This is a genomic window from Streptomyces sp. NPDC024017 (assembly GCF_040638895.1).
Classification (GTDB): domain Bacteria; phylum Actinomycetota; class Actinomycetes; order Streptomycetales; family Streptomycetaceae; genus Streptomyces.
Window position 1 is genome coordinate 224,225 of the sequence record NZ_JBEZYZ010000001.1, and the last position, 112,683, is coordinate 336,907.

106 protein-coding genes and 1 tRNA gene (2 of these 107 only partly in view) are annotated in these 112,683 nt (G+C 71.2%); 63 read left to right on the plus strand and 44 right to left on the minus strand.

Going from position 1 to position 112,683, the window contains the following annotated elements:
- On the minus strand, positions 1–452 hold the 5' portion of the coding sequence (locus AB0G20_RS01070) for an HAD-IA family hydrolase (protein WP_361293866.1). It extends 208 nt beyond the left edge of the window; 452 of the gene's 660 nt are visible here — the first part of the coding sequence; it begins with the start codon at positions 450–452; the stop codon falls past the left edge of the window.
- A gap of 208 nt (positions 453–660) precedes the next feature.
- Complete coding sequence (locus AB0G20_RS01075) at positions 661–1,242, minus strand: TMEM165/GDT1 family protein (RefSeq protein WP_031131378.1); 582 nt, start codon at positions 1,240–1,242, stop codon at positions 661–663.
- A 390-nt stretch (positions 1,243–1,632) separates the two neighbouring features.
- Here AB0G20_RS01075 and AB0G20_RS01080 point away from each other — a divergent pair, with 390 nt between their 5' ends.
- The 6 genes from AB0G20_RS01080 (at position 1,633) to AB0G20_RS01105 (ending at position 8,947) form a co-directional block, all read left to right on the plus strand.
- Positions 1,633–2,277 (plus strand): HNH endonuclease family protein, encoded by a 645-nt coding sequence (locus AB0G20_RS01080; RefSeq protein ID WP_361293869.1) that lies wholly within the window; start codon positions 1,633–1,635, stop codon positions 2,275–2,277.
- A 78-nt stretch (positions 2,278–2,355) separates the two neighbouring features.
- A complete protein-coding gene (locus AB0G20_RS01085; protein ID WP_361293872.1) occupies positions 2,356–3,993 on the plus strand; it encodes an alkaline phosphatase D family protein in 1,638 nt (545 codons plus the stop codon).
- Positions 3,994–4,275: 282 nt separating this feature from the next.
- A complete protein-coding gene (locus AB0G20_RS01090; protein WP_361295746.1) occupies positions 4,276–6,147 on the plus strand; it encodes an FAD/NAD(P)-binding protein in 1,872 nt (623 codons plus the stop codon).
- Between the two features lie 83 nt (positions 6,148–6,230).
- Positions 6,231–6,683 carry a DoxX family protein gene (locus AB0G20_RS01095; protein ID WP_361293875.1) on the plus strand — a complete coding sequence of 151 codons (453 nt, stop codon included), beginning with the start codon at positions 6,231–6,233 and terminating at the stop codon, positions 6,681–6,683.
- 253 nt (positions 6,684–6,936) lie between these two features.
- Positions 6,937–7,533, plus strand: coding sequence for a VTT domain-containing protein (locus AB0G20_RS01100; protein ID WP_361293878.1), 597 nt, complete (start codon positions 6,937–6,939; stop codon positions 7,531–7,533).
- A 127-nt stretch (positions 7,534–7,660) separates the two neighbouring features.
- Positions 7,661–8,947 carry a phosphatase PAP2 family protein gene (locus tag AB0G20_RS01105; RefSeq protein ID WP_361293881.1) on the plus strand — a complete coding sequence of 429 codons (1,287 nt, stop codon included), beginning with the start codon at positions 7,661–7,663 and terminating at the stop codon, positions 8,945–8,947.
- Between the two features lie 20 nt (positions 8,948–8,967).
- Here the strand turns inward: AB0G20_RS01105 and AB0G20_RS01110 are convergent, their stop codons facing one another.
- Entirely contained in the window at positions 8,968–9,213 is a 246-nt protein-coding gene (locus AB0G20_RS01110; RefSeq protein WP_361293884.1) for a DUF2277 domain-containing protein, read from the minus strand.
- 102 nt (positions 9,214–9,315) lie between these two features.
- Here AB0G20_RS01110 and AB0G20_RS01115 point away from each other — a divergent pair, with 102 nt between their 5' ends.
- Together AB0G20_RS01115 and AB0G20_RS01120 are read left to right on the plus strand one after the other, a co-directional pair.
- Entirely contained in the window at positions 9,316–10,230 is a 915-nt protein-coding gene (locus tag AB0G20_RS01115; RefSeq protein WP_361293887.1) for a 2-dehydropantoate 2-reductase, read from the plus strand.
- Between the two features lie 87 nt (positions 10,231–10,317).
- On the plus strand, positions 10,318–10,671 hold the full coding sequence (locus AB0G20_RS01120; RefSeq protein WP_361293890.1) for a hypothetical protein: 354 nt from the start codon (positions 10,318–10,320) through the stop codon (positions 10,669–10,671).
- Positions 10,672–10,710: 39 nt separating this feature from the next.
- On the opposite strand, the gene AB0G20_RS01125 is transcribed toward AB0G20_RS01120, so the two are convergent.
- Complete coding sequence (locus AB0G20_RS01125; protein WP_361293893.1) at positions 10,711–11,367, minus strand: DUF305 domain-containing protein; 657 nt, start codon at positions 11,365–11,367, stop codon at positions 10,711–10,713.
- A 100-nt stretch (positions 11,368–11,467) separates the two neighbouring features.
- Complete coding sequence (locus tag AB0G20_RS01130; RefSeq protein WP_361293896.1) at positions 11,468–11,926, minus strand: DUF6153 family protein; 459 nt, start codon at positions 11,924–11,926, stop codon at positions 11,468–11,470.
- 182 nt (positions 11,927–12,108) lie between these two features.
- On the opposite strand from AB0G20_RS01130, the gene AB0G20_RS01135 reads away from it, so the two are divergent.
- Positions 12,109–12,660, plus strand: a complete 552-nt coding sequence (locus tag AB0G20_RS01135) for a hypothetical protein (protein ID WP_361293899.1) — start codon at positions 12,109–12,111, stop codon at positions 12,658–12,660.
- 76 nt (positions 12,661–12,736) lie between these two features.
- On the opposite strand, the gene AB0G20_RS01140 is transcribed toward AB0G20_RS01135, so the two are convergent.
- A tRNA-Val gene (locus tag AB0G20_RS01140) sits at positions 12,737–12,808 on the minus strand.
- Between the two features lie 210 nt (positions 12,809–13,018).
- On the opposite strand from AB0G20_RS01140, the gene AB0G20_RS01145 reads away from it, so the two are divergent.
- From AB0G20_RS01145 to AB0G20_RS01160, 4 genes are all read left to right on the plus strand, one after another.
- Positions 13,019–13,792, plus strand: a complete 774-nt coding sequence (locus AB0G20_RS01145) for a DUF4097 family beta strand repeat-containing protein (protein ID WP_361293902.1) — start codon at positions 13,019–13,021, stop codon at positions 13,790–13,792.
- A 74-nt stretch (positions 13,793–13,866) separates the two neighbouring features.
- A complete protein-coding gene (locus tag AB0G20_RS01150) occupies positions 13,867–15,255 on the plus strand; it encodes a hypothetical protein (RefSeq protein WP_361293905.1) in 1,389 nt (462 codons plus the stop codon).
- 22 nt (positions 15,256–15,277) lie between these two features.
- Positions 15,278–15,502, plus strand: a complete 225-nt coding sequence (locus tag AB0G20_RS01155; RefSeq protein WP_104780813.1) for a zinc ribbon domain-containing protein — start codon at positions 15,278–15,280, stop codon at positions 15,500–15,502.
- A 75-nt stretch (positions 15,503–15,577) separates the two neighbouring features.
- The gene (locus tag AB0G20_RS01160; RefSeq protein ID WP_361293908.1) at positions 15,578–16,318 is read left to right on the plus strand and encodes a DedA family protein; all 741 of its coding nucleotides are present in this window, start codon (positions 15,578–15,580) and stop codon (positions 16,316–16,318) included.
- On the opposite strand, the gene AB0G20_RS01165 is transcribed toward AB0G20_RS01160, so the two are convergent.
- The 3 genes from AB0G20_RS01165 to AB0G20_RS01175 are packed head-to-tail and all read right to left on the minus strand — an operon-like array spanning position 16,239 to position 20,846.
- Positions 16,239–17,048, minus strand: coding sequence for an HAD family hydrolase (locus AB0G20_RS01165; RefSeq protein ID WP_361293911.1), 810 nt, complete (start codon positions 17,046–17,048; stop codon positions 16,239–16,241). The two genes, AB0G20_RS01160 and AB0G20_RS01165, sit on opposite strands and share 80 nt — an antisense overlap.
- Complete coding sequence (locus AB0G20_RS01170) at positions 17,048–19,675, minus strand: phosphoribosyltransferase domain-containing protein (protein WP_361293914.1); 2,628 nt, start codon at positions 19,673–19,675, stop codon at positions 17,048–17,050. Before AB0G20_RS01170 ends, AB0G20_RS01165 begins: the two co-directional genes overlap by 1 nt.
- Positions 19,676–19,679: 4 nt before the next feature.
- Complete coding sequence (locus AB0G20_RS01175) at positions 19,680–20,846, minus strand: HpcH/HpaI aldolase/citrate lyase family protein (RefSeq protein WP_361293917.1); 1,167 nt, start codon at positions 20,844–20,846, stop codon at positions 19,680–19,682.
- 227 nt (positions 20,847–21,073) lie between these two features.
- On the opposite strand from AB0G20_RS01175, the gene AB0G20_RS01180 reads away from it, so the two are divergent.
- Complete coding sequence (locus AB0G20_RS01180; protein ID WP_361293920.1) at positions 21,074–21,982, plus strand: TerD family protein; 909 nt, start codon at positions 21,074–21,076, stop codon at positions 21,980–21,982.
- Between the two features lie 37 nt (positions 21,983–22,019).
- Here AB0G20_RS01180 and AB0G20_RS01185 read toward each other — a convergent pair whose 3' ends face one another.
- The 6 genes from AB0G20_RS01185 to AB0G20_RS01210 all read right to left on the minus strand — a co-directional run bounded on the left by AB0G20_RS01185 (position 22,020) and on the right by AB0G20_RS01210 (position 26,588).
- A complete protein-coding gene (locus tag AB0G20_RS01185) occupies positions 22,020–22,757 on the minus strand; it encodes a Tellurium resistance (RefSeq protein WP_361293923.1) in 738 nt (245 codons plus the stop codon).
- 129 nt (positions 22,758–22,886) lie between these two features.
- Positions 22,887–24,032 carry a DUF475 domain-containing protein gene (locus AB0G20_RS01190; RefSeq protein WP_361293926.1) on the minus strand — a complete coding sequence of 382 codons (1,146 nt, stop codon included), beginning with the start codon at positions 24,030–24,032 and terminating at the stop codon, positions 22,887–22,889.
- Between the two features lie 125 nt (positions 24,033–24,157).
- Positions 24,158–24,733, minus strand: a complete 576-nt coding sequence (locus AB0G20_RS01195) for a TerD family protein (protein ID WP_361293929.1) — start codon at positions 24,731–24,733, stop codon at positions 24,158–24,160.
- A gap of 125 nt (positions 24,734–24,858) precedes the next feature.
- Positions 24,859–25,434 (minus strand): TerD family protein, encoded by a 576-nt coding sequence (locus AB0G20_RS01200; RefSeq protein WP_361293932.1) that lies wholly within the window; start codon positions 25,432–25,434, stop codon positions 24,859–24,861.
- Between the two features lie 147 nt (positions 25,435–25,581).
- Complete coding sequence (locus AB0G20_RS01205) at positions 25,582–26,040, minus strand: peroxiredoxin (RefSeq protein ID WP_361293935.1); 459 nt, start codon at positions 26,038–26,040, stop codon at positions 25,582–25,584.
- Positions 26,041–26,150: 110 nt separating this feature from the next.
- Complete coding sequence (locus AB0G20_RS01210; protein WP_031104104.1) at positions 26,151–26,588, minus strand: DUF3052 domain-containing protein; 438 nt, start codon at positions 26,586–26,588, stop codon at positions 26,151–26,153.
- Between the two features lie 417 nt (positions 26,589–27,005).
- Here AB0G20_RS01210 and aceE point away from each other — a divergent pair, with 417 nt between their 5' ends.
- Together aceE and AB0G20_RS01220 are read left to right on the plus strand one after the other, a co-directional pair.
- Positions 27,006–29,753, plus strand: a complete 2,748-nt coding sequence (aceE, locus tag AB0G20_RS01215; protein WP_361293938.1) for a pyruvate dehydrogenase (acetyl-transferring), homodimeric type — start codon at positions 27,006–27,008, stop codon at positions 29,751–29,753.
- A gap of 83 nt (positions 29,754–29,836) precedes the next feature.
- A complete protein-coding gene (locus tag AB0G20_RS01220) occupies positions 29,837–30,571 on the plus strand; it encodes a potassium channel family protein (RefSeq protein WP_361293941.1) in 735 nt (244 codons plus the stop codon).
- A 67-nt stretch (positions 30,572–30,638) separates the two neighbouring features.
- Here the strand turns inward: AB0G20_RS01220 and AB0G20_RS01225 are convergent, their stop codons facing one another.
- Both AB0G20_RS01225 and AB0G20_RS01230 read right to left on the minus strand, forming a co-directional pair.
- On the minus strand, positions 30,639–30,947 hold the full coding sequence (locus AB0G20_RS01225; protein ID WP_248500854.1) for a small hydrophobic protein: 309 nt from the start codon (positions 30,945–30,947) through the stop codon (positions 30,639–30,641).
- Positions 30,948–31,181: 234 nt separating this feature from the next.
- Entirely contained in the window at positions 31,182–32,807 is a 1,626-nt protein-coding gene (locus AB0G20_RS01230; protein WP_361293945.1) for an MFS transporter, read from the minus strand.
- Between the two features lie 115 nt (positions 32,808–32,922).
- Between AB0G20_RS01230 and AB0G20_RS01235 the strand changes: the two genes are divergently transcribed.
- The 3 genes from AB0G20_RS01235 (at position 32,923) to AB0G20_RS01245 (ending at position 35,755) form a co-directional block, all read left to right on the plus strand.
- Positions 32,923–33,555, plus strand: coding sequence for a TetR family transcriptional regulator (locus AB0G20_RS01235; protein WP_361293948.1), 633 nt, complete (start codon positions 32,923–32,925; stop codon positions 33,553–33,555).
- Between the two features lie 73 nt (positions 33,556–33,628).
- Positions 33,629–34,837, plus strand: a complete 1,209-nt coding sequence (locus AB0G20_RS01240; protein WP_361293951.1) for an alpha/beta hydrolase — start codon at positions 33,629–33,631, stop codon at positions 34,835–34,837.
- Positions 34,838–34,903: 66 nt separating this feature from the next.
- Positions 34,904–35,755: a DUF4429 domain-containing protein gene (locus AB0G20_RS01245; protein ID WP_361295749.1), complete on the plus strand. Its 852-nt coding sequence runs from the start codon at positions 34,904–34,906 to the stop codon at positions 35,753–35,755.
- Positions 35,756–35,833: 78 nt separating this feature from the next.
- On the opposite strand, the gene AB0G20_RS01250 is transcribed toward AB0G20_RS01245, so the two are convergent.
- Together AB0G20_RS01250 and AB0G20_RS01255 are read right to left on the minus strand one after the other, a co-directional pair.
- On the minus strand, positions 35,834–36,850 hold the full coding sequence (locus AB0G20_RS01250; protein ID WP_361293954.1) for an aldo/keto reductase: 1,017 nt from the start codon (positions 36,848–36,850) through the stop codon (positions 35,834–35,836).
- Positions 36,847–37,311 carry a MerR family transcriptional regulator gene (locus AB0G20_RS01255; protein ID WP_020271715.1) on the minus strand — a complete coding sequence of 155 codons (465 nt, stop codon included), beginning with the start codon at positions 37,309–37,311 and terminating at the stop codon, positions 36,847–36,849. Before AB0G20_RS01255 ends, AB0G20_RS01250 begins: the two co-directional genes overlap by 4 nt.
- Positions 37,312–37,409: 98 nt before the next feature.
- Here AB0G20_RS01255 and AB0G20_RS01260 point away from each other — a divergent pair, with 98 nt between their 5' ends.
- Together AB0G20_RS01260 and AB0G20_RS01265 are read left to right on the plus strand one after the other, a co-directional pair.
- Entirely contained in the window at positions 37,410–37,880 is a 471-nt protein-coding gene (locus tag AB0G20_RS01260; protein WP_361293958.1) for a GNAT family N-acetyltransferase, read from the plus strand.
- An 18-nt stretch (positions 37,881–37,898) separates the two neighbouring features.
- A complete protein-coding gene (locus AB0G20_RS01265; RefSeq protein ID WP_361293961.1) occupies positions 37,899–38,714 on the plus strand; it encodes a serine hydrolase domain-containing protein in 816 nt (271 codons plus the stop codon).
- A gap of 13 nt (positions 38,715–38,727) precedes the next feature.
- Here the strand turns inward: AB0G20_RS01265 and AB0G20_RS01270 are convergent, their stop codons facing one another.
- A complete protein-coding gene (locus AB0G20_RS01270; RefSeq protein WP_361295752.1) occupies positions 38,728–39,378 on the minus strand; it encodes a pirin family protein in 651 nt (216 codons plus the stop codon).
- Positions 39,379–39,440: 62 nt separating this feature from the next.
- Here AB0G20_RS01270 and fasR point away from each other — a divergent pair, with 62 nt between their 5' ends.
- The 5 genes from fasR to fabF all read left to right on the plus strand — a co-directional run bounded on the left by fasR (position 39,441) and on the right by fabF (position 44,374).
- Positions 39,441–40,646 (plus strand): fatty acid biosynthesis transcriptional regulator FasR, encoded by a 1,206-nt coding sequence (gene fasR, locus AB0G20_RS01275; protein WP_030836904.1) that lies wholly within the window; start codon positions 39,441–39,443, stop codon positions 40,644–40,646.
- A gap of 89 nt (positions 40,647–40,735) precedes the next feature.
- Entirely contained in the window at positions 40,736–41,668 is a 933-nt protein-coding gene (locus AB0G20_RS01280) for an ACP S-malonyltransferase (RefSeq protein ID WP_361293964.1), read from the plus strand.
- Positions 41,669–41,684: 16 nt separating this feature from the next.
- Entirely contained in the window at positions 41,685–42,686 is a 1,002-nt protein-coding gene (locus AB0G20_RS01285) for a ketoacyl-ACP synthase III (protein ID WP_361293967.1), read from the plus strand.
- An 81-nt stretch (positions 42,687–42,767) separates the two neighbouring features.
- Positions 42,768–43,016 (plus strand): acyl carrier protein, encoded by a 249-nt coding sequence (locus AB0G20_RS01290; protein WP_003989952.1) that lies wholly within the window; start codon positions 42,768–42,770, stop codon positions 43,014–43,016.
- An 86-nt stretch (positions 43,017–43,102) separates the two neighbouring features.
- Positions 43,103–44,374, plus strand: a complete 1,272-nt coding sequence (gene fabF, locus AB0G20_RS01295) for a beta-ketoacyl-ACP synthase II (protein ID WP_053672162.1) — start codon at positions 43,103–43,105, stop codon at positions 44,372–44,374.
- 166 nt (positions 44,375–44,540) lie between these two features.
- On the opposite strand, the gene AB0G20_RS01300 is transcribed toward fabF, so the two are convergent.
- Entirely contained in the window at positions 44,541–45,035 is a 495-nt protein-coding gene (locus AB0G20_RS01300; RefSeq protein ID WP_361293971.1) for a DUF3145 domain-containing protein, read from the minus strand.
- Between the two features lie 259 nt (positions 45,036–45,294).
- Between AB0G20_RS01300 and AB0G20_RS01305 the strand changes: the two genes are divergently transcribed.
- The gene (locus tag AB0G20_RS01305; RefSeq protein ID WP_361293974.1) at positions 45,295–46,182 is read left to right on the plus strand and encodes an SGNH/GDSL hydrolase family protein; all 888 of its coding nucleotides are present in this window, start codon (positions 45,295–45,297) and stop codon (positions 46,180–46,182) included.
- A gap of 27 nt (positions 46,183–46,209) precedes the next feature.
- Positions 46,210–47,181 (plus strand): aldose epimerase family protein, encoded by a 972-nt coding sequence (locus AB0G20_RS01310; RefSeq protein WP_361293977.1) that lies wholly within the window; start codon positions 46,210–46,212, stop codon positions 47,179–47,181.
- 81 nt (positions 47,182–47,262) lie between these two features.
- Here the strand turns inward: AB0G20_RS01310 and AB0G20_RS01315 are convergent, their stop codons facing one another.
- Entirely contained in the window at positions 47,263–49,695 is a 2,433-nt protein-coding gene (locus tag AB0G20_RS01315; RefSeq protein WP_361295755.1) for a glycoside hydrolase family 3 C-terminal domain-containing protein, read from the minus strand.
- A 184-nt stretch (positions 49,696–49,879) separates the two neighbouring features.
- On the opposite strand from AB0G20_RS01315, the gene AB0G20_RS01320 reads away from it, so the two are divergent.
- Entirely contained in the window at positions 49,880–50,425 is a 546-nt protein-coding gene (locus tag AB0G20_RS01320; protein WP_361293980.1) for a TetR/AcrR family transcriptional regulator, read from the plus strand.
- 1 nt (position 50,426) lies between these two features.
- Here the strand turns inward: AB0G20_RS01320 and AB0G20_RS01325 are convergent, their stop codons facing one another.
- A complete protein-coding gene (locus tag AB0G20_RS01325; RefSeq protein ID WP_361293983.1) occupies positions 50,427–50,813 on the minus strand; it encodes a RidA family protein in 387 nt (128 codons plus the stop codon).
- Positions 50,814–50,872: 59 nt separating this feature from the next.
- Here AB0G20_RS01325 and AB0G20_RS01330 point away from each other — a divergent pair, with 59 nt between their 5' ends.
- Together AB0G20_RS01330 and AB0G20_RS01335 are read left to right on the plus strand one after the other, a co-directional pair.
- Positions 50,873–51,802, plus strand: a complete 930-nt coding sequence (locus AB0G20_RS01330) for a LysR family transcriptional regulator (protein ID WP_361293986.1) — start codon at positions 50,873–50,875, stop codon at positions 51,800–51,802.
- A gap of 88 nt (positions 51,803–51,890) precedes the next feature.
- The gene (locus AB0G20_RS01335; protein ID WP_361293989.1) at positions 51,891–53,171 is read left to right on the plus strand and encodes a pyroglutamyl peptidase; all 1,281 of its coding nucleotides are present in this window, start codon (positions 51,891–51,893) and stop codon (positions 53,169–53,171) included.
- Here the strand turns inward: AB0G20_RS01335 and AB0G20_RS01340 are convergent.
- The gene (locus tag AB0G20_RS01340) at positions 53,122–53,958 is read right to left on the minus strand and encodes an EI24 domain-containing protein (protein ID WP_361293992.1); all 837 of its coding nucleotides are present in this window, start codon (positions 53,956–53,958) and stop codon (positions 53,122–53,124) included. The genes AB0G20_RS01335 and AB0G20_RS01340 overlap by 50 nt on opposite strands.
- Positions 53,959–54,155: 197 nt before the next feature.
- On the opposite strand from AB0G20_RS01340, the gene AB0G20_RS01345 reads away from it, so the two are divergent.
- Positions 54,156–56,729 carry a M14 family zinc carboxypeptidase gene (locus tag AB0G20_RS01345; RefSeq protein WP_361293995.1) on the plus strand — a complete coding sequence of 858 codons (2,574 nt, stop codon included), beginning with the start codon at positions 54,156–54,158 and terminating at the stop codon, positions 56,727–56,729.
- Positions 56,726–57,871 (plus strand): serine hydrolase domain-containing protein, encoded by a 1,146-nt coding sequence (locus AB0G20_RS01350; RefSeq protein ID WP_361293998.1) that lies wholly within the window; start codon positions 56,726–56,728, stop codon positions 57,869–57,871. The genes AB0G20_RS01345 and AB0G20_RS01350 overlap by 4 nt, the downstream gene beginning before the upstream one ends.
- Before the next feature lie 68 nt (positions 57,872–57,939).
- On the opposite strand, the gene AB0G20_RS01355 is transcribed toward AB0G20_RS01350, so the two are convergent.
- Both AB0G20_RS01355 and AB0G20_RS01360 read right to left on the minus strand, forming a co-directional pair.
- Positions 57,940–58,359: an organic hydroperoxide resistance protein gene (locus tag AB0G20_RS01355; protein WP_361294001.1), complete on the minus strand. Its 420-nt coding sequence runs from the start codon at positions 58,357–58,359 to the stop codon at positions 57,940–57,942.
- 96 nt (positions 58,360–58,455) lie between these two features.
- Positions 58,456–59,478 carry an NADP-dependent oxidoreductase gene (locus AB0G20_RS01360; protein WP_361294004.1) on the minus strand — a complete coding sequence of 341 codons (1,023 nt, stop codon included), beginning with the start codon at positions 59,476–59,478 and terminating at the stop codon, positions 58,456–58,458.
- 102 nt (positions 59,479–59,580) lie between these two features.
- Between AB0G20_RS01360 and AB0G20_RS01365 the strand changes: the two genes are divergently transcribed.
- Both AB0G20_RS01365 and AB0G20_RS01370 read left to right on the plus strand, forming a co-directional pair.
- The gene (locus AB0G20_RS01365) at positions 59,581–60,030 is read left to right on the plus strand and encodes a MarR family transcriptional regulator (RefSeq protein WP_361294007.1); all 450 of its coding nucleotides are present in this window, start codon (positions 59,581–59,583) and stop codon (positions 60,028–60,030) included.
- Between the two features lie 338 nt (positions 60,031–60,368).
- The gene (locus AB0G20_RS01370) at positions 60,369–60,506 is read left to right on the plus strand and encodes a hypothetical protein (RefSeq protein ID WP_361294010.1); all 138 of its coding nucleotides are present in this window, start codon (positions 60,369–60,371) and stop codon (positions 60,504–60,506) included.
- Positions 60,507–60,697: 191 nt separating this feature from the next.
- On the opposite strand, the gene AB0G20_RS01375 is transcribed toward AB0G20_RS01370, so the two are convergent.
- Entirely contained in the window at positions 60,698–61,576 is an 879-nt protein-coding gene (locus AB0G20_RS01375) for a hypothetical protein (protein WP_361294013.1), read from the minus strand.
- Positions 61,577–61,845: 269 nt separating this feature from the next.
- Between AB0G20_RS01375 and AB0G20_RS01380 the strand changes: the two genes are divergently transcribed.
- From AB0G20_RS01380 to AB0G20_RS01415, 8 genes are all read left to right on the plus strand, one after another.
- Positions 61,846–63,009: a mandelate racemase/muconate lactonizing enzyme family protein gene (locus AB0G20_RS01380; protein WP_031108125.1), complete on the plus strand. Its 1,164-nt coding sequence runs from the start codon at positions 61,846–61,848 to the stop codon at positions 63,007–63,009.
- A complete protein-coding gene (locus tag AB0G20_RS01385) occupies positions 63,006–64,010 on the plus strand; it encodes an alcohol dehydrogenase catalytic domain-containing protein (protein ID WP_361294016.1) in 1,005 nt (334 codons plus the stop codon). Before AB0G20_RS01380 ends, AB0G20_RS01385 begins: the two co-directional genes overlap by 4 nt.
- A 111-nt stretch (positions 64,011–64,121) precedes the next feature.
- A complete protein-coding gene (locus AB0G20_RS01390; protein WP_361294019.1) occupies positions 64,122–65,090 on the plus strand; it encodes a hypothetical protein in 969 nt (322 codons plus the stop codon).
- Between the two features lie 141 nt (positions 65,091–65,231).
- Entirely contained in the window at positions 65,232–66,344 is a 1,113-nt protein-coding gene (gene chvE / locus AB0G20_RS01395) for a multiple monosaccharide ABC transporter substrate-binding protein (RefSeq protein ID WP_361294022.1), read from the plus strand.
- Positions 66,345–66,390: 46 nt separating this feature from the next.
- A complete protein-coding gene (mmsA, locus tag AB0G20_RS01400) occupies positions 66,391–67,941 on the plus strand; it encodes a multiple monosaccharide ABC transporter ATP-binding protein (RefSeq protein ID WP_361294026.1) in 1,551 nt (516 codons plus the stop codon).
- Complete coding sequence (mmsB, locus tag AB0G20_RS01405; protein WP_361294029.1) at positions 67,938–69,182, plus strand: multiple monosaccharide ABC transporter permease; 1,245 nt, start codon at positions 67,938–67,940, stop codon at positions 69,180–69,182. Before mmsA ends, mmsB begins: the two co-directional genes overlap by 4 nt.
- Before the next feature lie 56 nt (positions 69,183–69,238).
- The gene (locus tag AB0G20_RS01410; protein WP_361294032.1) at positions 69,239–70,387 is read left to right on the plus strand and encodes an aldose epimerase family protein; all 1,149 of its coding nucleotides are present in this window, start codon (positions 69,239–69,241) and stop codon (positions 70,385–70,387) included.
- Positions 70,388–70,558: 171 nt separating this feature from the next.
- Positions 70,559–72,355, plus strand: a complete 1,797-nt coding sequence (locus AB0G20_RS01415; RefSeq protein ID WP_361294035.1) for a histidinol-phosphate transaminase — start codon at positions 70,559–70,561, stop codon at positions 72,353–72,355.
- Between the two features lie 57 nt (positions 72,356–72,412).
- On the opposite strand, the gene AB0G20_RS01420 is transcribed toward AB0G20_RS01415, so the two are convergent.
- The 3 genes from AB0G20_RS01420 to AB0G20_RS01430 form a co-directional block, all read right to left on the minus strand.
- Positions 72,413–73,849, minus strand: a complete 1,437-nt coding sequence (locus AB0G20_RS01420) for a family 43 glycosylhydrolase (RefSeq protein ID WP_361294038.1) — start codon at positions 73,847–73,849, stop codon at positions 72,413–72,415.
- Positions 73,831–74,811 carry an arabinan endo-1,5-alpha-L-arabinosidase gene (locus tag AB0G20_RS01425; RefSeq protein ID WP_361294041.1) on the minus strand — a complete coding sequence of 327 codons (981 nt, stop codon included), beginning with the start codon at positions 74,809–74,811 and terminating at the stop codon, positions 73,831–73,833. Before AB0G20_RS01425 ends, AB0G20_RS01420 begins: the two co-directional genes overlap by 19 nt.
- A 252-nt stretch (positions 74,812–75,063) precedes the next feature.
- The gene (locus AB0G20_RS01430) at positions 75,064–75,522 is read right to left on the minus strand and encodes a PPOX class F420-dependent oxidoreductase (protein WP_361294044.1); all 459 of its coding nucleotides are present in this window, start codon (positions 75,520–75,522) and stop codon (positions 75,064–75,066) included.
- 122 nt (positions 75,523–75,644) lie between these two features.
- On the opposite strand from AB0G20_RS01430, the gene AB0G20_RS01435 reads away from it, so the two are divergent.
- A complete protein-coding gene (locus AB0G20_RS01435) occupies positions 75,645–76,430 on the plus strand; it encodes an intradiol ring-cleavage dioxygenase (RefSeq protein WP_361294047.1) in 786 nt (261 codons plus the stop codon).
- 52 nt (positions 76,431–76,482) lie between these two features.
- On the opposite strand, the gene AB0G20_RS01440 is transcribed toward AB0G20_RS01435, so the two are convergent.
- Entirely contained in the window at positions 76,483–77,031 is a 549-nt protein-coding gene (locus tag AB0G20_RS01440) for a YciI family protein (protein ID WP_361294050.1), read from the minus strand.
- Positions 77,032–77,095: 64 nt separating this feature from the next.
- Here AB0G20_RS01440 and AB0G20_RS01445 point away from each other — a divergent pair, with 64 nt between their 5' ends.
- The gene (locus AB0G20_RS01445) at positions 77,096–77,872 is read left to right on the plus strand and encodes an alpha/beta hydrolase (protein ID WP_361295758.1); all 777 of its coding nucleotides are present in this window, start codon (positions 77,096–77,098) and stop codon (positions 77,870–77,872) included.
- Between the two features lie 32 nt (positions 77,873–77,904).
- Positions 77,905–78,291 carry a hypothetical protein gene (locus tag AB0G20_RS01450; RefSeq protein WP_361294053.1) on the plus strand — a complete coding sequence of 129 codons (387 nt, stop codon included), beginning with the start codon at positions 77,905–77,907 and terminating at the stop codon, positions 78,289–78,291.
- A gap of 38 nt (positions 78,292–78,329) precedes the next feature.
- Here the strand turns inward: AB0G20_RS01450 and AB0G20_RS01455 are convergent, their stop codons facing one another.
- Together AB0G20_RS01455 and AB0G20_RS01460 are read right to left on the minus strand one after the other, a co-directional pair.
- Positions 78,330–78,983, minus strand: coding sequence for a DUF4360 domain-containing protein (locus AB0G20_RS01455; RefSeq protein WP_142164152.1), 654 nt, complete (start codon positions 78,981–78,983; stop codon positions 78,330–78,332).
- A 296-nt stretch (positions 78,984–79,279) separates the two neighbouring features.
- Positions 79,280–79,738, minus strand: a complete 459-nt coding sequence (locus AB0G20_RS01460) for an Rrf2 family transcriptional regulator (RefSeq protein WP_010042345.1) — start codon at positions 79,736–79,738, stop codon at positions 79,280–79,282.
- Positions 79,739–79,854: 116 nt separating this feature from the next.
- Between AB0G20_RS01460 and AB0G20_RS01465 the strand changes: the two genes are divergently transcribed.
- Positions 79,855–82,851 (plus strand): beta-galactosidase, encoded by a 2,997-nt coding sequence (locus AB0G20_RS01465; protein WP_361294058.1) that lies wholly within the window; start codon positions 79,855–79,857, stop codon positions 82,849–82,851.
- A gap of 87 nt (positions 82,852–82,938) precedes the next feature.
- Positions 82,939–84,054 carry a hypothetical protein gene (locus AB0G20_RS01470; RefSeq protein ID WP_361294060.1) on the plus strand — a complete coding sequence of 372 codons (1,116 nt, stop codon included), beginning with the start codon at positions 82,939–82,941 and terminating at the stop codon, positions 84,052–84,054.
- A 10-nt stretch (positions 84,055–84,064) separates the two neighbouring features.
- Here the strand turns inward: AB0G20_RS01470 and AB0G20_RS01475 are convergent, their stop codons facing one another.
- The 4 genes from AB0G20_RS01475 to AB0G20_RS01490 all read right to left on the minus strand — a co-directional run bounded on the left by AB0G20_RS01475 (position 84,065) and on the right by AB0G20_RS01490 (position 88,780).
- A complete protein-coding gene (locus AB0G20_RS01475) occupies positions 84,065–85,576 on the minus strand; it encodes an alpha-N-arabinofuranosidase (protein ID WP_361294063.1) in 1,512 nt (503 codons plus the stop codon).
- Between the two features lie 80 nt (positions 85,577–85,656).
- Entirely contained in the window at positions 85,657–86,490 is an 834-nt protein-coding gene (locus tag AB0G20_RS01480) for a carbohydrate ABC transporter permease (protein ID WP_361294066.1), read from the minus strand.
- On the minus strand, positions 86,487–87,425 hold the full coding sequence (locus AB0G20_RS01485) for a sugar ABC transporter permease (protein WP_361294069.1): 939 nt from the start codon (positions 87,423–87,425) through the stop codon (positions 86,487–86,489). Before AB0G20_RS01485 ends, AB0G20_RS01480 begins: the two co-directional genes overlap by 4 nt.
- Positions 87,425–88,780 (minus strand): extracellular solute-binding protein, encoded by a 1,356-nt coding sequence (locus AB0G20_RS01490; RefSeq protein WP_361294073.1) that lies wholly within the window; start codon positions 88,778–88,780, stop codon positions 87,425–87,427. Before AB0G20_RS01490 ends, AB0G20_RS01485 begins: the two co-directional genes overlap by 1 nt.
- Before the next feature lie 249 nt (positions 88,781–89,029).
- Between AB0G20_RS01490 and AB0G20_RS01495 the strand changes: the two genes are divergently transcribed.
- From AB0G20_RS01495 to AB0G20_RS01505, 3 genes are all read left to right on the plus strand, one after another.
- Positions 89,030–89,641: a toxin-antitoxin system, toxin component family protein gene (locus tag AB0G20_RS01495; protein ID WP_361294076.1), complete on the plus strand. Its 612-nt coding sequence runs from the start codon at positions 89,030–89,032 to the stop codon at positions 89,639–89,641.
- The gene (locus AB0G20_RS01500) at positions 89,638–90,867 is read left to right on the plus strand and encodes a DUF6545 domain-containing protein (protein WP_361294079.1); all 1,230 of its coding nucleotides are present in this window, start codon (positions 89,638–89,640) and stop codon (positions 90,865–90,867) included. Before AB0G20_RS01495 ends, AB0G20_RS01500 begins: the two co-directional genes overlap by 4 nt.
- Before the next feature lie 259 nt (positions 90,868–91,126).
- Positions 91,127–92,527 (plus strand): FAD-dependent monooxygenase, encoded by a 1,401-nt coding sequence (locus AB0G20_RS01505; protein ID WP_361294082.1) that lies wholly within the window; start codon positions 91,127–91,129, stop codon positions 92,525–92,527.
- Positions 92,528–92,607: 80 nt separating this feature from the next.
- Here the strand turns inward: AB0G20_RS01505 and AB0G20_RS01510 are convergent, their stop codons facing one another.
- The 3 genes from AB0G20_RS01510 to AB0G20_RS01520 form a co-directional block, all read right to left on the minus strand.
- On the minus strand, positions 92,608–93,456 hold the full coding sequence (locus tag AB0G20_RS01510) for an SMP-30/gluconolactonase/LRE family protein (RefSeq protein ID WP_361294085.1): 849 nt from the start codon (positions 93,454–93,456) through the stop codon (positions 92,608–92,610).
- Positions 93,453–94,226: an IclR family transcriptional regulator gene (locus tag AB0G20_RS01515; RefSeq protein ID WP_361294088.1), complete on the minus strand. Its 774-nt coding sequence runs from the start codon at positions 94,224–94,226 to the stop codon at positions 93,453–93,455. The genes AB0G20_RS01510 and AB0G20_RS01515 overlap by 4 nt, the downstream gene beginning before the upstream one ends.
- A 187-nt stretch (positions 94,227–94,413) precedes the next feature.
- The gene (locus AB0G20_RS01520; RefSeq protein ID WP_361294091.1) at positions 94,414–95,373 is read right to left on the minus strand and encodes a trypsin-like serine protease; all 960 of its coding nucleotides are present in this window, start codon (positions 95,371–95,373) and stop codon (positions 94,414–94,416) included.
- A 315-nt stretch (positions 95,374–95,688) separates the two neighbouring features.
- Here AB0G20_RS01520 and AB0G20_RS01525 point away from each other — a divergent pair, with 315 nt between their 5' ends.
- Positions 95,689–97,305, plus strand: a complete 1,617-nt coding sequence (locus tag AB0G20_RS01525; RefSeq protein ID WP_361294094.1) for a M6 family metalloprotease domain-containing protein — start codon at positions 95,689–95,691, stop codon at positions 97,303–97,305.
- A 21-nt stretch (positions 97,306–97,326) separates the two neighbouring features.
- Positions 97,327–97,632, plus strand: coding sequence for a hypothetical protein (locus AB0G20_RS01530; protein WP_361294097.1), 306 nt, complete (start codon positions 97,327–97,329; stop codon positions 97,630–97,632).
- Between the two features lie 26 nt (positions 97,633–97,658).
- On the opposite strand, the gene AB0G20_RS01535 is transcribed toward AB0G20_RS01530, so the two are convergent.
- Both AB0G20_RS01535 and AB0G20_RS01540 read right to left on the minus strand, forming a co-directional pair.
- A complete protein-coding gene (locus tag AB0G20_RS01535; protein WP_361294100.1) occupies positions 97,659–98,912 on the minus strand; it encodes a helix-turn-helix domain-containing protein in 1,254 nt (417 codons plus the stop codon).
- A 2-nt stretch (positions 98,913–98,914) separates the two neighbouring features.
- Positions 98,915–99,067, minus strand: a complete 153-nt coding sequence (locus AB0G20_RS01540) for a hypothetical protein (protein ID WP_361294103.1) — start codon at positions 99,065–99,067, stop codon at positions 98,915–98,917.
- Positions 99,068–99,283: 216 nt separating this feature from the next.
- On the opposite strand from AB0G20_RS01540, the gene AB0G20_RS01545 reads away from it, so the two are divergent.
- From AB0G20_RS01545 to AB0G20_RS01590, 10 genes are all read left to right on the plus strand, one after another.
- Complete coding sequence (locus AB0G20_RS01545) at positions 99,284–100,279, plus strand: DUF3068 domain-containing protein (protein WP_361294106.1); 996 nt, start codon at positions 99,284–99,286, stop codon at positions 100,277–100,279.
- A gap of 215 nt (positions 100,280–100,494) precedes the next feature.
- The gene (locus AB0G20_RS01550; RefSeq protein WP_361294109.1) at positions 100,495–101,646 is read left to right on the plus strand and encodes a glycosyltransferase family 4 protein; all 1,152 of its coding nucleotides are present in this window, start codon (positions 100,495–100,497) and stop codon (positions 101,644–101,646) included.
- Between the two features lie 113 nt (positions 101,647–101,759).
- Positions 101,760–102,452 (plus strand): class I SAM-dependent methyltransferase, encoded by a 693-nt coding sequence (locus AB0G20_RS01555; protein WP_361295761.1) that lies wholly within the window; start codon positions 101,760–101,762, stop codon positions 102,450–102,452.
- Positions 102,449–106,621, plus strand: a complete 4,173-nt coding sequence (locus AB0G20_RS01560; RefSeq protein ID WP_361294112.1) for an alpha-(1->3)-arabinofuranosyltransferase — start codon at positions 102,449–102,451, stop codon at positions 106,619–106,621. The genes AB0G20_RS01555 and AB0G20_RS01560 overlap by 4 nt, the downstream gene beginning before the upstream one ends.
- A complete protein-coding gene (locus AB0G20_RS01565; protein ID WP_361294115.1) occupies positions 106,618–107,865 on the plus strand; it encodes a condensation protein in 1,248 nt (415 codons plus the stop codon). The genes AB0G20_RS01560 and AB0G20_RS01565 overlap by 4 nt, the downstream gene beginning before the upstream one ends.
- On the plus strand, positions 107,862–108,605 hold the full coding sequence (locus AB0G20_RS01570; protein ID WP_361294118.1) for a class I SAM-dependent methyltransferase: 744 nt from the start codon (positions 107,862–107,864) through the stop codon (positions 108,603–108,605). Before AB0G20_RS01565 ends, AB0G20_RS01570 begins: the two co-directional genes overlap by 4 nt.
- Positions 108,606–108,620: 15 nt before the next feature.
- Positions 108,621–109,526, plus strand: a complete 906-nt coding sequence (locus tag AB0G20_RS01575; protein ID WP_361295764.1) for a hypothetical protein — start codon at positions 108,621–108,623, stop codon at positions 109,524–109,526.
- Positions 109,523–109,744, plus strand: coding sequence for a Trm112 family protein (locus AB0G20_RS01580; RefSeq protein WP_361294121.1), 222 nt, complete (start codon positions 109,523–109,525; stop codon positions 109,742–109,744). The genes AB0G20_RS01575 and AB0G20_RS01580 overlap by 4 nt, the downstream gene beginning before the upstream one ends.
- On the plus strand, positions 109,741–110,568 hold the full coding sequence (locus AB0G20_RS01585) for an FkbM family methyltransferase (protein WP_361294124.1): 828 nt from the start codon (positions 109,741–109,743) through the stop codon (positions 110,566–110,568). Before AB0G20_RS01580 ends, AB0G20_RS01585 begins: the two co-directional genes overlap by 4 nt.
- Positions 110,534–111,142, plus strand: a complete 609-nt coding sequence (locus tag AB0G20_RS01590) for a hypothetical protein (protein ID WP_361294127.1) — start codon at positions 110,534–110,536, stop codon at positions 111,140–111,142. The genes AB0G20_RS01585 and AB0G20_RS01590 overlap by 35 nt, the downstream gene beginning before the upstream one ends.
- Before the next feature lie 89 nt (positions 111,143–111,231).
- Here AB0G20_RS01590 and AB0G20_RS01595 read toward each other — a convergent pair whose 3' ends face one another.
- Together AB0G20_RS01595 and AB0G20_RS01600 are read right to left on the minus strand one after the other, a co-directional pair.
- Entirely contained in the window at positions 111,232–112,107 is an 876-nt protein-coding gene (locus AB0G20_RS01595) for a hypothetical protein (protein ID WP_361294130.1), read from the minus strand.
- 167 nt (positions 112,108–112,274) lie between these two features.
- Positions 112,275–112,683, minus strand: partial view of a FadR/GntR family transcriptional regulator gene (locus AB0G20_RS01600; protein WP_361294133.1) — the 3' portion only. It continues 296 nt past the right edge of the window; only the last 409 of its 705 coding nucleotides appear in the window; its start codon lies beyond the right edge, outside the window — the gene reads right to left on this strand; the stop codon is at positions 112,275–112,277.

Sequence of the window (112,683 nt, forward strand, 5' to 3'; positions counted from 1 at the left end):
CCCTTCAGGAAGCCCTCCGGGTCGGGCTTGCTCGCCCCGACGGACTCCGCGGTCACCCGCACCTCGGGCAGTTCCAGACCGGCCGCCGCCATCCGCGCCGTCGAGAGCGGCACGTCGGCGGAGGTCACCAGCGCGTGCGGCAGCCCCCGCAGCGAGGCCAGGAACTCCGGCGCCCCGGGGATCGCGACGACACCGTCGGTGTCGGCCGTCTCGTCGGCGAGCATCCGGGCGTTGTCGGCGTAGTTCTGCTCCATCGGCCGGTCGGGCAGCAGCAGCGCCATGGAGGCGTAGCCCTGCCGGCCGTGGACGACCTTCATGACCTCGTCCCCGTCGAGTCCGTGACGCTCGGCCCAGCGCCGCCAGACGCGTTCGACCGAGGCGTCCGAGTTGACGAGGGTGCCGTCCATGTCCAGCAGGAGGGCGCGGGCGGTGAGCACGGCGGTGGCCGTCATCGGCAGCTCCAAGGCTCGGGGCGCGTTCCAGCGCGGGAGAGGGGCGGACGACGGATCGCGACCGGCACGCCCCGGAGGACAAGGCGGCCCCGCCCGCCGGTCAGGGAAAACGGGCGGAGGCCACTTTGTTTCTCCACGGTACAAAACAATCCCGGCTTCGCGCCAGGGGGCCCCGCCGGACGTTCACCCACTGTTCAGCCCGCCCGGCTCATCCGGTCACGGCCTCCCACAGGCTCCACACCCCGAGCGCCAGCATGACCAGGGCCGCGATCTGCGTGATCAGCCGCAGCGGCACCTTCTTCATCAGCGCCTTGCCGCCGACGATGCCGAGCCCGGCCACGGCCCACAGCGCGAGCACCGCCCCCAGCCCGACGGAGAGCGGGTCGTCGTAGCGGGCGGCCAGGTTCGCGGTCATGATCTGGGTGAGATCGCCGAACTCGGCGACCAGGATGAGCATGAAGCCGGCGCCCGAGACCTTCCAGAAGGACTGGTTCTCCGGCCGCCGGACCTCCTCCTCGTCCTCGCCCTTCTTCAGCAGCAGCACCGCGGCCCCGCCGAGGAAGAGCACACCCGTGAGGGCCTGCACGATCTGCTGCGGCAGCAGCGTCAGCACGCTGCCGGCCGCGACGGCGAGCGCGACATGCAGCGCGAAGGCGGCGGCGACACCGGCGAAGACGTAGGAGGCTCGGTAGCGGGTGCCGAGGACGAGACCGGCGAGGGCGGTCTTGTCCGGCAGTTCTGCGAGGAAGACGACACCGAAGACGACGGCGGTCACGGTCAGGCTGATCAAGGGTTCCTCAATCGGTCGGGGCTGCCCCACCGAGAGTGCTGGACCTTCACGCACGACACCTCGGCACGGCAGCGCACTCGGCACCCGCACCAGGGGGCACGGGCGTGCACTGCTTTGCCGAAGGTCTCGCTGGCAGGTCCACGAAAGGACCGGCCTCCGGGCGCCGGCTCAGGCGGGCTGAGCAGTATGTCGACGGTCCGGCGAAGAGCTACTCCCCTTCTGCGCCGTCCATGGTACGGGACGCGCCTGAAGTGAAAAGTTCCGTCTCGAACCTTGTCATGTCATGACCGCGTCACTAACTTCTCACCGGGCGCACACCTGTGCGCAACACGGCACCGCGAGCATTCCCCTGCTCGCTAGCCAACACCCCCCTCTCCCCCGGGAGTTCGCATGCCCAGGTTCTACGCGCGTCGACGGCTGAGCTTGGCCGCGGCGGCCACCGCGCTCATATCCTCCGTGGCCCTCTTCAACGCCCCCACGGCCTCCGCCGCCCTGCCCACCCCCGTCAGCGGCGCCACCGCCCGCTCCTACCTCGTCTCGCTCACCGTGGCGACCGAGGACCGCACCGGCTACAACCGCGACCTCTTCCCGCACTGGATCACCCAGTCCGGCGCCTGCAACACCCGCGAGGTCGTCCTCAAGCGCGACGGCACCAACGTCCAGCAGGACTCCTCCTGCGCCGCCACCAGCGGCAGCTGGTACTCCGTCTACGAGGGCGCCACCTGGACCGCCGCCTCCGACGTCGACATCGACCACCTGGTCCCGCTCGCCGAGGCCTGGGACTCCGGTGCCGACTCCTGGACGACGTCCCGCCGCCAGTCCTTCGCCAACGACCTGACCCGCCCGCAGCTCATCGCGGTCACCGACAACGTCAACCAGGCCAAGGGCGACCAGGACCCCGCCACCTGGATGCCCTCCCGGACGGCGTACCGCTGCACCTACGTCCGCGCCTGGGTGCAGGTGAAGTACTACTACGGCCTCTCGGTCGACTCGGCCGAGAAGTCCGCGCTCCAGAACTACCTCGCGAGCTGCTGACACGCGCATTTCGTGTCGGGAGCTCCCCGCCGGCCTCCGTCGTTCCGTACCGTACGGGGCGACGGAGAGGGGAACGACATGAGCGCACTGCGCCTCGGACCGCTGCTGAGGTACACCGACGGCTCGTCCGCGACCGTGTGGGTCGAGACGAGCCGTCCGTGCACCGCCGAGGTGCGCTGCGCCGACGGCGCCGGCGGCACGGCCCGCAGCTTCCAGATCGCGGGCCACCACTACGCGCTGGTCCCGGTGACCGGCCTCACGGCCGGTACGACCACGACGTACGAGGTGCTCCTCGACGGCACCCGGGTGTGGCCGCTGCCCGGCTCCCCCTTCCCGCCCTCGGCGATCCACGCGCCGGGCCCGGACGGCGACTTCAACGTCGCCTTCGGCTCCTGCCGCTGGGCCTCTCCGCCGGCGGGCGGCGACGACCCCGTCGGCCCGGACGCCCTGGACGCCCTCGCCACCCGCCTCGCGGCCGACCCCGAGGGCGAGCGGCCGCACGTGCTGCTGCTGCTCGGCGACCAGGTGTACGCCGACGAGACCTCCGACTCCACACAGCGCTGGCTGGCGGGCCGCCGCGACCTGAAGGAAGGGCCGGGCAACGGGGTCGCGGACTACGAGGAATACACGCACCTCTACTACGAGTCGTGGCTCGACCCGCGCATCCGCTGGCTGCTGTCCACCGTGCCCAGTTTCATGATCTTCGACGACCACGACGTCATCGACGACTGGAACACCTCCGCCGCCTGGCTCACCGACATGCGCTCCACCGACTGGTGGCAGGAGCGGCTGCTGAGCGGCCTGATGTCGTACTGGGTCCACCAGCACCTGGGCAACCTGTCCCTCGAGGAGCTGGCGGCCGACGCGGTGTACGAGGCGGTCCGCGAGACCCCCGACGGCACCGATGTGCTGCGCTCCTTCGCCGCCCGGGCCGACGCCGACGCGGCCACGGCCCGCTGGAGCTACCGGCGCGACTTCGGGCGCGTACGCCTGGTGATGGTGGACAGCCGGGCCGCCCGGGTCCTCGCCGAGGACGAGCGCGCGATGCTCGACCCGGGCGAGGAAGCCTGGCTGCGCGAGCAGGTGCTGGACACGCCCGGGGCGTACGACCACCTGCTGATCGGCACCTCGCTGCCCTGGCTGCTGCCGCACCTGGTGCACGACGCCGAGGGGTGGAACGCGGCCCTGTGCGGCGGCGAACGGGGCGCCCGCTGGGCGCGGTTCGGGGAGAAGGTGCGGCGCGCCGCCGACCTGGAGCACTGGTCGGCGTTCCCCGAGTCCTTCGCGGGGCTGGCGGAGCTGATCGCCGAGGCGGGCTCGGGGCGGGACGCGCCGGCGACGGTGTGCGTGCTGTCCGGGGATGTGCACCACGCCTACATCGCCGAGCCCTCATGGGCCGGCCCGGGCCCGGACGCCCGGGTGGTGCAGCTCGTCTGCTCCCCCGTCCACAACTCCGTGCCGCTGTCGATGCGGCTGGCCTTCCGCATCGGCTGGAGCGCGATGGCGCGGGGCCTCGGCCGCGGCCTCGCACGGCACGCCCGCCTCCCCGACCCGCCGGTCGGATGGCGCAAGACGGGCGGCCCCTGGTTCGGCAACCAGCTCATGACGCTGACCATGCGCGGCCGCTCGGCCCGCCTGCGCCTGGAGCACGCCAAGGCCCGCAAGGGAACGGGGCCACGCCTGACGACCCTCCTGGACTCCGAACTTGCCCCGTAACCTTCCCGTTCCGCCCGTTTGCCGCCGCTGCGTTCCGGGATGCCCCGTGATGCTAGTGAGGCATCCCACAGCGACCGTCAATCCTTCCCCACGAAACTCGGTTACCGCTCCCGGCGACGGCATGATGAGGCGGACCGTCCGCTTCCTGCCCGGCGGACCGCCGACACGCGCCCCACACGCCCGGGAGTTCCACCCTTGTCTGCGTCGCCCGAGGTAACCGAGGAATCCGTACCGGCCGAGGGTCTCGGACCGGCCGCGAGACCCGCGAGCGTCTCGGTCGCCGTGGTCGGCGCCGGACCGCGCGGCACCAGCGTCCTGGAACGTCTGTGTGCCTCCGCCCCGGAACTCCTCCCACCCGGTGCCCGGCTGACGGTGCATGTGATCGATCCGGACCCGCCGGGCCCCGGCCGCGTCTGGCGCACCGCCCAGTCGCCCGAGCTGCTGATGAACACCGTGGCTTGCCAGGTGACTCTGTTCACCGACGACAGCGTGGACTGCTCGGGCCCGATCCGCCCGGGCCCGAGCCTGCACGAGTGGGCGGGCGGCAGGCTGGGCCCGGACGAGTACCCGACCCGGGCCGACTACGGCCGCTACCTGGAGTGGGTGTTCGCCGAGGTCGTACGGCACGCGCCGCCGGCCGTACGGGTCGAGACGCACCGGGCCCGCGCGATACGGCTCGACGACACCCCCGGGGACCGCCAGGCCCTCACCCTCGACGACGGCCGCACCTTGACGGGTCTGTCCGCGGTGGTCCTGGCCCAGGGGCACCTGCCGAGGACCGCCGACCCGGACCGGCTGCGGCTGGCGGCCCACGCCGCGCGGCACGGCCTGACCCACGTCCCGCCCGCCAACCCGGCCGACGTCGACCTGTCCTCGATCCCCCCGGGCGAGCCCGTCCTGCTGCGCGGCCTCGGCCTCAACTTCTTCGACCACACGGCCCTGCTGACGACCGGCCGTGGCGGCCGTTTCGTACGGGACGCCGGCGGCCTTCGTTACCTCCCCTCCGGCCGTGAGCCGCGACTCTTCGCCGGTTCGCGGCGCGGCGTGCCGTACCAGGCGCGCGGCGACAACGCGAAGGGGCCGTACGGGCGGCACGTCCCGCTCGCCCTCACCCCGGAGGTGATCGCCGGGTTCCGCAAGCGCGCGGACTCCGGGGAGGCGCCCGATTTCCTCACGGAGATATGGCCGTTGGTGGCGAAGGAGGTGGAGACGGTCTACTACGGCGCGCTGATCCGGCGGGCCGGGGCCTCCGCCGGGCGGGAGCGGGAGTTCGCCGACCGCTTCCTCGCCGTCCCGCACGGCGACGCCCTGGAGGCGCCGCTGCTGGACGAGTTCGGGGTGCCGGACGCGGACCGCTGGTGCTGGGAGCGGATCTCCCGCCCGTACGCCGGACGGGACTTCGCCCATCCCGGCGAGTGGCGCGACTGGCTGCTGTCGTATCTGCGCGAGGACGCCGCGCAGGCGGCCCTGGGCAATGTGCACGGCCCGCTGAAGGCGGCCCTGGACGTGCTGCGCGACCTGCGCAACGAACTCCGGCTCATCGTGGACCACGGCGGTCTCGCGGGCGCCTCCCGCCGGGCCCACCTGGACCGCTGGTACACCCCGCTCAACGCGTTCCTGTCCATCGGTCCGCCGCGACGCCGCATCGAGGAACTCGCGGCCCTGATGGAGGCGGGTGTGGTGCGGGTGCTCGGACCGCGGCTGCGGGTGACGGACGAGGACGGGGCCTGGGCCGCGCACTCCCCCGACGTGCCGGGTTCGGCCGTCCGTGTGAGAACCCTCATAGAGGCCCGCCTGCCGGAACCCGACCTGCGGCACACCGCCGACGCGCTCCTGGCCGGCCTGCTGCGGAGTGGGCAGTGCCGCCCGCACACCGTCGACGGTTATGAGACAGGGGGTTTGGATGTCACGGCGCGCCCCTATCATCTGATGGGTCGTCAAGGTGTTGCACACACAAGGCGGTTCGCGTTCGGCGTGCCGACAGAAGGCGTGCACTGGGTGACCGCCGCGGGAGCTCGCCCAGGGGTGGATTCGGTCACGCTTTCGGACGCGGATGCGGTGGCGAGAGCCGTTCTACGTGCGGCTGGGCCCGGAATCGAGCCCCAACGGGAGGCAAAGCCGTGGCCAAATGTTGAACTTGCAAGCATCAATTAGGCGCACCTAACGTGGGCTACTCCGCGGTATCCGTCCCCGACCGGCCTCCCCAGGGCCGGCCAACCGAAGGAGTGACCCCCCACATGACCGCTCGCCTCAACGGCGCACAGCCGTACGCGCTCGGGCTGTTCCGGATCGTCGTCGGCCTGCTCTTCGCCTGCCACGGCGCCGTCGCACTCTTCGGCGTCCTCGGAGGCGTGGACGGCAAGGGCGGCACCGCCGCGACCGGTGCCTGGCCGAACTGGTACGCGGCCGTCATCGAACTCGTCGGCGGCGCCCTGGTGCTGCTGGGCCTCGGCACCCGCATCGCGGCCTTCATCTCCTCCGGCGCGATGGCGTACGCGTACTTCAAGGTCCACCAGCCCCAGGGCCTGTGGCCGATCGAGAACAGCGGCGAGGGCGCGGCCATGTACTGCTGGGCGATGTTCCTGCTGATCTTCACGGGCTCCGGCGCCTTCGGCCTGGACCGGCTGCTGGCCAAGCGCACCTCGACCCAGGAGCAGCGTTCCGCGGACCAGGCGCCGGTGGCCGCCTGAGCCGCCCGGCCGTCCGCACCCACAGCGGCGCCTTCCCCCCGGGGGAGGCGCCGTTCTGCATGTACTCACACAGATGCCGACAACTCGGGACGAGCCAAGACGAGGTGAACAGTCCGCACCGAACGTATGAGCCCCCCGTGAACCGCCCGTCACACCCCAGGCGTACGCTCTATGGCTGTCATGGCCACTCCTGCCGCTCCCCCCGCGCCGACGCGGCACGGTCTGGCCCACGGGGGAGTCACGGGGAGTTGCGGTGCTTGAGCAAGTGGGGTTGCCGATCGGCAGCCCATGGATCTACGCGGTGGTGGCCATGTCCGTCCTGCTCGACGTGTTCCTCCCGGTGCTGCCCAGCGGCATCCTGGTGATCACGGCGGCCACGGCGGCGGCAGCGGGCACGGCGACCGACGTGCCCGACATCCTCGTCCTGACCCTCTGCGCGGCCACCGCCTCCGTCCTGGGCGACCTGGTCGCCTACCGCCTCGCCTGGCGTGGCGGTGCCCGCCTGGACCGGGCGATCTCCCGCTCCCGGCGGCTGACCACCGCACAGGAACGGCTCGGCGCGGCCCTCGCCCGGGGCGGCGGCGCCCTCGTCGTCCTCGCCCGCTTCGCACCCGCCGGCCGCTCGGTGGTCTCCCTCGGCGCGGGCGCCGCCCACCGCCGCGCCCGCGACTTCCTGCCCTGGTCGGCCCTGGCCGGCTTCACCTGGGCCGCGTACAGCGTCGCCCTCGGCTACTTCGGCGCCCACTGGCTGGGCGCGACCTGGCTGGCGACGGCGGTGTCGGTGGGGGCGCTGTTCGCCGCCGGGGCAGGGGCGGCGTACGTGATGCGGCGAGAGCCGCGGACGTCGTAGACCGGCTCCGACTCACCACCACGACCACCAAGACCTGGAAGCGGCTGAGACATTGATCACGACGGCGTCGCGGAAAGCCTCTCGGACAAGACGGATCGCCCTTGCCGCGAGACGGCACCCACGGGCCGTGCTGTGGGCCGCGGCAGGCGTGATCACTCTCGGCTTCCTCGTCGCGCTCCAGATCGCCGCACACCATTTGGGCATACCGGGACCGATCACCACGCAGGCACGCGAGGTGATCTACGCCCCCAAGTCCGGGTTCCTGCTGTACGCCAGCCTGGCACTGACGATGGTGGTGCTCACCTGGCGGCAACGGCGCATCGCCCTCGGCGCCGCGATCGGCATCGACCTCGTCTTCCTGCTGGTGCGGTGGGCGACCGGCACCTACCCCGCCGAAGGCCACCCGTTCGGCAACGGCGCACTGTGGGTGATCCTGGGCTGCGCGGTCTTCGCCCTCGCGCGCCGCACCGGCCCCGAACGCGTCCTGATGCTGAAGGGCGTGGGGCTCGGCCTGCTGCTGGTGACCGGCCGCAAGACCGGTGACACCTGGCTGCAGATCACGTCGCAGACCCGCCCGGTCATACTCGACCCCTACGTCGCCATGGCCGATCACGCGCTGGGCAACCCGTCATGGCTGGCGGGCCGGCTCCTCAGGGCGAGCGGCCCGGTCGGCGAGCACGCCCTCGACTACGTGTACGCCCAGCTCGCGGTGGCCGCGGTCTGCGTGGCGCTGTACCAGCTGCGCAACGTGGCGGCCGAACAGCGCTTCCCGCGCCACCACCTGGTGCGCACCTTCCTCCTGATAGGCCTGGTCGGACCGGCCATCTACATGATCTACCCCGTGGTCGGGCCGATGTTCGCCTACGGCCCCGAGGGCGGGTCCTGGGCGGCGGCGAACCTGTGGCCGGACACCCTGCCACCGATCACCACCCCGTACGCGATGCCGTTCGACGAGATCACCCCGCGCAACTGCATGCCCAGCCTGCACACGGCATGGGCCACCACGATCTTCATCCACTCCCGCAGGGGACCGCGCGGCCTGCGTCTGGCCGGCACGTTCTGGCTGATCGGCACCCTCGCCGCGACCCTGGGATTCGGCTGGCACTACGGCGTGGACCTCGTCGCCGGTGTGGTGTTCGCGTACACGATCGAGGCGGCGCTGCGCACGTACGACCACGGCTGGGACCGCGCGGGAACCCAGTTGATCGTCTACGGGACGACCGTCTTCGCGGTGCTGCTGGCTTCCTACCGCTTCCTGCCGATGGAGATGGCCGCATACCCGTGGCTGTCCGGCCCCCTCTGCCTGCTGGCGATGGCCTCGGTCGTCTACGGCTACCAGCGGACCGTCGGGCTGTGGGAAGCGCGGCCCGCAGCCGCACCGCAACCCGAACCGCAGCCCGAACTGGCGGTCTGAGGTCCTGGGCCGGACACGGCTCAGGCCGTCTCCGCCTGGGCCGCCTTCCGGGCCCCGGCCCCGCGGACCTCGAGACCGTCCAGCAACTCGGCCGTGGCCTGCGCGATGGCCTCCACCGCGCGGTCGAACACCTCCTGGTTGTGAGCGGCGGGAGCGCGGAATCCCGAAACCTTCCGCACGTACTGCAGGGCGGCAGCGCGCACGTCCGCCTCGGTGGCCTCTTCGGGCATCGCGGGCGGACGCAGCGTCTTGATACTCCGGCACATGCCCCCAGTCTCACCCTTTCGGCCCCCGTACGACAGCGACGCCTGCCATGATCGCTCCGAGGCGGCCACCATCCCGGGGCCGACCGACGAGAGGAACTCCTCGTGGCGAACGAACTCACCGTGGCCGTCCTGGGTCCCGGCGGCGTGGGCGGCCTGCTCGCCGCCCTGCTCTCCCGCAGCGGCCACCGCGTGATCTGCCTGTCCGGCGAGAAGACCGCCGAGGCCCTGCGCACCGACGGCATCCGGGTCCGCAGCGACCGCTTCGGCGACTTCACGGCCCCCGTCGAGGCGGACACCGAGCTGCGGGAACCGGTCGACGCGTGCCTGGTCACCGTCAAGCACACCGCCCTCGACGCCGCGCTGGCGCGGGTCCCCGCCCCGGTGCTGTCCGGCGGCCTTCTCGTGCCGTTCCTGAACGGCGTCGAACACCCGGCGGCCCTGCGCGCCCGCTACCGGCCCGACCGCGTGGCCCCCGCCGTGATCCGCGTGGAGTCCACCCGTGTCGCTCCGGGCGTCATCGAACACGGCAGCCCCTTCGCGGAGATCGACCTGACCGGCACGGACGTGCCGCGGCCCCGTCTCGACGCCCTCGCCGAGGCCTTCGCCGCCGCCGGTCCGGCCACCCGCGTCCTGGAGGACGAGACGGCGGCCCTGTGGGCGAAGATGTCGTTCCTGGCACCGTTCGCCCTGCTGACCACGCGCTACGGCCTCCCCCTCGGCGACGTCCGCACCCAGCACCGCGACGAACTGACCGCCCTGGTGGAGGAGACGGCCGCGATCAGCCAGGCGTGCGGCGGCCCGGCGGACCCGGCCCAGGCCCTCGCCCGCTACGACGCCTTCCCGCCGTCGATGAAGTCCTCGATGCAGCGCGACGCCGAGGCCGGCCGGCCCCTCGAACTGGAGGCCATCGGCGGCGCGCTGCTCCGCGCGGCCGAGCGCCACGGCGTACCGGCTCCGGTGGCGGCCCGGGTGGTGGGCGAGTTGACGGACAGGTCCGGGGGCGAGGGCGGACGCTGACGCGGCACCTTTGCGGGGGTACACCCGTTCGCATGAACCACAGGAAGGAACTCGCCTGCCAAATTCGAACAGGCGTATCATTGGGCCGTGGCTACGACCTATGACTTTCCGAGTGACCTCCTGGCCGGTCAGGAGGAACTCCATCAGGTCCGGGCCGAGCTGTCGGCCCTGCTGAAGCGGCTCCCCTGGTCGGTGGAGCCGCTGGACGGCTTCAGTGACGACAACGGCTGGCGCAAGGTGGAACGGCCCGCCTCCCCCGGCTGGACCGCCGACGAACAGGCCGAAGTGGAGAAGCTCCGGCAGCGGGAGCACGAACTCGCGGTGTTCGTCAGCACCCACCGCTACTGGTCCGAACTCTCCGGTCCCGAGCGGGTGGCGGCCCGCTCGGGGCTGAAGCACGCGCACGAGGCGCCGCCGGAGGAGACCGGCGGAGCCTCGTGACGCCTCGCCGTCAGATCAGCCGGTGCTCTCGCTCCGGCTCTAGCTCTCGCTCTTGCCGAGGAGCTTGTTCATCTCGCCGATCTCGGCGTTCTGGGCGGTGACGATGTCGTCGGCCATCGCCTTGGCGGGGCTGTAGCGGCCCTTGCTCTGTTCGGTCCGGGCCATCTCCACGGCCCCTTCGTGGTGCTCGACCATCAGGGTCAGGAACTGGTGGTCGAAGGCCTTGCCCGTCAGCTTCTCCAGCGCGGCCATGTCCTCGCCGCTCATCATGCCGGGCATGCCGGAGTGGCCCGACGCGGAGTGGTCCATGCCGCCCGACGCCCCGGGGACGTCCTCGCCCCAGGTCTTCAGCCAGCCGGTCATGGTCCGGATCTCCGGATCCTGCGCCTTCTCGATCCGCCCGGCGAGGTCCCTGACCGTCCCGGAGGAGGCCCGGTCGCCGGCCAGCCGCGCCATCTCCAGCGCCTGCCGGTGGTGCGGGATCATGCCCTGCGCGAAGGCGACGTCCTGGGGGTTGTGGGCGCCGGCGGGCGACGGCGTCGCGGTGGCGCTGTGGCTTCCGGCGTCGCCGTGACCGGCACCGCCGGCGGCACGGTCGGCACCGTCACCGCCACAGGCGGTGAGGACGACCGCCGCGGCAGCCGTGGCGGTCACCAGGGCGGCTCGGCGCGCCAGGGTACGAATGCTCTTGCTCATGCGTGAACTCCTGCTTCTGCAAGGAAGGAACTGCGGATTCCGGACACGACGGGACACCACGCCGCCACCGGTCGGTGCCGGGCGGCGTGATGCGTGGTGTCTAGATCCGCAGAAGCTGGAGCTCGGCGAGGGAAGGCGGGGCCCGCGCACCATCCGTATCCGCGACCGCGTACGCCCGAACGGCACTCTCCCCCTCGACCACGGGGACCGGGTCCTGAACCAGCGGGGGCAACACCGGCCCACCGCCCACGGCACCCGACGCACAGCTCGCGTCGGCGTGCTGGACATGTCCTTCACCGCAGTGCCCGTAGGGCATGAGGTGGGCCTGGAGCACGGGGGTCCGGGGCGTATGGGCCTGGGGCGTATGGCTCTGGGGCGTATGGGCCTGGGGCGTGTGGCTGTGGAGGGCGGCCGCCTGCTGCGTGTGCATCGGGCGAGGGAGACCGCCGCCGGGCGCCAGCCCGTGCATGCCCAGCAACCCCGCCAACAGCCCCAGCACGCACAGCACATGACGCCGCCGCACGGCGAGTCGGGGAGCGCGCTGCCCGGGACTGTTCACGCGCTCATCCTAGAGACACTCCCTGAGCCGACGCCGACCCGGGGCGGACGTGCGTACAAGTCGCGGCCGGATGTGCGAAGGACCGTCCCCCCATCAGGTGAACTCATTCAGCCTTCTACAACCACACGGCTCCCCCGGCGGGTCCTACACCCGCACCACACGAATGATCCCGAGGGGGACCCATGAGCCAGCAGTACCCGCAGCAGCCGAACCAGCCCCACCCGCAGCAGCCCGGTTACGGCGCCCCGGCGCCCCAGCCGCCGAAGAAGCGCGGCGTGGGCAAGATCGCGGGCCTCGGCTGCGCGGGCATCCTCGTCCTCTTCGTCATCGCAGCCGTCGCCACGGGCGGCGGGGGCGACGACAGCAGCGACACCTCGAACAAGGACAAGGCCGTCGCCGCAGAGGGCAAGCCGGGGGACGACAGCCCCAAGAAGGCCGGGTCGGCCGACGAGAAGCCCCAGGCCGAGCAGTTCAGGAGCTGCGTCGCCGAGAACGGCACGGCAACGGAGAAGGCGGCCGTCGAACACGTCACGAAGGTGACCGGCGCGGACAAGCGCAACGACATCCTCGACGCGGCGGAGGTCTTCACCGATTTCAGCGGCGGCATGATGGGCCCCCACCAGGGCGAGGGCAAACTCATCGCCTCCGCGTTCACCTCCTGCTACGAGTCCGAGAACGGCCTCGTCACGGTGTACGACAAGGACGGCGAACTCCTCGCCAACGCGAACTACTGACTCCTGGCGGGCGTGCCAACAGGAGAGGCCCTCCGGGAACCTTCCCGGAGGGCCTCCGACCCGAAACTCGGTGCTGTGGGCGCGGACGGTTTCGAACCGCCGACATCCTGCTTGTAAGGCAGGCGCTCTACCCCTGAGCTACGCACCCGGCTCCCGGGCCACGCCCAGGACGAGTCGACAGCCTACATTGCCCGGGGCGCGGTCCCGCAAACCCGTATCGCGGGACCGTACCGGGTCCCGCACCTGGGGTTAACCCCACCCCTGATCCGGGAGTGGCCCGGATCCCCCGGCGGGCCCCGGATCCATACGGTCGTAGAGCGCCCCAGAGCGCCCGTCGTCCGTCCAGGGGGAGATCGTCATGACCACACGCACCGCCACTGCCCGCGCCGCCGCCCTCACCGGTGCCGTCGTGGTGCTCGTCGCCGGGCTCAGCGCCTGCGGGGCGGCCGCCGGGGACGACACGGATCCCGACCACCGGTCCTTCGCCCTCCAGGGCCGCACCCTCACCGTCGACTCCGACGACTCGGCCCTCGAGGTCGTCGCCTCCGACGGGAAGCCCGCGGGCAAGATCGAGGTCACCCGCTGGTTCCAGGGCTCGGTCGTCGTCGGCAAGGAGCCCGAGGTCACCTGGGACATGCGGGACGACCGCCTGGTGCTGCGCCTGAAGTGCTCCGGCGTCGTCGCCGACTGCTCGGCCAAGCACCGCATCGAGGTGCCCCGCGGCATCACCGTGAAGGTCGAGGACGGCGACGGCAGTGTCCGTGCCCGGGGCTTCCGGGACCCCCTCAGCATCCGCACGGGCGACGGCTCCGTCCGCGTCACCGACACCACCGGTCCCCTGGAGCTGCGTACCGGCGACGGTTCCATCCGGGCGAACGTCGCCTCCCGTGACGTCCGCACCCACACCGGTGACGGCTCGGTCCGCCTCGAACTCGGCGTCGTACCGGACCGCGTGGAGTCCCGCAGCGGCGACGGCTCCGTGAACATCGCACTGCCCCGAGCCGCCTACCGCGTGACCGCCGAGACCGGTGACGGCGGCGTCGATGTGTCGGTGCCCCGGGACGAGACCAGCTCCCATGTGGTGTCCGCTCACACCGGCGACGGCAAAGTGACGGTCCGAACAGCGAACTGACCGGCCCGTGTGTTCGTCCTTAACCGGTGGGAGAATGACACCGGGCAGGGTGGACCACAGCACGGGAGAGGGATGTGACGGCGACACCAGGACAGCCGGACTCGCCGTCGGTGCCGCGCGCACATCGCCCGCGCGGCCGCCTCCCCCGCACCCCCGGGCTGCTCACCTTGATCGTGCTCCCCCTGCTGGCCGCGTCGGCCCTGCCCGCCGCTTTCGCGGGCGGGGGCACCCGGCGCTGGTTCGGCGGCCGGGCCGAGAACCAGCGGGCCGAGGCCCAGGCCGCGAAGGACGCCGCCGCGGCCGCCTTCTACGAGCTCGACACCGCCCAGCGCGACCTGCGCATCTCGATCGAGACGATCACCGCCGTCGACGACTCCCCCGCCGCCCGGCGCGCCGTCGCCGACTTCGACGCCCTCGGCAACCGCATCGACGAGGCCAGCCACCAGTACATCAACGCCGTCGACGCCCACGACCTCGACCGCGACGACCTGGAGGCCTCCACCGCCTCCCGCGCCCGCGCCGAGCTGACCGCCGCCAAGGAGGAACTCGGCCGGGTCAAGCAGGAGCTGGACCGCTTCACCGACGGCCTCGGCCCCCTCCTCGGCAAGGCCGAGACCCAGCTGGCCCGCCTCGCCCCCGCCGTCGAACGCGCCCGCCAGGCCCTGCTCGCCGCCTCCAACGCCCTGGACTCGGTGCGCGCTTCCGGTCTCAAGGCGGACGACCTCGCCGCCCGGCTCGCCGCCCTCTCCCCGGAGCTCACCAAGCTGAACCAGGGCGCCGGACAGCACGGCGTCCCGCACACCCTGGAGCGGGCCGAGCGCGTCACCCGAGAGGCCGAAGCGGTCCGCGTGGAGGCCGAGCGGCTGCCGGACCGCGCCGCCGAGATCGACCACCGCCTCGTCTCCCTGCGCACCCGCGCCCAGGCCCTCACCACCCGCTCCGAGCAGGTCGAACCGACCCTGAGCGAACTCCGCCGCCGCTTCACCGCGGCCTGCTGGCAGGACCTGCAGCACGTCCCCGACGTCGCCGCCGAGAACGTCCGCCAGGCCGAGACCAGACTGGCCGAGGCCCGCACCGCCCGCGGCGAACAGCGCTGGGCCGACGCGACGGCCCTGCTGTCGACCGTACGGGCCCTCCTGAACAGCACCGACGAGGCCGTCTCGGCCGCCGGCGACCGCCTGCACCGCCTGAACGCCGTGCAGAAGGACCCCCAGCAGGAGATCGACCGCACCCGGTTCGCCATCCGCGACGCCCAGCGCCTCGCCATGGCGGGCCGCAACACCCCCGACCCGCGCCACGCCCGGCCCCTGGACGACGCCGTGTCCCGCCTGGACCGCGCCGTCGCCACGCTCGAAGGCCGCCACCCCGACTACTGGCACTTCCTCACGGAGACGGAAGCGGTCCGCCGGTCCGTGGCCCACGTGGTCTCCGAGATCCGCGAGGAACGCGGGGCCGGCCATTGACCGTGCCGGTTAACCTGTGCGCATGCCTCGCTACGAGTACCGCTGCCGGACCTGCGGCGACACCTTCGAACTCAGCCGTCCCATGGCCGAGTCCTCCGACCCCGCGGCCTGCCCCTCGGGGCACGACGACACGGTGAAGCTCCTCTCCACGGTCGCGGTCGGCGGCTCCGCCTCCGCCCCGGCCCCGGCACCCCGCGCGGGCGGCGGCGGTGGGGGCGGCTGCTGCGGAGGCGGCTGCTGCGGCTGACGCCCTCCCCCAGGAGTTCGTCCTCAGGAGTTCTTCCTCAGGAGTTCTTCAGCTTCGGTTTCCTAGCGTGGCGGCATGACAGCCATCGCAGCGGACGCCGGACCGCAGTGGGTCAACGACCTGATGGACGCGTTGGGCGCGCCGGGTGCCGGTCTCGCCATCGCCCTGGAGAACCTGTTCCCGCCGCTGCCCAGCGAGGTGATCCTGCCCCTCGCCGGGTTCGCCGCGAGCAGCGGCCGGATGAGCCTGCTCGCCGTCCTGCTGTGGACGACGGCCGGCTCGGTGATCGGCGCCCTCGCGTTGTACGGAGTCGGTGCGCTGCTCGGCCGTGACCGGACGGTGGCGATCGCGTCCCGGCTGCCGCTGGTGAAGGTGTCGGACATCGAGCGGACGGAGGCGTGGTTCCTGCGGCACGGCACCAAGGCGGTGTTCTTCGGCCGGATGATCCCGATCTTCCGCAGCCTGATCTCCGTGCCGGCGGGTGTCGAGCGCATGCGTCTGCCGGTGTTCCTGGGGCTGACCACTCTGGGCAGCGCGATCTGGAACACGGCGTTCGTGCTCGCGGGCTACCTGCTCGGCGCGAACTGGCACCAGGTCTCGGACATCGTCTCGACCTACTCGAAGGTGGTCCTCGCCGTGGCAGCCGTGGCGATGGCGGCGTTCATCGCGGTACGGCTGCTACGACGCCCTGAGGCGGCGCCGCACTCGCACGAGGAGGACCAGGACACCCGAGTCCTCAGGCGCCCCCTACTGCCTCCAGAAGCTCCCGCAGGATCCGCTCCCCGGCAAGGACACCCCGGTCGGGGAGCACCCTGATCGACGGAGCCGCGAAGCCGGTGTCGGCCAGCTCCCCGTGGCCGGGCCGCCAGCCCTGGTCCGCCGCGAGCAGCAGGTCGGTATCGAGCAGGGAGTCACCCGCGGCGAGCGTGAGATCGGCCCCGGTCCGGCGGGCGACCTCGCGCATCGCCGCGCTCTTGGTGAGCGGCTTGGGAACGGCGTAGATCTTGCGGCCCTGGAGGGACACGGTCCAGCCGCGGTTCTCCGCCCACACCGCGAGTTCCTTCACCCAGTCCTCGTTCAGCAGTTCACGCTCGACGACGAGGTAGGCGAAGAGGTCGTCGGCGACGCGGTGCTTGCGCACCCAGACCGGGTCGGCGGCCCTCAGCAGGTGTTCCTGCACCTCGGCGAGGGGCGCGCACTGGTCGGCCAGCCGCGCGGTGACCTGCGCGTGCCAGTCGGGGTCGGAGACGCCGTCCACCAGGAGGTGGCCGCCGTTCGCGCAGATCGCGTACGTGGGCTCCGGGCCCGGCAGGTTGATGCGCTGGTACTGCTTGCGCGTCCGGGTCGTCGTCGGAACGAACACGGCCGCGTCGCCCAGGTCGGTGAGGAGCCGGGCGGCCGTCTCCGTCATGTACGACAGCGGCTTGCTCTCGTGCACCTCCACGCACAGCAGCCGGGGCGCCCGCGCGTCCGGCATGGTCAGCGCCAGAGCCGCCGAGGAGTAGATCAGGGTGCGGTCGAGGTCGCTTGCGACGAGTGCGGGCATCAGGCCGTCACCGCCTTGCCGTCGGCGCCGGTCGCGCCCCGGGTGTACTTGGGGTGGATCAGGCCGACGCAGGTGTAGGGCAGTCCGTCGACCTCCTCGACGGGCACGCCGCGTTGCTCGGCCAGCAGGCGCACGTGGTCGAGGTCGCTGCCCGCCCCGGCGCGTGCCAGGACCTTCCACGGCACGCGGCGCAGCATGACCCGGGTGGTCTCGCCGACGCCGGGCTTGACGAGGTTCACGTCGTGGATGGCGTACTCCTCGCTGATGCGCTCGACGGCGGCCCAGCCCTCCCAGGTGGGCGAGCGGTCGGTCGCGAGCAGCTCCTTGGCCTGGGCGCAGGCCGCGTCGGCGACCTCGGGGAAGCGGGCGGACACGGCGTCGAGGAAGGCCACCGACACGTCGGTGCCGGCGAGTTCGCGGTAGAACTTCGCGCCGTGGAAGTCGTCCGGGCCGACCAGGTCCGCGCGGAGCACGGTGCGCGAGATCAGGCCGGAGACGGTGGAGTTGAGGCAGGCCGAGGGGATCAGGAAGTCCTCGCGGGTGCCGTAGGTCCGTACGCAGGAGCCCGGGTCGGCCAGAACCGCGATCTCGGGGCTGAAGCCGGTGATGCCGTCGGACTTCTCGAACTCCTCCAGGGCCTGGGCGAGTTCGCGGGTGATGGCGCCCTTGCCGGTCCAGCCGTCGACGAAGACGACGTCCCGGGGGTCGTGGTGCCGGGCGAGCCAGCGCAGCGCGTTGGCGTCGATGCCGCGGCCGCGGACGATCGACACGGCGTAGTGCGGCAGGTCGAGGCCGTGCCGGTGCTGGGCCCAGCGGCGCATGAGGACGCCGACGGGCGTCCCGGCGCGGGCCAGGGAGACCAGGACCGGACGCGGGGACCGCTCAGCGAGGACCGTCTCGGTGACGACGCCGACCGCCTGGGCGATACGGGCCGCCGACTCCTTCAGCGCGGCGTGGAACAGCTCCTGGTACTGCTCGCTCGGCTGGTACTCCACGGGCAGCGACTCCGCGTAGTGCGCGCCGCCGCTCTGGATCGCCTCCTCGCGCTCCTCGGTCGGCGCCTCCAGCGTCACGTCCGAGAGGTCCTGGAGCAGCCAGCCGACCTCCTCGGGCGCGTACGAGGAGAAGGCGGGGCCGCGGAGGGGCTCGGGCAGCATGGAGGGCCTTTCGGGGGCGTGCGACGGTATGACGGCGAGGAGGACCCGCGGCGTGTGCGCGGCGAGCCGGGCCAGCAGGCCGTCGGGCGCGTGCAGCGCGGGAGTGTCTCCGGCCGAGTCGACCACCGCGACGACGGCGTCGAATCCGGCGCCGGCGACGTTGTAGGCGTACCGCTCGCCCGGGCCGTCGGCGGGGTCGTCGTGGGCGGGGAAGGCGAGGCGGGTGCGTATCGCGTAGCCGGGGTCGTCGACGGCCAGGACGGGTGAGCGGGTGGTGGTGGAGTAGCGGACCTCGATGCCGGTGGTCCGCTCCAGCTCGCGGGCGAGCCTCAGGGGGGCGTACATCAGCTCTTCGAAGCCGAGGATGTGTACGCGGCGGGCCCCGTGGGGCAGCGCGTCCGCCAGGCGGCGGGCCATCGCGGGGAGGGCGTTCTCCAGGAGCTCCCGATGCGCCGGGGTGAACCCGTGTCGCCCCCCGTCGGGGAGGCCGGCGGGCCACTGCAGGTCTATCCGGCTGTCGCCCGGGGGCGGGTCGGTGGGGGCTGGTCGCGCAGTTCCCCGCGCCCCTGGGGAGACGGCCTCCTGGCCGGCTTCGACGGCAACGCCGCTGTTCGGGGGCGCGGGGAACTGCGCGACCGGCCACGACGGCTCCGCACCCGCCGACGAACCCTCCCCCGCACTCTCCGCCTCGTACCGCGCCACCAGCTCCTGCCCCTTCTCCAGCACCCCCTCCGGCAGCCGCACACTCCCCGAAGCCGCTGCCACGAGATCCACCCGCGCACCGATCTCCCGCGCGAACGCCTCCAGCCGCCCCGCATCGGCGGCGGACCGCATGTCCACCAGCGCCACCACGACGTACCGCCGCCGCGGATACCGCTCGTGGAGATCCCGGACGGTGTTCAGCACCGTGTTGCCCGTGGAGAACTCGTCGTCGACCAGGACCAGCGGCCCGTCGCCGGTGAGCAGCGCGGGGTCCTCCGGCAGCAGCAGATGCGAGGTGGCGTGGGAGTGGGACTCCTCGAAGCCGCCGGCCGGGGCGAGACCGGCGACCGGGCGGCGGGTGGAGTGCAGGTAGGGCGCGAGGCCCAGCCCGTCGGCGACACAGTGGCCGAGGCCGGTCGCGGTCTCCGCGTAGCCGAGGACCACGGCCCTGCGGGCCTCGTCGTCGCCCAGCAGGTCACGCACCCGGCGGCCGAGCTCCCAGCCGTAGCCGTACACCACGGACGGCGACTGCGGCACGTGCTTGCCGAGCACGTTCGACACGAGCAGGTGGGCCCGCTTGGGGTTGCGGCGCAGCGCCAGCCCCAGCAGGCCCGCCAGCCGGTCGTCGCCGACGAGCTCGACACCGAGCCGCGCGGCGACCCAGGTGCCGGACCAGACGCCGTCGGTCGCGTCGGCCGGCCCGGCCGGCGCATCGGCGCGCACCTCGCGGTGCTCCCCCTCGTTCACTGCTCTCTCCGCCTTCTCCATGCCTTCAGCCCGGCAGTCCCGCCGCCAGCAGTTCCACGAAGCCGATGTCCTGGTTCGCCACGCCGAAAACCTCGGCACGCATCAGGGTCCGCTCGGCCCAGGCCCGATGCGGTTTCACCTCGTTCATCTTGTTCGTGTACGACGATCTCAGCACACCCCCGCCGCCGCGCTCGGGGCGGAGGATGTCCTGGGCGTCCGAGAACTCCTCGTGGCTGACGACCGACAGGGCGTGCACCGGCAGCACGTGCGAGGGGTGGATGCAGGTCTTGCCCAGCAGGCCGTTGGCCTGGTCCAGGGAGATCTCCCTCAGCAGGCCGTCCATGGCGTGCTCAATCAGCTTCTCGCGCAGTTCCGCGGCCTGCACCTCCAGGAAGGGGCTCTGCCGCAGCAGCGGCTTGAACATGCGCTCCTGGACCCGGAAGTACTCCCACACCGGCCCGGTCACGGTGAAGCCGGTCCCGTCGGCGCGGCCCAGCATGTTCACCACGTCGGCGATCACGGAGGCGACGATCTGCACGTCGTAGGCCGTCATGTCGGGGCCTCTGCGCAGTCCGTAGGAGGAGCAGAAGTCCGTCACGCCGAGACGCAGGGCGAGCACGCGGTCGCGGTACTTGTCGATCGCCCGGGAGATGCCCTCCAGGGTGTCCACGCGCGACTCCCGGTAGAGCAGCTCCGGGGACTCCAGCACGGGCATGGCGAAAAGGCGGTGGCCGCTTTCGGCCTCGGCGGTGGCCAGGGCCTCCAGGAACGGAATGCCGCGTTCCTCGGTGAACTTGGGCAGGACGAATCCGGACAGCAGCCGGACGGCGGGGCCGAGACGTCGTACCAGGTCGGGTATCTGCCCGGGGGTGCGGACCCGGATGAACAGCAGCGGCAGGTCGGCGTCCGGGAGGTCGGCGAGGGCCGTGAACTGGCGGACGAGGTTCTCCTCGCCGGGGCCGACGTCCGCGTCGTCGATCGAGTCCTCCAGGCACAGCACCATCGAGACCACACCGCGCCCTGCCTGCTTGAGGACGTCGTCGGCCAGGCGCGGCCGGGTGGCCGGGCTGTACAGCGTGGCGCCCAGGGCGGCCGAGAGCAGCCGCGCCGGGGATTCCGGGGTGAACGCGCACGGCTCGCGGTAGAAGAGACGCTTCCGTACCTCAGGGGCGATGTGCCCGAAATGACGCATGGAACTCCCCCGTGGTGGTGATGCGACCTGCGAATCGATGAAAGGTGGCCGGTAATAGTACGTAGATGTCCATGTCACAGGTTCCCATGAGGCATGAATTTCAGGTAACGCGGGCAAGCACAGCCAGGCCCGACCATGACGACGGTAGTCCGCGACGGCCGTCGGCGCCGCTCGTGACCGCGGCCCCCGCGTTGTCGTGAGCAGGACCGAGAAGGCAGGATGACCGCATGACGCACGCGATGCTGAAGGGGTCGAACGTCCCGCTGGAAGCCACCACGGTGCGCGCCGTGCTGCGCTGGACACCCGGGCAGGGGGTTCCGGACGTCGACGCCTCCGCGCTGCTCCTCGGCCCCGACGGTCGTGTGCGCTCCGACGAGGACTTCGTCTTCTACAACCAGCCCCGGCATCCGGCCGGAAAGGTGTGGCGACTCGGCAAGAAGCGGGTCGCCGAGGGCCTGACCGACACGATCCAGACAGAGCTCACCGGTGTCGAGGCGGAGGTCAGCCGGATTCTGCTGGTCGCATCGGCGGACGGCACGACGTTCGACCGCGTACAGGAACTGCGCATTCTGCTGTACGACGCGGCGGGCACCGGCGCCGAGGCGCTGGCGTACTTCGACGTCAAGCCGGAGACGGGCGAGGAGACCGCGCTGATCTGCGGCGAGCTGTACCGGCGCGGGGAGGGCTGGAAGTTCCGGGCGCTGGGCGAGGGCTATTCGAACGGGCTGAAGGGGCTCGCGACCGACTTCGGCATCTCCGTGGACGAGTCGGAGGTGCTGGAGGAGGCGACCACGACGGTCCCCGCGCCTCCCACCACCAACACGCCCGCGCAGCCGACGACCGCCGGCTCCGCCCAGCCGTCCCCCGAGGCCTCCGTGCCGCTGCCCCCGGAGCAGCCGACCGCGGTGCCCGCGCAGCCCGGGTACGGATATCCGCCGCAGCAGCCGCCGGCGACCCAGCCGGCCTACGGCTACCCGCAGCACACCGGCCGCCCGGCGTACGGCTACCCCCAGACACCGGCCGCGGCGGATGCCGCGGGTGGGCAGACCGGCTACGGCTACCCCCCGGCGGTGACGGCGGTCCCCGACCCGGACTTCCGGCTGCCCCCGCAGGGCCCGCAGTTCATCGGGCGCTGAGCAGAGCTCCGGGGTGGGGCTCACCAGGGCTCCGCGGTCAGCGGCCGACCTTGGTCTTGTAGCCCCGCCCCCACTGCAGTCCCCACCCGTACAACCGGTCGAGTTCGGCCTGGAAGCCGTAGACGAACTTCGCCTCGCGGCGGACGACGATCTCGTCCTTCACCTTCTCGATCATGACGACGGCACAGGAGCGGGCTTGCGGCTGGCGTTCGTCGAGGTGGATCTCGATGCGGGGGCCGTTGCTCGGGTAGAGGGTGACGATGGCCTGGGCCCGGTCGAAGGCGGGCGTCTGGTCGTAGATGTAGACGAAGACCAGCAGCCGCTTGATCTGGTCGCGGTGGTCGAGGTTGATGTACATCGTCTCGCCGGACGCGGAGCCGAAGCGGTCGTCGCCACTGAGCTTGACGTACGGCGCGGCGTTGGTCTCCCCGAAGTAGCCGCCGAGGGGCTGGACGACGCCCTTGCTGCCGTCCTGGAGTTCGTAGAGACAGCCGAGGTCGAGGTCGACGTTGACCATGCTCTGGCTGTGGCCGACGACCTCGGGGGGTTTGAGCGCCCGGAAGGGATGGCGCAGCAGGCTCTCGCGCTGGTTGCCGCCGATGTCGGACGTGCGCATCCGCCAGCTGAGGTTGACGCGCAGATGGCCGGTGGCCGCGCCCTGTTTGCTGAGTGATATCTGCGCGCGCCGCTTGGTCAGCTCGATCGCGTTGGTCGACGCGTCGCCCGAGTCGAACTGTGCCTCGCGGCCGCGCCGGAGTCCGTCGAACAGGCCCATTCCGCCCCCCACGTTCACTTGGAGACCGCAGGGCATCGCCGTACCCGCGGCCCTTGACGACCGACGGGGCGGCCGCCGAGGAGTCCTCGGTGGCCGCCCCGCTCAGAGCGTTCCTCACCCAAAGGGGTGTCACACCCCGGACGAGACCTCAGTCTTCTCGTCCGAGCCGGCATCTCCCTCGGCCGCGGCGATCGCCTTGTTGCGGCGGACGGAGGACCAGAAGGAGGCGCCGATGAGGACGACGCCGATGAGGCCGGTGATGATCTCGTTGATCTGGTACTGGATGGTGACCAGCAGGATCATGGCGAGCGCGCCGATGGCGTAGTGCGCGCCGTGCTCCAGGTAGACGTAGTCGTCGAGGGTGCCCTGGCGGACCAGGTAGACCGTCAGCGAACGGACGTACATGGCGCCGATGCCGAGGCCGAGGGCCATCAGGACGATGTCGTTGGTGATGGCGAAGGCGCCGATCACGCCGTCGAAGGAGAAGGACGCGTCCAGGACCTCGAGGTAGAGGAACATGAAGAAGGCGGCCTTGCCGGCCAGCTGGACCGCCGAGCGGGGCTTGCCGCTGCGCTCGGCCTCTTCCTCCGCCTCGTGCTCACGTTCCTCCTCCTCTTCGAGCTTGTCCTCGAAGTAGCCGGAGAGACCGCCGACGATCATGTAGGTGATCAGACCGCCGATACCGGCGAGCAGGACCGTCTCGGCCTTGTCGACGTGGGTGCCGCCGTGCTGGTGGGCGTGGGTGGCGAAGGTCATCGCCGAGATCAGCAGGACGATCAGCGCGATGCAGACCGACAGCATGTCGACCTTGCCGAGCTTGGACAGCGGGCGCTCCAGCCAGCCGAGCCACTTGATGTCCCGGTCCTCGAAGATGAAGTCCAGGAAGATCATCAGCAGGAACATGCCACCGAAGGCGGCGATCGACGGGTGAGCGTCGGTCACCAGCTGCTGGTACTGGTCCTTGTCGTTGAGGGCGAGATTGACGGCCTCGATCGGGCCCAGCTGGGCGCTGAACGCGACGATCACGACGGGGAAGACCAGCCGCATGCCGAAGACGGCGATCAGAATGCCGATCGTGAGGAAGATCTTCTGCCAGAAGGCATTCATCTTCTTCAGGATCCCGGCGTTGACCACCGCGTTGTCGAAGGACAGCGAGATCTCGAGGACGGACAGGATCGCGACGACGCCGAGCGCGGTCCACCCGCCGAACAGGACCGCCGCGACCAGGCCGAGCGCGGTGACCGCGAACGACCACCCGAAGGTTTTCAGAACCACTGGCTACCCAATCGTGTGTGTACGGGGCTCCCCCGCGCCGTACCCGGCTTTACGAACTTTTGAAGCCGAAGTCTAGTCGGGCCCCCTCCGCACCCCACCGGGCCCCGGTTTTTGCTCATAACGCGTTATGAGACGTTGACCCCGAAGTCCTGTGCGATGCCCCGCAGCCCCGACGCGTACCCCTGCCCCACGGCCCTGAACTTCCATTCGCCCTGATAGCGATAGAGCTCGCCGAAGATCATCGCGGTCTCCGTGGAGGCGTCCTCGCTCAGGTCGTAGCGGGCGAGCTCCTGGCCGTCGGCCTGGTTGACCACGCGGATGAAGGCGTTGCTGACCTGGCCGAAGGTCTGGCCGCGCTCGTCGGCCATGTGGATCGAGACGGGGAACACGATCTTGTCGCACTGCGGCGGCACCTTGGGCAGGTCGATCAGGAGCGACTCGTCGTCGCCGTCGCCCTCGCCGGTGAGGTTGTCGCCGGTGTGCTCGACCGAGCCGTCCGGGCTCTTGAGCTGGTTGTAGAAGACGAACCACTCGTCCCCGAGCACGCGCCCGCCGCTGCACATCAGGGCGCTGGCGTCGAGGTCGAAGGGGGCTCCGGTGGTGGAGCGCGCGTCCCAGCCGAGCCCGATCATCACCTGGGTGAGGTTCGGTGCGGCCTTGGACAGGGAGACATTGCCCCCTTTGGCGAGCGTGACGCCCATGATGCTGGTCCCTCCCCGAAGTGACACTTCTCTGGCTGTCCTGCACGTCCGGCGCCGCACGTAAACCGTGCGGCGCCGGACAAGAAGACCTTTCGGGCCCTGGCGTCAGGGCCCTTCAGGGTGATTCAGACGTTCACGCCGAAGTCCTGCGCGATGCCGCGCAGGCCCGAGGCGTAGCCCTGGCCGATGGCGCGGAACTTCCACTCCGCGCCGTGCCGGTAGAGCTCACCGAAGACCATGGCGGTCTCGGTGGACGCGTCCTCGCTCAGGTCGTACCGGGCGATCTCGGCGCCGCCCGCCTGGTTCACGACGCGGATGAACGCGTTGCGCACCTGGCCGAAGGACTGCTGGCGGGTCTCGGCTTCGTAGATCGAGACCGGGAAGACGATCTTTTCCACGTCGGCCGGGACGGTGGCGAGGTTGACCTTGATCTGCTCGTCGTCGCCCTCGCCCTCACCGGTGAGGTTGTCACCGGTGTGCTCCACGGAGCCGTCCGGGGTCTTGAGGTTGTTGAAGAAGATGAAGTGCTGGTCGTTGCCGACCTTGCCGGAGTTGTTCAGCAGCAGCGCACTGGCGTCCAGGTCGAAGTCCGTGCCGGTCGTGGTGCGGATGTCCCACCCCAGACCGATGATGACCGCGGTCAGGCCCGGCGCCTCCTTGCTAAGCGATACGTTGCCGCCCTTGCTGAGGCTGACTCCCACGAGTCCTCCATTGGTGTCCAGGGGCGGGATGCCCCGTTGTGCTCGGATGTCGGATCAACGAGTCGATCCTAGTGACGGGTTCCCGCCCCCCGCAGGCCCTGAAGCCGACATTTCAGCGGGTGTCGAGCGCATGACGCCCGACCGGCGTCACAGGGAGTCGAGCGCCTTCACGTAGTCGTTCAGGTCGCGCGCGTCCGGCAGGCCGTTGACGACGGTCCACCGCACGACGCCCTCCTTGTCGATGACGAAGGTGCCGCGCACGGCGCAGCCCTTGTCCTCGTCGAAGACGCCGTAGGCGCGCGAGACGTTGCCGTGCGGCCAGAAGTCCGACAGCAGCGGGTACTCCAGGTTCTCCTGCTCGGCGAAGACGCGCAGGGTGTGGATGGAGTCGTTGGAGACGGCGAGCAGCTGGGTGTCGCGGTCCGAGAACTGCGGCAGGTGGTCGCGCAGCTCGCACAGCTCGCCGGTGCACACGCCGGTGAAGGCGAAGGGGTAGAAGAGCAGCACCACGTTCTTCCGGCCCCGGAAGTCGGACAGCTGCACGGCCCTGCCGTGGTTGTCCTTGAGCTCGAAGTCGGGGGCCTTCTCGCCGACCTGGATCGCCATCGCTGTGGGTGTCCCTTCGTGGGGCTTTTCGGGTGGGACCACCCTACGCAGGCACCGGGACAGGCCGAAGGGCGGGCCGACGGCATGCGCCGGCCCGCCCCGCCGTACGACTAACGCTTGGACTTGGCGGCCTTGGGCGTGGCCAGCCGGCTGCCGCTCCAGTCCTTGCCGACGCTGACGCTCTTGGACGCCGTCAGACCCGCCGTGGTGGCGGCTTCCGAGATGTCGCTCGGCTCCACGTACCCCGAACGGCCGGTCTTGGGTGTGAGGAGCAGGATCGCGCCGCCCTCTTCGATGTACGTGGTGGCATCGACCAGCGAGTCCGTAAGGTCGCCGTCGTCGTCACGGAACCACAGCACAACGGCATCGGCCACGTCGTCGTAGTCCTCGTCCACCAGGTCGGCCTCGATGATGCCCTCGATGGCCTTGCGGAGCTCCTGGTCCACGTCGTCGTCGTAGCCGATCTCCTGGACCACCTGCCCGGGCTGGAACCCCAGCCTGGCGGCAGGGTTCGTCCGCTCCTCCGCGTGGTCCGCGGTCGCGCTCACGGGTTGCCTCCTGATCATGTTTTGGGAATAACTCAGCCACGCGCGTGCGCGAAGCATTGGCCGTAGTCCACACGGGCGGGGCGGATCGCGCAAGTACCCGGCCGTTCAGACCGCCGAAACGGTGACGATCCTGGCGGTGTCACCGCAACTCCAGGCACACCATCATGGCCCTGGGTGACGTACACCACACCTTTCTGCCCTGTTTGGGCGTTTGGGAATCGTCTGTGGGTACGAGACTCGAAGGTATTCGCCCCATACGTCACGGAGTCGATCTCACGTCTGGGTTACCGCTGGGTAGAGATGACGTTTCCCGGCCCCGAGGTGGACCATGGGAGCGGCGCGCCCCCCAGCGACGACGCCCCGGCGACGACAGCGAAACAGCGGCCCTCGCAGGCCCTCTGACAGGTAAGGAACAGCGTGGCTTCCGCATCCGATCGCAACCCGATCATCATTGGCGGCCTTCCGAGTCAGGTTCCTGACTTCGATCCCGAAGAGACTCAGGAATGGCTCGACTCCCTCGACGCCGCAGTCGACGAGCGCGGCCGGGAGCGGGCCCGCTACCTGATGCTGCGGCTGATCGAGCGGGCCCGCGAGAAGCGCGTGGCCGTGCCGGAGATGCGCAGCACGGACTACGTCAACACCATCCCCACCAAGAGCGAGCCGTTCTTCCCGGGCAACGAGGACATCGAGCGCAAGGTCCTCAACGCCACCCGCTGGAACGCGGCGGTCATGGTCTCCCGGGCCCAGCGCCCCGGCATCGGCGTCGGCGGCCACATCGCCACGTTCGCGTCCTCCGCCTCCCTCTACGACGTCGGCTTCAACCACTTCTTCCGCGGCAAGGACGAGGGCGACGGCGGCGACCAGGTCTTCTTCCAGGGCCATGCCTCGCCGGGCATCTACGCCCGTGCGTTCCTGCTGGACCGGCTCAGCGAGGAGCACCTGGACGGCTTCCGCCAGGAGAAGTCGAAGGCGCCGCACGCACTGTCGTCGTACCCCCACCCGCGGTCGATGCCGGACTTCTGGGAGTTCCCGACGGTGTCGATGGGCCTCGGCCCGATCGGTGCGATCTACCAGGCGCGGATGAACCGCTACATGGAGGCGCGCGGGATCGCCGACACCTCCAAGTCGCAGGTGTGGGCGTTCCTCGGCGACGGCGAGATGGACGAGCCGGAGTCGTTGGGGCAGCTGTCCATCGCCGCCCGCGAGGGCCTGGACAACCTCACGTTCGTCGTCAACTGCAACCTGCAGCGCCTCGACGGCCCGGTGCGCGGCAACGGCAAGATCATCCAGGAGCTGGAGTCGATCTTCCGCGGCGCCGGCTGGAACGTGATCAAGCTGGTCTGGGACCGCACCTGGGACCCGCTGCTGGCCCAGGACCGCGACGGCGTGCTGGTCAACAAGATGAACACCACGCCCGACGGGCAGTTCCAGACGTACGCCACCGAGACGGGCGCGTACATCCGCGACCACTTCTTCGGCGACGACCACCGCCTGCGCGCGATGGTCGAGGGCATGACCGACGACCAGATCCTGCACCTGGGGCGCGGCGGTCACGACCACAAGAAGATCTTCGCGGCCTACAAGGCGGCCGCGGAGCACAAGGGCCAGCCGACGGTGATCCTCGCCAAGACGATCAAGGGCTGGACGCTGGGCCCGAACTTCGAGGGCCGCAACGCCACGCACCAGATGAAGAAGCTGACGGTCGACGACCTCAAGCGCTTCCGCGACCGCCTCCACCTGCCGATCCCGGACAAGGAGCTGGAGTCCGGCGTGCCGCCGTACTACCACCCGGGCCGGGACTCGGAGGAGATCCAGTACATGCACGACCGCCGCAAGTCGCTCGGCGGTTACGTCCCCACGCGCGTCGTCCGGTCCAAGCCGCTGGCCCTGCCCGAGGACAAGACGTACGCGACCGTGAAGAAGGGCTCGGGTCAGCAGTCCATCGCGACGACCATGGCCTTCGTCCGGCTCCTCAAGGACCTCATGCGGGACAAGGAGATCGGCAAGCGGTTCGTGCTGATCGCGCCTGACGAGTACCGCACGTTCGGCATGGACTCGTTCTTCCCGAGTGCGAAGATCTACAACCCGCTCGGGCAGCAGTACGAGTCGGTCGACCGCGACCTGCTGCTCGCCTACAAGGAGTCGCCGAACGGCCAGATGCTGCACGACGGCATCTCGGAGGCGGGCTGCACGGCATCGCTGATCGCCGCCGGCTCGGCGTACGCGACCCACGGCGAGCCGCTCATCCCGGTCTACGTCTTCTACTCGATGTTCGGTTTCCAGCGCACCGGCGACCAGTTCTGGCAGATGGCCGACCAGCTGGCGCGCGGTTTCGTCCTGGGCGCGACCGCCGGCCGTACGACCCTGACGGGTGAGGGCCTCCAGCACGCGGACGGCCACTCGCAGCTGCTGGCCTCCACGAACCCGGGCTGCGTCTCCTACGACCCGGCGTTCGGCTTCGAGATCGCGCACATCGTCAAGGACGGCCTGCGCCGGATGTACGGCGGCTCCGAGGAGCACCCGCACGGCGAGGACGTCTTCTACTACCTGACCGTCTACAACGAGCCCATCCAGCACCCCGCCGAGCCGGAGAACGTCGACGTCGACGGCATCCTCAAGGGCCTCCACCGGTTCAGCGAGGGCACGGCCGGCTCGATTCCGGCGCAGATCCTGGCGTCCGGTGTCGCGGTCCCCTGGGCCGTCGAGGCGCAGCGGCTGCTGGCCGAGGACTGGAACGTCAAGGCGGACGTCTGGTCGGCGACCTCCTGGAACGAGCTGCGGCGCGAGGCCGTGAGCTGCGAGGAGCACAACCTGCTGCACCCCGAGGAGGAGCAGCGGGTGCCGTACGTGACGCGGAAGCTGGCGGACGCGCAGGGGCCCGTGGTGGCCGTGTCCGACTGGATGCGCTCGGTCCCGGACCAGATCGCGCGCTGGGTGCCGCAGACGTACCAGTCGCTCGGCGCCGACGGCTTCGGCTTCGCCGACACACGGGGTGCGGCCCGCCGCTTCTTCCACATCGACGCGCAGTCGATCGTGGTGGGGGTGCTGACCGAGCTGGCCCGTGAGGGCAAGGTCGACCGCTCCGTGCTCAAGCAGGCCATCGACCGGTACCAGTTGCTCGACGTGTCGGCGGCGGACCCGGGGGCCGCGGGCGGCGACGCATAACACGTCAAGCCCTGTCAAGGGGTGGTGCGCATCACGGGTACACCGTGGGCACACCACCCCTTCACTTTTCCTACGATGCGGCCATGCAGCAGCAGTCGGCCCAACTCCGTTGGGAACAGCACACACAGCGGCCCCTCTTCGGCCTGGCCCTGGCCTTCGCCGTCGCCTACGCGGTACCGATCGTCCGGCCGGACGCGGGCCGGGACGTGGTGGAGGTCTGCACGGCGGTGGAGTGGGTGGTGTGGGGAGCGTTCGCGCTCGACTACCTCGTCCGGTTCGCCCTGACCGAGCGGCGGCTGCTGTTCGTGCGCACGCACTGGCTCGACCTCGCGGCGGTGCTGCTGCCGCTGCTGCAGCCCATGCGGCTGCTGCGGCTGGTGTCGACGCTGCTGCTGGTCGGACAGCGGGCGCGGATGGCCTCGCAGATACGGCTCACGACGTACGTCGCCGGCTCGGTGGTCGGGCTGCTGATGTTCGGCTCGCTGGCCGTGCTGTCCGTGGAGCGGGACTCACCGGACGGGAACATCCGGACGCTGGGTGACGCGGTGTGGTGGTCCTTCACGACGATGACGACCGTGGGGTACGGGGACCATGCGCCGACCACCGGGCTGGGGCGGATGCTCGCGGTCGGGCTGATGCTCTCCGGGATCGCGCTGCTCGGTGTGGTGACGGCGAACATCGCCGCCTGGTTCATCGCACGGTTCGAGAAGGACGACGTCGAGGAGCGGCGGCAGACCGAGGCGATTCATGAGCTGACGGAGGAGGTGCGGGCGCTGCGGGGTGAGTTGGCGGCGCTCAAGGGGACACGGGTCGAGTAGGTAGGGCGGAGCACATGGGTGGGCCCCCGGTCGCATCGCCGGAGGCCCTTCCCTCGTTCCACCCGGGTCAGAACATGCCCATGCCCGGTGTGGCCGCCCCGGACAGCCAGATGATGGCCAGGAGCGTGTCGATGGCGCCCAGGACCAGGGCGATCACGGCCGCGGTGGGGCGCGAGCCCGACCACGCGCGGCCCATGGCGAGCCAGCCGCAGACCATCGCGGCGGGACCGAGAACGATCCCCAGCACGAAGAAGCCTGCAACGGCGCAGATGACTCCGATGAGTCCGAGCGTCGCGCGATCCGTCCCGGTCCGTGACCACGTCCGGCCACGTGAGCGGGGGTGCCTGCGCGTACCGTGTCCGAAGCTCGCCATCATCAACTCCCGTAAACCCTCGATCGGTTGGGGTTCGGTTCGGGTATGACACGGCGAGTACCCCGTCAGCGGGCTTCAATCCCGCTGCCTGCGCGCCACCCCCCTCCGGCAGCGCGCCGCAGCGTCCGTCCTCCATGCCCTGCGGAGGACTTGACCCACTGTGACCTGCGGCGCGTGCCGGAGGGAGAGTTCGGCGGCTCTGTTCACCCTGATAGGCGAACGAGCCGCCGGGGACCGTCAGATGTGCGCCGCGCCCGCACCGGCCTCCGCGTTCTCACCGCGCTTGGTGAGGAACGCGACCAGTACCGCCACCACGGCGACCCCGGACGCGACGAGCGAGGCCGCGCTCATGCCCGAGATGAACGTGTCGTGCGCGACGCCCGTGATCTTCGCGGCGATCGCGTCCGGCGTACCCGGCGCCACCGGCGGGACGCCGACCTGGACCGCCTCGGAAGCCTGGTGCTCCTGCTCCGGGGTGAGCGGCGGGAGGCCCGCCTTCGTCCAGTTGCCGGCGAGGTCGCTGTTGACCTTGGAGGCCATGACGGCGCCCAGCACGGCCGTACCGAGGCTGCCGCCGATCTGCATGGCGGCCTGCTGGAGGCCGCCCGCGACGCCCGACAGCTCCATCGGGGCGTTGCCGACGATGACTTCGGTCGCACCGACCATGACCGGTGCGAGGCCGAGGCCCAGCAGGGCGAACCAGAGCGACATGATGCCGCTGCCGGTGTCCGTCTCCAGGGTCGACATCCCGTACATGGCGATCGCGGTGAGCGCCATACCGCCCGCGAGCGGGACACGGGGGCCGAACTTGGTGATCATCGCGCCGGCCAGCGGCGAGCCGACGATCATCATGCCGGTGAGCGGCAGCAGGTGCAGACCCGCGTCGATCGGGCTCATGCCGTGCACGTTCTGGAGGTAGAACGTCACGAAGAACAGGCCGCCCATGAACGCGATGGCCATCAGCACCATCAGCACGACACCGGCGGACAGCGCCACGGAGCGGAACAGCCCGAGCGGGATCAGCGGCTCCTTCACCTTCGCCTCCCAGAAGGCGAAGAGCGCGAAGCACAGCACGGAGGCACCGAGGAAGCCGAGCGTCTTCGGGTCACCCCAGCCCCACTCGGACGGCGGGGCCTTGATGAGCGCCCACACCAGGCAGAACACGGCGGTCGACAGCAGGGCGATGCCCAGGAGGTCGAAGGAGCGCGGGGCGTTCTCGGCACGGTGGTCGAGCAGGATCAGCACGCCGAGGACGACGGCGAGGACACCGACCGGCACGTTGATGAAGAACACCGACTGCCAGTTGACGTGCTCGACGAGCACGCCGCCGAGGATCGGGCCGCCCGCGGTGGACGCGCCGATGACCATGCCCCAGATGCCGATGGCCATGTTCAGCTTCTCGGCCGGGAACGTGGCCCGCAGCAGGCCGAGCGCGGCCGGCATCAGCAGCGCGCCGAACAGGCCCTGCAGGACGCGGAAGACGACGACGAACGCGATGCTGTCGGACAGGCCGATCGCGCCCGAGGCGGCGGCGAAGCCGACGACGCCGATGAGGAAGGTCTGCCGGTGACCGAAGCGGTCGCCGAGCTTGCCCGCGGTGATCAGCGAGACCGCGAGGGCGAGGAAGTATCCGTTGGTGATCCACTGGACCTCGGCGAACGTGGCGCCGAGGTCCTTCTGTATGGCCGGGTTGGCAATGGCCACGATGGTGCCGTCGAGGGCCACCATCATGACCCCCACAGCGACGGTGATGAGGGTGAGCCAGGGGTGCCCTCGCAGCCCCTTGCCCGGCGTCGCGCCCGACGGCGACGCCGGTGCCTTGCCCCCCGACCCCGTCGTGTCGATGGTGGTCTGACTAGTCATACCGCGAGGCTAATGACAGCCACTGACAGTTGACAAACCAATTCACTAGTCGGTAACTGACACGACATCCCCGTATAGCCTGAGCTGGGAGAACACTTCAGACGAGAGGCATGTCTTGAACCTGCGCGAACGCAAGAAGCGGCGCACCCGGGACGCACTGTTGCGGGCCGCGTTGGAGCTGTTCGCCACGCGCGGGTACGAGGAGACGACCGTCGACGACATCGCCGCCGCCGTGGACGTCTCGCAGCGCACCTTCTTCCGCTACTTCGCCGGCAAGGAGGAGACGGCCTTCTTCGTGCCGCGTCTCGCGGAGACCCTCGTCGTCGAGGCCCTGCGCACGCGCCCGCCGGGCGAGGTGCCGCTGGAGGCGCTGCGCCGGGCCGTGCTGGAGAGCTGGGACGCGATCAACGAGGCCGTCGAGGAGCTCGTGCCGATCGACCTCCACATGCGCGTCTACCGGGTGATCGAGTCGACGCCCGCGCTGCTCGCCGCCCACCTGCGGCGGTCGACGGAACTGGAGGAGCAGCTCGCGGGCATCATCGCCGAGCGCGAGGGGCTCGACGTGGACGCGGACCCCCGGCCGAGGATCGTCGTCGCCCTCTTCGGCGGGGTGATTCGTGTCACCGAGCGCCTGTGGTCCGCAGGGGACGACCTCACCCTGGAGGGAATGCGCGAACTCACCACCACATACCTGGATCAGGTGGGTCCGGCACTGGCCGGGAACTGGCGTGCGGAGCAGTCCCCCTAGCACATTCCCCGAAACGTGATCCCGGTCACTTGGTTAACGCGAGACCCTCTCGTTCTCCTAGTGTGTCCTTTCAGTGACTTCCTTCGACACCTCCCCGCAACTGAACGTCTGGCGCGCACTGCTCGCTCTGGCCGTCGTGTTCGTGATGCTGGCGACGACCGGCTGGACGGCCCTGCGCAACCAGCGGGGCGCCACACCGCTGCAAGCCTCGCTCTCCGCCTGGGAGCACGGCCGGATCGGCGGGCACCGGCTGCCGGACCCGCAGTCCGAGCCGACGAAGCTGGCCCGCTTCTTCACCTCGCTGACCGAGCAGGACCGTACGACCCTGGTCCGCAAGTACTCGCTCGCCGTGGGCAACATGAACGGCGCTCCCGTCGAGCTGCGCTACCGCGCCAACCATCTCGCGCTCGCCAAGGCGCGCAAGGTCGAGCGGGAACGCATGCACGACAAGCGCCTCACCCGGGCCGGACAGCACGAGGCGGGCCGCAGGATGCACCGCTTCGAGGACCTCATGGAGAAGGGCCGGCACATCCTGGCCTTCGACCCGGAGGGCTCGGGCCGGGTGGCGGAGGTCTTCGGCAACCTGAGCAAGGCGGAGCGGGTCTCGGTCGTCGTCCCCGGCGTCGACACCGACCTGCTCACCTTCCAGCGCACCAACCGCAAGTACTCCGCGCCCGTCGGGATGGCCAAGTCCCTGTACGCGGCCGAGCGGAAGGCGAGCCCCTCGACCCGTACGGCCGTGATCGCCTGGGCCGACTACACGGCGCCCAACGGACTCGGCATCGACTCGGCCACGGCGATGCGCGCCGCGGAGGGTGCCGTACGGCTCGACGCGCTGGTGCGGTCGCTGCCGGGCAGCTCGCCGGTCTCGCTGTTCTGCCACAGCTACGGTTCCGTGGTGTGCGGCGTCGCCGCGCGCTCGCTGCCGGACCGGGTGTCCGACATCGCGGTGGCCGGCAGCCCCGGCATGCGGGTCGAGAAGGCCGCCCAGTTGCACACGACCGCCCGGGTGTGGGCGATGCGGGACTCCGACGACTGGATCCAGGACGTGCCCTACCTGGAGGTCGGCGGACTGGGCCACGGCGCCGATCCGGTGTCCGCCGGGTTCGGGGCGCGGGTGCTGTCGGCGGCGGGCGCGAAGGGTCACGCGGGCTACTTCGAGCCGGGAACGGCAAGTTTGTTCAATTTCGCAGAGATCGGCGTCGGCGCATACCGCTCGGTGCACTGCGCGCACGAAGACGGCGTCTGCCGTACCGGTTTGTCCGGCACGGCGGCGGCCTGACGCGCGTAGAGGCGAAGAAAATGCGGTCTGCTCGGGAGGGGGACGGAGGAGCGCGTGCCGCATACGATGAGCCGCATGGGTGACGTACTGGCCGGATTTCATGCCGCCTGGGAGTTCGAGTCCGACTCCGTGCTCATCCGCTACGAACGAGGGATTCGAACACCCAAGCTCTTCCAGGCCCTCGGGGAGCGCCGTGTGCCCCTGGAGGCGATCGCCGGGGTGACGCTGACCCGCGGGAAACGCGGCACGGTGGTGCTGCGTGTCGAACCGCGCCCCGGGGCGGACCCGTTGATGGAGGCGGCCGCCGGACAGCTGAAGGAGAGCGGCGACCCCTACCGGCTGGTGCTGCCCGCCGACCGGGAGGTCCTCGCGGAGTACTACGCCGACGAACTGCGGACCCTGCTGACCGAGTCCGGGCCGGCGGACCGCTTCCTCGTGGACCCGCCCGCGGGGCCGCTGTCGTTCAAGGCGTACGACGGGAAGGCGACCTTCGACGGCCGGACCGTGAACTTCCGGTGGTTCTGGACGGGGGCGTCGTCGGCGAAGTGGAAGGCCGGCGACCAGAGCTTCTCCGTCGGGGAGCTGAACGGGGTGGAGTGGCGGTCGCCGGAGGTCTTCGAGGGACATTTGCGACTTTTGCGCCGAGATGTGGAAGCGTCGGGGGCTCAGGCCGATCAGGATCCCGCGGCGGTGGTGTTCGGGCTGGGGTACGGGCCGGTGCACGAATCACTGCCGTTCGCCGCCGCCGTGCTGGCGGCCGTGCGGTCGTCGAGTCCGGTGGCCGCCGTGCCCGCGCCGCGGCGTGATCCTGCGGATATCGCGGAGCGGATTCGTCACCTGGGTGAGTTGCATCAGGCCGGGCTGGTGACGGATGAGGAGTTTTCGGTCAAAAAGGCCGAGTTGTTGGCGCAGCTTTAGCGTCTGCCGGGATCTCGCCGTGGGCGGGCGCGGGTTCGTGCGTGGTTGATCGCGCAGTTCCCCGCGCCCCTGAAACCCCTACTCCCGGCCTGCAGAGGTGAAGGTCATGTCCGCGTAGCGGTTGCCCGCCACCTGGGCCGCTATCCCGTCCAGCAGATCCAGTTCCTCGTCGGTCAGGACGATCCTGGTCGCCGCCGTGTTCTCCTCCACCCTGGAGGGCTTGCGGGTGCCCGGGATGGGGATGACCGGCAGGTCGTGGATCGCCGCCTGCTGCTGGGCCCAGGCCAGGGCGATCTGACCGAGGGTCGCGTCATGGGCCTTGGCCACCGAGCGGATCAGCTCCAGCAGGGTCGCGTTCGCCGTGGCGTTCTCGCCCGTGAAGCGGGGCTGCTGGCGGCGGAAGTCACCGGCGGTCAGGTCCTGGTCGGCGTTGGTGAAGGAGCCGGTGAGGAAGCCCCGGCCGAGGGGTGAGTAGGAGACGAGGGCCACACCCAGCTCACGGGCCGCCGGGACGACGTGCGTCTCGATGTCACGGCTGAACAGCGACCACTCCGACTGCACGGCGGCGATGGGGTGGACGGCGTGGGCGGCACGCAGTTCGCCGGCCGTGACCTCGCTCAGGCCGAGGTGCTTGACCTTGCCCTCGCGGACCAGGTCGGCCATGGTGCCGACGCTCTCCTCGATCGGCACGTTCACGTCGCGCCGGTGCATGTAGTACAGGTCGATGACGTCGACGTCCAGGCGCTTCAGGCTCGCCTCGACGGCCTGGCGGATGTAGGGCGGGTCGTTGCGGATGACCCGGCGCGTCGGGTCGTCCGGGGGGATCGACAGGGCGAACTTGGTGGCGATGACGATCTCGTCGCGGTGGGCCTTGAAGAAGGGCGACAGGAACCGCTCGTTCTCGCCGGCGCCGTACGCGTCGGCCGTGTCGTAGAAGGTGACGCCCAGTTCGAGCGCCCGCTCCAGCGTGGCCCGGGACGCGTCCGCGTCGGCGGGGCCGTAGCCGAAGCTCATACCCATGCAGCCGAGGCCCTGGACGCTCACCTCGGGACCGTTGTCGCCGAGCTTCGCCGTCGTGATCTTGCCGTCCGTCATCGGGACCTCTCCGACGCCAGGGCACGCCCGGCGTCCGCGTAGAAACTGATCTTCCGGTCGAGCACGGCGAGCGTGCCCCGGAGTTCGTCGATCCTGGCCAGGACGTCCTCACGGGTCGTCTTCAGCAGTTCGAAGCGCTCGCCGTAGGTGTGGTCGCCCTCGCGGACCAGTTCCGCGTACCGCACCATGTCCGCGACCGGCATCCCCGTCAGGCGGAGCTTGCCGACGAGGTCGAGCCAGTCGAGGTCGCGGTTGGTGTAGCGGCGCTGACCGGTGTGGGACCGATCGATGTGCGGCATCAGCCCGATGCGCTCGTACCAGCGCAGGGTGTGGGCCGTCAGGCCGGTCAAGGCGACGACCTCGCTGATCGTGTAGCGGTCCTCGCCGTCCGGGCGCCGGTTCTGCTGCGGCGGGCCGGCGCAGGTGTCGGTCCTGGTCCCCGTGGTCTCCATCACCGTCATGACCCCAACGCTAGAACCTTGGAGTGCACTCCAAGCAAGCGCCGACGGTAAGAAATCGGCAGGACCTTTCCTGATCCGGCTGGTTAGCGTACGGAGCCATGAGTGCTGTACGTCGCGCCCTGCCCGAGGACGCCGAAGAGGTCCTGCGGTTGCGCCAAGTCATGATCGATTCGGTGTTCGCCTCCGATCCCTCCGTCGCCTGGCACGGGGAGTCCCTCCCCACCCTGAGGGCCGAACTGGGCGAGCCGGACGGGGACTTCGCGGCGTTCGTCGTGGACCACCCGGAGCGGCCGGGGGCGCTCGCCTGCCTGGTGGCCGGGACGATCGACTACCGGATCGGCACGGCGTCCGACCCGCGGGGCATGGTGGGTTTCGTGTTCAGTGTCGCCACCGACCCGGACGCCCGGCGCCGCGGATACGCGCGGGCCTGCATGACCACCCTGCTGGAGTGGTTCCGCGGGCGCGGTGCCCGGCGCGTCCAGCTCACCGCCTCGCCGGAGGCCGAGCCGCTGTACGTCTCCCTCGGTTTCCGGCCCAAGCCCGACCCTTTGCTGGAGCTCGCGCTCTGAGCGCATAGGCTCGAACGCATGTCGCTGAAGAGCCTCGCGTTGATCGAGAACTGGCCGGTTCCCACCGCTGCGGCGGGCGTCGTACGAGCGGACGGCACCGTCCTCGGCACCCACGGCCCGGCCGGGCAGCGGTTCCCGCTCGCGTCGGTGACCAAGCCGCTGGCCGCCTACGCGGTGCTCGTCGCGTACGAGGAGGGGGCCGTCGAGTTCGACGAGCCCGCGGGTCCCACCGGGTCGACGGTCCGGCACCTGCTCGCGCACACCTCGGGTCTCGCCTTCGACGAGCACAGGGTCACGGCCCCGCCCGGGGAGCGGCGGCTGTACTCCAACGCCGGTTTCGAGCAGCTGGGCGACCATGTCGCGAAGGTCACCGACATCCCGTTCGGGGAGTACCTGCGGCAGGCCGTGCTGGAGCCGCTGGGCATGACCTCCACGGCCCTGGAGGGCTCCCCGGCCAAGGACGGGGTGTCGACGGTCGAGGACCTGCTGCGGTTCGCTGCCGAGGTGCAGGCGCCGCGGCTGCTGGATCCGCGTACGGTCGCCGAGGCGATGACCGTGCACTACCCGGGCACCAAGGGCGTCCTGCCGGGGTACGGCCACCAGAAGCCCAACGACTGGGGGCTCGGCTTCGAGATCCGCGACTCCAAGTCGCCGCACTGGACGGGTTCCTCGTCCTCGCCGCGCACGTTCGGGCATTTCGGGCAGTCGGGTACGTTTCTGTGGATCGACCCGGACGCGGGCGCGGCCTGCGTGGCGCTGACGGACCGGGCCTTCGGGCCCTGGGCGATCGAGGCGTGGCCGGCGTTCACGGACGCGGTGCTGGCGGAGCTGTAGAGGCAGCCGGCCTCTAGGCCATCTCCCAGATCAGCAGCTCCGCCTCGGTCACGCCCTCGGCCTCCAGGCCCTTGGCCTGTGTGATCCGGGCCGCGTCACCGGCGCCCAGTTCCTCGCCGTCCAGGCGGACGTCGCCGCGTACGACGTGCACGTACGCGTACGCCCCGTCCGGCACCGCCGTCCGCTCCCCGGGCCCGAGGCGCCGCACGTGCAGCATCGCGCCCGCCTCCGGGAGGGCGTAGGGCGTCGAGTCGGCGATGCCGCGGACGACCTCGTAGCACGGGTCGCCGCCGGGCCGGAGCGGGGCCAGCCACATCTGGATGAACGTCAGGGGCTCCGGGCCGTCGTTGCGCTCCACGTGCCGCACCCCGCCCGCCGAGCTGAGCCGCTGCACGTCGCCGTGGCGCACGACCGACTCGTGCCCGGTGGAGTCCCGGTGGGTCAGCTCGCCCTCCACCACCCACGTCACGATCTCGGTGTGACTGTGGGGGTGTTCGTCGAAGCCGGAACCGGGCGCCAGCCGCTCCTCGTTGCACGCGAGCACCGCACCGAAGCGGAGGTTGTCCGGGTCGTAGTGGGGGCCGAAGGAGAAGGCGTGCCACGACTCGATCCCTGCGGCCGGATCCCCTCCGGGGTAGCGCTCGTGCGCGCGCCTCACGTCCATCACGAGGTCCACCGTAGACCCGGCGGCCCACCCTCCCGTCCGGATAAGGCAGTCTTGTCCCCGTGCCCGAACCCGAAACCAGCAAGAACGAAGCCGCAGCCCACGACGTCCATCCGCATGCCGCGACGCTGAAGCGGCTGGAGAAGTCGTCCGGATCGCTCGCCGCGCAGGCCATCGCGCGGATGGACGAGACGCTGCCCTGGTACCGGGCCATGCCCCCGGAGAACCGTTCCTGGATCGGTCTGGTCGCGCAGGCGGGCATCGCCGCGTTCACCGAGTGGTTCCGGCGCCCGGACGCCCCGCAGGCCATCTCCACCGACGTGTTCGGCACCGCGCCGCGCGAGCTGACCCGGGCGATCACGCTGCGCCAGACCGTGGAGATGGTGCGCACCACCATCGAGGTCATGGAGAGCGCGATCGACGAGGTCGCGGCCCCCGGCGACGAGCGGGTGCTGCGCGAGGCGCTGCTCGTCTACGCCCGGGAGATCGCCTTCGCCACGGCCCAGGTGTACGCGCAGGCCGCCGAGGCGCGCGGCGCCTGGGACGCCCGGCTGGAGTCCCTGGTCGTGAACGCCGTGCTCAGCGGCGAGGCCGACGAGGGGGCCGTGTCCCGGGCCGCCGCCCTCGGGTGGAACTCGCCCGAGCACGTGTGCGTGGTGCTCGGCACGGCGCCCGACGGGGACAGCGAACTGACCGTCGAGGCCATACGGCGCGCGGCCCGGCACGCCAAGCTCCAGGTGCTCACCGGGGTGCTCGGCGACCGGCTGGTCGTCATCGCGGGCGGCAGCGACAACCCGCTGGCCGTGGCCAAGTCGCTGATCGGCCCGTTCGCCGCCGGGCCGGTCGTGGCGGGCCCGGTGGTGCCGGACCTGCTGGCCGCGACCCGGTCCGCACAGGCCGCCGCGGCCGGGCTGAAGGCGTGTTCCGCCTGGCAGGACGCCCCGCGCCCGGTCCTGGCGGACGATCTGCTCCCGGAGCGGGCGATGGCCGGGGACCCCTCGGCCCGCGAGCAACTGGTGGAGGAGATCTACAGACCACTGGAGGAGGCCGGGGCCGCGCTCCTGGAGACCCTCAGCGTCTATCTCGAACAGGCGAGCAGTCTCGAGGGCGCCGCCCGGATGCTGTTCGTCCATCCCAACACCGTCCGCTACCGGCTTCGACGTGTGACTGACGTCACCGGTTGGTCACCCTCCGATGTACGCTCTGCGTTCACACTGCGGATAGCGCTGATCCTGGGGCGTCTGGTCGATGGAGATCTCCAGCCCTAAGGTTTTGTCGGGGCTCGACAAAACCCCCTCGTGTTCTTCGTCCTTGTCCCCACGGGCGGCCGTGCCCGTCCCCAAGAGAGAGTGTGAGAGTGCTCGTACTCGTCGCTCCCGGCCAGGGCGCTCAGACGCCCGGCTTCCTGACTGAATGGCTCGACCTCCCCGGTGTTCGCGGTGCCCTTGAGGCCTGGTCCGACGCCGCGGGGCTCGACCTGATCCGTTACGGCACCGAGGCCGACGCGGAGGAGATCCGCGACACCGCGGTGGCGCAGCCGCTGCTGGTCGCGGCCGGACTGGCGTCCGCGCGACTGCTCTTCGACGATCCGGCAGACCTGCCCGCGAAGGTCGGCGCGATCGCCGGTCACAGCGTCGGCGAGATCACGGCCGCCTCGCTCGCCGGGGTGCTCCCCCACGAGGAGGCGCTCCGCCTGGTCCGCACCCGCGGGCTCGGCATGGCCGAGGCCGCCGCCGTCACCGAGACCGGTATGGCCGCGCTGCTGGGCGGCGACCCCGCCGTGACGGTTCCGCACCTGGAGAAGCTGGGCCTGACCCCGGCGAACATCAACGGCGCGGGCCAGATCGTCGCGGCCGGCACGAAGGACCAGCTCGCCGCGCTGGAGGCGGACAAGCCCGAGGGCGTGCGCAAGGTCGTCGCGCTGAAGGTCGCCGGCGCGTTCCACACGCACCACATGGCACCGGCGGTCGACACGCTGGCGAAGGCCGCCGAGGCCCTCGCGCCCGGCGACCCGAAGGTGACCTACGTCTCCAACAAGGACGGGCAGGCCGTCGCCGGCGGCGCCGAGGTGCTGGAGCGTCTGGTCGGCCAGGTCGCCAACCCGGTCCGCTGGGACCTGTGCATGGAGACCTTCAAGGAGCTCGGCGTCACGGCCCTGATCGAGCTGTGCCCCGGCGGCACCCTCACCGGCCTGGCCAAGCGGGCCCTGCCCGGGGTGAAGACGCTGGCCCTGAAGTCCCCCGCCGACCTCGACGCGGCTCGCGAGCTCATCGCCGAGCACAGTGCCTGACAAGGAGCCGGAGAGCATGGCGAAGATCAAGCCCAGCAAGGGCGCCCCGTACGCGCGCATCCTCGGCGTCGGCGGTTACCGCCCGACCCGGGTCGTGCCGAACGAGGTGATCCTGGAGACGATCGACTCGTCCGACGAGTGGATCCGCTCGCGCTCCGGCATCGAGACCCGGCACTGGGCGAACGACGAGGAGACCGTCGCCGCGATGTCCATCGAGGCGTCCGGCAAGGCGATCGCGGACGCCGGGATCTCCGCCGCGCAGATCGGCGGCGTGATCGTCTCGACGGTCTCGCACTTCAAGCAGACCCCGGCCGTCGCCACCGAGATCGCCGACAAGCTCGGCACCGCCAAGGCCGCCGCGTTCGACATCTCGGCCGGCTGCGCGGGCTTCGGCTACGGCCTGACGCTCGCCAAGGGCATGATCGTCGAGGGTTCCGCCGAGTACGTCCTGGTGATCGGCGTGGAGCGGCTGAGCGACCTGACCGACCTGGAGGACCGCGCGACGGCCTTCCTGTTCGGCGACGGTGCGGGCGCGGTCGTGGTCGGCCCGGCCCAGGAGCCCGCCATCGGCCCCACCGTGTGGGGCTCCGAGGGCGACAAGTCCGAGACCATCAAGCAGACCGTGCCGTGGACGGACTACCGTTCCGGCGAGGTCGCCAAGTTCCCCGCCATCACGCAGGAGGGCCAAGCGGTGTTCCGCTGGGCCGTGTTCGAGATGGCGAAGGTCGCCAAGGAGGCGCTGGACGCCGCCGGCATCTCCGCGGACGACCTGGACGTCTTCATCCCGCACCAGGCCAACGAGCGGATCATCGACTCGATGGTGAAGACACTCAAGCTGCCGGAGTCCGTCACGGTCGCACGTGACGTACGCACCACCGGCAACACCTCGGCCGCCTCGATCCCGCTCGCGATGGAGCGGCTCCTGGCGACCGGAGAAGCGAAGAGCGGCGACACCGCGCTCGTCATCGGCTTCGGGGCGGGTCTCGTCTACGCCGCGACTGTCGTTACCCTCCCCTAGGCACTCCGTGCCGGATCATGCGGTCCGGTGCGGGAAGAAACACCTGCCACACCCTCTGGATATCTACGAAGGAGCGCCAACATGGCCGCCACTCAGGAAGAGATCGTCGCCGGTCTCGCCGAGATCGTGAACGAGATCGCCGGCATCCCGGTTGAGGACGTCCAGCTGGACAAGTCCTTCACCGACGACCTGGACGTCGACTCGCTGTCCATGGTCGAGGTCGTCGTCGCCGCCGAAGAGCGCTTCGACGTCAAGATCCCCGACGAGGACGTCAAGAACCTCAAGACCGTCGGCGACGCGACCGACTACATCCTCAAGCACCAGGGCTGATCGGCCGATCTGGCCCTTGGGCTGACTGCCCCGCCACCCGGCGGTGGCGCCGCTTAATCCTCGGATCCGTTGGAGAAAGAATTCCCGTGAGCTCGACCAATCGCACCGTGGTCGTCACCGGTATCGGCGCAACCACACCGCTGGGTGGCGACGCAGCCTCTACCTGGGAGGGCCTGATCGCCGGCAAGTCCGGCGTCAAGCCCCTGGAGCAGGACTGGGCGGCCGACCAGGCCGTCAAGATCGCGGCCCCGGTCGCCGTGGAGCCGACCGAGGTCATCCCGCGGCCGCAGGCCCGCCGACTGGACCGCTCGGCGCAGTTCGCGCTGGTCGCGGCCAAGGAGGCCTGGGCCGACGCCGGCTTCGAAGCGAAGGCCGGCGAGGACCCGAACATCGACCCCGACCGGCTCGGCGCGGTCATCGCCTCCGGTATCGGTGGCGTGACGACGCTGCTCGACCAGTACGACGTGCTGAAGGAGAAGGGCGTCCGCCGCGTCTCCCCGCACACCGTGCCCATGCTGATGCCCAACAGCCCGTCGGCCAACGTCGGCTTGGCCGTGGGCGCCCGGGCGGGCGTGCACACGCCGGTCTCCGCCTGCGCCTCGGGCGCCGAGGCGATCGGCTACGCCATCGAGATGATCCGCACCGGCCGTGCCGACGTCGTCGTCGCGGGTGGCACGGAGGCGGCGATCCACCCGCTGCCCATCGCCGCGTTCGGCAACATGATGGCGATGTCCAAGAACAACGACGACCCGCAGGGCGCGTCGCGTCCCTACGACACCGCCCGCGACGGCTTCGTCCTCGGTGAGGGTGCCGGTGTCGTCGTCCTGGAGTCCGCCGAGCACGCCGCGAAGCGTGGCGCCCGGGTGTACGCCGAGGCGGTCGGGCAGGGCATCTCCGCCGACGCGCACGACATCGTGCAGCCGGAGCCGGAGGGGCGGGGCATCTCGCACGCCCTGCAGAACCTGCTGGACCGCAACGACCTGGACCCGGCGGAGATCGTGCACGTCAACGCGCACGCGACCTCCACGCCGGCCGGGGACATCGCCGAGCTGAAGGCGCTGCGGAAGGTGTTCGGCGACGACGCCGACCACTTCGCGGTGTCCGCGACGAAGTCGATGACCGGGCATCTGCTGGGTGGCGCCGGTGGTGTGGAGACCGTGGCGACGGTGCTCGCGCTGTACCACCGGGTGGCCCCGCCGACGATCAACGTGGAGAACCTCGACCCCGAGGCCGAGGCGAATGCCGATGTCGTCCGGGGTGAGGCTCGCAAGCTGCCGGTCGAGGGCCGGATCGCCGCGCTGAACGACTCGTTCGGGTTCGGTGGGCACAACGTGGTGCTGGCGTTCCGGACGGTTTGATCCTGAGCGTTGATCGGCCCGAACTCCTTAAGCGGGGTTCGGGCCGATCGCCGTTTCTGTGACGTTGTGTGCCGGGTGCCGGACCGTGGGGGTTGTTCGCGCCCACGCGGCGGAGCCGCATATCGAGACAGCCCCGCGCCCCTGGGGGCGCGTCCCCTGAAGGCGTTTACACCACCTGGTGGAGCCAGCGGACCGGGGCGCCTTCGCCGGCGTACCTGAACGGCTCCAACTCGTCGTCCCAGGGCTTGCCGAGGAGTTTGCTGAGCTCGGCCTCCAGGTCGGTCTCGCCGCGCTGGCTGCGTTGCAGGGCCGCGCGCAGGCGGTCCTCGGGGATGAGGATGTCGCCGTGGATGCCGGTGACGGCGTGGTAGATGCCCAGGTCGGGGGTGCAGCTGTAGCGCTCGCCCTCGGCGGTGGGGCAGGGTTCCGCGGTGACCTCGAAGCGCAGGAGGTGCCAGCCGCGCAGCGCCGAGGCCAGCTTGGACGCCGCGCCCGCCTGGCCCTGCCAGGAGAACTCCGAGCGCCAGGTGCCCGGGGCGGCCGGCTGACGGATCCAGTCCAGGCTGACGCGTGTGCCGAGCACCCCGGCGACGGCCCACTCGACGTGCGGGCACAGCGCGCGCGGCGCGGAGTGCACGTACAGAACTCCACGTGTCGTCACCGGAACCTCCGGGCAGAGCGGGACATGGTGCAAACGGGCGGAAGGGCTGTGACCGGGCGGGTCACGTTGATGGCGAGGCTACCGTGCGGGGGCGCAAGGAGTGTGACGTACGGTCGCTCCAGGTGCCGGGAAACGCCTGCCATTCACCCAGGGGGACGCTTGTACGGGTGTGAGCCGTTGCACCTGATCGGTCGGGAACCCTCGTGCGTTGTTATGGGTTGGGGAGACAGGCACGGCGTGGCGAGGGGATGGACCAGGGATGCGGAAGCGAGGCCGTCGGACTCGGGGCGTTCTGGCCGTGGGCGTGGCGGCCGTGCTGGGTGTCACCGGGTGTGATGCCGTGGGGGGCGATTCCGCCGCCCCGTCCGAGTCCGCGAAGCCGTCCCCGAAGCCCACGCCCCTGTGGGACCGCAGCCCGGGTTCCGTCGCGGCCGTCGGTGACTCCATCACACGGGGGTTCGACGCCTGTGACGTGCTGTCGGACTGTCCGGAGGCGTCCTGGGCGACCGGTGCCAGCCCCGAGGTCGACTCGCTCGCGGTGCGGTTGCTGGGCAGGACCGGGGCCGCCCGGCGGAGCTGGAACTACGCCGTGACCGGGGCGCGGATGGCCGATCTGCCCGGGCAGATGGCACAGGCGGTACGGCGGAAACCGCAGCTGGTGACGGTGATGGTGGGGGCGAACGACGCCTGCCGGTCCACCCCTTCGGCGATGACTCCGGTCTCCGCCTTCCGCGCCGACTTCGAGGACTCTCTGCGCAGCCTGCGCAAGGCCCTGCCGAAGGCGCAGGTGTTCGTGGCGAGCGTGCCGAACCTGAAGCGGCTGTGGTCGCAGGGGCGGACCAGCCCGATGGGCAAGCAGGTGTGGAAGCTGGGCATCTGCCCGTCGATGCTGGGCGACGCGGACGCCCTGGACTCGGCGGCCACCCTGCGGCGGGACACCGTGCAGAAGCGGGTGGAGGACTACAACGAGGTCCTCGGGGAGGTCTGCGCCGAGGACAAGCGGTGCCGCTACGACGGCGGCGCGGTGTACGACTACCGCTTCGGCACCGCCCAGTTGAGCCGCTGGGACTACTTCCACCCCAGCGTGAACGGACAGGCCCGGTTGGCGGAGATCGCGTACCGCACCGTCACCGCGAAGGAGCACTGACCCGGGCCCTGGCCTAGAGTTCCGCACATGAACGAACTCTTCGGAACACTTTCCGACGGGACCCCGGTGCACCGCTGGACCCTGGAGCGGGCGGGCGTGCGGGTGCGAGTCCTGTCGTACGGCGGGATCGTGCAGTCCGTGGAGGTGCCGGACCGGGAGGGCCGGGCCGGGGACGTGGTGCTGGGGTTCCCGGCTCTCGACGGGTATCTCGCCCACCCGGAGCCGTACCTCGGTGCCCTGGTCGGGCGGTACGCCAACCGGATCGCCGGCGGCCGGTTCACCCTGGACGGGCGGACGTACGCGCTGGAACCGAACAACGCGCCGAACTCGCTGCACGGCGGAGCGCGCGGCTTCGACAAGCGGGTGTGGGACGCGGAGCCCGTCGAGCACGGGGTGCGGCTGACGCGGGTGAGTCCGCACGGCGAGGAGGGGTTCCCCGGGCGGCTGGAGGTCTCGGCGACGTACACGCTCCAGGAGAGCGGCGCGCTGCGGATCGCGTACGAGGCGGTGACGGACGCGCCGACCGTGGTGAACCTGACGAACCACAGCTACTTCAACCTGGCCGGTTCCGGTGACGCCGGCGGCCATGAACTGCGGCTGGCCGCCTCCCGGTACACGCCGGTCGACGCGGACCTGATCCCGGCCGGCGGCCTGGACGAGGTGACGGGCACGCGGTTCGACTTCCGCGAGGCCCGCAAGACCGGGTCCGGCTACGACCACAACTTCGTGCTCGACAAGGGTGTGACGGACGCTCCGGAGGAGGTCGCCGAGCTGCACGATCCGGCGTCCGGGCGGGTGCTGACGGTGGCGACCACCGAGCCCGGCCTCCAGCTGTACACCGCCGACCACCTGGGCGAGCCCTTCGCCCCCGGCGACGGCATCGCGCTGGAGACCCAGCACTTCCCCGATTCGCCGAACCGGCCGGAGTTCCCGACGACCGTGCTGCGGCCGGGCGAGGTGTTCCGCTCGGAGACGGTGTACGGGTTCGGCACCCGCTGAGGGGTCCCGTGACAGACCACGAGCCCCGGTCCGGAGGTCAGGTCCCGGACCGGGGCTGCTCGCTGGGGAACGTGTCCCGGATCAGACGTTAATCGTCGCGGTGATCCTGCGGTCCGTGATCGAGCGTCCGACCTGGATCTCGTACGAACCCTTCACAAACGACCACGAGCCGGTCGCCTCGTCCCAGATCTCGAAGGCGCGGCGCGGCAGTTCGACGGTGGCCTCGGCGCTGTCGCCGGGTGCGGCCCGGACGCCCGCGAAGCCGGCCAGCCAGCGGGCCGGGCGGGTGGGGTCGGGCTCGCGCGGGGCGAGGTAGAGCTGGACGACCTCGTGGCCGGGGCGGTCGCCGGTGTTGCGCAGGCGGACCTTCGCGATGGTGGTCTCGGCGGTCTCCTCCACCTCGACACAGTCGTAGGTCCAGTCGGTGTAGCCGAGGCCGTGGCCGAAGGGGTAGGCGGGGCTGCGGCCGTGCTTCTCCCAGGCGCGGTAGCCGATGAAGACGCCCTCGTCGTAGGGGAGTTCGCCGTTGTCCGGGACGACCCGGGTGACCGGGGCGTCGGCGAGGGTGCCCCAGGTGGTGGGGAGGCGGCCGCCGGGTTCGTGGGCGCCGACGAGGACGTCCGCGAGGGCCGCGCCGCCCTCCTGGCCGGGGAACCAGGACAGGAGCACGGCGGCGACGTCGTCGCGCCACGGCAGTTCCACCGGGGAGCCGGAGTTGACGACCACGACGGTGTTCGGGTTGGCGGCGGCGACGGCGCGGACCAGGTCGTCCTGGCGGCCGGGCAGGCGCAGGTCGGTGCGGTCGAAGCCCTCGGACTCGACCCGGTCGGTGGTGGCGACCACGACGACGGCCGTGTCGGCGGCCCGGGCGGCTTCGGCGGCCTCGGCGATCAACTCGTCGGCGTCGCGCTGCGGGTCCTGGTGGGCGAGGGTGAAGCCGATGACCCGCATGGGGTGGTCGCCGAGCGGCGGGACCGTGTAGGTGAGGGAGACCTCGACCGGTTCGCCCGCGGTGAGTTCGGGCCGGGCGTGGGGCACCGGGGCGCCGAAGAAGGCCGCGAAGGGGTCGCCGTCCTCCGCGGGCCGCTGGACGTCGTCGAAGTACGTGGTGCCGTCGACGGTCAGCCTGAAGGGGCCGAGGCCCTTGAAGCCGATGGTGTGGGTGCCGCTCTCGCGCGGGGTGAAGGTGCCGGTCAGTTCGACGCTGTGCAGGTTCTCGTGGGTGACGCCCTCGGGGAGGTCCGCGCCCATCCACTGGATGTGGCCGCTGGGGGCCGAGCGGGTGCCGATGACCTGGCCGGTCGCGTCCCGGCAGACGGCGTGCAGCTCGAAACCCCGGTCCGCGACGGGGAGTTCGGTGTTCGGGTCGGCGCCGAGGGCGTAGGTGAGGGTGCCGTCGGGGAGGGCGGCGGTGAGGCCGTCGAGCGGGGAGACGACCCGGGCCGGGAAGACGGTGGCGGAGCCGCCGCCGAGGACGCGGGCGTCGCGGGCGGCGGCGCCGATCAGCGCGATGCGGCCGGGCCTGAGCGGCAGCGCGCCGTTCTCGTTGCGGACGAGGACGAAGGAGCGGCGGGCGATCTCGCGGGCGAGCGCCTCGCCGTCGACGGTGGCGGGCGGGTCGGTGACGGCCGGTTCGGCGCCGTCCAGGATGCCGACCCGGGCGGCGAGGCGCAGCACGCGGCGGACGGCGTCGTCGACCAGGGCCTCGTCGGCCTCGCCGTTCCGGACGGCCCGGGCGAGGGCCTCGCCGTAGACGGTGCCGGGGCCGGGCATGGCGATGTCGAGGCCGCCGGTGAGGGCGCCGGTGGTGGAGCGGGCGGCGGTCCAGTCGGAGACGTTGGCGCCGTCGAAGCCCCATTCGCCGCGCAGGACTTCGTTGACCAGATAGTGGTGCTCGGTCATGGTCGGGCCGTTGACGGAGTTGTAGGCGGTCATGATGCCCCAGGGGTGGGCGTTGTCGACGATCGCCTCGAAGGGGGCCAGGTACAGCTCGCGCAGGGCGCGTTCGCCGACCAGGTTGTTCACGGTGAGGCGGTCGGTCTCGGCGTCGTTGGCGACGAAGTGCTTGACGGTGGTGCCGACGCCGCCGGACTGGACGCCGCGGACGTATTCGGTGCCGATCCGCCCGGTGAGGTACGGGTCCTCGCTGTAGGCCTCGAAGTGGCGGCCGCCGAGCGGGGAGCGGTGCAGGTTGACCGTGGGGGCGAGCAGGACGTGGACGCCCTTGCGTCGGGCCTCCTGGGCCAGCAGCACACCGGCCCGGTGGGCGAGTTCGGGGTCCCAGGTGGCGGCGAGGGCGGTCGGGGAGGGCAGGGCGACGGAGGGGTCGTCGGCGCTCCAGTGCACTCCGCGGACGCCGATCGGGCCGTCGGACATGACCAGTGAGCCCAGTCCGGCCTCCGGCAGCGCGGGCAGGCTCCACATGTCCTGGCCGGCCAGGAGCCGTGTCTTGGCGTCCAGGTCGAGTGCGCCGAGGGCGGTCTCGACGACGACCTCACGGGCCGCATCCTGCATCGCCTGTGTCGTCTCCACCACGCCGGCCTCCTCGTCGAAGTCGATGTACGTCATCATCCTGCCTCGGCAGCATGCGAAAGACTCGCGACCGCAACCAATCATTGAGCAACCCCCATGGCGAGCAACCACCTCCGCGAGAGCGGCGGCGGTTTAGCCGCAAAGGAGGGAACGGCGCGCGGAGATCGTGCGGGCCGCTCTGGAGGTGATCGCCGAGCGCGGTTACCGGGGGGCGAGCCTGGCCGCGGTCGCCGAGCGGGTCGGGCTCACCCAGCAGGGGCTGCTGCACCACTTCCCGACGAAGGAGGCGCTGCTCGTGGCGGTGCTCCAGGAGCGGGACCGCTGGGACGCGATGCCCGCCGGGCGGCTGCGGCTCGACCTGCTGGCGTCACTGGTCGAGTACAACGCCATGCGGCCCGCCATCGTCCAGACCTTCTCGGCGCTGCTCGGCGAGAGCGTCACCGAGGGGCACCCGGCCCGGGCGTACTTCACCGGACGCTATGTCGGGGTGCGGGCCGGCATGGCCGAGGTCCTGCGCGCCGAGTACGGCGACCGGCTGCCGAGCGGCCTCATCCCCGAGCGGGCCGCGCCGCTCCTCGTGGCGATCCTGGACGGGCTGCAGTACCAGTGGCTGCTGGACCCGGAGTCGGTCGACATGGCGTCCGGGTTCCGGGACTTCCTGACGCTGCTCGGCGAGAGCGAGAGCGAGAGCGACTGCGAGAACGGCGGCTGAACTAGCGGGCCGGTACGGCGGCCACGACCTCCACCTCTATGAGGGCCTCCGGGCGGAAGAGCCGGGCCGCCTCGAAGGTCATGCTGGTCGGCGGTGTCCCGGTGAGGAACTGCCGTCGTACGGCGCCGTATTCGTCCAGCCGCGAGATGTCGGTCAGGTACGTGCGGATGTTCACGACGTCGGCCAGGGTGGCGCCGTGGGCCTTCAGCAGCGCGGTGAGGGTCTCGAAGACGCCCCGGGTCTGCTCGGCGAGCGTGGCGCCCTCGGCGATCTGCCCGGAGACGAACAACAGGGCGCTGCCGTCGGCCTGTTCGATGCGGGCGACCTGGGAGTAGTAGGGGCTCAGGGGCTGGGGCGCGGAGGCGGGGTTGTCCAGGCTGATCTGCATGCCGCCGACGCTAGGCGCGACGCCGATGATGCGACAAGCGAATGTCTAGCATGGCTGCCATGCCGAACACGCATGAGACCGGGCCCGAGCTCTCCACCGTCTGGCTGCGGGTCTTCCTGGAGGTCGCCCGGCACGGCTCGTTCACGGGGGCGGCGCGCACGCTCGGCTGGACGCAGTCCGCGGTGTCCCGGCAAGTCGCCTCGCTGGAGGCCGCGTTGGGCGGCGGCCCGCTGTTCGACCGGCTGCCGCGCGGGGTGGCGCCGACCGAGGCGGGGCGGCTGCTGGTGCCGTACGCCGAGACGGTCACCGCCGCGCTGCACGACGCCCGGCGCGAGCTCGGCGCCCTGCGCGAGGCGGCCGGCGGGCGGCTCAGGTTCGGCGCCTTCGCCACCGCCGACGCGGCCCTGGTGCCGCACGCCCTGGCCCTCTTCCGCGCCCGCCACCCCCGGGTCCGCGTCACGCGCGAGGAGGGCTTCACGCCCGCTCTGCTCGACCGGCTGACGGCCGGTCACCTGGACCTCGCGGTCGTCTCGACGACGGGCCGCGCGCCGCTGGAGTCGTACGAGCTCCACCACCTCCTCGACGAGCCGCTGTACGTCGCCGTGCCCGCCGGCCACCCCCTCGCCGGCCACGAGGGGCCGGTGCCGCTCGGCCGTTTCGCGGACGCCGACTGGATCTCCGGCAGCCCGCGGCCCGAGGGCACCCTCCTGGACGCGGCCCTGCGCCAGGGCTTCAGCCCGCGGGTCGCCCATGTCGTCGGCGAGTGGACCGCCAAGCAGGGCTACGTCGCCGCCGGGCTCGGTGTGACCCTCGTGCCGGCGCTCGCGGCCGCGTCCGTACGCCCGGACCTCACGCTGCTGCGGGTGCTCGACGAGGGTGCCCCGGCCCGGGCGGTGTACGCGGCGACCGTGCGCGGCCGGTCGCTCACCCCCGCGGCCTCGGCCTTCCTGGGCGCGGTGCGGGAGGCGACGGCGAGGATTCCCGCCTGAGCCCCACCCATGGCGTGGACCACACCCGTCACGCGATACTGCGGCCGTCCGGCACCGACCCCCCACCGCGACGGAAGGCCTAACTGCCTTGAAATCCCTCAGCGTTCGCCTCGGCGTCCTCGGTCTCGCCCTGCTCACCGGTTTCACCACCCCGACGGCGGCGAGCGCCGACCAGGCGGCCCCCTCCCCCACCGTCGAGGAACAGCGCCTGGGCAGAGCCGCCCCCCAGGAGATCCTGCGCCGCTCCGGATTCGACACCGTGGCCCCCGAGTTCGCCCGGGCGCTGGAGACGGCCCGCTCCTACGGAGAGGCCCGCCGGGCGGTGGCGCGCGAGGGCTCGCGGCTGTGGCGGCGTGCGGTCGACCGGGCGCAGGGGCGCGGACCGGCCGAATATGAAGGGCGCGAAGCGCTTCCTTGGAAGGGTGGTGGTGGGCGACGGGCGGGCCTGAGCCGGGACGACGACCGGCCGCTGTACTGGGCGCGGCTCGGCATGACGCGTGACGTGCGCACCTGGGAGCCGGAGTTCGGCCTGACGGACGGACAGCGGGCCGCGCTGCTGGACGAGCTGGAGCGCACCTCGCGCGGCCAGAGCGCCATCCGCTATCCCCACGGCAACGGCCTGAAGCGGATCCTGCTCACCGGCTTCGACCCGTTCACCCTGGACCGGGACATCCGTATCTCCAACCCGTCCGGCGCCACCGCGCTCGCCCTCGACGGCACGGTGATCGAGACGGCGGACGGCCCGGCCCGGATCGAGACGACCGTGTTCCCGGTGCGCTGGCAGGACTTCACCGACGGAACGGTGGAGCGGACCCTGCGGCCGTACCTGCCGAAGGTCGACCTGTTCACGACGGTGAGCCAGGGCCGGGTCGGGCGGTTCGACATCGAGCGGACCAACGGGGCCTGGCGGGGCGGCTTCGGGGACAACGACACCATCGGCCGCACCGGGACCGTGCCGGTGTCCGACCCGGCCTCGCAGCCGCAGTGGACCACGACCACGCTGCCCCACGCGGCGATCGTCGCTGCGCGGACCGGACGTTTCCCGGTGTACGACAACACGAGCGTCACCGAGATCCCGGCCGGCGGCACGGAGGCCGTCGTACGCCCGGACGGGCCGACGCCCGGCTCGACCGCCCGCGCGGGCGGGGGCGGGGACTACCTGTCCAACGAGATCGCCTACCGGGCGACGCTGCTGCGGGACCGGCTGGGGCTGCACGGCACGCTGCCGGGCGGCCATGTGCACACGCCGGTGCTGCAGTTCGGCGCGGGGAACACCACCGAGGTCACCGACCCGGAGTTCGTGCGGAACCGGCTGGACATCATCGCGCAGGTGAGGACGATCCTGAGGGTGGCTGCGGAAGGGTCGTGACGTCCCCGTCGCCCTTCTCGCCGCCCGCGCCGCCCTCGTCGGTCTCCTCGCCCAGCAGCTCGCGCGCCATGAGGGTGGCGCCCGCGACCGCGCCCGGCATCAGGAACACCGCGACGAACGGCACCAGGAAGGCCACCGCGAGCGGTGTGCCGAAGCCCCAGACGAGGGTCTTGCGGGAGCGCAGCAGGGTGAGGCGGGTGCGCAGTTCGACGCTGCGGCGCTGGAGGGCGACGGCGGTCAGTTCCTCGGTGAGGAAGAACCCGGTGACGAAGAACCCGATCACCGGGACGGCCGTCTGCCCGACGACCGGGATGAAGCCGCACGCGAACAGCAGCACGCCCCACAGGGCGGCCCGCACCACGATCCGGAGGCTGTCCCGGGCGGAGATCCACAGTTCGCGCCAGAGCGGCAGCCCCGACTCGGGGGCGTGCCCGTCCGGGGACACGTCCCGGTCGACCTTCTCGGAGAGGTTCTCGTAGAAGGGCTGCCCGATCAGCAGGGTCACCGCGGTGAACGTCACGACGGACAGGAGCAGGGCGAGGGCGAACAGCACGGCGGTCAGGAAGCCGCGGAAGAGGCCGAGCCAGGGGCTGGACCAGTCGTCGGCGAAGGGCGTCGCCCAGGTGACGGCGTCCTCGCCCCACAGCGCCAGCGCGACCAGCGCCGCCGCGTACAGGACGAGGGTGATCAGGCCCGGGAGCAGCCCGAAGCCGTAACTCCTGCCGTGCCGGGCCACCCATCGCTGGCCTTTCAGGAGGTACTGGAAACCCGTCCCTAGATCGCGCATGGGGAAACCCTATCCGGGCCCGTGTCGCGCCTTTGACGCGCTCCGGTCACACCGCTGTCACAGGTCGCCCAGGTCAGGCGAGGCGCGCCGGGAGAGCCATCCGGGTCAACGGTGACACCAACGCGCCCTTGTTGCCGTTGAGTCGAACCGGTACACCTCGCCGTACCGATCTCAGTAAGCCCCAGGAGGAGGTACGCGTGCGCACCACGAGAGCCGTTCCTGCGAGACCCGTACTGATCGTCGCCCTCACTCTCGCCACGGCGGGTTCACTCCTGCTCGCCCCCGGCGCCGCCGGCGCGGACCCGAAGCCCGTCACCCGGGAGGGTGCCGCCGTGGACGACCGGGCGGCCCGGGCTCCCGCGAGCGCGGCCCGGCGGGCGCTGGCCGCTCCGGAGGTGACGTCCGCCGCGACGGCCGCCCGCGCCTACCCTCGCCGCCAGACCCTCTCCCCCGACCCGGAGAACCCCGGCGACAAGTCCCTGAAGCTGGGCCTCACGCCGTACCACGCGATCGCGCCGAAGCTGAACGCCCTGCAGCGCCTCGGCGACCGGGTGAGTGTGGAGGTGACGGGCCGCTCGGCCGGCGGCCACCGCCTCTACCTCGTCACCGTCACCGCCCCGGAGAGCACCCGGCAGGCCCGCTCCCAGGAGCGGATGCGCGAGCTGATCGGCAACGCGCCCGCGGCGGCGGCCAAGTCCCTTGAGATCAAGCGTGATTACAAGACCCCGGTCTTCGTCAACAACAACATCCACGGCAACGAGTGGGAGGGCACGGACGCCTCCCTGAAGGTCATCGAGCAGCTCGCGACGGCGAAGGACGCCAGGACCAGGGACCTCCTCGCGCACAGCCGCCTGTACTTCAACATCACGGCCAACCCGGACGGCCGGATCGCCGGCACCCGCGCCAACGCGAACGGCTTCGACCTGAACCGCGACTTCGTGACGGCCTCCCAGCCCGAGACGCGGGCGATGCGGCAGATCGAGATCGGCAAGCAGCCGGCCGTCCTGCTCGACCTGCACGGCTACGTCAACGGCACCCTCATCGAGCCCACCACTCCCCCGCACGGCGAGAACTACGAGTACGACCTCTTCCTGAAGAACAGCTACGCCAACGCCCTCGGCATGGAGTCCGCGGTCAACGCCCTCGGCTACACGCCCGCGAAGGACGGCGTGGAGGCGGCCCAGATCCCGTTCCGCGACCAGGAGGAGGGCTGGGACGACTGGCCGCCGATCTTCACCCCGCAGTACGCGGCCTTCCACGGTACGGTGGCCGCCCACACGGTGGAGATCCCGCTGGCGGTGAACAACGAGGAGTACGACGACCTGCCCGTCCCGGAGCTGCGCCGCCGTTCGGTGGTCAACACGGCCGTGGCGGGCGCGGCGATCCGCGCGACCCTGGACCACGTCCGGGAGCACCGCGGCACCCTGCTCACCGACCAGATCGAGGTCTTCCGCCGCGGCGCGACGGGCGCCGCGCAGGTGCCGGTGTCCCCGGAAACGGTCCCCGGCGTGCCCGGCATCGGCCCGGAGGACGTCTACACGACCACGTTCCCGCGCGCCTACGTCATCCCGCCCGGCGACGCCCGCAGCCGGCGCTCGGGGCCCGCCGCAGCCCGCCTGGTCGATCACCTCCTCGCCAACGACGTCCGCGTCACCCGCGCCACCCGCCCCTTCCGGCTGGCCGGACGGACGTACCCCGGGGGCTCGTACGTCGTCGACATGCACCAGCCCAAGCGCGGCATGGCGAACGTGCTGCTGGCCGACGGGAGCGACATCAGCGGCAAGGTCTCGGTGATGTACGACATCTCCGGCTGGAGCCTGGGCAGTCTGTGGGGCGCCGCGGTCGAGCGGGTGCCGTCGGGCAGCCTGCGAGGCGCACCCCTGCGCGCGATCGGCGAGGCCGCACCCGTCGCCCACGTGCCCGCGCACGGCAACCTGCGGCTGAGGCTGACCGATCCGCGCGAGGTCGCCGCGCTCAACTCCCTGCTCCGGCAGGGCGTCCGGGCCCGGCAGGCGGCGGACGGCAGCGTGATCGTCCCGGCGTCGGCCCGCCGCGAGGCGCGCACGGCCGCCCGCACCCACGACGTCTCCTTCACGGCCACTCGGCAGACCGGCACGGCACCGCTGCACCGCCTTCGCGTCGCCGCCGCCGTCACGCCGGGTGAACTGTTCGCCCTGCGGGAGATGGACTTCGACGTCTCGCCGGTCTCGACGGCCGTCCTGAACGCGGGCTTCGACTGGTCCGGCACGGACGTGCTGTTCGTGTCCGCGGGCCTGGACCACGCGGACCTGACCGCCCCCGCCCGCCGGGCCCTGGACGGCTTCCTGGACGGGCACGGCCTGGTCGGCCGGGGCGCGACGGGAGCGGCGCTGAACGCGGCGGCGGATCTGCTGGCCGTGAAGCCGGTGGAGGGCAACGCAGACGCGAACGGCGTGGTACGGGTGGTGAATTCGGGCTCCGTCACGCGTGACGCCCCGGGCCACGGCTTCGTCTACGCCCCGCTCTGGTTCACCGACCCGGGCCCCGGCGTCCGCGTGGAGCAGTCGTACGCGTCCGGGAACCCGCTGGTCTCCGGGCACTGGCGGCCCCTGCGGGACGGCACCGGCGGTCCCGCCGCTGCCGCCGGGCGGGCCTCCGTCGTCAGCGGAGGCCACACGGTCCTGTTCGGCACCGAGCCACTCTTCCGGGACCACCCCAAGGGTGAATTCCCGCAGGTGGCGAGGGCATTGTTCACAGTGGCACACAGCGCTTCAGTTGAGGAGAGCGGATGACGCAGGAGATCCACGGCACCGTGGCGGACGGCTTCGAGGCGGTGCGCGAGGAGTTCGCCGCGTTCGTCGCCGAGGAGCGGGCCGACTACGAGGGGCAGCTGTGCGCCTACGTCCGCGGCCGGAAGGTCGTCGACCTGTGGGCGGGGACCGACGCGGACGCCCTCTACGGCGTGTTCTCGTCCACCAAGGGCGCCGCCTGCCTGGTCGTGGCTCTGCTCGTCCAGGACGGCACGCTCGAACTGGACCGCAAGGTGACGTACTACTGGCCGGAGTTCGCGGCCGAGGGCAAGGGCGCCCTGACCCTGCGGGATCTGCTGGCGCACCGGGCGGGGGTGGTCGGCACGGACACCGGCTTCACGCTCGCGGAGCTGGCCGACGACCGCCAGCTCGCCGAACGCCTCGCCGACCAGCGGCCGTTCTGGCGTCCCGGCACGGCGTTCGGCTATCACGCGCTGGTCGCCGGCGCCCTGGCCGGCGAGGTCGTACGCCGCGCGACGGGCCGCACGCTCCAGGAGGTCTACCAGGAGCGGATCAGGATCCCGTACGGGCTGGACTTCCACCTGGGGCTGCCCGCGCCCCAGGAGCCCCGCTTCCGTACCACCCAGCCGATGGCCCCGACCCCGGACCAGCAGGCCCTCCTGGACGCGGCGCCCACGGGACCGCACTCACTCGCCTCGATCGCCTTCAACCGCAACGCCGCGGAGCCGACCGACCTCGTCTCCCTGCCGAACATGCCGCTGATCCGCGCGAAGGGCCCGGCGTCGGTGGGCGGCGTGGCGTCCGCACGGGGCCTGGCGGGGATGTACGCGGCGGCGATCAGCGAGGTGGGCGAGCAGCCGGCCCTGCTGAAACCGGACACGGTGGCTGAGTTCGGGCAGTTCCACTCGGCCGGCTACGACCTGGTGGCCCGGGCGCACAAGTCGTTCGGGCTGGGCTTCCAGATGACGGCTGACACGTGGCACCCGTTCCTCGGCGCCGGGACGATAGGGCACAGCGGCGCGGGCGGCTCCCAGGCCTTCGCGGACCCGTGGAGCGGCCTTTCCTACGGCTACACGCGTCGCCGGTTCGCCTTCCCGGGCGGGGCGGCCCCGGAGAACGACCGGCTCGTGCGGGCGGTCCACGCGGCGGCGCTCGCCCTCTGAGCCGGGGCACGGGCGGAGGCCGCACCCCACGTCCAAGGGTGCGGCCTCCGCGTACGCAACGACTGTGGTCAGACCAGCGTCACGGTGATGTTGCCACGGGTCGCCTTCGAGTACGGGCAGACCTCGTGGGCCTTCTCGATCAGTGACCGGGCGGCCCCTCGGTCCACCTTCGGGATGTCGGCCGATATCTCGACGATGATCCCGAAGCCGTCCCCGTTCTTGCCGAGGCCGACCTTCGCGGTCACGGTCGAACCGGAGAGGTCGGCCCCCTCCTGACGGGCGACGACACCGAGAGCGCCCTGGAAGCAGGCGCTGTACCCGGCGGCGAACAGCTGCTCCGGGTTGGTTCCGGCGCCGCTCCCGCCCATCTCCTTCGGCGGGTTGACGACGACGTCGAGCTTCCCGTCATCGGTGGCGACCCGGCCGTCGCGCCCGTTCTCGGCGGTGGCGACGGCGGTGTACAGGACGTCGGACTGCTGGATCGGCATGCGGTTGTGTTCCTTCGGTCGTCCGCCGCGACTCGCGCCCGGGCCGGGACGGATTCGGAAACAAGTTACCGCATGCCGGAATCCTGTAGGAAGGCGTCAGAGCTTGACGATCATCTTCCCGGTGTTGTCGCCGCGCAGAACGCCCAGGAACGCCTCCAGGTTGTTCTCGATGCCCTCGACGACGGTCTCGCGGTACTTCAGCTCACCGGAGGCGACCCAGGGGGCGACCTCCTTGACGAACTCCGGCTGGAGGTCGTAGTGGTCCCCGACCAGGAAGCCCTCGATGCGGCCGCGGGTCGCGATCAGGCGGGCGAGGTTCTTCGGGCCCGGGGCGGGCTCGGTGTTGTTGTAGACGGAGATCATGCCGCAGACGGCGATCCGGCCACCCTGGTTGAGGGAGCCGATGGCCGCCTCCAGGTGCTCGCCGCCGACGTTGTCGAAGTAGACGTCGATCCCGTCGGGGGCGGCGTCGCGCAGCTGCTGGGCGACGGGCCCGTCCTTGTAGTTGAAGGCGGCGTCGAAGCCGTACTCCTCCACGAGGAGCTTCACCTTCTCGTCCGACCCGGCGGAGCCGATGACCCGCGAGGCACCCTTCAGCTTGGCGATCTGCCCGACCTGGCCGCCCACGGCGCCGGCGGCACCGGACACGAAGACGGTGTCGCCCTCCTTGAAGGCGGCGGTGCGCAGCAGACCCGCGTAGGCGGTGAGGCCGGTCATGCCCAGCACACCGAGGTACGTCGACAGCGGCGCGGCCTGCGGGTCCACCTTCACGGCGCTCTTCGCGCCGACGACCGCGTACTCACGCCACCCGAAGAAGTGCAGTACGTGATCCCCGACGGACAGTCCCTCGGCGTTCGAGGCCACGACCTCGCCGACGGCGCCGCCCTGCATGACCTTGCCGAGCTCGAAGGGGGCGACGTAGGACTTCGCGTCGCTCATGCGGCCACGCATGTACGGGTCCACGGAGAGGTACTTGTTCCGGACGAGGACCTGCCCCTCGCCCGGCTGCGGGACCTCAGCCTCGACGAAGGCGAAGTCCTCGGGCTTCGGCCAGCCGACGGGACGGCTCGCCAGGTGCCACTCTCGGCTGACGGCGGGGAGGGTGGGGGTGTCGGTCATGGTGCGCCTTACCTCACTGGCTCGATTCGGATGCTTCAGTACCTGAAACAACCATGCTCCTGAAAATTTCAGGTTGTCAAATAACCGGGTACCCTCGATGGCATGGCCTCCACCACACCGACGCCCCAGAACACGACCAGCCGTCCGGATCCGCTGACCCTCGAGGTCGTCGAGCTGATCGGGGAGGTCGTGGCGCGGTTCCACGAGGACTACGAGTCGGCGGCTGCGGACCATGCCCTGACCGGCGCGCAGGCGCGGCTGCTCAGCCTGCTGTGTCTGGAGCCGCTGCCGATGCGGAGGCTCGCCCAGCAGCTGAAGTGCGAGCCGTCCAATGTGACGGGGATCGTGGACCGGCTCGAAGCGCGGGGGCTGGTCGAGCGGCAGCCGGACCCTGCCGACCGCCGGGTGAAGGTGGCGGCGGCGACGGCGGAGGGGCGGCGGGTGGCCCGGAGCCTGCGGGAGTCACTGCGGTTCGCCCGGGAGCCCCTGGCCGGGCTCTCCGAGGGGGAGCGGGTGGCGTTGCGGGACACGCTGCGGCGGATGCTCGTCTGACACCGGGCGGCCGCCGCCGGGAATTCGGTGACCCTGGACCGCTACGGGGCACTGCCCTGCCGCGGATACGGCTGAGGCCTGGCACCCGCCGCCGGCAATGACCGGTGACCCCAGGACCGCGTACAGGGCACTGCCCTGCGGCGGATGCTCGTCTGGCACCGGGCCGCCGCCGTCGGGGGACCCTATGGCCCAGGACCGCATACAGGGCGCCGCGGACGTGCTCGTACCGCTGGGCCGCCCGTCCGGGGTCCTGCGGAACGTGGCCGATGCCGTCCTCCACGAACCGCTGCTCGAACCAGCTCCGGTAGTGCGCGTCCGTCGGCGACCGCCCGGTTCACATGGCGACGCAGGTCGACGCAGGTCGACGCGGGGGCGCACGCGACGGCGCCGACCAGTCGCGCGTCGAGGACGCAGCCGAGCAGCGCGAGGGCCCCGCCGAAGCTGCCGCCGAGCAGCGCGGCGCCCCCCGGGCCTAGTCCGTGCGCCCCGCTTCGGCGACGCAGGCGTCCAGGTCTGCACCCCGCCCGCCCGCGTATCAGAAAAGGGGCGCTCGGGACTCCGACGCAATTCCGCGTGCCGCGAACTCGACGTTCGCCGTGGGATGTTCAGGGGCAGGAAGGGCACGTTCCGTTTTCCGCCGCGCCCGCCGAGACCGGCCGAGCGGACGCTACGTGCACCACCAGAGGAACCGCTTGCACGGCTGAGCCTCGGAGGGTTCCGGTTCCGGTTCCGGGGCCTGGGTGGTCGGGTCCGAGGTCGGGGCCGGGTCCTGGGCCGGCGGGGCGGCCGTGGGCGCGGTGGCCGGGCGGCTGGGGGCGCCTCCCCCTGTCGCCGCCTCGGGGTCCTTCGTCGGTTCGTCGCCCTTCGGGGACTCCGACGTCTCGTCCTTCGGGGATTCGGAAGCGGACGGCGAGCCAGATGCCTCCGGCGAGGCGGAGCCTGACGAGCCTTCAGCCCCGGCCCCCTTCCCGTCCGGACCGCGGCCCGGCTCCCCCGTCTCCAGCGAGGCACCCCCGTCCGCCGACTCGTCTCCGGCCGCGGCCGGCTTCGGGGTCGACCTGGGGGCGTCCATGCCGAGCTCCGCGAGGCTCAGACCGCCCGCGGCGAGCACGAACCCGGCCGCGACGAACAGGGTCCGGCGCCGCCGGCGGCGGTGTGCGGCGGCCTTGCGGTCCCGCCGGCTCGACCCGCCCGGGCCGTCGACGGCCGGGGCGTGCCCGCGCCCTCGTCCACGCCGTCGGGCGGCGCGCCCCACGGGCTCGCCGTCGTCATCGCCGTACGGGTCGTCACCGTCGTCGTATCCGTCGTCGTAGGCGTCGTCGTAGGCGTCGTCGTAGCCGTCCTGGGCGGCGTCCGGCGTGTTCGGTTCCTCCGGCCCGTCCGACCCTGCCGGCCTCTCCGGCGCGCCGTCGGCGTGCCCGGACGCGGTGGCGGCGTACCCGCCGTACTCCGGCTCGCGCCGGCGCAGCGTTTCGGCTGAGGTGCCGCACCCCGGGCAGGCGAGGGCGCCGTTGAGGTGCCGTCGGCACGGGTCGCAGTAGTCCATGACGCGGGAAGATTAAGTTCCGCGCAGGTCACGTTCCTAGATCCAGCTGTGAAGGTTCTGTAGGGACCCGGCTCCTCCCTGGTTTCGAAACTGTCGAAACCGTTATGCGCGCGACCCATTGACACCCCCACCGCCCGATCCTTACTGTCACGCCAGCATTTCGAACGTGTGCCGAAATCTCGAACAGACCGAGTCGCCGGGACACGAGCGGGACGCTGACGGAACAAACTGACGGAACTGAACCGACGAAGCTGCGAGGGACAACCGCCGTGCGCATCACCGGAATCAGCACACACGTGGTCGGGACGCCGTGGCGCAACCTGACCTACGTCCAGGTGCACACCGACGAGGGGATCACCGGAGTCGGCGAGACCCGGATGCTGGGACACACCGACGCCCTTCTCGGTTACCTGAGGGAGGCCGAGGCCAACCACATTCTCGGCTCCGACCCCTTCGCTGTCGAGGACCTCGTCAAGCGCATGAAGTACGGCGACTACGGCCGCGCGGGCGAGATCGTCATGTCCGGCATCGCCGTGATCGAGATGGCCTGCTGGGACATCAAGGGCAAGGCCCTGGGCGTCCCCGTCTGGCAGCTGCTGGGCGGCAAGGTCACCGACAAGGTCAAGGCGTACGCCAACGGCTGGTACACCACCGAGCGGACCCCGGAGGCCTACCACAAGGCCGCCCAGGGCGTGATGGAGCGCGGCTACCGGGCGCTCAAGATCGACCCCTTCGGCACCGGCCACTTCGAGCTGGACCACCAGCAGACCCTGTACGCCGTCTCCCTGATCGAGGCGGTCCGCGACGCCATCGGCCCCGAGGCCGAGCTGATGCTGGAGATGCACGGCCGCTTCTCCCCCGCCACGGCCGTGCGCCTGGCCAAGGAGCTGGCCCCGTTCAAGCCGGCGTGGCTGGAGGAGCCGGTCCCGCCGGAGAACCTCAAGGCGCTGGAGAAGGTCGCCGCCAAGGTCGACATGCCGGTCGCCACCGGTGAGCGCATCCACGACCGGATCGAGTTCCGCGAGCTTTTCGAGAGCCAGGCCGTCGACATCATCCAGCCGGACGTCGGCCACATCGGTGGAATCTGGGAGACCAGGAAGCTCGCGGCGACCGCCGAGACCCACTACATGCTGGTGGCGCCCCACAACGTGGGCGGCTCGGTCCTGACCGCCGCCTCCCTCCAGGTCGGCTTCACCTCCCCGAACTTCAAGATCCTGGAGCACTTCAACGACTTCGCCGACGCGGAGATCAAGAAGGTCGTCAAGGGCGCCCCGCAGGTGAACCCGGAGGACGGCTGCTTCCACCTCTCCGACGCCCCGGGCCTGGGTGTGGAGCTGGACGTCGACGCCGCCGCCGAGTTCCCCCAGCAGCAGGCCCGTTTCGACCTCTGGGCGGAGGGCTGGGAACAGCGCAAGCCGAAGGGCGCGCAGTGAGCAGCGCGGTCGTCATCGACGCCCCGGGCGAGCACCGTCTCGTCCCGCACGAGGCGCGGCAGCCCGAGCCGGGCGAGGCGCTGGTGCGTGTGCACGCCTCCGGGATCTGCGGCAGCGACCGCGAGGTCTACCAGGGCAACCGCCCCGAGGGCTACGTGCGCTACCCGCTGACCCCGGGCCACGAGTGGTCCGGGACGGTTCAGGCCGTGGGCGCCGGTGTCCCGGAGTCCCTCGTGGGCCGCAAGGTCGTCGGTGAGGGCTTTCGAAACTGTCAGGTCTGCGACCGCTGCCACGCGGGCGACACGACCCTGTGCACGGCCGGCTACGAGGAGACCGGGTTCACCCAGCCGGGCGCGATGGCGGCCACGCTGACCCTCCCGGCCCGCCTCCTGCACGCCCTCCCGGACGACTGCGACCTCACGGCCGCGGCCCTCCTGGAGCCCGCCGCGTGTATCGCTGCCGCCGCGCTGAAGGGGAACGCGCAGCCCGGCGAGCGCGTCGCCGTGGTCGGCACCGGCACCCTCGGCATGTTCGCCGTGCAGTTCCTGAAGGCGAACTCGCCGGCCGAGCTGCTGGTCGTCGGCACCCGCCGGGACCGTGAGGCGCTGTCGCGGCAGTACGGCGCGACGGACTTCCGGACGAAGGACCAGGAACTCCCGGACGACTTCGACGTAGTGATCGAGACGGCCGGGTCCGCGGACGCCGCCCGGATCTCGGCCGGTCTGCTCCGGCGCGGCGGCCGGCTGGTCCTGACCGGCATCCCGGCGCCCGGTGCCGACGGTCTCGACCCGACGGACCTCGTCGTGAAGCAGCTGGAGGTACACACCGTCTTCGGTGCGCCGCCGGACGCCTGGGCGCACACGGTGCGGGTGTTCGCCGCCGGTCTGCTCGACCCGCTGCCGCTGGTGACGCACGAGCTGCCGCTCTCCGAGTTCTCGCAGGCCATCGAGCTGGTCGGGGCCGGCGATCCGAAGGTGGGCAAGGTCCTGCTCCGCCCCTAGACGTACGCCGGTACGGGGGCAACCTGACGGCTCCCGTACCGGCGTACACCCAGCCTTGCCACACCCAGAGCCGCGAACCTCGTCCGAAATATCGAACCGAAGGACATTCCTGTGACCGACGCTTCCGCCACGGCAGCCCGCAGGCCCGGTGAGCAGGCGCTCACCACCCTGGGCCTGAGCGCGCCCGACCCCGACCCCGCCGACGCCTCTCCGCACTCCTTCCCCGGCGGCGGCCGCTGGCGCACCGAGATCCCCTCCTGCGAGGGTCCCGAGGCGCTGGCGGTGGTGCTGAAGGAGGCCTCGCGGCTGGACGTGCCGATCCACCGGATCAGCCAGGGCAGCGGCGTGTGGATGCTGACCGACGCCGAGATCACCGAGATGGTCGAGTCGACCGGTGAACGCGACATCGAGCTCTGCCTGTTCACCGGCCCGCGCGGCACCTGGGACATCGGCGGGTCCACGCGCACCGACTCGCGGGGGGCCGGGCTGCGCGCCCGCGGCCACGACGCCGTCGCCGGCTGCGTCGAAGACGCCGTCAGAGCCACGGAGTTGGGCGTCAAGTGCCTGCTCGTCGCCGACGAGGGCGTGCTGTGGACGCTGCACCGGGCACGGGTTGCCGGGATCATCCCGGCCGACACGACGCTCAAGGTCTCCGCGCTCATCGGCCCGGTCAACCCGGCCGCGTACGCGGTCTACGAGCGCCTCGGCGGCGACTCGATCAACGTGCCCAGCGACCTGACGCTCGATCACCTCACCGAGATCCGGCGGGTGTCGGGCGCTCCGATGGACATGTACATCGAGGCCCCCGACGACCTCGGCGGCTACGTCCGGATGTACGAGGTCGCCGAGCTGATCCGGCGCGGCGCCCCGCTGTACCTGAAGTTCGGTCTGTCCAAGGCGCCCGGGATCTACCCCTACGGGCACCACATGCGGGAGCTGACCCTGGCCACCGCCAAGGAACGCGTGCGGCGCGGCCGGCTCGCCCTGGATCTCCTGGCACGCCACGGAGCGGACGGCGACATGGCGCCGCTCGGCTCGCGGCTGCCGGGCGACCTCCAGCGTTTCGAAATTTCGTCATAACGTTCCGGAAACTCGCCTTACAAAAGACGACACAGCCGCGCACAATCCCACACATCTCTTCTCGGTCTTTCCGGCACGACCACCCGGAGCGACTTCGCGCCTTCCAGACCGAGCCCTGCACACAGATCAAGGATGATCATCATGCGTAACCGCAGAGCCGCTCTCACCGCCATAGCCGGAGCCGCGTCCCTCGCCCTCACCCTGTCCGCCTGCGGGCAGAACAGCGAGGGTGGCAGCGAGGAGAGCGGGGACAGCGCCAAGGGCGCCACCATCGGCATCGCGATGCCGACCAAGTCCTCCGAGCGCTGGATCGCCGACGGCAAGAACGTCGTCACGGAACTGGAGTCCAAGGGCTACAAGACCAAGCTGGTCTACGGCGAGGACGACCCGGACCAGCAGGTCTCACAGGTCGAGAACCTGATCACGCAGGGCGTCAAGGCGCTGATCATCGCCGCCATCGACAACAAGTCGATGAACAACGTGCTCCAGCAGGCCAAGGACGCGAACATCCCGGTCATCTCCTACGACCGCCTGATGCTCGGCACGAAGAACGTCGACTACTACGCGTCGTTCGACAACGAGAAGGTCGGCGAGCTCCAGGGCACCTACATCGTCGAGAAGCTCGGCCTGAAGGACGGCAGCAAGAAGGGCCCCTTCAACATCGAGCTGTTCGCCGGCTCCAACGACGACAACAACACCCGCTACTTCTTCGGCGGCGCGATGAAGGTCCTGCAGCCCTACATCGACAAGAAGCAGCTCGTCGTCCGCTCCGGCCAGACCAAGCTCAACCAGGTCACGACCCTGCGCTGGGACGGCGGCACCGCCCAGAAGCGCATGGACGACATCCTGACCTCGGCCTACAAGAGCGAGCGCGTCGACGCGGTCCTCTCCCCGTACGACGGCATCTCCATCGGCATCCTGTCGGCGCTGAAGTCGGACGACTACGGCTCCAAGGCCAAGCCGCTGCCGGTCGTGACGGGCCAGGACGCCGAGGTCGCCTCGGTGAAGTCGATCATCGCCGACCAGCAGTCGATGACTGTCTACAAGGACCTCCGAAAGCTCGCCAAGGTGTCCTCGAACATGGTCGACGCGCTGCTCAACAAGAAGAAGCCCGAGGTCAACGACACCAAGACCTACGACAACGGCGCGAAGGTCGTCCCGGCCTACCTGCTGGAGCCGGTCGCCGTCGACAAGGCGAACTACCAGAAGGAGCTCATCGACTCCGGCTACCTCAAGGAGAGCGACGTCAAGTAGTCCCCGCCACCGACCGACGATTCACCACTGATTGGAAGGCACGACCATGGCGGGACCCGTCCTGGAAATGCGCTCGATCGTCAAGACCTTTCCCGGCGTCAAGGCGCTGTCGGACGTCACGCTGACCGTCCGGCAGGGCGAGGTCCACGCCATCTGCGGGGAGAACGGCGCCGGCAAGTCGACCTTGATGAAGGTCCTCTCCGGCGTCCACCCGCACGGCACGTACGAGGGCGACATCCTCTTCGAGGGTGAGGTCTGCCAGTTCAAGGACATCCGGGCCAGCGAAGAGCGCGGCATCGTGATCATCCACCAGGAACTGGCGCTGGTGCCCTACCTCTCCCTCGCGGAGAACATCTTCCTCGGCAACGAGCACGCCACCCGGGGGATCATCAGCTGGACCGAGACGCTGCGGCACGCCACCGAGCTGCTGCGCCGGGTGGGCCTGTCCGACCACCCAGACACCCGCGTCGCCGACATCGGCGTGGGCAAGCAGCAGCTCGTGGAGATCGCGAAGGCCCTGTCGAAGAAGGTCAAGCTGCTCATCCTGGATGAGCCGACCGCCGCGCTGAACGACGAGGACAGCGGCAAACTCCTGGATCTCATCCTGGAGTTGAAGAAGCAGGGCATCACCTCGATCATCATCTCCCACAAGCTCAACGAGATCCGCAAGGTCGCCGACTCGGTGACGATCCTGCGCGACGGACAGACCATCGAGACCCTCGACGTGAAGGCCGCGGAGACCACCGAGGACCGGATCATCAGCGGGATGGTCGGCCGCGACCTGGAGAACCGCTTCCCGGAGCGGTCGCCGCACGAGCCCGAGGAGGGCGTGGCGCCGGCCCTGGAGATCCGGGGATGGACCGTGCACCACCCGATCGACCAGCAGCGCAAGGTGTGCGACGACGTGTCGCTCCACGTACGGCGCGGGGAGATCGTCGGGATCGCCGGTCTCATGGGCGCCGGCCGCACCGAACTCGCGATGAGCGTCTTCGGGCGGACCTACGGCCGGTACGCGGGCGGCACCGTCCTCAAGGACGGCAAGGAGATCCGTACGAAGTCCGTCCCCGAGGCGGTCAAGCACGGCATCGCGTACGTGACCGAGGACCGCAAGCACTACGGCCTCAACCTCATCGACACCATCAACCGGAACATCTCGCTGAGCGCCCTGGGCAAGGTCGCCAAGCGCGGTGTGGTCGACGAGCACGAGGAGCGGCAGGTCGCCGAGGGCTTCCGCAAGTCCATGAACATCAAGGCACCGACGGTGTTCGAGCCGGTGGGCAAGCTGTCCGGCGGCAACCAGCAGAAGGTCGTCCTCAGCAAGTGGATCTTCTCGGGTCCGGACGTGCTGATCCTGGACGAGCCGACGCGCGGTATCGACGTCGGTGCCAAGTACGAGATCTACACGGTCATCGACCAGCTGGCGGCCCAGGGCAAGGCGGTCGTCTTCATCTCCTCCGAGCTGCCCGAGCTGCTCGGCATGTGCGACCGCATCTACACGATGGCCGCGGGGCGGCTGACGGGTGAGTTCTCGCGGGCCGAGGCCTCCCAGGAATCGCTGATGCGTCAGATGACGAAGGACAAAGAGGTATCCCGATGAGCACGGACGTGACCGCCAAGAGCCCGGCCCCCGCGCCGCCGGGCAAGAGCGGAGGGGCCGCGGCCGACGGCCTGTTGCAGCTGGTGATGGAGGGCATGCGCCGCAACATGCGGCAGTACGGCATGCTCATCGCGCTGGGCCTGATCGTGGTCCTGTTCGCCGTCTGGACCGACGGCGACCTGCTGCTGCCGCGCAACGTCTCCAACCTGGTGCTGCAGAACAGCTACATCCTGATCCTCGCGATCGGCATGATGCTGGTCATCATCGCCGGCCACATCGACCTCTCGGTCGGATCGCTGACGGCGTTCGTCGGGTCGATGGCCGCCGTGTTCATGGTCAAACAAGATCTGCCGTGGCCCCTCGCCGTGGTGCTGTGCCTGGCCGTGGGCGCGGTCGCGGGTGCCGTACAGGGGTTCTTCATCGCGTACGGCGGGATACCGTCGTTCATCGTGACCCTGGCGGGCATGCTGATCTTCCGCGGTCTGACGGAGATCTTCCTGGAGGGCCAGACCCTCGGCCCGTTCCCGGACGGGCTGCAGAAGGTCGCCAACGGGTTCCTGCCCGAGGTCGGCCCGAACACGAACTACCACAACCTCACCCTGCTGCTGGGCTTCGCGATGATCGCCTTCGTGATCTTCCAGGAGGTCCGTGACCGCAAGCGGCAGCAGGAGTTCAACCTGGACGTCCCGCCCGCCAAGCTGTTCCTGCTGAAGCTGGTCGCGATCGGCGCCGCCGTGCTGACGCTCACCATGCTGCTGGCCAGCTACAAGGGCGCCCCGATCGTGCTGCTCATCCTGGGCGTGCTGCTCGTCGGCTTCGGCTACGTCATGCGCAACGCGATCATCGGCCGCCACATCTACGCGATCGGCGGCAACCTCCCGGCGGCCAAGCTGTCGGGTGTGAAGGACAAGAAGGTCACCTTCCTGGTCTTCCTGAACATGGGCATGCTCGCGGCCCTGGCGGGTCTGGTATTCGCCGCCCGCTTCAACGCGGCCTCTCCCAAGGCCGGCCTCAACTTCGAGCTGGAGGCGATCGCGGCCTCGTTCATCGGCGGTGCGTCGATGAGCGGCGGTGTCGGCACCGTGCTCGGCGCGATCATCGGTGGCCTGGTCCTGGGCGTGCTGAACAACGGTATGAACCTCGTCGGCATCGGCACCGACTGGCAGCAGGTCATCAAGGGCATGGTGCTGCTGGCGGCGGTCGGGTTCGACGTGTGGAACAAGCGCAAGGTCGGTTCATAAGTCAGATCGGGGCCCCGCCACCAGGCGGGGCCCTCTCCTTATCGGGAGCCGCACACATGGAACTGAACAGACGCACGGTCATCGCGGGAGCAGCGGCGGCGGGCATAGCCGCCACCACGCTCGGCGGCACGGCGCACGCCACGGGAGGCAGGAAGCCGGTGAAGACGCTCTTCGGCAAGCTGGCCGACGGCACCAAGGTCTACAGCTGGTCGCTGGAGAACGGCGGCACCCGCCTGAAGGTCCTCTCCTGGGGCGGTGTCGTCCAGTCACTGGAGATCCCCGACCGTCGCGGCCGGTACGCCAACGTCTCCGCGGGCTTCGACAACCTCGAGGACTACGTCGCGAAGACCCCGTACTTCGGCGCGCTGATCGGCCGCTACGGCAACCGCATCGGCAAGGGCAAGTTCACCCTCGACGGCAAGAACTACCAGCTGTCCGTGAACGACGGCGAGCAGAGCCTGCACGGCGGCACCCAGGGCTTCGACAAGCGCGTGTGGGACGTCGAGCCGTTCACCAAGGGCTCCGACGTCGGTCTGCACCTGTACTACACGAGCGTCGACGGCGAGATGGGCTACCCGGGCACGCTCAAGACGAAGGTGACGTACACCCTCACCAAGCACGGCGACTGGCGCGTCGACTACGAGGCCACCACGGACAAGGCCACCGTCGTCAACCTCACCAGCCACGTCTACTTCAACCTGGCCGGCGAGGGCAGCGGCACGATCGAGGACCACGAGCTCCAGATCGCGGCCTCCCGCTACACGCCCACCGACGCGGGCCTGATCCCCACGGGCGAGCTGGCCAAGGTCGCGGGCACCCCCTTCGACTTCCGCAAGGCCAAGCCGATCGGCCGGGACATCCGCGTCTCCCACCCCCAGCTGGTGACCGCCAAGGGCTTCGACCACAACTGGGTCCTCGACAAGGGCATCACCGCCCGCCCCGAGCACGTCGCCACCCTGCGCGACCCGGCCTCCGGCCGCACCATGAAGATCGCCACGAACGAGCCGGGCCTGCAGTTCTACTCCGGCAACTTCCTCGACGGCACGCTGACCGGCCCGTCCGGCCGCACCTACCGGCAGGGCGACGCCCTGTGCCTGGAGACGCAGCACTTCCCGGACTCGCCGAACAAGCCGAAGTTCCCGTCGACGGTGCTGCGACCGGGGCAGACGTACCGGACGACCACGATCCACACGTTCGGCTGCTGAGGCCACTGACAGGTCTTCACAGACCGGACACATGTTCCGACCGTTTTCCCGATGGTTGAACGGTGTCACCGTGGTCTCCGTATGAATGGGCGGCCCGCGCTCCCCCGCGCGGGCCGCCCTTAAACGTCGGGCCCGTCCGTCCCCAACGGGCCCGCCCCATACGGAGGTTCCATGGCCGACAACGTCACGTCGCTGTTCCGCAGTACCGCGGCCCACAGCCCGTCGATGGCGGCTCTGACACGTGAGGGCGGCGAGGGAGCCGGCCCCGTGGACTTCTGTATCCCCTGCAACCCGTACTTCCCGACCCCGGCCATGTTCGAGGACATGGCGGGCCGGCTGCGCGACATCATCACCTACTACCCGAGCAGCGCCGACACGATAACGGCCGAGCTGTGCAGCCTGCTCCAGCTGCCGCCGCAGTGCGTGGCCATGGGCAACGGCTCGACGGAACTCATCACCTGGATCGACCACCTGCTGGTCCGCGAGTCCCTCGCCGTCCCCGTCCCCACCTTCGGCCGCTGGACCGACCAGCCCATGGAGACCGGCAAGCGGGTCGACATGTTCCCGCTCCAGGAGTCCAGCGGCTTCGCCCTCGACCTCGCGCAGTACGCCGAGTTCATCCGGGCCCGCGGCACGCGCGTCGCGGTGATCTGCAACCCGAACAACCCCGACGGCGGCTTCCTGCACAAGCACGCCATCGTCCAGTTCATGGACGCCATGGCCGACCTCGACCTGATCGTCATCGACGAGTCCTTCCTGGAGTTCGCGGACGCCGAGGCCGAGCCGTCCGTCGTCCAGGAGGCGATGCTGCGGCCCAACGTCGTCGTGCTGCGCAGCCTCGGCAAGAACTTCGGCCTGCACGGCATCCGTTTCGGCTACCTCGTCTCCAACCCGGCGCTCGCGGGGCGGATCCGCTCGATGCTGCCGAAGTGGAACCTCAACTCCTTCGCCGAGCACGTCGTCTTCATGCTCAAGGAGCACGGCGCCGAGTACGCGCAGAGCCTCCAGCAGGTGCGCCGTGACCGCCTCGACATGGCCGGCCAGCTCTCCTCCCTGCCCGGGCTGACGGTCTACCCGTCGCAGGGCAACTTCCTCTTCGTGCGCCTCCCCGTGGGCGCCGAGGGCACCGTGGTCCGGGACCGGATGCTCACCGAGCACAGGATCCTGGTCCGCGAGTGCGGCAACAAGATCGGTTCGTCCAGTCGCTTCCTGCGTCTCGTGGTGCGCCCCCAGGTGGACGTGCGTCGCCTGGTGTCCGGCCTGGAACAGGTGCTCTACGGGACGTCCAGGAGGGGAGCCGCCGTACCCGAGCTGGGCAATGGGACCAGCTACAGCTCGGGTACGGCGGCCGTGGACCGTCTGGTGAGCGAGACGAACGGGTCGGGTATGCGGGGGCTCGCGGCGCAGGCGGTGGGGATGGCCGCGGCGCCTGCCCCCGCCGCGGCCACGGGGGCCGGGGGGCCGGGGCTCGCCCCGGCGGCCGCGAGTACGGGCGGGCTGGGGTTCGCTCCCGCCGCCCCGGCTCCCGCGCCGGCGCCCGCTCCGGCCACCGGCATCGGCATGCCGCTCCCCGCCGCCGCGTCCGCCGTACCGGCGGGTGCGGGCGGTGGGATGCCGATGCCGGCTGCGGCGCAGATGCCGCAGCCGCAGATGCCCCAACCGCAGATGCCGCAGCCGCAGATGCCGCAGCCGCAATCCGCTCCCCAGCCGATGGCTGCCCCGTCCCCGCCCCTGGCACCCGCGGCCCAGGCCCCGGCGCCGGTCCCTGCCATGGCGCCGGCTCCCGTGCCCGCGCCTTCCCCCATGGCCGCCCCCTTCACCGGGCCCACGCCGCCCGGCGTCCCGGCCCGCGGTGGCCTGACGGCCGCGCAGGTGCGGGGGACGAACGGGCTGACGCCGGCGCCGGCCACGGGGTGGCCCGCCGCGCAGAGCTGGCCCAACGCGGCGGGCATGGGGCAGGCCGGGTAGTTCGGCGGGTGCGGGTGGTTTGTGGCTGGTCGCGCAGTTCCCCGCGCCCCTGGGGGGCTATACCGCCGTCAGTTTCCACTGCTGGCAGGTGTTGCTGAGCCAGGACCACTGGCGTACGTCGGCGCCGTCCGCCGTCGAGCAACTCGCGACGTCCGCCACCTTCCCCGTGGCCTGGTTGGCGATCCGGACGTGGCCACTGTCGGTGGCGACGAAACGGAACCGCTGGCAGGTGTTGTTCAGCCAGGACCACTGGCGCAGGTCGGCGCCGTCGGCCGTCGAGCAGTCGGCGGTGTCGAGGACCTTGCCGGTGGCGACGTTCACCAGGCGGTGGGTGTCGTCGCCGAGGTCCTCCAGGCGCCAGCGCTGGTTGGCGCCTCCGTTGCAGCCGTACTGCTGGACGTTGGCTCCGTCGGCCGAGGAACTCCCTGCCACCTCCAGACACTTGCCGCTGTTGCGGTTGGTGACGGTGTAGGTCGTCGAGGCTGCCGACGGTTCACCGGAGGGGCCGGGGAGGGACGCCCCGAGCCTGACCGGCGTGCCGAGGTTGGGCGTGCCGTCGGCGTTCCAGGTGAACTTCTGCGCCCGGGTCGTACGGCCGTTGTCGCAGCCCTCGGAGGCGGAGTCGTTGGCGTGGTAGACGATCCAGTTCTCGCGGCCGTCGGGTGAGGTGAAGAAGCCGTTGTGGCCGGGCCCGTACACCCCGTTGGCGTCACTGCGCTGGAAGACGGGCGTGGACTTCTTGGTCCAGGAGGAGGCGGACAGCGGGTTGGAGCCGGTCAGCTCCAGTTGCCCGAGCTTGTAGTCGGGCGTCCAGCAGCCGCTCGCCGAGTAGATCAGGAAGGTCCGGCCGTTCCGCTGCAGGATCTCCGCACCCTCGTTGACCGTGCCGCCCTGCCGCTCCCAGGCGTACGTCGGCGTCGAGATCGTCGAGTACGAGCCGCTGACGGTGTACGGGTTGGACATCGGGGCGATGACGACGTTCTGCGTCCCGCCCGTGTTCGCGCTGCCGAGCATGTACAGCCGGCCGCCCACGTTCAGCAGGCTCGGGTCCAGCATCCAGGCGTTGCTGAGCTGCCCCTTGTAGGTGTACGGCCCCATGGGGTCGGAGCCCGCGCTCTCCAGCACATGGCTGCGCTGCGTCGGGTTGTAGTCGGACACGTTCTGCCCGGCGACGTAGTACAGGTACCAGCGGCCGTTGACGAAGTGCAGCTCGGGCGCCCAGATGTTGCAGCACCGGGAGGCGGCGTCGCCCTTCCACACCTGGACGCTGGGCGCGGTGGAGAGCCCGGCGAGGGTGGTGGACTTGCGGATGGTGATGACGTCGGTCCAACTCGTCGTCACCAGGTAGTAGTTGCCGTCGTGGTACGAGATCCAGGGGTCGGCACCCTTGACGGACTTGACCGGGTTGGCGAACGAGGCGGCACTCGCGGAGGGCTGCCCGACGGACAGGGCCAGCAGCAGCGCCGCCAGCAGGGTCAGTAGGCGACGGGCCATCCGCTGCTCCAGTTCAGGAGGTTGATGCCGAGCTTGGGCGTGCCGTTCGCGTTGCCGTCGTAGTAGTGGTAGACGATCAGGTCGCCGTCGGTGTCCTTCAGGATCGACTGGCCGCCGGGGCCGATGACGCTGCCGTGCGACTCCAGGACGGGGGTGCCGCCGTTGTTCATCAGGTCGACGCCGTTCTTGTCGCGGTACGGCCCGGTGACGCTGGAGGCACGCCCGACCTTCACCTTGTACGTCGAACTCGTCCCGTTGCAGCAGGTGTCGTAGGAGGCGAAGAGGTAGTAGTAGCCGCCCCGCTTGACGATGAAGGGTGCCTCCACGGCCTTGGTCCCGGTGGGGCGGGAGGCGAGTGAGTACCGCGCGGTGTTGGAGCTGAGCTGCTTTCCGGTGGACGGGTTGATCTGGATCATCTTGATCCCGGTCCACCAACTGCCGAACGACAGCCACCACTTGCCGTCGTCGTTCACGAAGAGGTTCGGGTCGATGGCGTTGAAGTCGCTGGCGGAGTTCGACGTGTAGACCGTGCCCTGGTCGGTCCAGCTGCCCGGCTGGCCTGTGCTGGAGGTGGCGAGGCCGATGGCGGACGTGTTCGAGCCGAACTTCGAGACGGAGTAGTACATCAGGTACTTGCCGCCGTGGTACGAGATGTCCGGCGCCCAGGCCTCCGGGACGGACGAGTAGTTCCGCCACCAGCTCGGCCTGCTTCCGAAGGCGTCGCTGCCGTTCCTGAAGGCGGTGCGGTCGCTGGACGTCTTGTTGCTGATGCCGCCGCCGGTGGCGTAGAGCAGGTACTGACCGGACGAGGTGCGGATCATCGACGGGTCGTGCGTGACGACGTCACCGGTGACCCGGCCCGGGTTCGGGTACGCGGACGCCGTCCCCGGAACCAGCGCCAGAAGGGCGGCGGCGGGGAGGGCGAACAGGGCGGTTCGTCTGCGGAGCGGACTGCGGCTCATGCGGGTCCTCTTCCTTGCGGTGGGGGTGAAGAGCTGCTCGACATTTCGAACAACGATCGCAAGTTCGAACGGACCGTAGAATCGAACCGCTTGCGCGTCAATGGTTCGCGCGGCAACAACCGCGAGCGGCTCGCTCCGGGTTGCCGAGCCCGGCCCCGATCACCGGGCGGGCGGGAAGGACCGGCAGCCGGGGCGGACAGACCGCGCGGGACGGCGGCCGACCGGCAGGACCGGCGCCCCGACCCCCGCGTCTCAGCCGTTGATGTCGAGTGCCGTCCCGTACAGCCGGTCCACCTTCAGCCGGATGACCACACGGCGTTCGTCGACCAGTTGCCGCAGGAAGGTCTCTTCGTCCTCCGGCGCGGCGGCCTGCGGGAGCATGCCGAGGAGTTCCCGGCCCACCGCGTCACCGGGGGCCGTCGTGATGTCGGAGACCTCCGCCTCGCCCTCGGCGACGGCGAACGACCACACGTCCCCGCCCTGCACATGCAGTGCCGCACGCGGGTCGCGCCGCAGGTGCGCGAGCTTGACGCGGTCGGCCGTCGTGGAGAACCGCACGATGCGGGCCTCGGGGTCCCAGCTGTACACCATGGTGGTCAGATGCGGGTGGCCGCTGCGCTTGACGGTGGCGAGCGTGCCGAACTGCTGCTTGCCGAGCAGGTCGGAGAGGGCTTCATCGGACAGGGGGCGGGGGGTCGGTCTCTGCGTCATGCCGTGCTCAACACCCGTACTCGTCACGGAATTTCACACCCGTCTCACAAATTACTTGACGCATCGTCACTTTGCCGAACCCACAGCTCCCCGACAGCAAGCCTTCCTAGGGTGCCGTGTTCATGACAGACACCTCCAAGGAACACCCCGACACCCCCATCGGCCGCCGCACCGTCCTGCTGGCCACCGGCGCCACCGCAGCCGCCCTGGCCGTGGGCGCGACGGCCCCCGGCACGCGGTCCCCCGACGGGCGGACGGCGGCCCCGGACACCGCCCCCGTCGCCGCCGCGGCCGTCTGCACCCTGACGAAGGAGCTGACCGAAGGCCCCTACTACCTCGACGGGCAGTACGTCCGCCCCGACATCAGCGAGGACAAGACGGGCATCCCCCTGAAGCTGACGCTCACGGTCGTCGACGACGACACCTGCGCCCCGCTCGAGAACGCCCTGGTCGAGATCTGGCACTCGGACGCGCTCGGCGAGTACTCCGGCTTCGTGGGCGACAACGGCCACGACGAGCCCGACAACGGCACGTTCCTGCGCGGCGGCGTCCTCACCGACTCCCGAGGCGTCGCGAAGATCACCACGATCTACCCGGGCTGGTACCGGGGCCGCTGCGTGCACATCCACGTCAAGGTCCACACGGACGTGACCCTGACCCCCGACGGCTCCTTCACCGGCGGCCAGGAACTCCACACCGGCCAGCTCTTCTTCGCGGAGACGATCACGACCAGGGTCGCGGCACTCGCCGCGTACAGGGTCAACACGGTCCCGCGCACCACACTCGCCCAGGACTCCATCTACGACGAGGGCGGCGCGGCCTCGGGCCTCCTCACCCTCACGCCCCTCGGCAGCACGACGTCGGCGGGCTACGCCGGTGCGCTGACCCTGGGAGTGGAACAGGGCTGACACGGCCCACGGCCCGGAGCCCACCCGCTTCGGTGGGCTCCGGGCGCTCACGTCACCGCCGCCCGCCGAACTCCCACGCGTGCACCTCGATGCCCGCGTAGCGCCCCAGGCGCAGCACGGCACGCGCCGCCTCCGCGTCCGGGGCCCTCACGAGCGCGGCCGTACCCACCCAGACCTCACCGTCGTCGGACAGCAGCGGCCCGAACGCGATCAACTCGTCGCGCTCGTCCGGCACTTCGGGAGCGGCTCCGGACAAGGGTCCGAGCCCGAGCACGAGATGGCGGTCGCCGCCCGTCCGCCCGCCCGGAAACTCCCACATGGTCCGCCCCAGCAGGTTCCGCCAGCGCCGCAGCAGGACATCCCGGTACACCCCGGCCTGGTAGTTGGGCTCGTCGAAGGCGAACGCCCGCGCGGCGGCGGCATCCGGCAGGTCGACGATGTGAACACTCCCGGTGGGCGTCTCCCCGTCGTCGGCGAAGGTCGGCCCCCGGGCGGTCAACTCCGCCTCGTACCGGTCCATATAGGCCCAGTGCGCCTCCCCCAGCTCCTCCCGCAGCGGCAGGGAGCCGGGCCGGTCGCGGTGATGGCAGAAGAATTCCATGGCTCATCCAACCTCAGTGGCTACTCTCGTGTCTCCCGTCGTCGTGACCACAGGAGAGCAGACCGTGCGCAGCGCCGCCGTAACGCCCGAGGGCGACCGGATCCGCTGGGTCGAACTGCCGGGGCAGGAGCCGCCGCGCGTCTACGTGCACGGGCTGGGTGCCACATCGCCCGCCTACTTCACCCAGGTCGCGGTCCACCCGCTGCTCGCCGGGCACCGGTCACTGCTGATCGACCTGCTGGGCCACGGCATCAGCGACCGTCCGACGACCTTCGGCTACACGCTCGAATCGCACGCCGACGCGCTCGCCGACGCCCTGACGGGCGCGGGCGTCTCGGGCGCCGAAGTGATCGCCCACAGCATGGGCGGCTCGGTGGCGATCGTCCTGGCGGCCCGCCATCCCCGGCTGGTCTCCCGCCTGGTGCTCATCGACGCCAACCTCGACCCGATCCCGCGGACGCCCGGATCCCCGGGCAGCAGCGGCATCGCCGCCTACTCCGAGGAGGAGTTCGTGACGGGCGGCGGCTGGGAGGAGGTCCGCGACCGGGTCGGCCCGCACTGGTGGTCCACGATGCGCCTGGCCGGCCGCGAGGCCCTGCACCGCAGCGCGTTCCACCTCACCCGCGGTACGAACCCGACGATGCGGGAGCTGTTGCTCGGTCTGAAGATCCCCCGCGCCTTCCTGCTTCCCGAGTCCGACGGCCCGCTTCCCGGCACCGACGCCCTCACCGAGGCCGGAGTGTCCGTCGTCGCGATCCCCGACTGCGGCCACAACATCATGCTGGACAACCCGGAGGCCTTCGTGGAGGCCACAGCGGCGGCGCTCTCGCCCGAGGACTGACCGGCTTTCACCGAAGGACGAGGATCCCCGCCATGCGCTACGTACGGTTCGTCAAAGGCGCCGTCAGCACCACTGCCGCCACCGCCGCCTGCCACGCCCTGATGACCGCCGGCTACGCCTGGGCCCGCGGCAAAGCGGCGACGGGCGAGGCGACGATCTTCGCCGGCGCCTTCGAGTGGCTGGTGACCACGGCCGGCACCTGGGCTCTCATGCCCCTCTTGCTGGGAGCCGGGATGCGCGCCATGCGGGAGCGCGGCAACACCACGCTGATGGTCGGCGGCGGACTGCTCTGGGCGGTGCTCTCCCTGTCCTTCGTCGACGAGATCGACCGCCCGGGCGGGTTCATGCCGCTGCCCGCCCTCGTCGCCTACGTACTGGCCGGGGCGGGACTGGCCGGGGCCGGTACGGAACGCCGCTGAGGGGCGGCCCGCCGGCCGGCGGGCCGCCCCTCACCCCGTCACGACTTCTTCGGGCACTCCTTCCACGCCAGGTGGTACACCGTGCTGATGTCCCCGTCCGTGGAGTCCATCGTCATGAAGCTGACCTTGTCGGCCGACTGGGTGCCGGCGTTGACCCGGAGTTCGGTGTTGATGTTGAAGTTGCGCTGGACTCCGCAGGGTGCGTAGACCAGTTGGGCCCAGTCCGTCTCGTCGGTGGCCTGCCAGTTGTCGTTGAGAGGGCCGCTGAAGGGGTGGTTCTTGTACACCGTGCTGGGCGAGCCCTGGAAGTAGTACGAGGCCCGCTGGGATGCGCTCGCGCCCCGCTGCAGAGAGGCGAATCCCCGGTAGTCCGCGCTCGCGATGGCGTAGGTGAAGCCGCCGGGGACGTGGACCTTCAGATTGAGCTGGCAGTTCCTGCGGAACGCGGTCGGGTCGGAGTTCCCGCCGGCCTGGGCGAGGTAGTCGCTGTAGGTCACCGTGAACGCCGTGTTGTCCTCGGAGACGGCGACCGCTGCCGTGCCCTGCGGACAGCCGGAGCCGTTCACCGTGGCGACCTGGATGATGATCTTGTCCGGGGGCGGGTCGTCGAACCCGGAGGACGGAGTCTGTGCGGGGAGTGCGCTGGTGAGGAGCGCGGCTACCGCGCCGCTCAGAAGCAGGCCACCGGCCATGGTTCTCCCATCCGTGCGTGGGGGGTGGATCGTGACGATGAATGATCATGCGCATGTCAAAGCGGCGCATGAACCCCCGGCCTGTGACCATTCCATGAAGGAGATGTGAAGAGCGGGAGCGGTCGCATCGTACGCAGGCCCGCGGGGGTCGGCCAGGTCGCTCTCCGGCCATTCACACTGGCGGGAATTCACCCGCGTACCGGCAGGCACATAGGGTGCGATGCACCAGTGCGTCAGACCGAGGACATCCCGAGGACGGAATGAGGATCACGCACAGCGCCGCGCACGGCCGCCGCTCAGGGGTTCTCCCAGGCCGCCGGTTCCGCCGCCAGCCGCTCCACCGGCTCCGGCAACGCCCCGGCCGCCAGGTCGGCGATCGTCACGCCCTCCAGGATCCTGCGCACATTGGCGCGCAGGGCGATCCACAGCGGCAGCAGCGGCTCGGCGGTGCCGGAGTAGGCGAGGCCGGTCGGCCGCTCGCCGCGCACCGAGACGATCGGCCCGTCCACGGCCCGGATCACGTCCGCGACCGTGATCTCCGAGGCCTCCCGGGCCAGCCGATAGCCGCCGCCCCCGCCGCGCCGGCTGTCGACGACACCGCCGCGCCGCAGATCGCCGAGGATCCCCTCCAGGAACTTGTGGGGGATGTCCTGCGCGGTGGCGACGGCCTCCGCCTTGACCGGCCCCTCCCCCTGCCGGACGGCCAGTTCCACGACCGCTCGTACCGCGTAGTCCGCACGTGCCGAGATCCTCATAGGACCATTGTCGCCGTCACCCTGTAGACATTGAGCACACGCACCACGCAACACAGCGAGCACACGCACCAGGCACCACGCATCACGCACCGCAAGGCACAACAGGAGGCGCTCCCTTGGAGCTCAGCAGGCGTACCTTCCACGCTCTGGCCGGCACGGCGGCGCTCGGCTTCGCGCTGACCGGCAGCGGGTCGCCGACCTCCGCCAACCCGGCACGCACCGCGCCCACCGGCCCGCCGCCACCGGTGCCGAGCGCGGACGGCAGACGGCACGAGATCGGCTTCGACCACTACTCGCTGCTGGTCGACGGCCGCCGCCTGGTGCTCTGGTCGGGCGAGATGCACCCCTTCCGGCTGCCGAGCCCGTCGCTGTGGCGGGACGTGCTGGAGAAGATGCGTGCCCACGGCTACAACGCCGTCAGCGTGTACGTCGCCTGGAACTACCACTCCCCCGCGCCCGGCCGGTACGACTTCACCGGCGTGCGCGACCTGGACCTTTTCCTGCGGACGGCCGCCGAGACGGGGATGTACGTGATCCTGCGGCCCGGGCCGTACATCAACGCCGAGGTCGACGCCGGCGGCTTCCCCGGCTGGCTGACCGCCACCCACGGCCGGGCCCGGACCTCCGACCCGACATATCTGCGCTATGTCGACGAGTGGCTGACCGCCGTCAACGCCATCGTCGCCAAGCGCCTGTTCACACAGGGCACGGGCACGGTCCTGCTCTACCAGATCGAGAACGAGTACGACGCGCACGTCGACGAGCCGTCCGGGCGCGCCTACATGTCGTACCTGTACGAGAAGGTCCGCGCCGACGGCATCGACGTACCGCTGTTCCACAACGACAAGGGCCGCAACGGCCACTGGGCCCCGGGGTCGTTCGGCACCGGCGGGGAGAAGGGGCGCTGGCTGTACGGGTTCGACGGGTATCCGGAGCCGGACGAGGTGCCGCCGGACTGGGGGTCGTTCGGGACCGGCGGCGCGAAGGGCGGGGCGACGGCCAGTCCGCGGACGCCCGGGTTCGTGCCCGAGTCCGGCGGGGGATGGTTCGATCCGTGGGGCGGGTCCTGGTTCGACGGCAAGGGGTACGCCGAGGCGCGCCGGACCCGGGACGCGGCGTACGAGCGGCGCTTCTACCTCACCAACCTCGCCAACGGCATCACGCTGCACAACGTCTACATGACGTTCGGCGGCACCTCCTGGGGCTGGCTGCCCGCGCCGGCCGTCTACACCTCGTACGACTACGGCGCGGCGTTCGACGAGGCCCGCAACGCCACCCCGAAGCTCGCCCCGATGCACCAGATCGGGCAGTTGCTGCGGTTCGTGCCGGACCTCGCCAAGCTGAACCGGGCGAAGGCCGTGCGCGCCACCGACAAGCGGGTCAAGGTCTACCCCCTGGCCAACCCCGACACCGGCGCCCGCTTCTACGTCCTGCGCAACGACTCCGCCGAGGCGGTCTCCGTGACGCTGCCGGACGCCGGCATCGACGTGCCGGTCACGGTCCCGGCGCGGGACGCCAAGCTGATCGCCGCCGGGCTGAAGCTCGGGAAGCGGACGCTGGTGCACTCCACCGTGCAGCCGATGCTGAGCCTGACCGCCGGGCGGCAGGACATCGCCGTGTTCGCGGGCCGGCGGGGCGACCTCGCGCAGGTCGTACTGGACTGCCCCGACGAGCCGACACCCATGCGGCTGGACGCGGAGCCCGCATGGTCCTGGAACCTCAACAAGCTGAACATCACCGCCCCGCTCGGCGCCGGCGGGCTGAGCCGGGTGCGGGTCGAGGGCGACGGCGTGGACACGCCGATGCTGGTGCTGTTCGCCGACGACGCCACCGCCCTGCGGCTGTGGCCCTACGAGACCCCGTCGGGCCCGCTCCTCGTCTACGGCCCCGCCCTGCTGCGGTCGGCCACCCTGCGCGGCTCCACGGTCCATCTCACCGGCGACACCACCGGGCAGACCGGCCTGGAGGTGTGGGGGCCGCGCGGCATCACCCACGTCACCTGGAACGGGCGGCCGGTCCCCACGCGGATCAGTGCCTCCGGCAGCCTGCTGGCGCTGCGGCCGCTGCCCGGCGTGACCCGGCCGGCCCTGCCCGCTCTGGACGGCTGGCGGCGGCGGGCCGGGAACCCGGAGGCCGATCCGGACTTCGACGACTCGGACTGGACGACGGCCGACAAGGAGACGACCTTCAGCACCACGCCCGTGCCCGACGGGCAGCCCGTCCTGTTCGCCGACGACTACGGCTTCCACTACGGCGACGTCTGGTACCGGGGCGAGTGGACCGGCGCGAACGGCATCGAGTCCGTGTCCCTCGCCTACAGCACGGGCACCCAGGGCCTGCTCATGGCCTGGCTGGACGGCGAGCCGCTGGGCACGCACCGCATGCCGGTCCCGGACAAGGACCGGGCGAGGCAGGGGACGTGGACCGCGAAGGCCGCCTTCGACGTGCCGGAGCAACTGCGGGAGAAGTTCCGTGAGGAGCGGGAGAAGGAGCAGGAGCAGGGCGGGAAGCGCGACCGGCACGTGCTGTCCGTGCTCGTGCGGCGGATGCAGCACGACATGGACGGCAAGGCGCTCGACACGCACAAGGCCGCGCGCGGACTGACCGCCGTCACCTTCGAGGGCGACTCCCCCGAGGTCGAATGGCGGATCCAGGGCACCGCCACTCCCGACCCCGTGCGCGGCCCGATGAACACCGGCGGGCTGCACGGGGAGCGCGAGGGCTGGCATCTGCCGGAGTACGACGACGGGGACTGGAAGGACGCCGAACTCCCCCGGTCCGACCGGCGGCAGGGCGTCACCTGGTACCGGACGGACTTCCGGATGGACGTCGCCCCGGGCGTCGACGCCTCGATCGGGCTCGTCCTCGACGACGACCCGGGCCGGGCCTACCGCGTCCAGATCTTCCTCAACGGCTGGAACATGGGCCAGTACATCAACGACGTAGGCCCGCAGCACACCTTCGTGCTGCCGAACGGGATCCTGCGTACACGTGGGGCCAACACACTGGCGTTGGCGGTGTTGTCCGACGGGACCACACCGTCCGGGCCGGGGGAAGTGCGGCTGACGCTGCTGGGCGCCGCCGCCGGAGGGGTGCCCGTCAAGCAGGTGTGACCGGATCGAGCCGTCCTCGTGCATTGCCTTCTCCGGCACGCTGGTTCACCGTGTTGACCTTCAGGCCGCGACTGGGAGGGGACTCTCGTGCGAAGAAGGCGATTCATCAGCGGATTAGTCGGTGCCGGGGCGGGTCTGGGACTCGTCCCGGCGGGCGGCGGGCCGGTCGCGGCGGCGGCCGGCCGGGTGACCGGCGCGGCCCGCGAGTGGCAGGCCGTGCCGGCGCCGGACGGCACGGCGGCCGCCCAGTTGCGGGACGTCGCCGCCGCCGGGGACGGCCTGGCGTGGACCGTGGGCGAGGAGGGGCGCAGCGGAAGCACCCTCGGCTCCCCACTGGCCCTGGTGTGGGACGGCACGGCCTGGGCGCGGACCGGCCTCGGCCATCTGGGCTTCCGCGGCTACCTGCACTCCGTCGCCGGGACGGGTGCCCGCTCGGCGTGGGCGATCGGCACCGACACGGCAGGCGTCACCCATCTGCTCGCGTGGGACGGCGGAACCTGGCGGGAGACCGACTTCCCCGGCCGCGGCCGGTCCGGCACCTCCCTCACCGGCGTCACGGTCGACCCGGGCGGCGGAGCCTGGTTCTCCGGGCGCACCTCCGACGGCCAACTGCTCCTGCACCACGACGGCACCACCTGGACCTGGCTCCCCGCACCGCCGAGCGCGCCCACGGCCACCCCGTCCGGTGTCCAGCTCACCCCGCGCGGCGACGTCTGGCTGTACGGCGTGGGCATCGTCGCCCGCTGGGACGGCTCGGCCTGGACCGAACTGCCCGCCTACCAGGGCCTGCGCGCCAGCATCACCGGGCTGCTGCCGGTCGCCGACGACGACCTGTGGCTCGTCGGCTACGACTACGGAGTGGGCGGCCCGGTCGGCAAGCCCCCGGGCGTCCTGCTGCTGCACGGCGACGGCAGCACCTGGCAGGGCGTCACCGGACCGTTCGGTGTCGGCATGCTCAACGGGATCGTCGCCGACGCGCAGGGGCGGCCCGACCGGATCGCCGGCTGGGACTTCTGGGACCAGACCCGGGCCCACTACCTGCGCTGGGACGGCACGGCGTGGGTGAGCGAGCGGGGGCCGGCCGCCACGACCCCCGTCGTCATGAACGCCCTGGCGAAGGTGCCGGGTTCGGACGGCTACTGGGCGGTCGGGACGACCTCGACCTCGGCGTCCTCGACCGCCCGGCTGCACATCGAACGCTGACCGGCGGCTGTCACGCCAGCCGGATCACGTTCCAGGACAGCGGCTCCAGGACGGCGCTCAGCGTGCCGTCCTGGAGAGCCGTGCCGTCGACCGGGTGCGGGGCGACCCGCTCGGGGTCGTCGAGGGTGTTGCGGGCCTCGGGGTCGGCGTCCGCGAGGGCGCTGTGCTCGACGACCCGCGTCAGGTCGAGCCCGCTCAGGGCGACTTCGAGCGGCAGGGACTCGGTGCGGCTGCGGTTGACCGCGAAGACGGTGACCGAGCCGTCCTCGGCGCGAACTGCGGTGGCATGCAGCAGGTCGGCCTCGCCGTACTTCTTCGTCTCGTACGTCGGGGAGTCGACCCGGACGTCGAGGACCTCGCCACGGCCGTACTGCGAGGCCTGGGCGAATGGGAAGAACGTCGTCTGGCGCCAGGCCGGACCGCCGGGCTCCGTCATGATCGGGGCGATGACGTTGACGAGCTGGGCGAGGCAGGCGACCGTGACGCGGTCGGCGTGGCGCAGCAGGGCGATCAGGAGCGAGCCGAAGACGACCGCGTCCATGACGCTGTAGTTGTCCTCCAGCAGGCGGGGGGCCTCCGCCCAGTCCCGCGCGCCGGAGTTCTCGATCGCGTGCCACTCCGAGATGTACCAGACGTTCCACTCGTCGAAGGAGAGGTTGATCTTCTTCTTGGACTTCAGCTTCGCGCCGATGTGGTCGGCCGTGGCGACCACGTTCTCGATGAAGGACTCCATGTCGACGGCTGAGGCCAGGAAGGAATCGACGTCGCCGCCCTCGGGCTGGTAGTAGGCGTGCAGGGAGATGTAGTCGACGAGGTCGTACGCCTCCTCCAGGACCGTCGCCTCCCACGCGGCGAAGGTCGGCATGGACTGGCTGGAGGAGCCGCAGGCGACGAGTTCGACGCCCGGGTCGATCTGCCGCATCGCGCGGGCCGTCTCGGCGGCGATCCGGCCGTACTCCTCCGCCGTCTTGTGGCCGGTCTGCCAGGGGCCGTCCATCTCGTTGCCCAGGCACCAGAGGTTGATGCCGAAGGGGTCCTTGTCGCCGTGCGCGGCACGGAGGTCGGACAGGGCCGTGCCGGCGGGGTGGTTGGCGTACTCCTGAAGTTCGAGGGCCTCGGCGACACCCCGGGTGCCGAGGTTGAGGGCCATCATGGGCTCGGCCTGGGGGCCGACCTTCTTCAGGAAGGCGATGTACTCGGAGAGGCCGAAGCGGTTGGTCTCGGTGGAGCGCCAGGCGAGGTCGAGGCGGCGGGGGCGGTCCTCGACGGGGCCGACGGAGTCCTCCCACTTGTATCCGGAGACGAAGTTGCCGCCGGGGTAGCGGATGGCGGTGACGCCGAGTTCGCGGACGAGGTCCAGGACGTCCTGGCGGAGGCCTGCCGCGTCCGCCGTGGGGTGGCCGGGTTCGAAGATGCCGGTGTAGACGCAGCGGCCGAGGTGTTCCACGAAGCTGCCGAAGAGGCGAGGGTTGACCTCGCCGACCGTGAAAGCGGGGTCGAGGGTGAAGCGGGCCGTGTGCATGTTCGCCTTTCGGGGTTCAGTTGCGTCTGCAGGTGGTTCGTGGCTGGTCGCGCAGTTCCCCGCGCCCCCAAGAAAAACAGCTACTGCCCTGCCAAGCCTGTATGCGCCACGCCCGCCACGATCTGGCGTTGGAAGAACACGAACACGATGATCAGGGGCAGGCCCGCCATGAGACCGCCGGCCATGAGCTGGGCCCATTGGATGCCGTAGGAGTTCATCACGGTGGCGATGCCGTTCGGCATGGTCATCAGGTCGGGGTTGTTGGTCACCATGTACGGCCAGAGGAAGTTGTTCCACGAGGCGATGAAGGTGAAGATGCCGACCGCCGCCAGGGAGGGGCGGGAGAGCGGGAGGACGATGGTGAAGAAGACGCGCCAGCGGCCCGCGCCGTCGATGAAGGCGGCCTCCTCCAGTTCGCGCGGGATGCCCTGGAAGAACTTGTAGAGGATGTAGACCATCGCGGCGGGCGCGCACTGCGGCAGGATCATCCCCCAGTACGTGTCGACCATGCCCATCTGCTGGACCGTGGTGAACAGCGGCACGCCGAGGACCGCGGGCGAGATCATCAGGCCCGCCATGACCAGGCCCATCAGGACGCCCTTGCCGCGGAACTCCGTGCGGGCGAAGCCGTAGCCGGCCAGGGCGCTCACCAGCAGGACGACGAACGTCACGCAGACCGAGACGACCAGGGAGTTCACGAACCAGTTGGTGATGTTGCCGGAGTCGAACAGGGCCTTCCAGGCCTGGCCCGTCCAGTCCTCGGGGAGCCAGTGCGGCGGGACCTCCACCGCCTCGGTCTCCGACTTGAGCGAGGTGAACAGGCCCCAGGCGAAGGGGGCGAGGAAGACGATCGACACGGCCGCACCGAGGAGGGTGAGCAGGATCTGGCTGGGCGTCCACGCCTTGGTGGTCATCGGGCGCTCTCCTCACGGTTGCGCAGCAGCCACATCCTGGCGAAGGCGACGGCCGCGATGATCACGAAGAAGATGACGGAGATCGCGGAGGCGTAGCCCACGCGGTAGCTGGTGAAGCCCTCTTCGAGGGTGTACTGCACGAAGGTGCGGGTCGACCCCTCGGGTCCGGGGAGGAAGTCCATCATCACGACGGCCTGGTCGAAGACCTGGAGCGAGGCGAGGACCTGGAGGGCGATGACCAGGCCGGTGATGTTGCGCAGCATCGGCAGGGTGATGTGGACCATGCGGTGCCAGGCGTTCGCACCGTCCAGTTTGGCGGCCTCGTAGAGGTGGTCCGGGATGCCCTGGAGGGCGGCGAGATAGAGCAGGAAGCTGAAGCCGACGGTCCACCACAGGGTCGCGATGACGATGGCGAGCATCGCGTAGGACGTGTCGGTCAGCCAGGGCGTCTCGATGCCGAAGACGTAGTTGATCATTCCGGTGCCGGGGTTGAACAGCCACTGCCACAGGTTGGCCGCGACCGTGGACGGCAGCAGGAACGGGGCGAAGAAGCAAAGCCGCCACAGCCATTTGCCGCGTTCGATGTGGTGGGCGAGCATCGCGAGGAGGAACGCGAGGACGGTGATGCAGGGGACGACCAGGAGCGTGAAGTACGCACTGTGGCCGAGGGACTCCCACACCAGGGGGTCGTCGAGGGCTTCGCGGTAGTTGTCGAGGCCGACGAAGCTCGCGCCCTCGCCCGTGATGTTGGCGTCCGTGAAGCTGAGGTAGACGCCTCTCAGGAGCGGCCAGATCACGAACAGGGCGAAGAGCACCAGGAACGGGGCGACGAACCAGCCGCCGTGCTGGAAGCCCTGCTTGCGGCGGAGGGTGGCGCTGCCGGCGGCGGTCTTCGCGCGTGCGGGTGCGGCGACGGTGTGGGCGCTGGTCGCCATCAGGCGGCACCTCCTTCTGCGGCTGTCTTCCCGTCCATGGGGTTCTTCGTGGTGAGGAGCCGGGTGAGCGCCTTCCTCATGCGCTCGGCCGCGGCCTCCGGTTTGGCGGAGCCCGTCGTCGAGGAGACGACGATCGGGCCGACGCGCTGGGCGAGGATGCCGGTGGATCCCGCGAACCACACCTTCGGCTCGGTGGCCTGGTGGTCCATGGCGGAGACGTACTCGCTCTGCGGGTCCAGCTTCTTGTACGCCGCCGTGGACAGGGTGGGGGTGTACGCGGGGATGTGGCCGCCCGCCGCCCACTGCTGGGCGTGCTGGACGACGTAGGCGGCGAGCTGGTGTGCGGCCTCGTTGGTGGCGCCGCCGCGGTCGGACTGGTGCGGCAGGACGAAGGAGTGCGACTCGGCGTGGGTGGCCTGCCGGCCGAAGACGGGTGGCAGTGGGGTCGCTCCGTAGTCGAGCTTCGCTCCTGAGTAGACCGGGACCGACCAGTTGCCCTCCCAGACGAAGGGGGAGCCGTTGAGGAACTGTTCGGCGCTCGCGAGGCCCCCGAAGCCCGGGTCGGAGTACCCGTCGGTGACGTGCCGGCGCAGGAACTCCAGGACCTGGACGGCCTTGTCGGTGTCGAAGGTGACCTCGGTGTTCGCGGCGTTGAACCAGGTGCCGCCGAGCTGGGTGTAGAAGGCGACGAAGAACCACCACTGGAAGTTCTGGTCGCTGTTCCACATGCCGATGGTCTGGAGCCCCTTCTTCGTGGCCCGCTTCGCCTCCTTCAGCACGTCGAACCACTCGTCGGGGGAGGTGACCGGCACGATCCGGCCGTCGTCGCCGAGCAGCCCGGCCTTCTTGAGCACGTCCTTGCGGTAGAAGCAGAGCTGGACGTGGATGTCGAGCGGGAGGGCGTAGAGCTTGCCGTCGATGACGCCGCGCTTCCACAGGGTGGGGTTGTAGTCCTGCTCCCGCACGCCGTACTTGGCGAGCAGGCCGACGTCCCAGGGGTCGAGGAGGCGGCCGGGTGAGAAGCCGGTGACGCGGCCGAGGTGCATGACGCCGAGGTCGGGGGCGCGGTTGCCCGCGGCCGCCATGGCGAGTTTGGTGTAGAAGGGGCTGCCCCACTGGAGCGTGGAGTCCTTCACTGCGATGTCCGGGTTCGCCTCACGGAAGGCGTCCAGCATCGCGATCATGTTGGCGCCGTCGCCGCCGCTGAAGAGGTTCCAGTAGCGCACGCGCGTGTCGGCGCCGACGGCGAGTGCGTCGGCTCCGGTGCCGAGCGCGGCGAAGCCGAAGCTGCTCGCGACGATGAGTCCGCCGAGCCCTCCGAGAAGCTGCCTGCGATTCAGGTCAGGTCGTCCCATGCCCCGCCCTTACGATCGATGACCAGAAACCGTTCGGTATTTCGGATGGCGCTCGCTACTTCGAACGGGACCGTAAGTTCGAAGCGCTTGCGCGTCAATGGTCCGGCCCGACTTCGGTCAGGACTTTCCGGGCAGAAACGGTCGTTCTCCGTTGAACATCGGACGTCGGATCGCATGACGCGCACACTTTCGGGCGCGTAGTCTCGGACGCGCCGCAAGGCCGTCGGCCGGTGCTGAGAAGGGGGAGCGATGGACATCGCGGGCGCGCGGATCAGGGCCGCCCGAGTCACCGCCGCGCTCAGGCGCTCACGCAGTGGCTCAGCCATGCGCGGCCTGGCCGCCGAGCTCGCCACCGCGGTGCGGAAAAGACCCCAGCACCCCACCGACGTACGGTCCTTGTGCCGGGCACTGTGCGAGGAGATGAGCAGCCGGCGCGGCGGGCGGCCCGTCGAGCTGCGCTTCGAGCGTTTCCCGGACGAGATCGAAGTGACCGGCCTGTGGGTGGAGTTCCAGGACTTCGACCTCGTCATCGTCGAGGAACGGGCCGAGGCCGTGCAGCAGCTGGTCATCCTCGGGCACGAGCTGTGGCATCTGCACGCGGGGCACGGGCATCACCACGGGGCGGGTGCGGCGGCGGCCCACGCGTTCGCCGACCGGCCGGGGTGGGAGGACGTCGCGCTGGCGGTGGCCGCCCGCAACGGCTCCCGGGAACGGGACGAGGCCGAGGCCGACGCCTTCGGACACCGGCTGGCGGCGGGGTGCCGGGCGCTGCTGCCGGGTGGGCGCGGGCCGGACGTACCCCTCGAACCCGTGCAGCGGTCGCTGGGCTACCGGGGGCCGCGAGGAGGTGCGGCGCCGTGACGACGGTGGCGCTGACCCCGGCCGAGTTCGTCAACCAGTTCTACCCGAACTTCTGGTGGATCCCCGCGGGGGTCCTGGCCGCCGCCCTGGCCATCAAGCTGCCGAGCATCATCCGGCTCTGGAAGGACCCGATGCTGCGCGCGGTCGGCGGGCTTCTGCTGCTCGCCTGCGCGGTGTTCGTCTTCGTGGCGCCGTCGACGATCGCCCGGGTCAACCGGCTCACCGGAGTGGCGAACTTCTCCGGCCCCTGGGTCTACTCGCTGCTCACCGCGTTCTGCGCCTTCTGCCTGCTGCTGATCATCTCCTGGCGCAACGGCCTGTCCGACCGCTCGGACCGCACCCGGCGCGCGATGCGCGGGGTCATGGCGGTCTACTCGGGCGTGATCGTCGCGATGTGGGTGCTGTTCGCCCTCGCGGACGTGCCGGTGGAGCGACTGCGGGATCTCGACACGTACTACGCGAACACCCCGTACATGCGCGAAGTGATCGTGCTCTACCTGCTCGCGCACACCGTGGCCGCGCTGGTCACCAACGGGCTGATCTGGAACTGGGTCCGCACCGACGGGCTCGACTCGCTGCTGCGCTGGGGGCTGAAGTTCCTCGGCGTGGGCTATGCGGCGCAGTTGTTCTTCGACGCCGCCAAGATCAGCGCCGTGGTGGCCCGTTGGTCCGGGCGGAACCTGGACTGGCTGAGCACGGCCGTCGCCCCGCCGCTCGCCTGCCTGTCCGCCGTGCTCATCGCGGTCGGCTTCATCCTCCCGCACGCCGGGCAGTACCTGCACGGCCGCTGGCACGTCCGGCTCGCCCACCACGAACTGCGGCCGCTGTACCTGCTGATGAAGACGGTCAACGGCACAGGGGTCCCGTTCCTGCTGCGCGCGTCGCCGGAGCTGCGCCTGGTCCGCCGGGAGACGTTCATCCGCGACGTGCTGCTGCCGCTCGCCCGGCACATCGACGAGGACCGGCGCGAACGGTTCCACGACGCCGCCCTCGCCCTCGGCCACCCGCCCGACCTGGCGAAGGCACTCGCCTCCACCGCGGCGATCCTGGACGCGGCCGACGCCAGGAACCGGACACGGGAGGACGACGGCACCGGTGCCCGTGACACCACGGACCTGCTGCGCGAGATCGGCGCCGTGTCCCGGGTCCTGCGCCGCACGGAGGACCTTCGGGCGATCCGCACCCTGGCGCGTGACCACACGGACGGCAAGTCGCTCACCGGCTGACCACGCCCCGGGGTTGCCCCCGGCGGCCACGGGTGCCGTGTCCGGCCGCGGCCGGTGCCCGCCGGCCGAATGCACGGACGAGACCCGCACGGGGTCGCGGGCACGGTACGTGAAGGTACGGTGAGAGCCGTCCGGGGCGAGGCCCGCATGGCTCGAAACCGGTGCCGGCGGACGGTGTTGTGCGCCGCACGGCTGTGGCCGGACGACGGGGAATGCCCTCAGGGCGGAGGAGCCTTCATGGCTGAGTGCGGGGAGTCGCATGTCGCGTAGAGCTGTCGTCATCGGTGCGGGGCTGGCCGGCATGCTGGCCGCGGCGGCCCTGTCCGCCGTCGCGGACGAGGTGGTCGTGCTCGACCGCGACGATCTGCCCGAGGGGCCGGAGCACCGCAAGGGGCTGCCGCAGGGACGCCACGCGCATCTCCTCATGGCCGGCGGCCTGGCCCCCATGGAGGACCTGGTGCCGGGCGTGAGCATGCGCAAGCACCTGCTCGCCGCCGGTGCGCACGAGATTCCGCTCGGCTCGGGCATGGTCGCCCTCACGCCCGAGGGCTGGTTCCGGCGCTGGCGTCACCCCGGGCCGCGGATGCTGACCTGCACCCGGGCCCTGCTCGACTGGGCGGTGCGGGGCGCCGTGCTGGACAACACCGGGGTGGTGATCCGCAAGGCGCGGGTGCTGGAGCTGACGGGGTCGCGGCAGCGGGTGACCGGGGTCCGTCTCTCGACCGCCGCCGGGGAGGAGGACCTCGCCGCCGACTTCGTGGTGGACGCGAGCGGACGTGGCTCGCGGATCGTGACCTGGCTGGCGCGGCTGGGCGTCGACGACGTGCGCGAGAAGACGGTGGACGCCGGCCTGGTGAACGCCACCCGTCTCTACCGAACTCCGGAGGGGGCCGGGCGTTTCCCCCTGACCATGGTGCAGGCCGATCCGTATCAGGGACGGCCCGGCCGCAGCGGCATGGTGCTGCCGATCGAGGGCGACCGCTGGATGGTCAGCCTCGCCGGCACGCGGGGCGGCGGCGAACCGCCGTCCGACCCGGACGCGTTCCTCCGGTACACCCTGGACCTGCCCGACCCCATCGTGGGCCGGCTGATCTCCGGTGCGGAACCGCTCACCGACGTCCATGTCAGCCGCAGCACCAGCAATCACCGCCGGTACCTGGAGAAGACTCGCTCCTGGCCCGACCGCCTCGTCGTCCTCGGTGACGCGCTGGCCACGTTCAACCCCGCCTACGGACAAGGGATGTCGGTGGCCGCGCTGGGCGCCCGGGAGCTGGACCGCGAGCTGCGGCGGTCCGGCCTCGGCGAGCCCGGTCTCGCCCGGCGGGTGCAGCGACGGGCGGCCAGGCCGGTGGATGCCGCGTGGACGATGGCGGTGAGCCAGGACGTCTGGTACCCCGGCACGCGCGGGGGCTCGCCCGGGGTCGCCGACCGTCTGGTCACCGCCTACACCCGCCGCATGATCCGCACGGCGACCGGCTCGTACACGGCGGCGTCGGCGGTCTGGGACGTGATGAGCATGACGACGAGGCCGACGCGGCTGCTACGGCCCTCGACGGTACTGGCGACGCTGAGCGGGCCGCCGTTGCCGGCGGCGGTCGGGGCGCCGCTGACGGAGGACGAGCGGGCGGTCCTGCGGCGGCTGGACCGGACGGGACGCTGAGGCGAGGGCGGTCCGGCCCGCCCCGTCCGCGCGTACTCACGCGTGCGGGCGGCGCGGGGACGCGGCCGCCCTGTCCCTCGTCAGCCGGCGAACGCGGGCTGTGCCTGTCCCTTGCCCGCCCCGGGCACCACGAACAGGGATCCCGCCAGCGCGGGCGGATCGGTCAGCCCCACACGCGCGGTCGTCACGTACAGGTCGGTCAGGTCGGGCCCGCCGAACGCGCAGGCCGTCACCAGCGGCACCGGCAGCTCGATCACCCGGTCCAGCTCACCGCCGGGTGTGTACCGCCGCACCGCCGACCCCTGCCACAGGGCGACCCACACGCACCCCTCGGCGTCCACGGTCAGGCCGTCCGGGAAGCCCGCGCCCTCCTCGATCCCGGCGAGGGTGCGCCGCCCGGAGATCCGCCCGTCCGCGTAGTCGAAGACGTCGACCCGGCGGGTCGGGGTGTCGATGTAGTACATGAGCCGGCCGTCGGGGCTCCAACCCGTGCCGTTGCTGACGGCGACGTCGTCGAGCACGACGTCCACGGTGCCCTCGCCGGTGACGCGGGACAGCGTGCCGCCCCCCGGTGCCTCGTCGTAGCGCATCGTGCCCGCCCACAGCGCGCCGTCGGGCGCGACGGCGGCGTCGTTGGCACGGCGGCCGGGGACCGGCTCGTGGTGGAGCCAGCGGAAGCCGCCGTCGGGGTCGAGGAGACCGACCCCGTCGCGCAGGTTCAGCACCAGTCCGCCGCCGGCGCGCGGCTTGACGGCGCCGATGTGCTGTTCCGTGCGGCGGACGGTGCGGCGCCCGGTGGCCGGATCGTAGGTGTGCAGGCGGGAGCCGAGGATGTCGATCCACAGCAGCCGGCCGGCCGCCGCGTCCCAGGTGGGTCCCTCACCGAGCTCGGCCTCGGCCCGCACGGCGACCTCGTAGGGCCTCGTCATGCCATGCTCCGGTGGCCGAGGTGCTCGGACAGCTCGGCGGCGCCCTTGGCGGCGAGCTGCTCCAGCTCGGCGCGGCGCTCCTCGCTCCAGCGGATCATGGGCACCGAGATCGACAGGGCGGCGACCACCTGCCCGGTGCGGTCGCGGACCGGCGCGGCCACGCAGGACACGTCCGGGTTGGACTCGCGGTTCTCCACGGCGAGGCCCCGCTCACGGATCTCGGCCAGGGCCTCGCGCAGGGCGCCCGGGTCGGTGATGCTGTTGGGGGTCATCGCGACCAGCTGGGCGTTGTCCGGGATGCGCGCGGTGAGCTCCGGCTCGGGAAGGGAGGCCAGCAGCATCTTGCCGACGGAGGTGCAGTGGGCGGGCAGCCTGCGGCCGGCCGCCGACACCATCCGCACGGCATGCGTGGAGTCGACCTTGGCGATGTAGATGACGTCCGTGTCCTCCAGGATCGCCACGTGCACGGTCTCGTCGCAGGTCTCGGCGACGGACCGGGCGACCTGCTGCCCCTCGGCCGCGAGGTCGAGCTGCTCGGAGTAGCGGGCGCCGAGCTGGTACGGGCGTACGCCGAGCCGGTAGCGTCCGGGCTGACCGGTCATCGGGACGATGTACTTCCGGGCGGCGAGCGTGGTCACCAGCTCGTGCACGGTGGTGCGCGGCAGCTGGAGCTTGCGCACGATGTCGGGGGCGGAGAGCGTCCCGTCTCCGTCGAGAAAGAGCTCGAGAATGTCGAGAGCCCGGGTCACGGCTGGTACGAGGCGTCCCACGACCGGCACCCTCCCTAATATGTCTCAGGCGCCTGTGTTCGAGATTTCAACAGGCGATCGGCATGACGAACACAGGCTAGCCATAGAGGTATGTCCGGGCAATGGGCAGAGGCACGCAATGGTCAGACACACACCGGCAGGAGCCGCGTTCCTGCGGCGGCTCCTGCCGGTGCACAGGGGGCCGTGATCAGGGGAAGTCGGCCCTGGCCTTGTTGACGAGCCGGGTCAGGTTGTTGCCCCCGGCGATGGCGTTGTAGTTGCCGAAGACGCCACCGTTGGCGCCGGCGCTGGCCACGCCGACCACGAAGGGGCCCTCGGGCCAGAAGCCGAAGACCGGGCTGCCCGACATGCCCTTGACGAAGTCGCCGGTCTTGGTGATCAGCATGCGGCCGCCGCCCAGGTCGAAGTCGTCCTCGTCGAGGAAGAAGCCGGTCTGGAAGTTCGCCGCCGTGGCGTGGAGGAGCGGCTCGTAGGCGATGTTGAACCAGTTCGCCGTCTCGTTGTCCCAGCCGGCGTCGTAGGTACGGCAGCCGAAGGATCCGAAGCTGTCGCCCAGCCTGCGGTCCAGCATCACGATCGCGTAGTCGTCGTCGGCGTTGCTGTGGGTCACGTCCACGATGTGCTCGTAGGCCATGATGTGGGTCGCTCCGGCGGCGGCGATCTGAGTGGCTCCCTGGACCATGGTCACGGAGACGGTGAGCTGCTGCCAGTCGATGCAGTGGCTGGCGGTCAGGACGTGCCGCGGTCCGATCAGGGCGCCGGATCCGCCGTTCGACCCGGAGAAGACGTGACAGGCCAGCACCCAGGGGAAGGACCGGTCGTCGTAGACGCGCCGGCCGTCGGGGTTGAAGACCAGGAGCGGTTCCAGTTCCTGTCCGGCGAAGACCAGCTGGGGAGGTTCGCCGACCTGGAAGCGGTTCGGTTCGACGCGGATGCCGTCCTGTCCGTTCGGCATCGACGGCATCAGATGGGGCGCCGGCTGCTCCTCGGCCGTCGGGGCCGGCACGGCGACGACCGTCGACTTGGGCAGTTCGACCGGCTTGGAGCCGTTGGGGTCCGGGGCATCGTGCTGGGGGACGAGGAGAGGGGAGGTGCGGATCTCCGCGGCGGAGAGCGGAGGGCGGTTCGAGTCCGGGGTGCCAGGCATGAGGGTGCTCCACGGATAGTGTGCCGGTGGAGGGGCGCGGGGGGTGACGCGTGCGAGGGTCCGCGCTGTGGGGATCGGGGACGACCCCATGAAGTTGAATGTTGTGCCGTCCTGTTGAGGACTTCGCGCGGGGCGGCCGGCCCGGCGCTCCCTTCCATCAAACCTCGTTTTCGCCCACCGCGCATATGCACACCGGGGGCCGTGCGGCGGGGAGATGAGCCTGCGCGCGAGTGGGCCGGGGACTGCGGTTGCGGCGGCCCTGGGCGCGTGCGTGACTGGCACCAACCCCACTTCCCCGCATCGAGGGGCACCACCATGTCCGATCACCTCCCCCACCGCACCGGCGCAGTCTGGTCCGACTTCTGCGCCGTGTCCCCCAGTCCCGAACTGCGCGAGCGGTTCCAGGAAGAGCGGCAGCGCGTCGAGTCCGCCTCGTCGCTCGGCGGCCGGTTCGTCATGGGCGGCGGGCCGCGCTACCCCGGTCTCGACGACGGCATGATCAAGCCGGCCCAGGAGTACCCCATCGGCACTCCGCGTGAGTCCATCGCCGCCGCGGCGGCCGAACGCGCCCCGCTCACCGGTGCCGTGCGCGTGGTCGTCGTCCTCGCCGACTTCTCCGACAAGGAGATGACGGCCGATCAGGAGCACTTCGAGAAGCTGTTCTTCTCCCTCGGCGCCATGGAGCACGGCAGCGTCCGGGAGTACTTCCGTGAGGTGACACACGGTCTGGTCGACATCGTCGGCGAGGTCGTCGGTCCCGTGCGGCTGCCGCAGAAGCTCTCCTGGTACGCGAACGGCAACTTCGGCATCGGCCGTCCCTCCGGGGCTCCCAGGGCGCACTTCATGGCCCGGGACACCGCGGTCACCGCCGACCCGCAGATCAACTACGCGCCGTACGACAACGACGGCAACGGCTTCGTCGACGCCTTCATCGTCGTGCACGCGGGGAAGGGCGGCGAGGTCACCGGCGACCCCGGCGACATCTGGTCGCACAAGTGGGTCCTGCCGAGCGCCTACAACGCGGACGGTGCGCGGATCTTCGCCTACCTGACCATTCCCGAGGACGCGAAGATCGGTGTGTGCGCCCATGAGCTGGGCCACCTCGTGTTCGGCTTCCCGGACCTGTACGACATCGACGGCACGTCGGAGGGCGTCGGCAACTGGTGCCTGATGAGCGGCGGTTCATGGGGGCTCGACGGCGAACGGCCAACCCACCCGTCGGCCTTCTGCAAGGTCGACCAGGGCTGGGCGACGGTGGTCAACGTCACCGGCCCCGCCAACCTCTCGCTGCCCGACGTGAAGAACAGCCACCAGGTGCACCGGCTGTGGACCGGCGGGCTGCCCGGCAGCGAGTACTTCCTGCTGGAGAACCGGCAGCAGACCGGCTACGACGCCTCGCTGCCCGCGTCGGGGCTGCAGATCTGGCACATCGACGCGCACCAGCCGGACAACTCCGACGAGACCCACTACATGGTGGGCCTGGTGCAGGCCGACGACGCGCAGGACCTGGAGCACGGAACGAACCGCGGTGATCCCGGCGACCCCTACCCCGGAAGCACCAACAACACCGCCTTCGGCCCGGCGACCGCTCCGAGTTCGCACTCCCACGCGGGCGCCCCGACCGGCGTCTCCGTCACCGGCATCTCCGCGTCCGGCCCCACCATGACGGCCACCGTCGACGTCACTGTGCCGGGCCCCGTCCACCTGCCCGTCCACGCCGGTGCGTCACGCGCGGAACCGGCCGCCGAGACCGGTCTGCCCGAGATGGTCCACGCCCTCCGGGCCCGGCTGGAGGCGCTGGAGCAGACGGTGGGGGAGGCGCGCAGGCCGGAGCCGCTCGCCGCGGCCGGCTCGCGACCGGAGTTCAACGGCGCGCCGGGCCCGGTAAAGGAGACCATCGGCGGCAGGGTCCACACCTATCGCCGGCCGTAGGAGACACCCGGAGGTGACCTCATGGTGCAGGCGATCGAGAACCTCACCGCGCTGACCACCCGCCTGGTCACCTCGCAACCCCATCCGCGGCTGAAGGGCTGGGACCGGCTGGTCGTCGACGTGCTCGACGCCCGGCCGGTCGCCGGCCGGGCCGACCTGCTGTCCCGGTACGTGGGCGAGCGCCTGGAGCTTGCGGTGCCCGGCGCACTGGTGGCGGGCCTGCCGCCGGGGACCGTCATCCGGCTCAGGGCGAAGCTCGCCGGAGGCCACGCGATGGCCGAGAAGCAGCCGCCGCCGGGCATGTTCGTGACCGAGCCGCCCCGCTGAGAAAGGTGCCCCGCACAGAGAGGTGCTCAAGCCCGCCCCCGCCGCCCCCGCATCCCTCCCAGCTCCCCCCGCAACCGCTGTGCCCGCAGCACCAGCTCCAGTTCGAAGCGGCGGTCGGGGTCGTCGATCTCGTCGCCCCACAGTTCGCGGATCTGGCGCAGGCGGTAGCGGACCGTCTGGGGGTGGACGCCCAGGCGGGTGGCGACCTCCGGGGCGCCGCCGCGGGTTTCCAGCCAGGCCAGGAGGGTTTCGGCGAGGCGGCGGCCGTGGGTGGGGCCGCAGTGGGTCAGGGGGGCCAGGCATCTCAGGGCCAGGTCGTCGATGAGTTCCTCGGGCTGGAGGAGGACCAGGGCCTCGGTGTGTTCGGTGCAGTAGAGGACCTCGCCCGAGGGCAGGAGGTCCCGTTCCATCAGGCGGACCGCCGCCTCCGCCCAGCGCAGGGACTTGGCCGCGTCGGTGAGCGGGACCGGCGGCCCGATGGCGCCGGACCAGCCGGCCAGGGCCCGGTGCATGAGCTCGGGGCGGCCCGCCGCGTCCGGTTCGGGCACGACCATGCGGGGCTGCTCGTACTCCATGTCGAGCAGGACCCCCTGGCCGACCGCGGGGGCCATCGCCTCGCGGGCCGGGCGGAGCAGGACGCCCACCGCGACCTTCGCCGGTAAGGGCCAGCCGATCCGGGCGGCCCGTTCGGTCAGGGCCTCGGCGGGGTCTCCGCGGTGGTGCTCGGCGAGGAGGAGCTCCATCAGGCGGCGTTGCAGACGCAGGCGTTCGCCGGCCTGGCGGGCCGCGGCCTCGGCGTAGCCGCGTACGGACTGGTCGACCAGGCCGTCCAGGTACTCGTAGCCCGCGTCGACGAGTTCGTACATCGCCGGGGGCGGGATCTCCACGCGCTGGCCGATGTCGGCGAAGCGGCGCCAGGCCAGGCGTACGCCCATGCGGTAGATGGCCTGAAGGGAGTCGAGGGAGCGGCCGTTCAGCCCCTCGCCGCGGCCGAAGTCCTGGAAGACGCCGGGCGGGACGGTCGGACGTCCCTCCGAGTGCTCCAGGTGCTGCACGAAGACCTCGATGGCGCGGCGGATGCCGACCAGGGCCATCGGCTCGCCGGAGTCGTCGAGGACGACGGGCAGATGCGGGTACTCGCGCTGGATCTCGCAGAGGATCTCCTCGGCGAGGGCGGGCGCCTCGGCCATGGCGATCGCGGCGAACCGGCGCACCTGGAAGCGCGGTACGTCGTGCCACGCCGAGCGCGTCGTGAGGGCTGCGGTGCGGGCGGCCGTCACGGTCAACTCCCCTGACTGTCTTGCTCGTACGTGATCAGGGGGGTGTTCGGTTGGTCGGGTGTGGCTTCGAGCAGCGCGACCACGCCCAGCGCGGCGCCCACGGCGAGGGCGGCGGCGAGCGCGACGGTCAGCGCGGCAGCGAGCAGTCTGGACATCGCAGGGTCAGCCTCTCTGTCCGGAATCGTCCGGAGATCATCCGGAGGTTGTCCCCACCCCGGCGTCCCGTCCCTGCCTGTCGCGCCCCAGTCTCGACAAGCATTGACACCCCGTCAAGAGCGGCCTACGGTTCCCGGCCCAACCGCACGCGCACATCTCGCCGCCGTGCCGGTCCCCTCGTACGTCGAGCCGTCCCAAGCCACTGGAGTGCCCGGATGCGCCGTACAACCTCTCCCTTTTCCCTGGTCCTGCTGGGTCTCGGCACGTTCCTGCTGGTGCTGGCGCCCCTGCTCGCCTGGTACGTGGAGCCGCGAGCCGCGGTGAACCCGATCGACATCGACACGACCGCCGTCTACACCGGCCGGGGCAGCGTCTTCGACACTGACCGGATCGAGACGGTGCCCGACCGGAAGATCACCGTGACCCAGCGGGTGCGGGGCAACGTCGAGGACAGCGAGCGCAGCGGCAACGCCGTCTGGGACGTCACGACCACGGTCGACACCGACAAGTCGCTGCCGGCCGCCGATCCACACGACGCGCTGGACTTCGTGCCGCACCGCTGGGTGATGGACCGGAAGACCACGCGGCCGGTGCACTGCTGCGGGGAGAAGCCGTACATCGAGGGCGAGGCGTACCTGAAGTTCCCCTTCGACGTGCAGAAACGCTCCTACCAGTGGTGGGACAACACCCTCGGCGACACGGTCGTGCTGCGCTACCGGGGCACCGCGAAGATCCAGGGCTACACGGGCTACAAGTTCACCGGCTCCGTGCCGCCGACGAGGACCGGCACGCGCATGGTGCCCGGCAGCCTCGTCGACCAGCCGAACCGGCCGCAGGTGCTGGCCGAGGAGTGGTACTCCAACCACGGCTTCGAGCTGGTCGTGGACCAGGCGACGGGCCGCGTGATCTACGCGCAGACCGGTCCGAAGCGGACCCTGCGGGCGCCGGGCGGGAAGAAGGACGCGGCCGTGCTGCTGGACAGCCGGAAGGTCTCGTTCACGACCGCGACGCAGAAGGAAGCGGTGCGGCAGGCGAAGCGGGACAGCGGGCAACTGCGGATGGTGGGCACGACACTGCCGATCGGGGCCGCGGTGGGCGGCTTCGTGCTTGCGGTGGTGGGTGGCGTTCTCGTGGTGCGTGGGCGGAAGGAGCCGGAGAACCCCGTTCCGTCCGATACAACCGGAAAGCCCCAGCCCTCGCTCACGATGTGATGTGACGTCAGCTCTAACAAAGCCCGAAATTGTCACGTCGGTGAGTAGCCGTGGAGAACGTCCGGGCGAAAACTGTCCAACCCCACCCCGAGCACAACCCGTCCACACTCCCCTCCCAGGAAGAGCTCAGGCCCCCCACAGGCAGACTCCCGCCAGGGACGAACCCACGTTTTCCCCACGCTGAGTTCCGCACCCCGAGACGAGTTGGAGCACCGATGCCCCAGCACGTACCGTCCACGCTGCGCACCGCGTCCCCCAGCGCGCCGCAGCACCCTCCGGCGCACCCCCCACAGCCGCGCCGGATCGTCTTCCTCGCCCACCGAGATCTGGACAACCCGTCCGCCGGCGGCTCCGAGCTGCTGGTCGACAAGCTCGCCGACGGCCTGACCCGCATGGGCCACCAGGTCACCCTGCTGTGCGGGGGGCCCGCGGCCTTCCGCGACTACCGGGTCGTGTCGGCGGGCGGCCCGTACGGGCACTACTTGCGCGCACGGTCGGCCTTCACCCGCCAGGTGGGCGACTGCGATCTGCTGGTCGAGGTCTGCAACGGCATGCCGTATCTGGCGCCCCTGTGGCATCAGGGACCCACGCTGTGCCTGGTCAACCACGTCCATACGGATCTGTGGACGATGCGCTTCGGCGGGCCGCTGGCGCCGGCCGCCCGGATCGGCCGAAGACTCGAACACTGGGCGCTGACCGGGGCGCAGCAGCGGAACCTGCTCGTCGCCGTGTCCTCCTCGACCGCCCACGCCCTGCGGGCGATCGGGGTCGAGCGGGACCGGATCCGGGTCGTGCACAACGGGGTCGAGGAACCGGGCCCGCGTGCCGACCGCTCGGCCGAGCCGCTGTTCGTCGCCGTCGGGCGGCTGGTCGAGTACAAGCGGATCGATCTGCTGCTGCGGCTCTGGGAGCGGGTGCGGCCGGTGACCGGAGGCCGGCTGGTGATCGTCGGTGACGGGCCCGAGCGAGAGCGTCTCGAGCGGCTTGCCGGTCCCGGTGTGGAGTTCACCGGATATGTGACGGAAGCCGAGAAGCACCGGCTGCTGTGCGCCGCCTGGCTGTTGCTGCATCCCTCGGCCGTCGAGGGGTGGGGTCTGGTCGTGACGGAGGCCGCGGCCCGGGAGACACCGAGTGTGGCCTTCGACGTGCCCGGGCTCAAGGACTCCGTGGTGGACGGCGAGACCGGAATCCTCGCGCGCGGCGAGTCCTCCTTCGCCGCGGCGTGGTGTGCGCTCGCCCTGTCCGGGCGGCAGCGTGAGCTGATGGGGAAGGCGGCCCGGGAGCGGGCGGCGCAGTTCCGGTGGGACCGTACCGTTCGGCAGTTCAGGGCTGTCGCCGCGGAGGCGGTGAAGGGCTGGGCGCCGTGAGACCACCCGTGCGCCCACGCGGCGGAGCCGGACATGTCACAGCCCCGCTCCCCGGGGAAGGCACCTCCCCGCGCCCCGGATTCAAGGATCCGTCGTTTCGGCGGTCGGTCGCCCTGTTCCGCGCCTTCCTTCGTGAACAGGACGATCCCGAGACCTGCTACTCGCTGCTCGCCCGCGACGCCGTCGATCAGGTCGAGGCCTGCGACGGGTCCGTCGCCGGGCGCACCGTCCTCGACGTCGGCGGAGGCAGTGGGTACTTCACCGAGGAGTTCCGGCGGCGCGGGGCGAACGCGTTCCTCTTCGAGCCCGACGTGGCCGAACTCGGCGGGACACCCCCCGCCGCGTCCGTCGTCGCCGACGGCTATCTGCTGCCCCTGCGGGACGGGGTCGCGGACGTCACCTTCTCCTCCAACGTGCTGGAGCACGTGGCGGATCCGGAGACGTTCCTCAGCGAGCTGGCCCGGGTGACGCGGCCCGGCGGGCTGATCTACGTGTCGTTCACCAACTGGCTGTCGCCGTGGGGCGGGCACGAGTGGGCCCCGTGGCACTACTTCGGTGCCGAGCGGGCCCGGGCCCGCTACCTGCGGCGGACCGGCCGGCCCGCCAAGCACACGCTCGGCGAGAACCTGTTCGCGGTGCACATCGGCTCCACCCTGCGGCAGGTGCGCGCCCGGGACGACGTCACGGTCGTCTCGGCGCGCTCCCGCTACTGGCCGTTCCTCGCGGAGGCCGTCGTCAAGGCGCCCGGCATCCGCGAGTTCGCCACCTGGAACCTCCTCCTCATTCTGCGGCGGTGTCCCCCATGACGACCACGGTCCAGGCTCCTCCCCCGGCAGCCGTCCCCACCACCGCGACCACCTCGGGCCCGCCCGACGGCCCGCGGTCGCGGCGCTGGCTGCTGGGTTTCTGGGCCGTGGTGTTCGTGCTGTTCCTCGCGGTGCAGCCGGGGCGGCAGACCTTCGACACCAAGCTCGGTGTCACGGTCGATCCGGGGCAGTTCCTCGCCGATCTCGGCCAGTTGTGGCACGACCGGGCCGGGTTCGGCGGGATCCAGGACCAGTACATCGGCTATCTCTGGCCGATGCTGCCGTTCTACTGGCTGTGCGACCTGCTGCGGCTGCCGGTGTGGCTGGCGGAGCGGCTGTGGCTGTCGCTGATCGTGTCCGTCGCCTTCTGGGGGGCGTTGCGGCTGGCGGAGCGGCTGCGGGTGGGGAGCGGGGCGTCCCGGCTGCTGGGGGCCGTGGCCTATGCGCTGTGGCCGCTGTTCACGACCGTGATCGGGTCGACGTCGGCCGCCGCGCTGCCCGGGGCGTTCCTGCCGTGGGTGCTGCTGCCGCTGACGAACGAGCGGTACGCCGCCCGGGTCGCGGCCCTGCGGTCGGCGCTGCTCGTGCCGTTCATGGGCGGGGTGAACGCGTCGGCGACCCTGGCGTCCCTGCTGCCGGTCGGGCTGTATCTGCTGTCCCGGCCGCCCGGGCCACGGCAGCGCAAGCTGATCGCCTGGTGGGCGCCCGCCGTGATCGTGGTGACCGCCTGGTGGTGGGTGCCGCTGCTGCTGCTCGGGGTCTACGGCGAGAACTTCCTCCCCTATATAGAGACTTCGCAGACGACCACCGACACCATGTCGGCGACCGAGGCGCTGCGCGGCGCCGGGAACTGGGTCGCCTATCTGCACCTCGGCGAGGCATGGCTGCCGGCCGGCTGGGCCGTGGCCTCCTCCGTCGTGGTGATCCTGTGCTCGGCCCTGGCGGCCGGACTCGGGCTCGCCGGCCTCGCCCGGCGGGACATGCCCGAGCGGCGGTGGCTGGTGCTGACGGTGCTCGTGGCGGTGCTGGTGCTGCTCGCCGGGTACGGCGGGGCGTTCGGGGCGCCGTTCCACGGGGTCGTGCAGGGCTGGCTGGACGGGTGGCTGTCGCCGTTCCGGAACATCTACAAGTTCCAGACGGGCGTGGCGCTGGCGCTCGTGCTGGGTCTGGCGCATCTGGTGGGTGTGGCGGCCGAGCCGCGCGGGGCCCGGCAGGTGCGCGGCCGCCGCTTCACCCCGCTGGTCGCCGCCGTGCTGATCCTGCCGGGGCTGCTGTGGCCGTACCTCAACGGCTCGATCCTCAACCCGGGTTCGTTCCAGAAGCTCCCCACCTACTGGCAGGCCACGGCCGACTGGCTGGAGAAGTACTCCCCCGACTCGCGTGCCCTGGTCGTCCCGGCGACCGCGCACGGCGTCTACTCCTGGGGCTCCCCCATCGACCAGCCTCTCGATGTGCTCGCCGAGTCGCGGTGGGCGCAGCGCGACTACGTGCCGTTCGGCACGCCCGGCAACCGGCGGGCGATGGACGCCGTCGAGCAGGCGCTGCTGTCCGGCTCCGAAGTGCCGGGCCTGGCCGACTACCTGAGCCGGGCCGGGCTGTACTACGTCGTCGTACGCAACGACCTCGACCCCGACCAGATCGGCTACGTGCCCACCACGACCGTCAAACGCACCCTCGAACAGTCGGGGTACGAGCGGGTGACGGGACTCGGGCCGGTGATGACCGGCGGCCGGATCGCGCAGGACGCGCCGCTCCAGGTCGAGGGGCTGTACGCGCGGCAGCGGGCCGTGGAGATCTACCGGCCGACGGGTGAGGACGTGATCCGGCCCGGGCAGGCGGGGCTCGCCCCGGTCGCGGACACGGCCGTGGTGTCCGGCGGGCCGGAGGCGCTGCTGCCCCTGGCGGAGCGGCTGCGCGGCCGGGCGACCGTCCTGAGCGGCGACAACCACCCGGGGCTCGGCACCCCTGCCGTGCAGGTGACGGGTGACGGACTGCGGCGGGCGGACACCCGGTTCGGGCTGGTCAACGCCGGTACGTCGTACACGTACACGCGCGACGAGCGCAACGCGCCGGACGCCCAGCAGGACCCGGGCGAGAAGCCGCGCCAGATCCTGCCCGCCGAGGGCACCGAGCACCAGACGGTCGCCGAACTGCGGGGCGCCCGCTCGGTGTCGGCGTCCTCGTACGGCAACTGGCTGTTCCACCTCCCGCAGTACGACCCGGTGAACGCCTTCGACGGCAACCCGGACACCGCGTGGGCGGAGGGCGCGCCGGACACGCCGGACGGGCAGTGGCTGCGCATCGACTTCACCGGCTCCTACGACATGCCGGCCTCCTTCAAGGTCACACCGCTGCCGCAGGAGAGCGTGCGCGCGGCGGCGACGAAGGTGCGGGTGGAGACCGAGAAGGGCGAGCGGACGAGCTTCCTCCAGCCGAACGGCATGACCCAGCGGATCAAGGCGCCCGAGGGCGCGACGCGGTGGATGAAGCTGACGATCGTGGACTCCGTGGAGCGCAGGGCCGGTCTGACCGGCGCGGGCTTCTCCGAGATCGACCTGCCGGACGTGCAGGTGACACGGCTGCTGCGGCTCCCGGCGGACGCCGAGGACGCCACGTCGGCCGCGACCGTCGTCTCCCTGCACCGCGCCTCCGACCCCACGGGTCTCTCCGCGACCGGCACCGAGGCGGGCCTGCACCGACGCTTCACGACCCCGGCCGCCGGGACGTACGAGGTGCAGGCGAGCGCGGTGCCGGTGCCGGGCGAGGAACTCGACGAGCTGCTCTACGAGGTCGCGCCCGAGCAGCAGGCCCGGATCGTCGCCACCGCCGACTCCACGGCGAGCCTCGGCGCGGGCCTCGCGGCACGCAACCTCACCGACGGCGATCTGACGACGGCGTGGGTCGCGGGCGGCCGGCCGACGCTCCACCTGCGCTGGGAGGGCAAGCAGCCGGTCGGCGAACTGGTGCTGGCCCCCGCGGGCGGCCTGTCCGCCCGGGCGTCCGAGGTGCACATCAGCTCTCCGGACGGCGCGGCCACCGCCGGTGTCGACAAGAACGGCTGGGTGCGCTTCCCGGCCATCACCACCGACCGCCTCGACATCACGATCACGGAGACGGCCCCGCTGACCCTGCACAACCCGGTCGCCGACGAGGACCTGCGCCTCCCGGTGGGCCTCACGGAGGCCTACCTCCCGTCCCTCGACCAGTACCGCACCCCGCAGCCGGACGGCACCCGGAAGTTCTCCCTGCCGTGCGGCAAGGGCCCGGACGTGGCGCTGGACGGCGAGCTGTACCAGACGAGCGCGAAGGGCACGGTGCGGGATCTGGTGGAGCGCCGGGGCGTACAGGTGACGCTCTGCCAGGACGGCCGCAGCGACACCGAGGTGCAGCTCGACACAGGCGACCACCGGCTGGAGGGCGGAGACGCCGGCCCCCTCGCGCTGACGGACGTGACCCTGACCCGCGGCACGGTCCCCGAGGCCGCGGCGGCCGGGCGCGACCTGCGGGTCCGGGACTGGCTGGGCGACCGGCGCGAGGTGACGGTCGGTTCGGGCGCGGCCTCGTACCTCACGACGTACGAGAACTTCAACGACGGCTGGCGGGCCACCCTGAACGGCAAGGAGCTGACCCCGGTGCGGCTGGACGGCTGGCAGCAGGGCTGGCGCGTCCCGGCCGGGGCGGGCGGCGCGGTCAAGCTGTCCTACGAGCCGGCCACGACCTACGACGCCGCCCTGATCGGCAGCGGCGCCGGCATCGCGGTCCTGCTGGGCCTGGCGCTGTGGCGCCGCCGAGCCGCCAACCCCGACGCGCCGCAGCCGGTCCCGCCGCTGCCCGGGCTGTGGCTCGGCACGGTGGCGCTGACGCTGGTCGGCGTGGTGATCGCGGGCTGGTTCGCGCTGCTTGTCCCGGCGCTGGCGCTGCTCGCCACCCGGCGGCACACCCTGCTGGTGCCGATCGCGTTCGCCGCCCTGGCCGCAGCCGGGATCGTCGCGGCCTTCGGGGCCGGGGAGCCGGTGGGCGCCGGTGAGGGCGCGTTCGGGCATCCGGCCCAACTGCTGGCGTTGATCGGCCTGTTCGCGGGACTGGTGAGCCTGCGCGAGGGACCGGCTCCGGAGGCGCCGACGCAACGGCTGCCGAGGACGGACCCGGGGGAGGGCAAGCCCGCATGACGGCACCGGTACGCATCCCGTTCCCGGTGGTGGACGAGGTCTCCCGGCACTGCCTCCAGGAGGCCGAGCCGGAAACGGTCCACATCGAGGTCCACCTCCCGGGCCCCCTCGACCAGGCGCGTCTGCGCAAGGCGTTCCTGGAGGCGCTGCACCGGCATCCGCGGATCCTGATGCGGGAGGCGAGCGGGCCGTGGTACCGGCGGCAGTACGAGTGGGAGCTGACCCCGGAGCCCGATGTGGAGGTGGTGACCTTCGCCCCGCCGGGCCCACGAGCCCTGCGGGACGCCCGGACCCGGGCCCTCACGGACGCCCCGCCGCTGTCGCTGTCCCCGCCGATACGACTCGACGTGGTGGATTCGGTCCTCCTCCTCACCATCAACCACACCGCCCTGGACGGCCCGGCCTGCCTGCGCGTCCTGGCCACGGCCGCCGAACTGTACGGAGGCCGGGACAACTCCCCGGCGGCGCCCCCGACCCGCCCCACCGAGCCCCGGCGGGAACTCCCGGACACCCCGGCCACCTGGTCGCCCCCGGCGCGGGTGGCGCACGGCACGCCCGACCCCTCCCCCGGCAACGGCATGCTCGTCGCCGAGCTCCCCCTCCCGCACCGCCCCAAGGGCTCCCCGTACACCGTCAACGACCAGCTCATGGTCACCACGGCCCTGACCATCGCCCACTGGAACAGGGAGCACGGCGCCCGCCCCCGGCCCCTGCGCATCACGATGCCCGTGGACGACCGCCCCCGCGACACCACGATGCCCATCGGCAACGGCACCCGCCTGGTGGAAGTCCCGTACGCGCCGGGGGAACTGGACGTCACCGACATGCCGGCCCTGCTGCGCCGCACCGCGGAGCGGACCCGCGCCCTGAAGGCCCTCCCCCGCCCCCAACTCGGCCACGGCGCCGCCCTCCTGACCGCGCCCTGGGCCCCCGTCACCGCCCGCGCCGCCCTCACCCGCACCCTGCGCAGGGCCGCCGCGCCCTGGACGTCGACGACCCTGCTCAGCAACATCGGCCGTATCCCGTACCCGCTGGACTTCGGCGAGGAGGCGGGCCGCGCGCACGCGGTCTGGTTCTCGGCGCCGGCCCGGATGCCACGCGGCCTGACCGTGACCACCGCCTCCACGGCCGGCCGTCTCCACCTCGCCCTGCGCTGGTCGAAGGCCCTGCTCAGCCACGGCGACGGGGCCCACCTCCGCGACCTCTTCGAGCACTACCTGCACACCACGGAGGTGACCCCGTGACGACACCGACCACCACCGAACCCCCGCCCCGGGACCTGCGCGACTTCTACGAGAACCCCGCCGTGCCGGTCGCCTCCGGCACCCCGCGCAGCCTCCGCCAGGCCCGCATGCTGGCCCGGGCCCTCGGACCCGCGGCCCACACCCCCCGGACCGTTCTCGACATCGGCTGCGGGGACGGCACCGCCGCCGCCACCGCCGCCCCGCTCCTCCCAGGTCACCGCGTCATCGGCGTCGACTGGTCCCAGGACGCCCTGCGCCGCGCCCGCACCCGCATCCCGTACGCGGTGCGCGGCGAACTCACCGGCGGCGGACTGCCGTTCGCCTCCGCCTCCGCCGACGCCGTGCTGTTCAGCGAGGTCATCGAGCACCTCGTCGACCCGGACGCCGCCCTCGACGAGATCCGGCGGATCCTGCGCCCCGGCGGGCATCTGATGCTGTCCACGCCGAACCTCGCCGCCTGGTACAACCGCGGCCTGCTGCTGGCCGGTGTGCAGCCCGTGTTCTCGGAGGTCAGCCTGCGCGGCATCCACGGGCGGCCGGGCAAGGAGGTCGTGGGGCATCTGCGGCTCTACACCGCCCGCGCGCTCCGGGAGTTCGTCGCCGCCTCCGGGTTCACCGTCGAACGGCTCGAAGGGGCCCCCTTCCACGGCGTGCCGCGCCCGCTGCGGCCGCTGGACCGGCTGGCCTGCGCCCGGCCGCAGCTCGCGTCGATCCTGCTGCTGCACGCCAGGAGGACGTAGCCCATGTGGTGGGGAGTGGCCGCGGCCCTGCTGGCGAACACCCTGTACAGCCTGGGCTTCGTGCTGGAGAAGCGGGCGCTCACCTCCCTGCCCGAGGTGACGATCCGGCAGCCGGCCCGGCTGCTGCGCCTCGTCGTCGGCAGCCCCCTGTGGATCGGCGGTTCCCTCGCCCTGGCCGCCGGTTTCGCCGCGCAGCTCGTCGTCTACCGCACCCTGCCCATCGCCGCCGCCCAGGGGATCTTCGTCTCCGGCCTGGTGCTGCTCGTGCTGCTGTCGGCGCGGCTGCTCGGGGAGGAGACGTCCGGCCGGGAACGGTACGCGCTGGGCGCGATCCTGCTGGCGCTGCTGATGGTGGTGCTGTCGCTGCGGGAGGGCTCGGACACCGTCAGCCAGGACGCGCCCTACCAGCTGATCCTGCTGGTGTGCGTGCCGTCGCTGGCCGCCGGGGTGTGGCTGTACGGCTCCGCCGAGCGGCGCACCCGCAACCGGCACCGGCGCCCCACGACCGGCGTCGAGTACGGCGTGGCCGTGGGCCTGCTGTACGGCGTCAGCTCGCTGGCCATCAAGGGCGTCTCCAGCCACCTGACGACCCACGGGATCGGCGGCGCCGTGCTGGACTTGCTGAGCTCCCCCTATCCGTATCTGCTGCTGTTCACCGGTGTGTTCGGCCTGGTGATGTCGCAGGCGGCGCTCCAGCGCTGCCGGGCCTCGCTGATCGTGCCGGTGTGCACGACCGTGACGAGCCTGTTCACGGCGGTGCTCGGCACGCTGTCGTTCGGCGAGGCCCTGCCGGACGAGCCGCTGCGGCTCGCGCTGCGGGTGGCGGGCACGGCCCTGGCGGTGGCCGTACTGCTGACCATGCCGAAGCACGACACCGCTCCCCAACCCTCCCCACCCGCCGAGGAGCTCGCATCCCCATGAAGCCCGACGACCCGCTGCTGAAGATCCTGGCCTGCCCGCTCGACAAAGGCCCGCTGCACCTGCTGGCCGAGGAGGCCGGGCGGGGGGAGGCGCTGTACAACCCGCGCCTGCACCGCCGTTACCCGATCACCGACGGGATTCCGCAGCTGCTGCCGTCCTCGGGCGAGCAGGTGCCGGACGACGAGCACGAGGAACTCCTCAAGAGGATGGCACCGTGACCAGCCTGGCAGCCCGCGTCGCCCCCCTCCTGCCCACCCGCCTGGTGGCCGCGACGGCCCGGGCGCTCTACCCCCGGTTCGAACCGGAGCTGGCCCGGCTCGCCGAGCTGTGCCCGCCGGGCTGCGGTACGGCGGTGGACGTCGGCGGCTGGTACGGGCCCTGGACGCACCGCCTGTCCGGCCTCGCCGAGCAGGTCGTGACGATCGAGCCGGTGCCCCATCTGGCCCGGCTGCTCATCGCCGCGGCTCCGCCGAACGTCCGCGTGATCCGGGCGGCGGCCTCGGACCGGCCGGGCATCGCCCGCCTGTGGCTGCCCTCGGACGACTCGGGCGACCGGGGCGTGTCCTCGCTGGTCCGCCGCGACATCCACGGCCGCGCGCTGGACGTCCCCTGCGTCACGCTGGACGAACTGGGCCTGCGCAACGTCGGCTTCATCAAGATCGACGTGGACGGCAACGAGCCCGCGGTGCTGCGCGGCGCGACGGGCCTGCTGGCCCGCGACCGGCCGGCCCTGTTCGTGGAACTGGAGTCCCGCATCCAGCCGATCGCGCCGGTGGTGACCTATCTGTCCCTGCTGGGCTACGACGGCTGGGTCCTGCCCGGCGACACCTGGGTGCCGCTGGCCAGGTTCCCCCTGGAGAACCACCAGGCGGACGCCTCCTACGTCGTCTCCCACGGCCTGCTCCGCCGGGTCCTGCCCTCCCCGCTCCTCAGGGGCCCGCGCTACGTCAACTCCGTCCTGTTCCTGCCCGACGGCCGCCGCCCCGGCAGGACCCCGGTGGGCGACGATGGGTCCCATGCCCTCCGGAAAGCACCCCGCTAGCCCCTTCACCCCGCTCGACTTCCAGCTGGTGCTGCTGCGCCGCATGGCCGACCACAACCCGGGCCTGGTGGAGGACGCCCGCCATGAGCTGGGGGTGTCGATCGCGGACATGCGCGAGGCGAACCGGCGGTGGCAGGCGATGGTCCGCTCCCCGCGTTCGCGCGCTCCCCTGTCCCGCTACCGTCAGGTGCTGGGCGAGCCGGAGTCCCGCATGCCGCGCCGGATCGGCGATCTGGACTGCGAGGCCTGGCTGTGGCCGGTCCCGCTCTGGCCGTCCTTGCGCTTCGAGGTGCTGACCGCCCCGAACCGCGCGGTGTGGAACGAGTGGCTGGTCCGCGCCCCCGGCGCGAAGGGCCCCGCCCTGCGCACGCTGGACGACCTCACCCCCTGGTCCTGCACCGTCGACGAGGCGGCCCGTGCCTTCGCCCCGGCGCGGCCCCTGGAGGGCACGGCACCGACCCGGTGGGGTCTTGCGTTCACCGCGCCCGACGCGCAGGGCGTGCGGCGGGAGGCCGTCGCGGAGTTCACCTGGGGGCTGGTGCAGCGGGTGTCCGTCACCGGCCGTCAGGGCTGAGAGCTCCCGTCCGGATGCGTGACTCCTGACCCCTGCCGGACTGTTCGGCCTTCCGCGGCATCAGGGGACGAATGCCCCAGGCGTCGTGATCAGGCGGCGGCCAGGACCGCTTCGACCACCCTCGGCACGGAATCCGGGTGCAGCCACAGGAACAGGTTCGGCTCGATCAGCTCCAGTTCCATCACGCACGGCTCGCCGTCCGGCCCGGTGACGAGGTCCACGCGCGCGTACAGCGGCTCCTGATCGCCGGGCACGGCGGCCAGCGCCCGCTCGGCGACGGCCAGTTCGGCGGCGGTCGGCTCCCAGGGCCGGAGGTCGGGGTGGGCGACCTTGTCGGCGTCGTACGGTGTGCCCGGCGCGAGGACGGCGCCCTTGACGCCGGCGTGCAGCAGGCGTCCGCCGAAGAACTGCAGGGCCCGCTCGCCATAGGTGTCGATGCCGGTCAGGTAGGGCTGCACCATGACGGTGAACCCCTCGGCGTGCATGCGCTCGACCTGCCGCACGGCGGCGTCCCGCTCCCCGGCCGGGTAGCGGGCGGCGTACCGGGCACCGGCCCCGGAGGCGGGCTTCACGACGTACTCGCGGTCGGCGGGCAGGTCGACGGGGTCGCCGGGCGCGAAGTACCGGGTGGGCACGGCGGGCACTCCGGCCTCCGCGAGCTGCCCGAGGTAGCGCTTGTCGGCGTTCCACCGCACGATGTCCACCGGGTTGGCCAGCCGTGTCGCCTTCCCGCACCGCTCGGCCCACGCCGTGAACTCCTCGGCGCGCCAGCTGTAGTCCCAGGTGGAGCGGATGAGGGCGAGATCGAAGGCGGCCCATTCGGCCGAGGGGTCGTCCCAGTGGACGGCGACGGCATCGGCCCCGGCCTCCCGCAGCGCCGCCACCAGCACCGGCAGGTCCCGGTCCTTGTGCTCCTCGCCGCGGGGGTCGTAGGTGACGACGGCGATGCGCGGGGTGCCGGCCACGGCGACTCCATCCTCGTACGGACGATCGACTCGATGTCCGTCGCAGGCTAACAATCCCGTCCGGAACCGCGACAGCCCGTTTGCGTGGTGGCGGACGTCGTGGAGCGAGGAGAGCCCCGAGGCGCCTGACGCCTGTCGCATGGATCAGCCCGCAGCCGACGGGGGCCCTAGGCCTCCTCCGGCTCCCAGTCCAGCAGCCGCACCTTCGCCACCGTGCGGACGTGGCGGCGCATGGCCGAGGCCGCCTGGCGGGGCTGTCCTGCGACAATCGCGTCGAGGATCGCCCGGTGCTGGGAGAGGGAGCGGGAGGGGCGGCCGGGCTGGCGGAGGGACTCGGTGCGGCTCTCGGCGATCTGCTCGGCGATGGAGCGCATGAACTCGGCGAGCAGACTGCTGTGGGCCGCCGCCGTCACGGCCCCGTGGAACAGCCGGTCGCCCTCGACGCCGTGGCCGCCCGCCTCGATCTCGTCGGTCATGAGGGCGAGCGCCGAGCGCATCGCCGCCAGGTCGTCCTCCGTGCGCCGCTCGGCGGCCAGCTCCGCGAGCTTCGTCTCCAGCGCCTCCCGGGCCTCCAGG

What these genes read in the sequence shown, in the direction of transcription:
- AB0G20_RS01080 (WP_361293869.1), top strand. Translation starts at nt 1,633, where the DNA reads ATGCCCAGGTTCTACGCGCGTCGACGGCTGAGCTTGGCCGCGGCGGCC.
- AB0G20_RS01085 (WP_361293872.1), top strand. Translation starts at nt 2,356, where the DNA reads ATGAGCGCACTGCGCCTCGGACCGCTGCTGAGGTACACCGACGGCTCG.
- AB0G20_RS01095 (WP_361293875.1), top strand. Translation starts at nt 6,231, where the DNA reads ATGACCGCTCGCCTCAACGGCGCACAGCCGTACGCGCTCGGGCTGTTC.
- AB0G20_RS01110 (WP_361293884.1), bottom strand. Translation starts at nt 9,213, where the DNA reads ATGTGCCGGAGTATCAAGACGCTGCGTCCGCCCGCGATGCCCGAAGAG.
- AB0G20_RS01125 (WP_361293893.1), bottom strand. Translation starts at nt 11,367, where the DNA reads ATGAGCAAGAGCATTCGTACCCTGGCGCGCCGAGCCGCCCTGGTGACC.
- AB0G20_RS01135 (WP_361293899.1), top strand. Translation starts at nt 12,109, where the DNA reads ATGAGCCAGCAGTACCCGCAGCAGCCGAACCAGCCCCACCCGCAGCAG.
- AB0G20_RS01145 (WP_361293902.1), top strand. Translation starts at nt 13,019, where the DNA reads ATGACCACACGCACCGCCACTGCCCGCGCCGCCGCCCTCACCGGTGCC.
- AB0G20_RS01155 (WP_104780813.1), top strand. Translation starts at nt 15,278, where the DNA reads ATGCCTCGCTACGAGTACCGCTGCCGGACCTGCGGCGACACCTTCGAA.
- AB0G20_RS01160 (WP_361293908.1), top strand. Translation starts at nt 15,578, where the DNA reads ATGACAGCCATCGCAGCGGACGCCGGACCGCAGTGGGTCAACGACCTG.
- AB0G20_RS01165 (WP_361293911.1), bottom strand. Translation starts at nt 17,048, where the DNA reads ATGCCCGCACTCGTCGCAAGCGACCTCGACCGCACCCTGATCTACTCC.
- AB0G20_RS01170 (WP_361293914.1), bottom strand. Translation starts at nt 19,675, where the DNA reads ATGGAGAAGGCGGAGAGAGCAGTGAACGAGGGGGAGCACCGCGAGGTG.
- AB0G20_RS01175 (WP_361293917.1), bottom strand. Translation starts at nt 20,846, where the DNA reads ATGCGTCATTTCGGGCACATCGCCCCTGAGGTACGGAAGCGTCTCTTC.
- AB0G20_RS01180 (WP_361293920.1), top strand. Translation starts at nt 21,074, where the DNA reads ATGACGCACGCGATGCTGAAGGGGTCGAACGTCCCGCTGGAAGCCACC.
- AB0G20_RS01185 (WP_361293923.1), bottom strand. Translation starts at nt 22,757, where the DNA reads ATGGGCCTGTTCGACGGACTCCGGCGCGGCCGCGAGGCACAGTTCGAC.
- AB0G20_RS01195 (WP_361293929.1), bottom strand. Translation starts at nt 24,733, where the DNA reads ATGGGCGTCACGCTCGCCAAAGGGGGCAATGTCTCCCTGTCCAAGGCC.
- AB0G20_RS01205 (WP_361293935.1), bottom strand. Translation starts at nt 26,040, where the DNA reads ATGGCGATCCAGGTCGGCGAGAAGGCCCCCGACTTCGAGCTCAAGGAC.
- AB0G20_RS01220 (WP_361293941.1), top strand. Translation starts at nt 29,837, where the DNA reads ATGCAGCAGCAGTCGGCCCAACTCCGTTGGGAACAGCACACACAGCGG.
- AB0G20_RS01225 (WP_248500854.1), bottom strand. Translation starts at nt 30,947, where the DNA reads ATGATGGCGAGCTTCGGACACGGTACGCGCAGGCACCCCCGCTCACGT.
- AB0G20_RS01230 (WP_361293945.1), bottom strand. Translation starts at nt 32,807, where the DNA reads ATGACTAGTCAGACCACCATCGACACGACGGGGTCGGGGGGCAAGGCA.
- AB0G20_RS01245 (WP_361295749.1), top strand. Translation starts at nt 34,904, where the DNA reads ATGAGCCGCATGGGTGACGTACTGGCCGGATTTCATGCCGCCTGGGAG.
- AB0G20_RS01250 (WP_361293954.1), bottom strand. Translation starts at nt 36,850, where the DNA reads ATGACGGACGGCAAGATCACGACGGCGAAGCTCGGCGACAACGGTCCC.
- AB0G20_RS01255 (WP_020271715.1), bottom strand. Translation starts at nt 37,311, where the DNA reads ATGACGGTGATGGAGACCACGGGGACCAGGACCGACACCTGCGCCGGC.
- AB0G20_RS01260 (WP_361293958.1), top strand. Translation starts at nt 37,410, where the DNA reads ATGAGTGCTGTACGTCGCGCCCTGCCCGAGGACGCCGAAGAGGTCCTG.
- AB0G20_RS01265 (WP_361293961.1), top strand. Translation starts at nt 37,899, where the DNA reads ATGTCGCTGAAGAGCCTCGCGTTGATCGAGAACTGGCCGGTTCCCACC.
- AB0G20_RS01270 (WP_361295752.1), bottom strand. Translation starts at nt 39,378, where the DNA reads ATGGACGTGAGGCGCGCGCACGAGCGCTACCCCGGAGGGGATCCGGCC.
- AB0G20_RS01285 (WP_361293967.1), top strand. Translation starts at nt 41,685, where the DNA reads ATGGCGAAGATCAAGCCCAGCAAGGGCGCCCCGTACGCGCGCATCCTC.
- AB0G20_RS01290 (WP_003989952.1), top strand. Translation starts at nt 42,768, where the DNA reads ATGGCCGCCACTCAGGAAGAGATCGTCGCCGGTCTCGCCGAGATCGTG.
- AB0G20_RS01305 (WP_361293974.1), top strand. Translation starts at nt 45,295, where the DNA reads ATGCGGAAGCGAGGCCGTCGGACTCGGGGCGTTCTGGCCGTGGGCGTG.
- AB0G20_RS01310 (WP_361293977.1), top strand. Translation starts at nt 46,210, where the DNA reads ATGAACGAACTCTTCGGAACACTTTCCGACGGGACCCCGGTGCACCGC.
- AB0G20_RS01315 (WP_361295755.1), bottom strand. Translation starts at nt 49,695, where the DNA reads ATGCAGGATGCGGCCCGTGAGGTCGTCGTCGAGACCGCCCTCGGCGCA.
- AB0G20_RS01325 (WP_361293983.1), bottom strand. Translation starts at nt 50,813, where the DNA reads ATGCAGATCAGCCTGGACAACCCCGCCTCCGCGCCCCAGCCCCTGAGC.
- AB0G20_RS01330 (WP_361293986.1), top strand. Translation starts at nt 50,873, where the DNA reads ATGCCGAACACGCATGAGACCGGGCCCGAGCTCTCCACCGTCTGGCTG.
- AB0G20_RS01340 (WP_361293992.1), bottom strand. Translation starts at nt 53,958, where the DNA reads ATGCGCGATCTAGGGACGGGTTTCCAGTACCTCCTGAAAGGCCAGCGA.
- AB0G20_RS01350 (WP_361293998.1), top strand. Translation starts at nt 56,726, where the DNA reads ATGACGCAGGAGATCCACGGCACCGTGGCGGACGGCTTCGAGGCGGTG.
- AB0G20_RS01355 (WP_361294001.1), bottom strand. Translation starts at nt 58,359, where the DNA reads ATGCCGATCCAGCAGTCCGACGTCCTGTACACCGCCGTCGCCACCGCC.
- AB0G20_RS01360 (WP_361294004.1), bottom strand. Translation starts at nt 59,478, where the DNA reads ATGACCGACACCCCCACCCTCCCCGCCGTCAGCCGAGAGTGGCACCTG.
- AB0G20_RS01365 (WP_361294007.1), top strand. Translation starts at nt 59,581, where the DNA reads ATGGCCTCCACCACACCGACGCCCCAGAACACGACCAGCCGTCCGGAT.
- AB0G20_RS01370 (WP_361294010.1), top strand. Translation starts at nt 60,369, where the DNA reads ATGGCGACGCAGGTCGACGCAGGTCGACGCGGGGGCGCACGCGACGGC.
- AB0G20_RS01375 (WP_361294013.1), bottom strand. Translation starts at nt 61,576, where the DNA reads ATGGACTACTGCGACCCGTGCCGACGGCACCTCAACGGCGCCCTCGCC.
- chvE (WP_361294022.1), top strand. Translation starts at nt 65,232, where the DNA reads ATGCGTAACCGCAGAGCCGCTCTCACCGCCATAGCCGGAGCCGCGTCC.
- mmsA (WP_361294026.1), top strand. Translation starts at nt 66,391, where the DNA reads ATGGCGGGACCCGTCCTGGAAATGCGCTCGATCGTCAAGACCTTTCCC.
- mmsB (WP_361294029.1), top strand. Translation starts at nt 67,938, where the DNA reads ATGAGCACGGACGTGACCGCCAAGAGCCCGGCCCCCGCGCCGCCGGGC.
- AB0G20_RS01410 (WP_361294032.1), top strand. Translation starts at nt 69,239, where the DNA reads ATGGAACTGAACAGACGCACGGTCATCGCGGGAGCAGCGGCGGCGGGC.
- AB0G20_RS01415 (WP_361294035.1), top strand. Translation starts at nt 70,559, where the DNA reads ATGGCCGACAACGTCACGTCGCTGTTCCGCAGTACCGCGGCCCACAGC.
- AB0G20_RS01420 (WP_361294038.1), bottom strand. Translation starts at nt 73,849, where the DNA reads ATGGCCCGTCGCCTACTGACCCTGCTGGCGGCGCTGCTGCTGGCCCTG.
- AB0G20_RS01425 (WP_361294041.1), bottom strand. Translation starts at nt 74,811, where the DNA reads ATGAGCCGCAGTCCGCTCCGCAGACGAACCGCCCTGTTCGCCCTCCCC.
- AB0G20_RS01430 (WP_361294044.1), bottom strand. Translation starts at nt 75,522, where the DNA reads ATGACGCAGAGACCGACCCCCCGCCCCCTGTCCGATGAAGCCCTCTCC.
- AB0G20_RS01435 (WP_361294047.1), top strand. Translation starts at nt 75,645, where the DNA reads ATGACAGACACCTCCAAGGAACACCCCGACACCCCCATCGGCCGCCGC.
- AB0G20_RS01440 (WP_361294050.1), bottom strand. Translation starts at nt 77,031, where the DNA reads ATGGAATTCTTCTGCCATCACCGCGACCGGCCCGGCTCCCTGCCGCTG.
- AB0G20_RS01450 (WP_361294053.1), top strand. Translation starts at nt 77,905, where the DNA reads ATGCGCTACGTACGGTTCGTCAAAGGCGCCGTCAGCACCACTGCCGCC.
- AB0G20_RS01455 (WP_142164152.1), bottom strand. Translation starts at nt 78,983, where the DNA reads ATGGCCGGTGGCCTGCTTCTGAGCGGCGCGGTAGCCGCGCTCCTCACC.
- AB0G20_RS01460 (WP_010042345.1), bottom strand. Translation starts at nt 79,738, where the DNA reads ATGAGGATCTCGGCACGTGCGGACTACGCGGTACGAGCGGTCGTGGAA.
- AB0G20_RS01475 (WP_361294063.1), bottom strand. Translation starts at nt 85,576, where the DNA reads ATGCACACGGCCCGCTTCACCCTCGACCCCGCTTTCACGGTCGGCGAG.
- AB0G20_RS01480 (WP_361294066.1), bottom strand. Translation starts at nt 86,490, where the DNA reads ATGACCACCAAGGCGTGGACGCCCAGCCAGATCCTGCTCACCCTCCTC.
- AB0G20_RS01485 (WP_361294069.1), bottom strand. Translation starts at nt 87,425, where the DNA reads ATGGCGACCAGCGCCCACACCGTCGCCGCACCCGCACGCGCGAAGACC.
- AB0G20_RS01490 (WP_361294073.1), bottom strand. Translation starts at nt 88,780, where the DNA reads ATGGGACGACCTGACCTGAATCGCAGGCAGCTTCTCGGAGGGCTCGGC.
- AB0G20_RS01495 (WP_361294076.1), top strand. Translation starts at nt 89,030, where the DNA reads ATGGACATCGCGGGCGCGCGGATCAGGGCCGCCCGAGTCACCGCCGCG.
- AB0G20_RS01505 (WP_361294082.1), top strand. Translation starts at nt 91,127, where the DNA reads ATGTCGCGTAGAGCTGTCGTCATCGGTGCGGGGCTGGCCGGCATGCTG.
- AB0G20_RS01510 (WP_361294085.1), bottom strand. Translation starts at nt 93,456, where the DNA reads ATGACGAGGCCCTACGAGGTCGCCGTGCGGGCCGAGGCCGAGCTCGGT.
- AB0G20_RS01520 (WP_361294091.1), bottom strand. Translation starts at nt 95,373, where the DNA reads ATGCCTGGCACCCCGGACTCGAACCGCCCTCCGCTCTCCGCCGCGGAG.
- AB0G20_RS01525 (WP_361294094.1), top strand. Translation starts at nt 95,689, where the DNA reads ATGTCCGATCACCTCCCCCACCGCACCGGCGCAGTCTGGTCCGACTTC.
- AB0G20_RS01530 (WP_361294097.1), top strand. Translation starts at nt 97,327, where the DNA reads ATGGTGCAGGCGATCGAGAACCTCACCGCGCTGACCACCCGCCTGGTC.
- AB0G20_RS01540 (WP_361294103.1), bottom strand. Translation starts at nt 99,067, where the DNA reads ATGTCCAGACTGCTCGCTGCCGCGCTGACCGTCGCGCTCGCCGCCGCC.
- AB0G20_RS01545 (WP_361294106.1), top strand. Translation starts at nt 99,284, where the DNA reads ATGCGCCGTACAACCTCTCCCTTTTCCCTGGTCCTGCTGGGTCTCGGC.
- AB0G20_RS01550 (WP_361294109.1), top strand. Translation starts at nt 100,495, where the DNA reads ATGCCCCAGCACGTACCGTCCACGCTGCGCACCGCGTCCCCCAGCGCG.
- AB0G20_RS01560 (WP_361294112.1), top strand. Translation starts at nt 102,449, where the DNA reads ATGACGACCACGGTCCAGGCTCCTCCCCCGGCAGCCGTCCCCACCACC.
- AB0G20_RS01565 (WP_361294115.1), top strand. Translation starts at nt 106,618, where the DNA reads ATGACGGCACCGGTACGCATCCCGTTCCCGGTGGTGGACGAGGTCTCC.
- AB0G20_RS01580 (WP_361294121.1), top strand. Translation starts at nt 109,523, where the DNA reads ATGAAGCCCGACGACCCGCTGCTGAAGATCCTGGCCTGCCCGCTCGAC.
- AB0G20_RS01590 (WP_361294127.1), top strand. Translation starts at nt 110,534, where the DNA reads ATGGGTCCCATGCCCTCCGGAAAGCACCCCGCTAGCCCCTTCACCCCG.